We start from the raw sequence: 110623 nt of genomic DNA on the forward strand, positions 1-110623 counted from the left end.
CGGTGCCACGGTCAACATCGATACCGATGGCGACGGCAACCCGGACCTGACCGCGGATGTCGATGCTGACGGCAACTGGAGCGTGACCCCGGATGCCCCGCTGGATGATGGCCTTGACCTGAGTGTTACTGTCACGGACCCCGCCGGTAACAGCAGTGACCCGGTCAACGTCACCGTGGGTGGCGGTGGTACAGGCGTGACCGCCCCGGTCATCACCGCCGCGACCGACGATGTCGGCGATGTGGTAGCGGATCTGGCCAGCGGTGACAGCACTGACGACACTCTGCCGACCCTGACCGGTACGGCCGATGCCGGTGCGACCATCACCATCTTCCAGGATGGCACCGAGGTCGGTACCGCCACTGCCGATGCCGATGGCAACTGGAGCTTCACCCCGGATGCCGACCTGGCGGAAGGCAGCTACAGCTTCACCGCCACTGCGACCGATGCTGACGGCAACACCTCCGATGCGAGTGCTGCCTTCGAGCTGACCGTCGACACCACTGCACCGGATGCCCCGGTTGTCGACCCGACCGATGGCACGGTAATCAGCGGGACGGCCGAAGCGGGCAGCACCGTCAACATCGATACTGATGGCGACGGCAACCCGGATCTGACCGCCGACGTCGATGCTGACGGTAACTGGTCTGTCACCCCAGGCACGCCGCTTGCCGCAGGCATCGTCCTGGCCATCACGGCCATGGATGCGGCTGGCAACATCAGCGCGGAAGCTTCAGCGACTGTAGGAGGCGCCTCACTCGATACGGATGGTGACGGCAGCACTGTCGGAATTACCGGCATCACTGAAGACACTGGCTTCGATGCCAATGACTTCTTCACCTCGGATAACACTCTGCAGATCAACGGGTTCGTCGATCTCGATGACGGCAATGATCTCAGCGTCGAATTTGACGGCACGACCTATACCGAGGCTGATGCGGAGTTTACGGTAAATGCGGATGGCACCTGGGTCCTCGACCTGACAGGGACCACCTTGGCTGATGGGCAATATGTCGCTACCGCGACGGTGAGCAACGGCGCTAATAGTGAAAGCATCACCAGGACCATCACGGTTCAGGCCGACACATCTCCGGTGGTGACCGTCAACAGTAGCGGGCTGTTGGGGCTGGTAGGCGTGGAGGCCTTGGGACTTCTCGATCTCAGTCAACAGATGTTCTCGGCTTATGATCCGAACGGCGATCTAACGTCCGTGGAAATCCAGATGACTTCTCTGCTGAGCATCAACCAGATTCTGGGGTTGCTGGGGGTAGGAGATCAAACCTTGAACTGGTCACAGGCACTGGCCGATGAGCTGGGGCTGAATATCGCGTTCGAGGACTATAGCCTCTTACCGCTCAATTTGAGCCCGACGCTGACGATTACCGCTGAGGATGGTGGGGTCATCGACAATGTGGCGATCAACGAGTTCCTGGCTTCGATATATCTGTCGGATGCCCTGCTCGGGACCGATGTCAGCCTGCTCCCGACTTATACCATCACGGGAACCGACCTCGAAGGCCAGACAGGTACCGACAGCGCTACCGAACTAGCCGATCTCAGCCTGTTGAGCCCGGCTAACAATCCTGTGGTCGAAGGCACCTCCGATGCCGACATCCTGGAAGGTGATAGTGGCGTCGATCGCCTCTACGGCCTCGATGGTGATGATGTACTCAACGGTAACGGTGGCAACGACTGGCTACGCGGCGGTAATGGCAACGATACCCTCAACGGCGGAGATGGTAATGATGTCTTGGTCTACGATGGCCTGGGCAACGATACCTTCGACGGCGGTGCTGGTGAGGATACGCTGGTTCTGGTAGGCGGGGGCATCGAGCTGGACTTCGTCAACGGTGCAGCCCCCGAAGTGGCCAACGTCGAGCATCTGTCGATCGGTGGTACTGGGGCCAACACTGTCACACTGGACGAGGCATCAGTGCTCTCGATCACCGATGACAACAATCAGCTGTACATCGAAGGTGATGCCAGCGACACGTTGAACATTTCCGGGGCCACGGCAACCGGTAACTCGCAGACGTCTGCCAACGGCGATATCACCTATAACGAGTACACTCTGGGCAACACCACAGTGCTTGTCGAAGACCAAGTCAACGTGGAGGTGGCCTGATCCATATGAACTGGGAAGATGTTTCAAGCAATACCCTAGCGCCACTAAAGGCATCCTCCCAGCCACTGTTCGGCAAACCATCCCACCGCCCCGGAAGCCCGGGGCGGTGGGCCTCTTATTTGCGGCCTATCGCCCTCGCCGTGGCACTGGCAAGTCTGCCAGTGCCCGCGTGGGCGATCAGTCTTGTAGAGGCGGTGAACCAGGGGCTGGAGGTACATCCTGAAGTTCTGGCGGCAGAAGCCGAAGTACAAAGTGCTGAAACCCGGGTCGATATTGCCAAGGACAGCTATTGGCCATCGCTTTCCATGTCGGCCGGACCAGAGAACATTCTCGACGATAGCAAGGTCGGCTATGAAATCACCGCCACCCAGGTGCTTTACGACTGGGGAAACATTGGCGCTCAGGTTGATGGTGCCTCTGCGGAATATCGTGAAAAGCTGGAGGCTCTGAAGGTCACCAGTGATGAAGCCGCTCTGGATATCATCGAAATCTACCTGGATGTCCTGGCAGCCAGTGCACGCCTCAATGCGGTCGAGGACTACGAAGCACGTCTTGCCAAGTTGCAGGGCCTGCTCACTGACCGCGATACCAGTGGCTACAGCGATCGTAGTGAAAGCGACCGAGCAACTCTGGAAGTCGCTCGTGCCAATGAGCAGCTATCTGTTGAAATGGGCGCTCTGGATGAAGCCCGACAACAGTTCCGCGTACTGGTGGAAGCCTCGCCTTACGATCTCTCTCAGCCTCCTTTCGTCTCGCTGCTCGAAACGATGGAGCAGCCTGATCGACTCGAACAAGCCTTGCTCGATGCTCCAGCATTGCAACGCAGCCATGCCGAGGTGGATGTTGCTCGATCGAATCTCGATCAGTCCAGAGCCAAGCTCAAGCCACAACTGAACCTCGAAGGTTCTCTGCTCAACCGGGAAATCGGTGGGAACATGGAGGATGACCAGATCGTTGCCTTGCGCCTGCGCATGGAGCCGATCCAGGGGCTTTCCAACTGGCGCGAGGTAGATTCTGCGCGCCAGCGACTGCAGGCCGCAGAATGGACCAAGTCCGCAACCCAGCGTGATATACGCCGCAATCTGGACAGTTTGCTCGACCAGCGCAAGGTGATCCTGGGGCGCATCAAACAGGTGGAACAACAGATCAGTAGTTCCGCGGCCGTGGTAGATACCTACCGCGAGCAATTCCAGGCAGGCTTTCGCGATATAGCAGATATCTTGAGCATCGAGCGGGAACGCTTCGAAGCCGAGCGCCAGAAAGCCGATCTTGCCATCGAGAAATACCGGCTCGAATACCAGGCTGCTACGCAGTTGGGCATGTTGGGCCAAGTATTGAAATAAGTGATAAGTGAAGGGGACCTTCCATGGCGGAATGGAAAGCCGCATCGGGTGTCGAAGACACCCTGCGCAGTGGGCTGGTGCTGCTATGCCGGCAATTGGGGCGCGGTGCCACCGTCAATCAACTAGGCGATGGTTTTCCGTTGCAAGCTGGGTGCCTTCCCCTTTCTCACCTGCCTCGAGCGCTGCGGCGCGTCGAGGTAAGCGGCAAGGTGGAGGCCGTATCTGTCAATAAGGTGGCCAACGGTCTCCTGCCCGTACTGGTGCTGCTGGAGGACGGGAGAACCGTCGTCTGGGCAGACAGGCAGGAAGACACGGCCATTGTGCTTCTCCCTGAGAGTGATGGTGGCAGCGAAAGCTGGCCACTAGAGGAGTTGCAGCAACGCTCCTCTGGGCTCATCGTGATTGCCCGCCCGATCTTTCGTCCCGATGAGCGAGCCGAAGACTTCGCCAAGGCCGAAGATGAGCATTGGCTGAAAGGCCCGATCAAGAAATGCTGGAAAGACTATAGTGAAGTGGGTGTTGCGGCTTTCATGGCCAACCTGCTCGCCATTTCCACAGCGCTGTTTGCCATGCAGGTCTATGATCGCGTGGTGCCGAACGAGGCCTTTTCGACCTTGTGGATTCTCGCCAGTGGTGTGGGTATCGCAGTACTGTTCGAGTTTCTTTTGCGCAACCTGCGCGCACATATCCTCGATAGCACCGGCAAGGCACTGGACCTGCATTTGTCGTCAATGCTGTTTGACCGTGTAATGCAACTGCGCCTGGCCGCCAAGCCCGGCTCGACAGGGGCCTTTTCAAGCCAGATCAGGGAATTCGAGTCGGTTCGTGAATTCCTCACCTCCTCCACCATCGGCGCAATCAGTGACCTGCCCTTCGTCTTGCTGTTTCTCGGCGTCATTGCCTTTGTGGGTGGCCACATGGTCTGGGTGCCCATCGCCGCCATGATATTGATGGTGCTACCTGGGCTGTTGGCCCAGAAGACCTTGGCCCGCCTTTCCCGCCAATGCCTCAAGGAAGGCGCTGTTCGTCAAGGCGTACTGCTTGAGTCGATCGAGAACCTGGAGACCGTCAAGGCTACCCGTGCAGAAGGTCGCCAGTTGAAGATGTGGGATAACCTGTCCCAGGATCTGGCCGAGGCCAATATTTGTCAGCGCACGCTGTCCACTCGCCTGTCCTTTGGTGCCAGCATGGTTCAGCAGTTGGCCTATGTGGGCGTGGTCATTGCCGGTGTTTACCTGATCTCCGCGGGCGAGCTCACCGTGGGTGCCCTGATCGCCTGTACCATTCTTACCTCGCGCACCGTATCTCCGCTGTCTCAGGTTGCAGGCATGCTGGCACGCTGGCAGCACGTCAAGGTCGCCATGGAAGGGCTGGACAACCTGATGGAAGCGCCAGTGGAACGCCCCACAGATCGTCATTTTGTTCGGCGGCCCGACCTGCAGGGCAACTATCGCCTGGAGAAAGTGACCTGGCAGTATGGGGAAGCCGAGCTGCCATCGCTGAGCATCTCTCAACTGGAGATCCAGGCAGGTGAGCGCATCGCCCTGTTAGGGGGCAACGGCGCAGGAAAGAGCACGTTATTGCGTCTGTTGGCTGGTTATTTCGATCCCAGCGCTGGCAACCTGGAGCTGGATGACGTCTCACTGCAGCATATCGACCCAGCAGACCGTCGCCGGGCCATCGGCTACCTGCCCCAGGACATATCCCTGTTCTTTGGTAGCCTGCGTGACAATCTCCTGCTGGATGGTGAGGCAAAGGACGATAGCGAACTGCTGGATGCGCTTGATGCAGCTGGACTCGGTCGCTTCGTTCGTCGCCATAGCATGGGCCTGGACATGCCGATTCAGGGTAACGGCAGTGTTTCCGGAGGCCAGCGGCAGGCGATTGGCCTGGCCAGGATACTGCTTCAGGACCCACGCATCGTGTTGATGGACGAGCCAACCTCTGCCTTTGATCAGACCAACGAGCAGAATGTGGTGCGTTTTCTCAACTCCTGGCTGGAAGGCCGCACTCTGGTGGTTTCTACACACAAGAAATCTCTGCTTACCTTGACTCACCGAGCCGTGGTGCTGAAAGAAGGTGCCGTAGTGATGGACGCCCCTCAGGATCAGATCATCAACGGCAATCAAGTAAGGACATCAGCAGCCGGCCAAGTGTCAAGAGTCGGTCGTCAGGCCAAGGGAGGAGCCGCCAGTGCAAATTGAAAACACCATGGCAGCGCCATGGGAGCAGCGTAAAAAGTTTAAGGTTGCACGACCGGCGCTATGGCTCAGCGCTCTTATCATCGCCGGTTTCGTGGGCTGGGCTGCCTGGGCTCAAGTTGACGAAGTGACACGAGGTGAGGGTAAGGTAATCCCACTATCGCGGATGCAGACCATCCAGAGCCTGGAAGGAGGCATCCTGAGCCAGTTGATGGTCAATATCGGCGACGAGGTGGAAATCGGACAGCCCTTGGTCAAGCTCGACGATACCCGTTTTCTCAGTGCCTTTCTGGAAACCCAAAGCCAGATTCTCGTATTACGGGCAGCCATTGCACGCCTAGGATCAGAAGTTCTGGAAAAAGAGAAAGTCGAATTCCCTGAGGACATCGACCCTGAAGGTGAACTGGCTCAGTCGGAACGTGACCTGTTCAATGCCAGGCGTGCTCGCCTTATACAGGCACAGAACTCTATTCAGGATGAAATTACGATCACCCAACAGCAGTTGAACCTGGTGAAGCCTTTGGTGCAGCGCCGTTCAGTCAGTGAGATGGAGTCACTCAAACTGCAGCAGAACATCGCATCACTCGCCGGAAAGCTGGCAGAAATGCGCAATACCTACGTTCAAGATGCCTATTCAGAGTTGTCCAGCAAGCAGGCCGAGCTCAGCACCCTGGAACAGACCCTGCTGCAAAAGCGTGACCAACTGACGCGTACGGAAATCCGCTCTCCTGTTAATGGAAGGGTCAATGACATCATGATCACTACCCATGGCGGTGTCGTTCAACCGGGCGAAGCCATCATGGAAGTGACGCCACTGGGTGATCAGTTATTGATTGAAGCACGTGTTCGCCCGAAGGATGTGGCCTTCATTGCCCCAGGTATGCCAGCCAGCGTCAAGATCACTGCCTATGATTACACCATCTATGGAGACCTGAAAGGCACTGTCGAGCAGATCAGTGAGGACACCATCGAGGAAGAAACACCTCAAGGTAAAGAATCCTATTATGAGGTACTGGTGCGCACCGAGGAGGCCAGCCTCCATCACAAAGGGCAGACGCTAGAAATTCGCCCAGGCATGGTGGCAGAAGTAGATATCCAAACGGGCAAGCGCTCCATCCTGAGCTACCTGCTCAAGCCGATCATCAAGGCCAGGCTGTATTGATGCGAGCTCAATGGTAATTGCACGAATGGCTGAAGATGTGGCCAAGGGCTTCAGCAGCTCTTGGCCATTTTCTTGACGCCACCAAGGGCCTCGCATGCCATCGGACCTGTAGTGCGATTCACAACACGCATGCAAGAAATTTATCAGCAAATAAAAAAGGTAATCCCTGGTGAGGGATTACCTTTTTCTGGGCAGGAAAATGAAGATCAGAGCGGTGATAGGCCATCAACGATGCCATCCAGGCCACCAAGCCCCAGGCTGCCAGTAATGTCACCGAGAGAATCCAGAATCAACATGGGCGTCTGGATAATACCGCTGGCAGCACCAGAAACAAGGCTACTGGCTCCAGCGAGAACCATCACGCCACCTCCGAGGAGGTCGCCCAAGGCCTGATTGAAAGTGACGCCCCCTGCAACAGCATTGAGCTCGTCTTCACTTAACGTGCGAATCGTGGACTCAGACATAATACCCTCCAGAGAATTTCGTCGTATAAAGCATGATGGATATATTTATATTCATACTCGAGTCTTGTTGAAGACTCACTGCCAAGTCAAACACGTTTTGTTAACAGATGATAACAACAATACTCATTGGTTATCATATGAATCATTTTGTTCATTATGCTAAAAATCACGTCAATTGTTTCCAGAAAGCATCGTCCATCGGTAGCAGAATCCATCACGAATGAGGTATGTTTGGCGAGCAGGCTTACGGGCCTTTCATCTACGTCATCTGTTTAAAAATATAAGAATACTTAGTTTCAAGAAAAGCTTCCCCTTGACCCTGGTGGTCAGAGGTATCTGGCAGCAGGTTTCAGTAAAGGAGTGTCAATGGAATGGCAAAGAATCCCCCTTTGTTCCGACCAGAATCGTTTGAGTCACGTCGAATGTCGTGGCTTGGACAACCTGCCGTGTTACAAAATGTTTCCACAGGAGTGATGGCTGTCATTTCAATTATCATAGTCATCTCCATCATCTTGTTTTTGTATCTTGGCAACTATACCAGGCGCGTTGCTGTCTCAGGCGTTATATCACCTACCGAAGGGTTGACACGCATTACATCTCCAAACAATGGTTGGATAAGCCATCAGTTCGTCAAGGAAGGGGATGAAGTAAAGCGTGGAGAACCACTTTATGAAGTGAGCTTTGATAGCTCAACCTCTCTTGGTAACACTCAAGCTGCCATCAATCAGCTATTGAGAGAACAAAGAGAAGAAATTCAAGCGGAAATCACCCGTAGTGAAGAAATCTCAATAAAAGACAAACAGGCCTTGCAGAACAGAAGCGAAGGCCTTGAGCAAGAAATCTCACAGATTGATAACCAGATAGCCACTATGGAAGAATTTCTGGAGACCTTGCATGGCTATGCCATGAAGCAAAAAGAATATGTTGATCGAGGATATACGGTTTCTCAAGCATTCGAAAGTCGTTTACAGACATACATAGGATATAGAGATGACCTTGAGAACTACAAAAGACAACGAATTATATTGTCTGATGATTTAAATGAAATAAATGATACTCTGCTATCTTTCGATTTGAAAAAATCTTCGGAAATTGCCGAGCTTAAACGACAGCTTATCAATGTCGAACAGCAAATTGCAGAAGGACAAGCTAGGGAGTCCATTCGCATCACGGCGCCTAGAAATGGTCAAGTTACCTCCGTCATCAAGCAGGAAGGCCAGACTGTTGATGCCGGCACACCACTACTTACCATCTTGCCTGACTATGCAGAGCTAAAAGCTCAATTACTGGTTCCCAGTAATGACATTGGCTTCTTGAAAGAGGGTGATAAAGTCCAGCTTCGCTATGCCGCATTCCCCTACCAAAAGTTTGGCCAATACCCAGGTGTTGTATCCAACATCTCCCGAGCACCTCTGAAACAAGATGAAATAAGGCTGCTGGTTGATGAAGGCGCTGCAGCTCCTGAGTCAACAGCTATCTATCGAATTTCAGTAAGACCGGACACGCCTTTTGCCATGGCCTACGGGGCACAGGTTCCATTGCAGGCAGGCATGCAGGTGGAGGCCCACGTTCTGGTTGAAACACGTCCGCTTTACCAATGGATATTCGAGCCACTATATGGACTCTCGGAAGTATTGAGCTCTGGGGAGGCAATACAATGAATCTTGCAGAACTTCCAAAGCGTCTTCTTGGCTCAATGAAGAAAGGCACGCCGGTCATCATTCAGTCGGAGGCGGCCGAATGTGGTCTTGCATGCATGGCCATGGTGGCAAGCTATCACGGCCATGCCCTTGATCTCCCTGCCATGCGTCGGCATTTCGCCACCTCTCTCAAGGGTATGGCACTAAGAGACCTCCTTGAGATTGGTAATGGCCTGCATCTATCAACCCGTGCAGTGCGCCTGGAGCTTGAGGATCTAAAACAGCTAAAACTGCCTTGTATCTTGCACTGGGATCACAACCACTTTGTGGTTCTGACTCGTGTCGGAGCACGAGGGGTGACGATTCACGATCCCGCGACAGGCAGTCGAACACTGACGATGTCAGAAGTTTCAAGCCACTTTACTGGTGTTGCACTGGAAGCCTGGCCAACAGAGTTCTTCGCCAAAAAGGACGAACGTGAGCGCATTCACGTTACTGAAATGATCAAGCGGACTGCAGGCATTGGCCGGGCAGCCCTTCAGATTCTGTCTATTTCAGTCCTCCTTGAACTCGTCACCATCGCTATGCCAATTGGTTTTCAGATGATAATTGATGAAGTCATAGTGGCTTCTGATTATGACCTGCTTACCTTGATTACCATTGCCTTCTGCTTCTTTCTTGCTCTCCAGGTTCTGGCAAGCTTCATTCGCTCCTGGACATCCATGTTGATTGGTTCCGGTCTGGTGCTGCAATGGAAAGCAGGCCTATTCGATCATTTGATGCGACTGCCTCTCAGCTATTTTGAAAAACGCCATGTCGGGGACATCGTATCCCGCTTCGGTTCCGTGGATTCTATCCAGCAAACGCTGACGACAACGGCTATCACGACACTGCTGGATGGCGGTATGTCCATCGCTCTCATCATCATGATGTGGCTTTATGGCGGCTGGCTGGCCGGCATTGCGATGATAGCAGTGGTGTTATATACGATCCTCAGAGTCGCGACATATTTCAGGTATCGCAGTTTGTCGGAAGAGGCCATTGTCTACGCCGCCAAAGAGAACACGCATTTCATGGAGAGTCTCAGAGGCATGGCCAGCCTGAAGGTAATGAACCTGAAGGAGCGTCGTCGCTCAGTATGGGTGAATTACCTTGTTGACAGAATCAACGCGAACTTGAAAGTTCAAAAGTTCGATGTTGTCTTCCAGACCGCCAGCAAGCTGATCTTTGGTATCGACCGCATCATCATCATTTACCTCGGTGCCAATGCAATTCTTGGGGACACTCTTTCAGTTGGTATGCTTATCGCGTTCCTGTCCTATAAGGACCAATTTGCTGCAAGAATGGATAGCTTCGTCACCACTATCTTGAGCCTTCGCATGTTGTCGCTGCATGGCGAACGTATCGCCGATATTGCACTTTCAGAGCCCGAGGAAAGCCAGATCGATGCAGCGGAACAGGCCTACGATACGGCAGGACCAGAGAAGCTCGGTCGCCTGGAAATTGAAAACGTGAGCTTCCGTTATTCAGATAACGAACCGGACGTGCTGAAGAATATCAATATCACGATCGAGCAGAATGAATGCGTCGGGATCTCAGGCCCTTCTGGTACAGGCAAGACGACACTGATGAAAATCATCTCTGGCCTGATGCTGCCTAACGAAGGGGAAGTTCGTATTGATGGTAAAACTCTCTCGACACTTGGCCTGAATGCCTATCGGGACAGAATTGGCTGTGTCTTGCAGGATGACCGTCTGTTTGCAGGTTCCATCGCTGAGAATATCTGTAGTTTCGATCCAAGCCCTGATCTGCGTCTCATGCAGCAATGTGCAATGTTAGCCGCCATACACGCGGAAATTGCCAAGATGCCAATGGGGTATGAAACCTTTGTCGGCGACATGGGAAGCACCTTGTCTGGTGGTCAGAGACAGCGAATCATTCTGGCGAGAGCCCTATACCGCCGCCCCAGCCTGCTGCTGCTCGATGAGGCGACGAGCAACCTGGACCCGGAAAATGAGGCCGCTATCAATGCTGCCATCAAACAGCTTTCCATCACTCGAGTAGTGATTGCCCACCGCCCTTCGACACTGGCCATGACAGATAGGGTCATTGACCTCAAGGAGCTACAGGACCAAGCGTCTAAAGCACAATGATAAAAGAACATTGACACAAAAATAATGAGGCAATAACAATCAAAACAAGTGTCTTGATATATCCCTCCCCTTCTCTATGTTGAATGACTTTTTATTCAATATGAAGAAGGGGAGATTTTATTACTCACTCAAATAATCGATGATGGCATCACAAAGCTGTCCCTTGGCAGCTCTATCAAATGCAGCAAACATGGGTTGTGAATTCACTTCAAGAAAATGCAGTTTCCCTTCATCATCGGCCATAAAATCAGCAGCAGCAAAGTCAAGTTCCAGACGATCACACAATGACATCAGCTTTTCACCAACATCCTGTGGTACATCGGTGAACTCTAGTTCTATATCTTTCGTACATCGGTAATCGAGTGCTGCTGAGTGAAGCCAAAAAGCCAGCATTTTTGGGCCAATACGGTAAATTCGCATTTCTGGACGGTTGAGACGGGGCTGGATAAAACGAGGATACGAGCCAGGATCCTCCGGTAAATCTCCGACAAGCCCTGTATATTCTCCCCCCGCAACAGGTTTTTGTACCATTCCCTCATCGATACCAGTGAAGTCGTTGACAACGACTGTTTCCGGAATGGGCAATCCAAAGTCCTGTGCAAGAATAAGATTATGGATCTTGTTGTTTTCCCTAAGGTAGAAATACCGGTTGAATAGCGTGATATCCTGCTTGCCTGTTACCCACCCACGTACAGCCTGATACCAGTTCAAGGCTCTGGAGTGCGCCAGGGCAAGATTATCAGTCTTGTACAGGAAAACATCATGCCTGATAAAACACCCCGTTGGGGATATCGCAACACCATTCAGCTCGAAGCTATTTTTCTTTATGTCTATACGTAGATCAGGTGGGTTTTCTGGTCCCACAAGGAGCTTATGAAATGGAATTTCCCTTTGTTCCATGCGCTGGGCAAGCACTCGGATATTTACATCAAGCTGACCACCAGCAATCAATATCATATTATGATCAACCAATAATTTAGAATATTAATATAGATAGATAGCATTTATTATTCAATAAAATAAATGCCATATAGCGATACATCAACTGGCCCGCATTTCCTCTAACTGCCTTATTGTCATTATACTTTCATAGCAAGTCATCCCTGCTCAAAAGCCAGAGTGCCACGTGGTTATCATTACGTGGCACTCTGGCATCATGCACAACTATTCTGTCAGTTCCATCCGAGATCGAAATGGAAGTCGATATCCAGCGCTGAGCTCAGCATGTCCCACGGCTCTTCTTCACCAAGCGCCAGGGTCGTTGCCCAGCAACCGCCGCCACCGATGCCACCGCCATCTTCTTCACCAAGCGCCAGGGTCGTTGCCATATCGCCCAGACCTCCTCGGACCATGGCCAACTCATCTTCTCGCAGGCACCTAATGCTATCACCTGCCAGGGATTCTTTTGCTGCTTTATCAATAGCTGACATTGATGCACTCTCCTGTTGGTTTTACTTCAATTCCCAAAAATCCACTATCCGCCTTCAGGCAGATATATAACTCAGTGCGGATTAGCATGCTAAGTTAATCCGTATGTTTCACGAGACTATTCAACATGCCGAATACTATTGTAGGCTTGGATATAAATAGAAACCGTAACAGTTTGTGATTTACATACTAACAACCACCACAGTAATTACACAAACCGTCAGAAACACGCATAGAAAGACAAGAAGGAATCAATCCACGACATATTCCTCCATCCATCACCAAATAAAACATTACGAAACTAAATGAATAAGCCAATAAGACTCCCAGCACTGCTAGGCCAGAGAGAAAAATGCCTAGTTTCAGACCATATATTTCCAGCAAGCTTATACAGGCATAAAAAAACACTCCGCGGAAAATCCGCGGAGTGCTGTGAGAAGAACCTGAAGATATAAATCCAAAAGATTATCTATCAGGCAACTTCCAGAGGTAGCGGCTCAGGCTGAGCATCAATGATATCAGTGCTCACCAGCCCACTAGTGGCCGGATCAACACTATTCACCAGATCGCTTGTCAAGGCATCGCCTTCACCCAGCAGGTCCCCGCTCAGCAAGTCGTCATTATCAAGCAGTGCAACGTCGTCAGTCAGGCCACCGGCATCGGTCACGGTGCCGGTCGCATCACCGACCAGATTGCCAGCGCCGTCGGTCACGCCACCCAGCACGCCATCGGTCACGCCACCCAACAGGCCGCCGTCACCGCCCAGCACGCCATCGGTCACGCCACCCAGCAGGCCACCGTCACCGCCCAGCACGCCATCGGTCACGCCACCCAGCAGGCCACCGTCACCACCCAATACGCCGCCCAGTAGACCACCGTCTCCGGTCAGTCCACCCAGCAGGCCACCATCGCCACCCAGCAGACCGCCAAGCAGGTCACCATCCAGCAGGCCGCCATCGAACAAGCCCCCCAGTAGCGGCAAGTCTCCGCCGAGAGCACCACCCTCCAGCAAACCACCCAGGATTGGCAGACCGCCATCCAGAATGCCACCCAGCGCACCATCCAGCACGCCGTCAAGGCCACCGCCTAGCAGGCTGTCTGACAATGCCAGCACTTCGCCTAGACCACCATCGGTCAGGATACCGGTGACTCCCGCCAGCGGGCCGCCATCGCCCAGAAGCGTACCCAGGAGCTCGGTATCACCAGTGACCAGACCTCCCAGCAGACCTTCGTCACCCAGTGCCAGATTCAGTACACCAGCCAGAGGGCCACCATCGGTCAAACCGCCAACCAGACCACCGTCAGCCAGCAGATCCCCCAGAACGTCACCGGAAAGCAGTTGGTCAATGGTCAGTTGAACAGCTTCCAGTGCCGCAGTATCGGCTGCAACCAGCTCAGATGTGCCATCGAGGATGCCGGAGAGCACGCTCTGATCACCAATCAGGCCGCCCAGAACACCATTATCGCTAAGCAGGAAGTCAGCCAGGGTAATGTCGCCATCAACCAGTTCACCCAGGCTATCCAGGGACACGTCGATAGCATTGCCAACCTGGGTCAAGACGGCATCACCCGCCCCCGCCTTACCACTCAACAGGGCTCCGATCACGGCTTCGGCTGGAGCATCGATACCCAGGCCCGCCAGGCTACCATCCAGGGCTCCTCCCAGGCTGGCGGTGATGGCATCGGCCGCTTCAGACGCCGAGGTACCTGTGTCTCCCATCAGACCAGAGATGGTATCGCCCAGCGAGTCAAAAACCTGGCCATCAGCACCTGCTGCACCGAGCAGCATTTCAAGAATAGCGCCAACCCCGGCGATGGCTTCCGGCCCAACCACACCACCATTACCACCAAGCAGACCATCCAGCAGGTCACCATCCAGCAGGCCACCATCGAACAGACCGCTCAGCAACGGCAGGTCTCCGCCGAGTTCACCCCCTTCCAGCAAGCCGCCCAATACAGGTAGGCCGCCGTCCAGAATGCCACCCAGCGCACCATCCAGCACACCATCCAGACCGCCACCCAGCAGGCTGTCTGACAATGCCAGCAGCTCACCAAGGCCACCGGTAGTCAGGATGTCTGTGGCACCCGCCAACGGACCGCCCTCGCCCAGAAGCGTACCCAAGAGTTCAGTGTCGCCAGTGACCAGACCTCCCAACAGCCCCTCGTCACCCAGCACCACATTCAGCACACCGGCCAGAGGGCCTGCACCAGTGATATTGTCAGCCAGCCCGCCCTCAGTGAGCAGGTCACCCAGAACATCGCCGGAAAGCAGCTGGTTAATGGTCAGTTGAACGGCCTCGAGTGCCGCAGTGTCGGCGGCAACCAGCTCCGAAGTGCCGTCGAGGATACCGGAAAGGACACTCTGATCACCGATCAGGCTTCCAAGCACACCGTTATCGCTGAGCAGGAACTCAGCCAGGGTGATGTCGCCATCAACCAGTTCACCCAGGCTATCCAGAGACACGTCGAGAGCATCGCCGACCTGGGTCAGGACTTCATCACCCGCGCCAGCCTTGCCGCTCAACAGGGCTCCGATCACTTCTTCGGCTGGAGCGTCTATACCCAGCCCCGCCAAGCTATCATCCAGAGAGCCACCAAGGCTGGCAGTGATGGCATCGGCCGCTTCGGAGGCCGAGGTCCCAGAACTGCCCATCAGTCCGGAGATGGTATCGCCCAGTGAGTCGAAAGCCTGTTCATCGGCACCTGCCGCACCGAGCAGTAACTCAAGAACAGCGCCAACCCCTGCGATGGCTTCCGGCCCGACACCATCAATGGGAGGAACCGTAACATCTCCAGTATCCAGGTCCGCCCCCAGAGAAGAGGAGTAGTCGATGGTCATGAAACCGAGATCAAAGATGGCGTCGGTGCCATAGTCAACATTGGTGGCGTTTCCATCAAGGAAGTAATCGCTGGTCCAGTCCAGTACGATTTCTTCCCCGTTGTAGTTAATCGTGATGTTGTTATCGATGCTGCCAATCTGAGTCACCATGAGTCACTCCAATCCTTGAAAGATGAATGGTTCCCATGCACGCACATGATTACCACGTGCCTTCAACCAGTATGTGAGGCAACGCCAATTGCTGCTAATGAAGTTTCTTTTTCTCTTGAATAACGATGGTGATGTTCAGTCATCATTTGAGTCGTATTGTTAATTCTGGTGTCACGACTCATGAGAAAAGAAAAAAATACTCTTTCAAGGCTTTTATAGAGAATAAAATTTCCATAGCTTTAAGACAGTCGTTTGATTTAAGTTTCGTTCCTGAAACACATTACCTCGCCTGGAGATTATCTATAGCAGTGGGTAGAGACATATCGCGCGCATGGGAAGAAAGAGCATTATCTTTCTTGAGATAATATTTGAAATTTCATATGAGTATTGCAGGAATTATTGCCAACACATGAATAGGATGTTGCATCCTTCATGGCAATACGTTTATCACTTTCCGTGAAAGAAAAATGCCTGATGCAGTATTTGGGAACATTGATCAATCAACAGACAGGCACATGCATGCCTGCAGGTTCACCAGTAATAAGTACTGAAGGCAAAAAAAAGGCGGCCCGTAGGCCGCCCGCTCCAAGCATTTCCTTGAGCAGATCCTTCTGCCCGAATCCTAGGGTGACCTCCCTGCCCAGAAGCGACTCCCTGTCGCACCAAGCGCACCCATAATCGCATTCCTGAACACACCCAGAATCAGAAGACCGGCACTCCGGTGCAGACCACCGGTTCCATGATCGACCCCGACTCCACAGTGGTGACAGCCTCCATGCTATCTCCACCGTCTCCCCGGAGGGGGCGATCAGGACACATGCCGCTGCGAACCTGACCTCTCCGATTCATGTTTTTGATTCTGCCACTTTTTCCCAGGTTCTCAACTCGCCAGGTTTCACCTCAGCAAAGTATGACAAGAGCATGAATAATTTAATTCTCCTTAAAAATCAAAAAAATAAAAAAGCCCGCGAGAGTATCGCGAGCTTTTTTGCGCATTTTTGGGTCAATTTCCTCGGAAATTTGTAGCAAATCTCCTACAAAAATAATCTCCAACAGCGGCGCTTTCTTTCGCAGAGCAGGAGGTTACTGCCCCTTGATCGCACTGCGCCCCGGATAGCTGACCCGATCACCCAGCTCTTGTTCGATAACCAGCAGGCGGTTGTATTTGGCAACACGATCAGAACGACACAGCGAACCTGTCTTGATCTGGCCTGCGCAGGTACCTACGGCCAGATCAGCAATGGTAGTGTCTTCTGTTTCACCACTACGGTGAGAGATGACCGCAGTGAATCCAGCATCCTGGGCCATCTTGATCGCATCCAGAGTCTCGGACAGAGAACCGATCTGGTTGAACTTGATCAGGATAGAGTTACCGATCTGCTCATCGATACCGCGCTTGAGAATCTTGGTGTTGGTGACGAACAAGTCATCACCGACCAGTTGAACACGATCGCCAAGCTTGGAGGTCAGAGACTTCCAGCCAGCCCAGTCGGATTCGTCCATGCCATCTTCAATGGAGACGATGGGATACTCATTGGCCAGTCCCACCAGGTAGTCGGCAAAGCCTTCTGCATCGAAGCTCTTGCCCTCTCCTGCCAGCACATAATTGCCGTCCTTGTAGAACTCGCTTGAAGCACAGTCCAGGGCCAGGGTAATGTCCTTGCCCAGCTCATAGCCAGCATCAGAGATAGCCTGCTTGATCACCGCCAAGGCCTCAGCATTGGACGCCAGATTAGGTGCAAAGCCACCTTCATCACCAACGGCAGTCGCCAGGCCACGCGCACCCAGTACCTTCTTCAGCGCGTGGAACACTTCAGCACCAACACGAAGGCCTTCACGGAAATTCTCGGCACCGACGGGCTGGATCATGAACTCCTGGATGTCGACGTTATTGTCGGCATGTTCGCCGCCATTGAGGATATTCATCATCGGTACCGGCATCAGGTACTTGCCCGGCTGGCCGTAGAGTTCAGCAATGTGGGCATACAGGGCGACGCCCTTGGCATTGGCAGCGGCCTTGGCGGCCGCCAGCGACACCGCGAGGATGGCATTGGCACCGAGGTTTTCCTTGTTCTCGGTGCCATCCAGCTCGACCATGGCCTTGTCCAGGCCACGCTGGTCACGGGCATCCATGCCGATCAGGCAATCGCGAATCCTGCCGTTCACGGCATCCACCGCCTTGAGCACCCCTTTGCCCAGGTAACGGCCCTTGTCACCATCGCGCAGTTCCAGAGCTTCACGGGATCCGGTGGAGGCACCACTGGGGGCACAGGCGACACCCACGGCACCGCTTTCCAGGCGTACTTCTGCCTGAACAGTAGGGTTGCCTCGGGAGTCCAGTACCTCGAGAGCGTGGATATCAACGATCTTGGTCATGTTTTTTCGTCCTGTTGTTGATACAGAGGTGTCGTAGCGTTGAGCAAAAGCGGCGCTATGGAGAGGCCGCCTTCAGCGGATATCGATGGCTGGCAGTCCCTTGATCAGATCATCGATAGCCTTGATCTGCGTGAGGAAAGGCTCGAGCATTTCCAGCGGCAAAGCACATGGGCCATCGCACTTGGCATTATCCGGGTCCGGGTGGGCTTCCAGGAACAGCCCGGCAATACCTACGGCAACCCCGGCACGCGCCAGGTCAAGCACTTGTGCGCGACGCCCATCGGCACTATCGGCTCGACCACCGGGACGTTGCAACGAGTGAGTGACATCGAAGAGCAGCGGATAGCCAGTATCCTTCATTTCCCCGAAGCCCAGCATATCGACCACCAGGTTGTTGTAGCCGAAACTGGAACCTCGTTCGCACAATAGAATGCGATCGTTTCCAGCCTCCTTGAACTTGGTGATGATGTGGCGCATTTCGTGAGGCGCGATGAACTGAGGCTTCTTGACGTTGACCACTGCTCCCGTCTCGGCCATGGCAACCACCAGGTCCGTCTGCCGGGCCAGGAAGGCCGGCAACTGGATGACATCGGCCACTTCAGCGACAGGCGCGGCCTGCCACGACTCATGGACATCCGTGATCACTGGAACACCGTAGCGTTCCTTGACCTCCGCGAGAATTTCCAGACCTTTCTCCATTCCAGGACCGCGAAAGGAATGAATGGAACTACGGTTGGCCTTGTCGAAACTGGCCTTGAAGACGTAGGGAATACCGAGCTTGCCGGTCACTTCGACGTAATGCTCAGCGATCTCCAGCGCGAGTTCGCGTGATTCGAGCACATTCATGCCGGCAAACAGCATCAGAGGCAATGAATTGCCGGCACTGAGGCCGGCAAAGTCGATGGTACGTTGAGAAGCGGACATGCGGATTACTCCTGAGGCGCCGCCTGGGCGCGGGTACGCTTGGCCTTGTGGGTCAGTGCCGCGTTGACAAACCCAGTGAACAGCGGATGACCGTCGCGAGGCGTGGAAGTGAACTCCGGATGGAACTGGCAGGCCACGTACCAAGGATGATCCGGGAGCTCGACCATCTCCACCAGAGAATTGTCGATGCTGCGACCGGAAACCACCAGGCCAGCCTTCTCCAGCTCATCAATGAACTGATTGTTGACCTCGAAGCGATGGCGATGGCGTTCGACGATAACATCATCACCATAGGCTTCTCGAGCCTTGGTGCCATTGCCCAGTCGACATTCCTGACCACCCAGACGCATCGTGCCACCCAGGTCGGAGGCCTCGTCACGCACCTCGATCTTGCCTTCTGGCGTGATCCATTCGGTGATCAAGCCTACCACCGGATGCTGGGTGTCATGAGTGAACTCGGTGGAGTTGGCATCGGCCCAACCAGCGATATGACGAGCAAATTCTATCACCGCCACCTGCATGCCGAGGCAAATCCCCAGGTAAGGGATGTCGTTCTCACGAGCATAACGCGCCGTGGCAATCTTGCCCTCTACGCCACGCTCACCGAAGCCTCCTGGAACCAGAATGGCATCCTTTCCAGCCAGGCGTTCAGGGCCATGGCGCTCGATATCCTCGGAGTCGATGTAGTCGACGTTGACCTTCACCCTGGTCTGAATACCAGCATGGATCAATGCTTCGTTAAGCGACTTGTATGCGTCAAGCAACTCCATGTACTTGCCGACCATGGCGATATTGACCGACTTCAGCGGATTGAGCTTGGCATCGAGCACCCTGACCCACTCGCTGAGATCCGCCTCATCTGCCTCCAGGCGCAGCTTGTCGCAGACGATCTCATCCAGCCCATGTTCATGCAGCATCAGCGGAATACGATAGATCGTATCGGCATCCTGCAGCGGGACCACAGCACGCTCTTCGACATTGGTGAACAGAGCAATCTTGCGGCGCTCGGTTTCTTCCAGCTCGACCTCGGAGCGGCAGATGAGAATATCCGGCTGAATACCGATAGAACGCAATTCCTTGACCGAGTGCTGGGTCGGCTTGGTCTTGGTCTCGCCTGCTGTCTGAATGTAAGGCACCAGGGTCAGGTGCATGAATATGGCCCGCTGAGCCCCCACTTCACTGCGGATCTGACGGATGGACTCAAGGAACGGCAGGGACTCGATGTCACCCACGGTTCCTCCGATCTCGACCAGGGCCACATCAAAGCCATCACCACCTTCGTAGACCCGGCGCTTGATCTCATCGGTAATATGAGGAATCACCTGAACGGTGCCGCCGAGATAATCACCACGACGTTCCTTGCGCAGGACATGCTCGTAGACACGGCCGGTGGTGAAATTATTGGACTGGGTCATCTTGGTGCGGATGAAACGCTCGTAATGCCCCAGATCTAGATCGGTCTCGGCACCATCCTCGGTAACAAACACCTCACCGTGCTGGAACGGGCTCATGGTGCCCGGATCCACGTTGATGTAGGGATCGAGCTTGAGCATGGTGACTTTGAGGCCACGGGCCTCGAGAATCGCCGCCAGCGAGGCCGACGCAATGCCCTTACCAAGTGAGGACACAACGCCGCCGGTCACGAAGATATATCGTGTCATGGAGAACCTGTCGAAACGTGATCAAGTAGGCTCGGCAGGAAGCCGCGCCAGGATGGGACGACAGATTAGCAGATATGCCCACCTGACTCAATTTTGCCGGGCCCCTGCATTTCAATGCTCAGCAGGAAGCCCGGCACACTCACAATGACAATGCCACTGGCACCATCACACTTCGAGATAATCGAGGATGCCCTCAGCCGCCTGACGGCCTTCGTAGATGGCGGTCACCACCAGGTCGGAACCACGCACCATGTCGCCACCGGCAAAGATCTTCTCGTTGGTGGTCTGGAAAGCGAAGGCACCATGCTCAGGAGCCTTTACACGACCACGCTCGTCAAGTTCGATGCCTACGTTCTCGAACCACGGCGCAGGGCTCGGCTGGAAGCCAAAGGCGATTACCACTGCGTCGGCAGCGATGATTTCCTCGGACCCAGGCACCACTTCGGGACGCTGACGCCCCTTCTCATCTGGTTCACCCAGGCGGGTACGCACGACCTTGACGCCTTCGACACGCCCCTCTCCGACCACCGCCACCGGCTGACGATTGAACAGGAAGTCGACCCCCTCTTCTCGAGCATTGGCCACTTCGCGACGAGAGCCCGGCATGTTCTCTTCATCACGGCGATAGGCACAGGTCACTCGGCTTGCCCCCTGGCGAATGGCGGTACGGTTGCAGTCCATGGCCGTATCACCACCGCCCAGCACCACTACCTGCTTGTCTGCCAGAGAAATGAAATCGCTCGGATCCTTCTCGAAGCCCAGGCGGTGATTGACGTTGGCAATCAGGTAATCCAGGGCCTTATGCACACCTGGCAGATTTTCACCCGGGAAACCACCTTGCATGTAGGTGTAGGTACCCATGCCAAGGAATACTGCATCATATTCCTCAAGGATGGCATCGAACGTTATATCCTTGCCCACTTCGGTGTTCAGACAAAACTCGACGCCCATTTCCTCGAACACAGCGCGGCGACGCTCCATTACCGTCTTCTCGAGCTTGAACTCAGGAATACCGAACGTCAGCAACCCACCGATTTCAGGATACTTGTCGAACACTACCGGCTTGACGCCACTACGCACCAGGATGTCGGCACAGCCAAGGCCGGCAGGCCCCGCACCAATGATCGCTACCTTCTTGTCGCTCCAGACGACCTTGCTCAGATCCGGACGCCATCCCATGGCAAAGGCGGTATCCGTGATGTATTTCTCCACGGAGCCAATCGTCACCGCACCGAAGCCATCGTTGAGTGTGCAGTCCCCCTCGCACAAGCGGTCCTGGGGACATACTCGACCACAGACTTCCGGTAGCGAGTTGGTTCGATGTGAAAGCTCAGCAGCTTCAAGAATGTTGCCTTCACTGACCAGCTTCAGCCAATTGGGAATGTAGTTGTGGACCGGGCACTTCCATTCGCAGTATGGGTTGCCGCAGGCCAGGCAGCGATGTGCCTGACTGGCAGCGTCCATGGGCTTGAATGGCTCGTAGATCTCGGCGAACTCACGTGCACGAGTGTGTGCCGGCTTCTTGGACGGATCCTGACGACCGACATCGATAAACTGGAAATCGTTACTCAAACGGTTAGCCATGGTGGTTTCTCCTCATGCCTGTATTCGGGTCATTTGCGACGTACTTGCGACATAGCTCAGCAGCCTTATTCAGGCTGGCTACGTGACTGGTCGAGCAACCCCTTGAGGCTCGCGGCCTTGGGCTTTACCAGCCAGAAGTTACGGATGTAGTCGCTGAAGTCCTCGAGGATGGCCTTGCCGCGCTCGGAGCCGGTCTCTGCCACATATTCCTCGATGGTCTCGCGCAAATGACGCCGATAGGCTTCCATGGACTCAGTATTGACGCGGTGGATTTCCACCAGTTCATGGTTGTACTTGTCTACAAAGCTACGGTCTTCGTCGAGCACATAGGCAAAGCCGCCCGTCATGCCCGCGCCGAAGTTAACTCCAGTTTCACCGAGGACACAGATCATGCCCCCTGTCATGTACTCACCACAGTGATCACCAGCACCCTCGATGACCGCATGCGCTCCTGAGTTACGTACCCCGAAACGTTCGCCTGCCGTACCCGCGGCAAACAGCTTTCCGCCTGTCGCGCCGTACAGGCAAGTATTACCGATGATCGCCGTCTTGTGGCTTTCGAAGCGGCTCTCGCGTGGTGGAGTGATGACGATCTTGCCGCCGTTCATCCCTTTGCCGACGTAATCGTTGGCATCCCCTTCCAGATAAAGGTGCAGACCACGGGCATTCCATACACCAAAGCTCTGGCCCGCCACACCCCGGAAACGTGCAATGACCGGGGCATCTTCCAGGCCTGCCTCGCCATAGCGCTTGGCAATGGCGCCAGAAGTTAGCGCTCCCACAGAGCGATCACAGTTGGTGATGGAGAAAGACACATCGGCGCCAGACTTGGCTTCGATAGCAGCCTCCAACGCTGCCAGTACCTCCTTGTTCTTGGTGCCCGGGTCATGCGGCACATTGCGGCTGACAGTGCAGTATTGCGGCGCGTCGGTCGGTACATGATCATTGGCCAGCAGCGGAGTCAGATCAAGATTGCGCTGAGACGCCGTCACCCCTTCGAACACTTCGAGCAGGTCAGTCCGGCCGATCAGATCGGTCAGTCGGCGCACCCCCACCATCGCCATCAATTCACGTACTTCTTCAGCGATGAAGCGGAAGTAGTGCTTGACCATGTCCACCGTGCCACGAAAATGCTCGTCACGCAGATAATCCATCTGAGTAGCAACGCCTGTGGCGCAGTTGTTCAGGTGGCAGATACGCAGATACTTGCAGCCCAGGGCCACCATGGGTGCCGTACCGAAACCGAAACTCTCGGCACCGAGGATCGCGGCCTTGATCACATCCAGGCCGGTCTTCAGCCCGCCATCTGTCTGCAGCCGGATCTTGTCACGCAGCCCATTGATACGCAGGGCCTGATGAACTTCCGGCAAGCCCAGCTCCCACGGCGAGCCGGCATGCTTGATGGAGGTCAACGGGCTGGCCGCAGTACCTCCGTCATATCCGGAAACAGTGATCAGGTCAGCATAGGCCTTGGCCACGCCCGTGGCGATAGTGCCGATACCGGGCTCAGATACCAGTTTCACAGAGACCTGAGCTTCGGGGTTGACCTGCTTGAGGTCAAAGATCAGCTGAGCCAGGTCTTCGATGGAATAGATGTCATGATGCGGCGGCGGAGAGATCAGCGTCACACCAGGCACAGAGTAACGCAGGCGCGCAATCAGCTCGTTGACCTTGCCACCAGGTAGCTGACCACCTTCGCCAGGCTTGGCCCCCTGGGCCACCTTGATCTGCAACACTTCGGCATTGACCAGATAGGCCGGCGTGACACCAAAGCGGCCAGAAGCGATCTGCTTGATCTTGGAACTACGAATCGTGCCGTAACGAGAAGGATCCTCGCCCCCCTCACCTGAGTTGGAGCGGCCGCCAGACTCGTTCATGGCCTGGGCCAAGGCTTCGTGAGCCTCTGGCGACAGGGCTCCTAACGACATGCCAGCACTGTCGAAGCGTGGCAGCAGGTCTTCGATAGCCTCGACTTCCTCCAGCGGTACTGGCTCAAGAGCCGGCTTGAGCTTGAGCAAGTCGCGGATGGTGGCAGGCTCGCGATCATTGACCAGCTCAGCAAAGCGCTTCCACTTGGGATAGCTGCCTTCCTGCACGGCTTCTTGCAAGGCCTTGACCACGTCCGGGTTATAAGCATGGTATTCCTGGCCATGCACATACTTGACCAACCCACCATGGACGATGTCCTTGCGTGGGGACCAGGCATCCTTGGCCAATGACACCTGTTGCAGCTGCAACTCATTGAAGCCGGTACCTTCAATGCGCGAGGCCATGCCAGTAAAGCATAGATCCATGACCTCGGAAGACAGTCCCACAGCCTCGAACAACTGAGAGCCACGATAGGATGCCAGCGTCGAGATACCCATCTTGGACAGGATCTTGTAAAGGCCTTTCTGCAGACCCTTGCGATAATTCTCACGACCGTCTGCCGGATTGCCGGACAGTTCACCAGTACGGTGCATGTCCGCCATGACCTGATAGGCCAGCCATGGATAGATGGCCGTGGCACCCACACCAAACAGTACCGCCATCTGATGCGCATCGCGGGCATAACCGGTTTCGACGATCAGGTTGACGCGCGGGCGCAGGGCCAGCTTGCCGAGATGATGATGAACCGCCCCCACTGCCAGGGCAGCATGGATCGGTACCTGTCCCTTCGGCAAATTGGCATCGGACAGAACCAGGATGACCTTGCCATCCAGAGTGGCCTGTTCAGCCTGACGACAAAGCTCGACAATCGCCCCCTTGAGCCCAAGTTGCTCGGGGTCGTAACCCAATGACAGGGTATGGCTGGCGAAGTCCGGGTCTTCCTGGGACACCAGCAGGCCGAACTTGCGTGGAGACAGGATCGGCGTCGTCAACACGATGCGATGCGCATGTTCCGGAGTTGACTTGAACACATTGCGCTCCGTGCCACAGCATGTCTCAAGCGACATGACAATGGCTTCGCGCAGTGGATCGATCGCTGGGTTGGTGACCTGAGCAAACTTTTGACGAAAGTAGTCAGTCAATAAACGACGTTTGCTGGACAGCACCGCCATGGGCGTGTCATCACCCATGGACCCCACCGCTTCCTGGCCGCTTTCCGCCAGGGGACGCAATAACTGGTCACGCTCTTCGAAGCTGACCTGAAACATCTTCTGCTGGGCTTTGAGAAGATCGGCATCCATGCTCTCGAAGGCTGCCAGCTCCGTCAGGGCTGACTCAAGAAAATGTGCCTGTTCCTTGAGCCAACGCTTGTAGGGATAGGCGGACTTGAGGCGTTGATCGATGTCTGCAGTATGCAGAACCTCGCCCGTGGCGGTATCCACGGCAAGCAATTGCCCTGGGCCAACACGCCCCTTGGCTACGACGTCTTCGGGTTTGTAATCGTAAGTCCCGATTTCAGACGCCAGGGTGATAAAGCCATTCTTGGTAATGACCCAGCGTGCCGGACGCAGACCATTGCGATCGAGCATGCACAGCGCCTGACGACCGTCAGTCATGACGACACCTGCGGGGCCATCCCAAGGTTCGACATGCATGGAGTTGTACTCATAGAAAGCACGCAGATCGCTATCCATGATCTCCACGTTCTGCCAGGCCGGCGGCACCATCATGCGCACAGCGCGATGCAGTTCCATGCCACCCGTCAGCAGGACTTCCAGCATGTTGTCCATGCTCGAGGAATCAGACCCAGTGGTGTTGACGATCTCGTCAAGACTGGCGATCTCAGGCATGCGCTCGTTGACAAAGTTTTCCTTGCGCGAATTGGCCCAGCCCCGGTTGGCTTCAATCGTGTTGATCTCACCATTGTGAGCCAGCAGGCGGAAAGGTTGAGCCAACGGCCAGCGAGGTGCCGTATTGGTCGAGAAGCGCTGGTGGAATACACAGATAGCGGTTTCCAGCCTGTCATCCCCCAGATCCTTGTAAAAGGCGGGCAGATCCACAGGCATTACCAGCCCTTTATAGGACAGCACTTCGCTGGACAGGGAGCAGACATAGAAATCGGGTTCGTGCTTCAGTGCCTGCTCGGCCAGACGGCGCCCCATGAACAGCGCGACGTCGAAGGGTTCTGCATCGACAGAGCCGGGCTCGACAAATAGCTGACGAATACGCGGCAAGCATTCCAGGGCCATGGGACCACAGACACTGGGATCCACCGGCACTTCGCGCCAGCCCAGAACTTTCAGGCCACGTTTCTCCAGCTCTCCCGCCAACGCAGCACGAGCAGCCGCCTCGCGCTCATCATCATCAGGCAGAAAAATGGCGCCAACAGCGTATTGCTCGCCGAGCTCTGCTCCCAGGGTATCCTTGGCAACCTGACGCATGAAACCGTCTGGCATCTTGAGCAGCAGACCGCAACCATCGCCGGTCTTGCCGTCGGCTGCGATACCACCGCGGTGGGTCATGCAGGTCAATGATTCAATGGCAGTGCTGAGCAGCTCATGGCTAGCCTGCCCTTCCATATGGGCGATCAGGCCAAACCCGCAGTTGTCTCGGAATTCTCCGGGCTGATGAAGACCTATGTTCATGGGCGCGCCTCAGATAAGAAGGGTTGTAGTCACAGCGTTGAAACGATATATTTAAAAGTTTTTCTTTTATTTTGCTTTCTGTGCAAATATCGCCAACTGTCCGAAAAAAGGCTCTCCAGCATAGCCATGCTGTGCCTTCTTCGCAATTCCCCCAGCCTCCGCAAAAGCCTAAAAAACCACTACAAATTAGACGCTTACACCACGACCAAAGAAAAAAACCTTATCGCATCAACCACTTGGAATCATTTTCCAAGCAGACCAAGGCCAAAAATCTCGCCATTAGACTTTGGTCTTAAAAACTGTCGACACCCCATGCCGATCACGCATATGACATACAGATCCTTGCATAGAGAAAGACGTCATAGCCATGCCCAAGCCCCTAAGCAACAGTCAAACATGACAATGCCCGCACAAGGCGGGCATTGATCAAGAAAACCGTATTGGTCGAGATAGCAATTCAAAGAGCGCTGGCAGCACCAGGCTCGCTGACCTCATCCTTGCCAAGCCATCCATAGATGATACCGCCAATGGCACCACCTATGATGGGGGCCACCCAGAACAGCCATAGCTGGGAAAGCGCACCAGAACCGGCAAACACTGCCACCGCTGTGGAACGCGCCGGGTTCACTGAAGTGTTGGTAACCGGAATGCTGATCAGGTGAATCAGCGTCAGGGCAAGACCGATGGCAATTGGCGCAAAGCCAGCAGGTGCCAACTTGTGTGTTGCTCCCATGATCACGATCAGGAACATGGCCGTGAGCACAACTTCGGTCAGCAACGCGGCCCCCAGGCTATAACCACCGGGAGACAAGTCTCCAAAGCCATTACTGGCAAAATTGCCAGCGGCAGAAGGATCACTGACAAACCCTGCACTGCCCTGCGCAATTGTCATCAGAACAAAGCCTGCAACCAGCCCGCCAAATACCTGCGCAATGATGTAAGGCAGCAATTCCTTGGTCGAGAATCTCCCCCCGGCCCAAAGTCCTACACTTACCGCTGGATTAAAATGCCCCCCGGATATATGCCCGAATGCGTAAGCACCGGTCACCACCGTCAGACCAAACGCCAATGCCACTCCGAGAAAACCAATACCCAAGGGATTACCATCACCACCAAAATTGGCTGCCAATACAGCGCTTCCACATCCTCCCAGTACCAGCCAGAACGTTCCTATACACTCTGCGACCAGCTTCTTGATCAGGTTCATGGATTCCTTCCTCCAAGTGAGGCCACCCCCTTGGCGACCCACCTCAACAAGATTAGGCTCGTTTCAACACAATAGCGTGATGAATTTTCATCGCTGATACGGCATAAAGTCAGAAAATCTCCATGAATATTCTCTGGAAAAGCCTCATCTCTAATAAAACGCATCACGCCCGCACTAGGCGGGCGTGATGATCAGCATTGCTATACGCTCATTGTCTTGCCCTGCAAGACCTTTCATTTCAACAGGGCTAGTCGCAGCAAGGAATCAACAACGCGGAAATTCGGCAATACAAGCCTTGAGCACTTCCAATGGCGTTTCGTCATGAACACAGGCTTCGCCCAGTCGGCGCAACAGCACCAGGCGTAAGCAGTCATCGACATTCTTCTTGTCCAGCTTCATGCGCGACAGGAAGTCATCGACGCTCATCTCGACCGGCGCTTCCACCGGCAGACCAGCAGCAATAATGATACGACGTGTGCGCTCCAGAGCGACCGCATCAATCCAGCCAAGGCGATGAGACAGGTCTGCGGCCATCGCCATACCGGCCCCAACGGCTTCGCCGTGCAGCCAGGCGCCATAGCCCATGTGAGCCTCAATGGCATGTCCAAAGGTATGCCCCAGGTTGAGCAACGCGCGCACCCCTTGCTCCGTCTCATCCTGAGCTACGATTTCCGCCTTGATCGAGCAGCTACGCTCAATGGCCTTGGCAAGCAATTCGGCATCAAGGGCTCGCAGGCCGTCCATTTCAGCCTCAAGCCAGTTCAGGAAGGAAGCATCGTGAATCAAGCCGTACTTGATCACCTCGGCAAGACCTGCTGAAAGCTCCCTGGCGGGCAGCGTCTTCAGGGATGACGTGTCGATCAGCACTGCCTTGGGCTGCCAGAATGCCCCGATCATGTTCTTGCCCAGGGGATGGTTGACCCCCGTCTTGCCACCGACGGAAGAGTCCACCTGGGACAGCAAGGTAGTCGGTACCTGAATAAAGGCGATGCCGCGCTGATAGCAGGCAGCAGCGAAGCCCACCATATCGCCAATCACACCTCCACCCAGAGCCACCAGCGTGGCGCGCCGATTGAAGCCAGCTTCCAGCAAGGCATCCCAGATGCGCGTCAGGACATCGAAGCTCTTGTATTCCTCACCATCAGGCAGCACTAATGTCTTGACCTCCAGCCCTTCAGGCAACCCTTCGGTCAGCGCAGCCAGGTAGTATTCGGCAACCGTATCATTGGTGACCACCATGACCTGCCGCCCCGCCAGATATGAGGCCAGTCGTTCTCCATCCTCAATCAGACCTGGACCGATATGGATGGGATAACTACGCTCATCGAGAGCGACATTGAGTGTCAGAGGCTGGAGCGAAGAAGAGGCTTCGATGTTCATGGGTTGGCCTTGCAAGTAAGAGGATCAACCATCCGCTGGACGCGGCGTATAATATCGTTGACCACCGAGCGGGGGCCTCGACGATCAGTTCGCACCACCAGATCGGCCGTCGCGCGATACAAGGGGTCCCGCAAGGCAAACATGTCACGCAGGAGTCTTTCACGGTCCCCTCGCTGCAGAAGAGGCCGGTTACGATCCTTGGCGGTTCGCTTGAGCTGCTGCTCAACGGTGGTAAACAGATAGATGACGGTGCCGCCCTCGCGAATGCGTTTGCGGTTCTGCTCACGCAGCACAGCGCCCCCGCCAGTCGCGATTACACACTGCTCTCTGTCCATTAACTCATCGATCATCGCACTTTCGCGATCACGAAAGCCGGTTTCACCTTCCACATCGAAAATCCAGGGAATATCGGCACCGCAGCGATCCTGAATTTCGTGATCGCTGTCGTAGAACTCACGTGACAGTTCGGCCGCCAGCAGGCGGCCGATAGTGCTCTTTCCAGCCCCCATGGGGCCGATCAAAATCAGGTTGGGTACATCCTGCATCAGCGAATCGCCAGGCCGTCGTCGAGAATCCGTGGGGTAATGAATACCAACAACTCTACCTTATCGTTGACGTCCTCGGTATAGCGAAACAACTTGCCCACCAGGGGAATGTCACCCAACCAGGGGGTCTTGTATAGGCTATGTGCCTGTTCTGACGTAAGAATTCCGCCCAGAACGATGGTTTCTCCATCATCGGCCAGGACCTGAGTCATGATCTCATTGGTATCGATGGCAGGGGCACCTCGGAAGGTCTGATCCGCCAAGGTGTCATTATTGATCTTGAGATCCATGACAATGCGATGGTCCGAGGTAATCTGCGGCGTCACTTCCAGTGCCAGTACCGCTTCCTTGAAGGCCGTACTGGTAGCACCATCTCCAGTCGACTCCTGATAAGGAATCTCCTTGCCCTGCTTGATGATTGCTGTGTGCTGATTGGCAGTGATCACCTTGGGCTGGGAGATGATCTGGCTCTTGCCTTCGCTTTGCAGTGCTCGAAGCTCCAGGTCGAGCAAGACGTCTCCGGCCAGATAACCAATGTTGAACGTGGTGCCAGGACCAAGGCTATCTCCCAGATCAACGGCCAGGCCTCCATATGCACCGCGATGTCCCTGAATCTTACGCTCCAGGGACATACTGCCATTTCCCTTATCCACCATCCCCATGGTGCTCGTCACTCCCCAGTTCACACCTATCTGGCGAGCAGCGCTATCCTTGACCACTACGATGCGTGCCTCAATCTGTACCTGAGGAGCAGGCACATCCAACTGCCGCAGAGTCTGCCGTATTTGACCAAGATGTTCCGCAGTATCCTGAATCAGCAACATGTTCGTGCGACTGTCAGCAGCAGCACTGCCCCGCTGGGAAAGCAGGCCGAAACCTCCAGCCCCACGCAACAGATCAGCGAGATCCGCAGCCTTGGCATAGCGCACCTGAACGTGCTCAGTGACCAGAGGCTGCCATTGACGTTGCTTCTCCTGTTCCAGAAGCTTGCTCTGTTCACGCTGAGCGATTTCGGTAGCGGGAGCCACCAAAATGACATTGGCCTCACGGCGGCTGGTCAATCCCTGGCTCTTCAGTACCAGATCCAGCGCTTGATCCCATGGCACCGAATCAAGGCGCAACGTCACCCGGCCTCCCACGCCCTCCCCCACAACGATATTCAGACCCGTGAATTCACTGATGGCCGACAGCACTGAGCCCAATGGTGCATCTTCAAAGCTCAACGACATGGGAGCTCCGTGATAGGCGGGAGCGGACTGAGCAACCTCAGCCTCCCATTGCCAACCCACCAGCAGCAGCACCGCCACCTTGAATAATCGTTTCGACATCCTTGTCACCTTCTTGTTATCAATATGCAGCCATTACCAATGCACTACTATTGACGCACGATCGCCGCTACTGCCGGGGGCCCATTGCCCCCTTCAGCGCTTACTTCAAGTCCAATTGCTGATCGAACAACCCACCTTTCAAGCGCAGATGAGCTTTTCCTATTTCCATGACCCTGGCCTGATTTACCCCACGCCCCAGCCGGTCTCCCACCTTGACTCGCCAGACCTTCTTGTCCGGCGTACTGACCAGCGCCCAACGCCGCTCCCCCTGGACCAGGGTACCGACCAGAGATACAGATGCAGGCGGATAATCCTGCAGCGTCACAGGTACGGCCGAGGATTCACCTGACGGATGAAGCACACCAAAAGGGCTGGGCCTGTCGGCATAGCGATACGCCAAGCGGCGAAACTGGGAAGAGCCCTCAGTGGTAAAAGAGCCCTCAGCGGTAGAAGAGCCCTCAGCGGTCTCAGCAACAGAATAAGGACCGACAAGGTGGTATGCGTGTCCTTCAGCGGAGAACCGCAATACATCCCCTTCGCCTTCCACCATGAAATCATCAAGACTGGGCATACCCGGTAATCGCGTGAGCCCGGCAACAAAGCCCGCCAGATCATGAAACCCACCCCGAACACTCAAGCTGAATGCCTGAGTATCCACCAGCTCAGACATGCCCTGTTGTTGTGTCTGAGTATCGGGCGTTCCCAGGCTCATGGTGTCAATGGCCAGGTGGTATTGCTGTGCAAGATGGGAAACCTCCGCCAGCAAAGGGCTTGAGGGCTTGCTCGAAACGGGTATTGCATTGGTCTTGGGGCTCAGCTTCCCTACTGTCAATTCGATCAGTCGTCGCTCAAGAACCCGCCACTCAGATTGCAACTGCTCGTGATGTCGTTGCGCCTCAGACTGCCCCTGAGCATGCCTTCCCTGCTGCTGACGTGCAGATTCGAGTTGGGTATATAGCGGAACGACTTCAATCCACAGGACGGTGCCCAGCACCAGAACCAACACGACGACCACCAGTAGTCCACGTAACGCCCACGGCCAGGAGCCAGCCTCGCTCAGTTCGAGTGAACGCCAGTCACATTCCTTCAGGCGTTGCCATTCGTAAGCCAGAGTCATCCGCTATGACTGCCATTCAGAGATTCTGGAGACAAGTGGATAGCCAGACTGAAATGCTGCTGCTCTTCCACGTCCTTGACACTCATCAGGACGACTTTCATAAACAGAGGCTGCTGACCAAGAAGCCGTAGTTGCTCCATCAATTGAGCATTGTTCTGGGCCACGCCGGCCAGCTCAAGGTGATCCCCCTGACGCTGGCAGGCTTGATAACGGACTCCTGGAGCCAGACTGCCGGCCAAGGCATTGAAGACGGCAACGGCAGTGGCTCGGCTGAGTTGCAGCTGAGAAAGAAGTTCTTGCAATGCTGCAATCCGCTGCTTGAGGAATCTTTCCCCTTCAGGGGTGATGAATTCTTCTGCCGAGCCGGCTTCACTCTGCGGTGACATCGCGTGCTCAGCCTCTATCAGCCTTGCCAGGCGCCGCTCAAGCTCATGAGATACTGCCATCCCGATGCCGGCACTCAGCATGGCAACCCCGACCAACCCTATCCAGAAACGCCGCGTACGCTTCACTCTATCGACATCTCTCCACGGCAACAGGTTGATTCCCGAGCCCCCCAGGGCAAGGCCGAAAGCCCTCTTCCATGTAGCGGACTCTGCCAGAAGGGCATTGCCATCAAGCCCGGGAGAAAAGGACAAGAGATCTCCCAGGGCAGCCCTGTCCTCTTCCTTGCCTGCCTTGTACAATACCTCCTCGACTCGCCACATGAGCGGGCCTTCTGCGTCGATCGCTGCTATTTGCAAGCCAGCACACTCCAGTACTTCGACCAACTGCTCGATGAACTGTCGATGACAGGCCACCAGCAACACCTCCTGACGACCATTTTCTGGGCGAGCATCGAGACAATAAAAGTCATATGCCGATTCAGGGAACGGAAAGGGAAGCTGCGTGTCGGAGTTCCATTCAATGAAGGCAGCGATGCCATCACCGTTCAAGTGGGCAGGGCAGCGCATTACGCTCGAGGAGGTGATACTGCTCGGCAGCGTGGTGACGACACGACGGGAACCAGATGCAAAGTGCTCCACGCCTTCACGTAGTACGGAGATGAGCGTACTCGATTGACGTATACGCCCCTCGACGATGCAGCCTTCGGGTAAAGGCATGACGGCATAGCCACGCACCACAAAACGCGAGGCCCGGGGTCGCCACCTTGGCCAGCGCGGCGCCAGTTCCATGAACCTGATAGCATCAGGAGAAATATCGACGCCAAACCGCGTCCTGAATGAGGTAGGCCAGATCATTTTTGTATACACCCTGCATCAGCACTACATTAGCGCAACGTCTACTATCAGGCTCAACGCTACGTCATCTGGCGCGGTAGATTGCTGATCCAGGGCGCATTCAGGACATTTAGACTGTACCGAAATAAGGCTTTATCAAGTCAATGGTGGTGGCCGCCTTCGCGTCTTCTTATAATGGCCGTCGCGAAGGAACGCCCATATGTATCACTCATCGCCGCCGTTTTCGTTTCCAGCATGGATACCGCGATTTCATGAAGTATCTCAGAACGCTCCTATTCTCCGCCGTGTGGCTGGTGATCTCGCTAGGCGCAGCAGTTGCGCTCGGCGTGGTCGGTGCCGCCCTCTACTTCACTCCGGGGTTGCCCGATGTTCGCCAGCTGCAGGATTTTGAACTGCAGACGCCTCTGCGCATCTACACTCGCGATGGTCAACTGATCGGCGAGTTTGGCGATGAGCGGCGCATGCCAGTGAAGTATGACGAAATCCCTGAACCCATGATCGATGCGCTGCTGGCTGCCGAGGATGCCAAGTTCTTCGAGCACAATGGCGTCGATCCCAAGGGCTTGCTGCGTGCCGCTGCACAGCTTGCTTCCAGCGGTGACATTCAGTCCGGTGGCTCGACCATCACCATGCAGGTGGCACGTAATTACCTGTTGACCCTCGACCAGACCTTTACCCGAAAAATCCGTGAAATCCTGCTGTCACTGCAAATGGAGCAGATCCTGAGCAAACAGGAGATCATGGAACTCTATGTCAACAAGATCTTCCTGGGTCATCGCGCCTACGGTATTGCTGCTGCCTCCGAGATCTATTACGACAAGCCGCTGGACGAACTGAACCTGGCACAATTTGCCATGATTGCCGGTCTGCCCAAGGCTCCTTCAGCTTTCAACCCCCTGGCCAATGCCGAACGAGCGCTGATTCGCCGCAACTGGATCCTGTTCCGTATGCGTGAATTGGGCTATATCGACCAGGCTGCCTACGATGAAGCCGTCAATCAGCCAATCACGGCCAAGCGCCATGTTGTACGCCCCGATGTCGAGGCTGACTATGTGGCCGAAATGGCTCGCCAATTCGCCACTCAGCGCTTTGGCGACGGCGCCTACACTGGTAGCTATCGCATCACCACCACCATCGATAGTAAGCTGCAACCCATGGCTCGCCAGGCGCTGGCCAATGGCTTGATCGACTATGACACCCGCCATGGTTGGCGTGGCCCCGAAGAAACCGACATTCCCCAGAGCCTTGCTGAAGCTCAGGACAAGACCGAACGCAGTGGTCTGGAAGAGGAATTGTCAGAATCTCCCGAGGTCATCCAGACAGCACGTCAAGCTGCCGAACGCAGCCAGACAACCGTCGAAGGCATTGACGGAGACGTCAGCAACTGGCTGCAGGTCCTGCAACGTACACCGACCTATGGCCCGCTTGAACCGGCCATTGTGGTCAGCGCCGAAGGCCAGCAGATGCGTGTTCTGACGCGCGGAGGCGATATCCGCACCATCGACTGGGACAACCTGAAGTGGGCGGCCCCTTACAAGAGTGCGCGCTATCGCGGCAACGCTCCGAGCAATGCCAGCCAGATCGCCAGCCGCGGTGACCTCGTACGCATACTCAAGAAAGACGACGACACCTGGCGCCTATCTCAGCAGCCCGATGCAGAAGGCTCCCTGGTCGTCATGGATCCTCAGACCGGTGCCATCCTGGGCCTGCAGGCAGGCTTCGATTTCAATGCCAGCAAGTTCAACCGTGCCGTCCAGGCCCGCCGTCAGTCCGGCTCCATCTTCAAGCCATTCATTTATCTGGCAGGTCTCAGCAGTGGCGAGATTACCCCGGCAACGGTTATCAATGATGCCCCTGTCGTGATCAACGATGGCAGTAATGAGCTGTGGCGTCCGTCCAACTCCAGTGGAGACTTCCTCGGCCCGACGCGTCTACGCGTTGGCCTGGCACGCTCCCGCAACCTGGTCACTATCCGATTGCTTCAGCAAATTGGCCTGGATAATACGATCGACTTCCTGGTCAACTTCGGTTTCTCGCGCGACCGCCTGCCACATGGCCTATCCCTGGCACTTGGTAGCGCCAGTCTGACACCTCTGGAGATGACCAATGCCTACGCTATCCTGGCAAACGGCGGCTTCCGGGTATCTCCCTGGTTCATCGAGAAGATCACCCAGGGAGGAGAGGACACTCTGGTGGAAGAAGCCAACCCCCGCGTTGCCTGCCGCACCTGTAGCCCGGACCAGACCACGACAGAAATTGATGGCAAGACCTATGAAGTGGCACCTCGAGTTGCCGATGCACGTGCCATGTACCTGATTCGGGATATGCTGCGCGACGTGGTAGAGCATGGTACCGCCCGCAAGGCTCTGGAAATGAAGCGCGCAGACATTGTCGGCAAGACCGGTACGACCAACGATCAGCGTGACGCCTGGTTTGCCGGCTTCAACAACCAGCTGGCCGCTACCGTCTGGGTGGGCAAGGACGACAACACTCCCACGGCTGAATACGGAGCACAAGCGGCCTTGCCAATCTGGGTGGACTTCATGAGCCAGGCGCTGGACGGTACTCCAGAATCGATGCCTGAGCCTCCGGAGGGCATCATCACCCGTCGTATCGATGCCAATACTGGTCGCCTGCTGGGCAAGAACCAAGGTGGGGGCATTGAGGAGATTTTCGATGAAGATCACCTGCCAACCTTCCAGCCGCGTCGCGTAGAACGCACTATCGAGACGCACAGCGGCTCTCAGGGAACTGGGGCTTACGAAGCCATCTTCTGACGACTCCCCCCTTATCCCCCCCCGGCTCATGCCGGGGGTTTTTGTTTTGGGCTCCAGGAAGAGATCAAGGCCTCTCCAGCTCCGCCCGGATGCTACGACAGGTTCATTCAGTTCGAAAACGACTCATGCGCTTTGAAAACCATTCTGCGCTTGAAAAACAAAGAACCCTGCCTGATGAACAGCCATCATGAGTCAGGCGGTTCATACAGGCAGGGCTCTTTTCTCTCGACGCGGGTTGTTCTTTTTATATCTTCTCATTGCGGGCGTACGTATCCTCGTACGTTCTGCTACCGCAATACCAGCGATTTACCGGCGACACGTTTCCACCAGCATCTAGCCGTAGACGTCTTCGATACTTGCCAGCGGATAATGAGAAGGATATGGCTTACGGGCCACGCCCGAATCCACGGCAGCCTGAGCCACAGCAGAAGTAACGCGCTCAAGCAGACGACTATCCACCGGAGTGGGGATGATGTAGTCGCGCCCGAAGCTCATGGTCTCTCTCTCATAAGCATCCAGCACGGCTTGAGGCACAGGCTCACGAGCAAGGTCCTTGATCGCATGCACCGCTGCAACTTTCATCGCTTCATTGATGCGAGTGGCACGCACATCAAGAGCACCACGGAAGATAAAGGGGAAGCCCAGAACGTTGTTGACCTGGTTCGGATAATCCGAGCGCCCTGTCGCCATGATCACATCTGGACGTGTTTCACGGGCCAGGTCAGGATGAATCTCCGGATCTGGGTTGGTGCAGGCGAAGACAATAGGATCCTTGGCCATCTTGCGGATGTGATCCGCACTCATCAGCCCAGGGCCAGACAGACCAACGAACACATCGGCACCATCAATGGCATCGTCCAGCGTACGCTTGCTGGTTTCACTTGCGAACATGGCCTTGTATTCGTTGAGGTCTTCACGTCCCGAGTGAATCACGCCCTTGCGATCCAGCATCACGATGTTCTCGGGCTTGGCACCGCAGGAAACCAGCAGCTTCATGCAGGCAATGGCAGCAGCGCCAGCGCCCATGCACACGATATTGGCCTTTTCGATGGCCTTGCCGGCAATATCCAGAGCATTGAGCATGCCTGCTGCAGTAACGATCGCAGTACCGTGCTGATCATCATGAAACACAGGGATATTACAGCGCTCGATCAGGGCTCGCTCAATTTCAAAGCACTCTGGTGCTTTGATATCCTCGAGATTGATTCCGCCCCAACTGTCCGCAATGCGCGCGACAGTATCAATGAACGCCTGAGGACTCTCGGCGTTGACTTCGATATCGACAGAGTTGATGCCAGCAAAGCACTTGAACAGTACGCCCTTGCCTTCCATGACTGGCTTGCTGGCCAGGGGACCAAGATTACCCAGTCCAAGAATGGCGGTACCATCGGAGATCACTGCCACCAGGTTACCCTTGCCGGTATAGCGATATGCATTTTCCGGGTCACGGGCAATTTCACGGACCGGCTCAGCCACGCCGGGGCTATAGGCCAGCGACAGGTCCTTGGCAGTTGCAGTGGGCTTGGTCAGCTCGACAGAGAGCTTGCCGGGGATCGGGAGCGCATGATAGTCCAGCGCTGCCTGCTTCTTGTCGTCACTCATGCTTGTGTCCGGTATCCAGATAAGAGAGACATAGGGTTTCTTCAGATTATAGAAATTTTTTCCATTTTTCAATGAAAAACCATTTCCGCCCTGTTCCGTACTCGTTTGAAGACGTTCACTACTAAAAGCAGCATAATTTTGCCGCACCGCAACATCGCAATCCTCACGACATCATGATGAAGCCCCTTGATACAAAGTTTAGTCATCGTCCAGGGTACCTGCACTCAAGCCTGTGCCAGGACGTGACAAAAACCTCTTCTTCCGAGTAGAAACAACAAACCCGCCTCGAAGGGCGGGTTTGTTGAAGCACTGAAACAATCGGTGATCAACGCTTGAGTGCAGCACCAAAACGCTTGTTGAAGCGCTCGACACGGCCACCAGTGGTAGCTTGTTTCTGCTTACCGGTGTAGAACGGGTGGCACTGAGAGCACACGTCCAGGTGCAGGTCGTGACCAACAGTGGAGCCCACTTCAAAGGAGGCGCCACAGGTGCAGGTCGCAGTAACTGTCTTGTATTCCGGGTGGATACCTTGTTTCATCTTGAACCTCGTCAATCGGTATGCCGCCACCTGATCCATTGCCAGGCACCGCATACAGGGTAATGGCCGGGGCTGAAAAGCAGTGATTACAGCATCTGCCCCCGTGCCGACCGGTGGTAAGCATCCACCCTGACCTGGACGACCAAGTCACTGAATCCATTACGGCAGACAGCGACCAAAGCTCAGGGCTTGGTGGAAGCGGGCGGGCATTTTAGCAGAACTCCCAGTGGAGGCCAATTGCAAGATATTTCCTCGACCACACCCCGAGTACTGGGTGTCGCTGTGCCCTCGCCACTGCGCCGCCTTTTCGACTACCTGCCCAAGGGAGCTCCTCCGCCATGCGGCTGGGTCCCGGGGCTTCGTGTTCGGGTCAGTTTTGGCCGTCGCCAGGTGGTTGGCGTGGTCATGGAATGTCGCGACAGCAGTGACCTGCCTCTAGCGCGACTCAAGCCTATCGAAGCCTGTCTCGACCAGGTCCCATTGCCCTCGGACTGGCTGTGGTTATGTCGCTTCACGGCGCGCTACTACCAACATGCTCTCGGCGATGCCTTGATGCACGCCATGCCGGTACTGCTACGCCAAGGGCGCCCATTGGAAACGCGCACACGGGAACGCTGGCGTGCACTGCCAAATCACGAATCTTCCAGCCACACCCTGGCTCGTGCCCCGAAGCAGGCGCAATTGTTCAACATGCTGTGTCAGCACCCTCAAGGGCTGACCAGCCAGACCATTCTTGGCCAAGGATTCAGCCGAGAGCAGCTCAGGTCCTTGGAAGCCAAACACCTGGTCGAACAGCGTGAAGAACCGATGAATGCTGCTCAGTGGCCACCCGTTCAGAACCTGCTGGCCAATCCCGCACTGCCCCTCAATGCCGAACAGGCCACGGCATTGAATGCACTCTGCGAAGGCCTTGGGCATTTTCACCCTTGCCTGCTCCATGGTGTCACGGGCAGCGGCAAGACCGAGGTCTACCTGCAACTGATTGAGGCCGTGGTTGCCAAGGGTCGCCAGGCTCTGGTCCTGATTCCTGAAATTGGCCTCACACCCCAGACCCTGGGGCGCTTCCAGCAACGTTTCCGTGCCCCCATTGTGGCACTGCACTCGGGGCTGAGCGATCTGCAGCGCCTGGATGCCTGGGAAGCCGCCGCCAATGGTCGGGCTGCCATTGTCATCGGTACTCGTTCAGCGGTCTTCACGCCTTTGGCACGCCCAGGGATCATCATCGTCGATGAGGAGCACGACAGCTCCTTCAAGCAGCAGGATGGTCTGCGCTACCATGCTCGAGACTTGGCTGTTGCCCGTGCCAAGCACCACGACATTCCCTTGTTGCTGGGTAGTGCAACGCCCTCTCTGGAAACCCTGCATCATGCTCAGCAGGGCACCTATCGCCACCTGCGTCTGCGCCAGCGTGCTACTCGCCATGCCCCTGCCAGGCTGGAATTGATTGATCTCAAGGGACGCCCTCGCCATGGAGGATTGATTGCTCCCGTACGGGACACCATCGCGGCCACTCTGGAAGCCGGCCATCAGGTGCTGGTCTTCATCAACCGGCGTGGCTTTGCTCCCACCCTGGCGTGCCATTCCTGTGGCTGGATGGCTGACTGCGACCATTGTGATGCTCGCATGACCTGGCATCGCCAGCCGCCCGTGTTGGCCTGCCATCATTGCGACCGCCGTCGTCCCTTTCCCGATGCCTGCCCCAAGTGCGGAAGTGCCGACCTGCGCCCCTTGGGCAGTGGCACGGAGCGCACCGAGGAGTTCCTGGCAGATACCTTTCCCAAGACCCCGGTATATCGCATCGACCGAGACAGCACTCGGGGCAAGGACGCATTGGATAAGATCCTTACGGAAATTCGCCGTGGCGAGCCCGCCTTGCTGGTTGGCACCCAGATGCTGGCCAAGGGCCATCATCTACCTCACGTCACCCTGGTGGTGGTCGTCAACGCCGATGCCGGCCTGTATGCCAGCGATTTCCGAGCCCTGGAGCATAGCGCCCAACTGCTCGAACAAGTGGCCGGGCGCGCCGGGCGCGCTTCTCATCCAGGCCGAGTAATGGTACAGACCATGCATCCGGATGACCCCAACCTGCGCTTGCTGGCCGAGAGAGGCTACGACGCTCTGGCTGAGTCGCTGCTGGATGAACGCCGCGTAGCGAAGCTTCCCCCCATGTGCTTCATGGCGTTGCTGCGCCTGGAAAGCCCCCGAGAAGAACACGTCATGACCTTGGCCAAAGAAGCCGCAGACGCGTTACGTGACCATCTCGGGCAACACCAGTTGAAGGTCGACTGCCTTGGTCCTGTACCCGCTCCCATGGAACGCCGTCAGAACCGCTATCACATGCAGGTCATGCTGATGGCCGAGCGACGCAGCCAGTTGCATGAGGCCTGTGCCTGGTTGGTTCACTGGGGGGAAGCCAACCCCGCGATGCGTCGGGTACGCTGGTCATTGGATATCGATCCACAGACACTCAATTGAGTGACGATGCGAGGCGCGACCTTTAAAGGAAGGCGCCAATCGCAGATAATGTTCGGTCTGCCCGCCGACGGGCAAATTTTATGACGCATACGCACAGAAAATGCCAAGTTCCGCGCTGCAACACGCTTGCGCGACCCTTTTTCTGGTTGCCCGTCACCGAGCCACAGGACACATAGACTCCATGAAAGACACTATCGTTGCGCTGCTCGACGCTGCCCTTTCCGAGCTCAAGCAGCAAGAGGTCATCCCCCCGGATCTCTCTCCGGCCTATAAGGTTGACCCGACCAAGGACAAGACCCATGGCGACTATGCCACCAATCTGGCCATGATGCTGGCCAAGCCCGCCGGCAAACCACCACGCGATGTGGCCCAGCGTCTGATCGATGCCCTGCCCGAGAGCAGCGCCGTATCCAAGGTGGAAATCGCAGGTCCCGGGTTCATCAATTTCTTCGCGGCAACCGACGCCGCTGCCCAGGTCGTGCGCCAGGTGCTTGAAGCCGGCGACAGTTTCGGTCGCAGCATGCTCGGCCAGGGGCAAAAGGTTCAGGTCGAATTCGTGTCCGCCAACCCGACCGGCCCGTTGCATGTCGGGCACGGCCGTGGCGCTGCCGTCGGAGACTGCCTGTGTCGCCTGCTCGAAGCGACCGGCTATGATGTCACTCGCGAGTTCTACTACAACGACGCCGGCGCCCAGATCACCAACCTGGCACTGTCCGTGCAGGCCCGCGCCAAGGGACTCGGTCCGGATGACGAAAGCTGGCCGCAGGATGGCTACCGTGGCGACTATATTGTCGATGTGGCCAAGGCCTACCTGGCCGGCGAAACCGTGCACGCCGATGACCGCCATGTCACCGCCCAGGCCGATCCGGAAGACCTCGACGCCATCCGCGACTTCGCCGTGGCCTATCTACGCCGCGAGCAGGATCTCGACCTGCGCGCCTTCGGCGTGGCATTCGATGTCTATTTCCTCGAGTCATCTCTGTATACGGATGGCAAGGTCGAGGCGACCGCCCAACGCCTGACCGATAATGGCCACACCTACGAGAAGGACGGCGCTCTCTGGCTACGCACGACGGATTTCGGCGATGACAAGGATCGGGTCATGCGCAAGAAGGAAGGTGGCTATACCTACTTCCTGCCGGACGTGGCCTACCATCTCGACAAGTGGCAACGCGGCTTCACTACCGTGATCAACGAACAAGGGGCCGACCACCATTCCACCGTGACTCGGGTGCGTGCTGGCCTGCAGGCACTGAACGTCGACATTCCCCAAGGCTGGCCGGACTACGTATTGCACCAGATGGTGCTGGTGACGCGCTCCGGGGTCGAGGTCAAGCTATCCAAGCGCGCGGGCAGTTATGTCACCCTACGCGACCTGATCGATGAAGTGGGTCGCGATGCCACTCGCTTCTTCCTCGCTGCCCGGCGTGCCGATTCGCAGTTGACCTTTGACATCGACCTGGCCCGTTCTCAGTCCAACGACAACCCTGTTTATTACGTCCAGTACGCTCACGCCCGAGTGTGCAGCGTACTGCGCAAGGCAGAATCAGAAGGCCTGAACTTCGACAATGAGCTAGCCCTGGCCAACCTGGGACTGCTCGAGGCCGACCAGGAAAAGGCGCTGCTCAATCGCCTGGCTCGTTATCCGGAAGTGGTCAGTCATGCAGCCGCTTCGCGCGAGCCCCAGCAGATCGCACAATACTTGCAAGACTTGGCAGCGGACTTCCATAGTTGCTACAACGCGTGCAAGGTGATGGTCGACGATGCCGCACTGCGTAACGCCCGTCTGGCTCTGGGCCTGGCCACTCGTCAGGTACTGCGCAACGGCCTCGACCTGATTGGCGTGAGTGCACCAGAGGAGATGTAAGGCATGGCCACCCGCAAGACCACCCCTCCGCGCAAGCGCGGCGCGACGTCAAGCAAGAAGCGTAAATCAACCCCGACCAGCGGTCGGGGCGGATTGCCCTGGTGGCTGTGGGCGGGTGCCGGCATTGCAGCCGGCTACCTCCTGGCGCACTACCAGAATGGCACAGCCCCCTGGCAGGACCAGGGCTCGCCAGTGGCCGCTGTTCTGCCCAAACCCTCCGGCAGTCAGCAAGGAGGCAGTGAGGCCAAGGGTGGCGGCAGTGATGAACCGCCCATGCCAACTTTCGAATTCTACACCCTGCTGCCGGAATCCGAAGTCATTGCTCCGGATGCCGATATGCCAGTGTCCACTGCCAAACGGCCGGAAGCAGCAAGAAAGCCTGAGCAGGAATCAGAGTCCGAGGGCGGTATCTCCGGAGATGATCCTATTGCAGCAGTCATCGCTGCAGCCAATGCCAAGCAGGAAAGCGCTCAGCAGACGGCTTCCAAGCCAGCAGCCAGCAGCACCACGGCCAGTGCCAATCGACGCTACATGCTTCAGGCAGCCTCTTTCCGCGATATCGCCGATGCCAACCAGTTGGCCAGCCGCCTCAAGGACTTCGGCCTGTTGGCCAAGATCAGTGATGTCGAGGCCGCTGGAGGCGCCACCTGGCACCGCGTTCAGGTTGGCCCGTACAGCGATCGCCAGGAACTGGCCCGGGCCCAGGACCTGATGAGCACACAAGGGATCGAACCACTGCTGATCCAGTTGCAGAACTGAGAACAAGCCGTAAGCCGTAAGCCGTAAGCCGTAAGCCGTAAGCCGTAAGCCGGGACAATATGCAGCCAAGTAGCTGCAATACTTTGTCTCCGGTGTCGCTTGAGGCTTATGGCTTTCCCACCCTAGCGCATTCTCTACGGTTGAATTTTCCTTCAACTGCCCACACTTCTAGCCCAATGCTTATTCGAGAGGCATGCGGGAGCGTGCTCCCGTCCTCGACAGTCACCGGAAGCATGGCTTCCCACAAGGAGATTTCTCCATGACCACGATCGTTTCCGTGCGCCGCGGCGACCAGGTGGCGCTCGCAGGCGACGGCCAGGTGTCGTTGGGCAATACCGTGATGAAAGGCAATGCCAGTAAAGTGCGTCGCCTGTATCACGGCCAGGTACTGGCAGGTTTCGCCGGGGGTACCGCTGATGCCTTTACCTTGTTCGAGCGTTTTGAAGCCCAACTCGAGAAATATCAAGGCAACCTGGTCAAGGCAGCCGTAGAGCTGGCCAAGGATTGGCGTACCGATCGCGCTTTGCGCCGTCTGGAAGCACTGCTGGCAGTCGCCGACAAGAAGTCATCGCTGATCATTACCGGCAACGGCGATGTCGTGGAACCTGAGCGCGGTATCATCGCCATTGGTTCCGGCGGAAATTTTGCCCTGTCCGCAGCACGCGCCCTGCTCGAGAACACAGAACTCAGTGCCCGCGAAATCACGGAAAAATCCCTGGAGATAGCAGGCGATATCTGCGTGTTCACCAACCATAACGTGACCCTGGAAGAGCTTTGACCATGACCCAGATGACGCCCCGTGAGATTGTCCACGCTCTGGACCAGTACATCGTCGGCCAACAGGATGCCAAGCGCGCTGTTGCCATTGCCCTGCGCAACCGCTGGCGACGCATGCAACTCGGCGAAGAACTGCGCCAGGAAGTCACCCCCAAGAACATTCTGATGATTGGCCCGACCGGTGTCGGCAAGACCGAAATCGCCCGTCGCCTGGCCAAGCTGGCCAAGGCCCCTTTCATCAAGGTCGAGGCCACCAAGTTTACCGAGGTCGGCTATGTCGGTCGCGATGTGGAATCGATCATCAGGGACCTGACGGAAGCCGCTATCAAGCTGGTGCGAGAGCAGGCCAAGGCCGAAGTCGGTCACCGCGCGGAAGATGCCGCGGAAGATCGTGTTCTGGACGCACTGCTGCCGCCGCCCCGCGGGCAGGAGAATGAACCTCGGGAAGAGAGCTCCACACGCCAGATGTTCCGTAAGAAACTGCGTGAAGGCCAGTTGGACGACAAGGAAATCGACATTCAGGTTTCCCCTCAGGCACCGAGTTTCGAGATTCAGACCCCACCGGGTATGGAGGAAATGTCCCAGCAGCTCTCCAGCCTGTTCTCCGGCATGGGGCGGGGCAAGACCGAAACCCGCAAGACTACCGTACGTGAAGCCCTGACGCTGCTGCGCGATGAAGAAGCCGGCAAGCTGGTCAATGAGGACGATATCAAGTCCCGTGCCATTGAGGCGGTGGAGCAAAACGGTATCGTCTTCCTTGATGAGATCGACAAGGTGGCCAAGGGCCATGGCCAGTCCGGGGGAGAAGTCTCCCGTGAAGGGGTCCAGCGTGACCTGCTGCCGCTGATCGAAGGCTCCACCGTGTCCACCAAGTACGGCATGGTGAAGACCGACCACATTCTGTTCATTGCCTCCGGCGCTTTCCACCTCTCGCGTCCATCGGACCTGATTCCGGAACTGCAGGGACGCCTGCCGATTCGTGTCGAGCTCAACGCTCTGACACCTCAGGACTTCAAGCGTATCCTGACCGAGCCGTCCGCAGCCCTGACTCGTCAATACCAAGCGCTGATGGCCACCGACGGCCTGGCGCTGGAATTTACCGAAGACGGTATCGAGCGCATTGCCGAAATCGCCTACAACGTCAATGAAGGTACCGAGAACATTGGCGCTCGGCGCCTGCACACAGTGATGGAGCGCCTGCTGGAAGACGCTTCCTATAAAGGGGCGGACTTCGGTGAAGGACTGGTCATCGACCGTGCCTATGTCGATTCCCAGCTTGGTGAACTGGCCATGGATGAGGATCTGTCGCGCTACATTCTATAAGGCCATTGTCATCGGCCAGCCATCTTGCCGATGGCAATGGAACCACGGAATAGCGCCCTCATGCCGTTGACCGACACCCCCTGGAGTTTCTGCTCTCAGGGGGTGTCTTATCATGTAGAGATTCATGACTCATCGAGGTACTCATGTCCACGACTGCTCCTGTACCTTCCCGGGTGCACTATCACAAGAAGGCTCGCGAGCTGGAGATCGGCTATCCCGATGGTTCCAGCCATCGCCTCAGCGTGGAGTATCTACGCGTTTTCTCGCCTTCAGCGGAAGTACGCGGCCATGGCGGCGAGACGGCGACATTACAGGTCGGCAAGAAGCATGTCGGCCTGTCCAATATCACCCAAGCCGGCCGTTATGCACTCAAGCTACACTTCGATGATGGCCATGACAGTGGCCTGTATAGTTGGGAATACCTCTACGCGCTGATTCGTGATCACGATGCCAACTGGGCGGATTATCTCAAGCGGCTGGAAGATGCAGGAGCTTCCCGCGAACCATTGGGCATCGAGATCAAGCAGTTATAAGACACGACCGGATCAATGCCATGGCGCTTGCCAAAGACAACGGCATTGATGCGGCGCTACAATGTGGCCCACTCGAGTATCCGTCGGCGATGCTCCCGATCGATTTCACGACCCAGGAATCCTATGGACAAGCGCACCACTCACTTCGGTTATCAGGACGTTCCGGTCGAAGAAAAGGCCGCTCGTGTGGCCGATGTCTTCCATTCCGTAGCCTCTCGCTATGACCTGATGAACGACCTGATGTCCTTCGGCATCCACCGTCTGTGGAAGCGCATAACGCTTGAACGCGCAGGTGTCCGCCCGGGTCACAAGGTGCTCGATATCGCAGGCGGCACTGGTGATCTGGCACTCAAGTTTTCACGCCTGGTCGGTCCCGAAGGCAAGGTCGTACTGGCCGACATCAACGCCTCCATGCTGGGTGTCGGCCGGGATAAGCTGATCGACCATGGTGTCGGCGGCAATGTCGAATTTGTCCAGGCCAATGCCGAATGCCTGCCCTTCCCGGACAACACCTTTGATTGCATCACCATTGCCTTCGGCCTGCGCAACGTCACTGACAAGGACAAGGCCTTGGCTTCCATGGCGCGTATCCTCAAGCCAGGCGGCCGCCTGCTGGTGCTGGAGTTCTCCAAGCCTTCCAACCCGCTGCTGACCAAGGCCTACGACGAATACTCGTTCCGCTTGCTGCCGAAGATGGGGGAACTGGTTGCCGGAGACTCCGAGAGCTACCGCTACCTGGCTGAGTCCATCCGCATGCACCCTGACCAGAAGACACTCAAGGGCATGATGGAAAATGCCGGACTGGAACGTGTCGAATATACCAACCTCACAGGTGGTATCGTCGCATTGCACCGCGGTATCAAGCTGTGAGGACATGATGGCGTTGACCTCGACCCTGATGCTGGCCGGCATCGAGAAAACCTTGAATGCACTGCTGTCTCGAGACCCTGCAGCTCCAGCTCGCCTGTCGGCCCTGGCGGGCTCGCGCATCTTGTTGCGCCTAGAATCCCCCAGCTGCGCTCTGGTACTCGCCTATCATGCTCAAGGCATCGACCTGTTGCAGATAAAGGATATTGATGACATCGAGGAAGCGGATTTCGATGCCATCGTCGAACTCGACGCCGAAACCCTCGGGGCACTGGTTTCTGGCGAAGAAATGGAACGCCTGATGTTTTCCGGCAGGCTTGCCGTGCGCGGTAAAGTGCATTTGCTCGAGGCGACCCGCGACCTGATCCTCGATCTCGATCTTGACTGGGAAGCCCAACTGGCCAGTTGGCTTGGCGATGTCCCGGCCCACCAGTTGGCCGAGGGTCTGCGTGGCCTGGCACGCTGGGGATTGCGCACCCAACATGAGTTGCGCGCCGATGTATCGGAATATGTCTTCGAGGAAGCCCGTCTGCTGCCTGGACGTCACCAGTTTGAAGCCTTGCGCGACGCACTCACCGACCTGGAACTGGCAACCGACCGCACTGAAGCACGACTGGCTCGACTCCAACGTCTGCTGAGCACGGAGGCCGAACGTTCATGATCTTGCGGCCATTGCGCATTCTCTGGGTGATCACCCGTTATCGTCTCGATACGCTGCTGCCACTGGAAAGGTTTCCTTGGTGGCTGCGCCTGGTCTTCCAATGGTCCCCGCTCAAGGTTGTGCCTCTCGGTCAGCATTCACGGGGCGAACGATTGCGTCTGTCGCTGGAAGCGCTGGGTCCTATTTTCGTCAAGTTCGGTCAGATGCTCTCCACCCGGCGAGACCTTTTCCCTGATGACATCGCCAATGAGCTCAAGCGCCTGCAGGATCAGGTTCCCCCCTTTCCCGGAGAACAGGCCGAAGCCCTGATCGAAAGCCAATTAGGCATAACGTTGCAAGAGGCCTTTGCCGAATTTTCTCGTGAGCCCCTGGCATCAGCCTCCATCGCCCAGGTTCATGCTGCAGTATTGCCCACTGGAGAAGAGGTGGTAGTCAAGGTCATCCGACCTGGCATCGAGAAAGTGATGCGCCAGGACATGTCCTTGCTGTATCTGCTGGCACGCACGCTGCAACGCCTGCCAGAGGCTCGCCGTCTACATCCCGTGGAAGTCGTGCGTGATTATGAAGTCACCCTGTTCGATGAACTCGACCTGACCAAGGAAGCCGCCAACACCTCGCAACTCAAACGCAACTTTGCCAATTCGCCACTACTGTACGTTCCTGCCATCCACTGGGAACTGACCCGTCACCGCGTGATGGTGCAAGAGCGCATTCATGGCGTACCAGTGGCCGATATCGATGCCCTCAAGGCGCAGAATACCGATATGCGACGCCTGGCCGAGCGAGGCGTAGAAATCTTCTTTACCCAGGTGTTTCGCGATAATTTCTTCCATGCAGACATGCATCCAGGAAATATCTTCGTTTCCCGGGAGACCCCAAAAGACCCGCAATACATTGCCATCGACTGCGGTATCGTCGGCAGCCTGACCCGGGAAGATCAGGACTATCTGGCACGCAATCTGCTGGCATTCTTCCATCAGGATTACTATGAAGTCGCGGCATTGCATATCGAGTCCGGCTGGGTGGCAGAAGATACCCGAGCCAACGAGTTTGCCGCTGCAGTGCGTACCGTCTGCGAACCCATCCTGGAGAAACCGCTCAAGGACATCTCCTTTGGCCAGGTTCTGCTCGGCCTGTTCCAGACGGCTCGGCGTTTCAATATGGAAGTACAGCCCCAACTGGTATTGCTGCAAAAGACATTGCTCAATATCGAAGGATTGGGTCGCCAGCTGTATCCTGACCTGGACCTGTGGGCCACAGCCAAACCCTTCCTTGAACGCTGGATGAAAGAGCGTGCCGGTATCGGAGGCATGTGGGAATCCTTCAAGCGCCAGGCACCGGAGCTTACCCGTCAATTGCCTGAACTGCCGGTCTTGGCCCATCAGGCCCTTACCCAGCATGAGCGTCGTTCACGACACCTTGGCCAGCAGGCCGAGACACTCGACAAGCTACAGCGGCAGCTCAGTCGCCAGAGCAACCGTGTCCGCCGCACCCGGCTGGGACTGGGCCTGATTGCTCTGGCTCTGGCCTGGCAACCTCTGAGCCACTGGATGGGTCAACAGTCTCTGCCCATTCTTTTGGCTGCAGGTATCGGTGCAGTGCTGGTACTGTGGAACTGATGACCCTTTGCTAATTCCATGACATGGAACCTTAACCAATGAGCGATATTCTCGACCAACTTGACGCCGCCCTGGCAGATCGCCGCCACGCCGACCCAGAAACATCCTACGTGGCATCCTTGCATCACAAGGGGCTGAACAAGATACTCGAGAAAGTTGGCGAGGAAGCGGTCGAGACAGTGCTGGCGGCCAAGGACGCAGATGCCAGTGATCCCGCTTCGCATCAAGCCCTGGTCGCCGAAACTGCAGACCTGTGGTTTCATAGCCTTGTCATGCTATCGCACCTGGGGCTTGATCATCGCCAGGTGCTTGAGGAGTTGGCCAAGCGTTTTGGCGTTTCAGGGCACGAAGAGAAAGCCTCTCGGTCAAAGCGTTAAGGAAACCTTGAGTACATGCCGTATTTCCCGGGGCAGAGGCATTTCCCAGGGCAAAGCGGAACAACACACATAGAGGAAGCTTATTTATGTTAGGTGGTATCAGTATCTGGCAGTTGCTGATCGTTCTCGCCATCATCATCCTGATCTTCGGCACCAAGAAGCTCAAGAACATTGGTGGCGACCTGGGTGGTGCCGTCAAGGGCTTCAAGAAAGCGGTCAATGACGACGATGAGAACGGCAGCGAAACCTCCAAGCCGCAGGCCCAGGTGCGTCATGACGAGCCGTCCGACAGCACCAACACTTACGATGTCGAGGCCGAACGCAAGTCCGAATCCTCCGAAGAACGCAAGTAAGCCTGCATGTTCGATATCGGCTTCCTGGAACTCATGGTCATTGGCGTCGTGGGCCTGCTGGTACTGGGCCCAGAACGCCTGCCCAAGGCTGCCCGCACGGCCGGGCTGTGGGTTGGACGTATCAAGCGGTCAGTGGCAGGCATCCAGCGCGAGATCAATGCTCAGCTGGAAGCTGAGGAGCTGCGTCAGAAACTCAAGGAACAACAGCAGAAGCTCGATGACAGTGTCAGCAAGGTGAAGCGCGATGTAGAGTCCATCGCTGACGACCCGTCATCCGATGCTTCACAGAGCAGCACGTCTGAGTCTCCTCGCGCCAAGGCAGATACGCTTGCCAAGGCAGCTGATGAGACGGTTACGCAAGCTGCTTCAGCCGACGATACCGCTTCGCGCAACACAGCATCCTCGGAGACAAGCGCTTCCGACAGTTCGTCTGCCTTGACAGCACAGCCCGATGATAAGGATTCCGCCACGCGATGAGTCAGACCGGTGACACTCCCCCACCTTCTTCATCCGAGGAGGGGCACGCCCCGCTAATCGAGCACCTGGTAGAGCTGCGTTCCAGGCTGATGCGCGCAGTCATTGCCATCCTGGTGATCTTCCTGGCGCTATATGCTTTCTCCAACGATATCTATCAATTCGTTGCCGACCCATTGATGGCCCTTCTGCCGGAAGGTTCATCGATGATCGCAACAGAAGTTGCATCTCCCTTCCTGGCCCCGTTCAAGCTGACCCTGGTGGTGGCCGTCTTCATCGCCATGCCTTTCGTATTGCATCAAGCCTGGGCATTTGTCGCCCCGGGGTTGTATGAAAACGAAAAAGCTCTGGCACTACCGCTATTGGCATCCAGCGTCGTGTTGTTCTATCTCGGGGCGGCCTTTGCCTATTACGTGGTATTCCCATTGCTGTTTGCGTTCTTTACCCAGGCCGGGCCTGAGAACGTCACGGTGATGACGGACATCAATCAGTACCTGAACTTCGTGCTGAAGCTGTTCTTTGCCTTTGGTATTGCCTTTGAAATCCCCATTGCCACTTTTCTGCTGATTCTGAGCGGAGCCGCCAGCGTTGCCAGCCTCAGCGCCAAGCGCCCCTATATTCTGCTGGGATGCTTTGTGATCGGCATGCTGATGACACCACCGGATGTGGTCTCACAGAGCCTGTTGGCCATTCCCATGTACCTGCTCTACGAAGTCGGGCTGCTCGCGGGAAGGCTGGTCAAGAAACGCCGTCAGCCCGATGACGGGGAAGAGACAGAAGAGTAGCTCTGTCGGAGAAGAACGCTCTCGGCAATCTCGCCATCGCCGCCCCATGAGGCGGCGATGGCGTTTTTACCTGGCAGTGCGCTTTTTCCTACCGGTACACTTTTAGCTTTTGTGCAGGGTCAGGCGCGCAGGACGTATTGCAGGATCTGCACAACCTGTGCCGGTGTCTTCGCCCAAGCCTGCGCCTCCGCATCGACCTCCTTGAGCGGGTGCACGATATCCTCGTCGTGCAGGGTCACATAGGGTTTACCCAGCGCAGCGCAATAGCCGGCGTCAAACGCCGCATTCCATTGCTTGTACTTGTCACCGAAACGCACCACCACCATGTCACTCTGCTCAATCAAGGTACGCGTCCGGATGGAATTGACCCTGGACGAGCGCTGATCGCGCCAGAAGCCTTGAAGCTCTTCACCTAGATGGTCTCCGGCAGCATCACTGGCATCATGGTCTGTCACCGGGGAAGTAAATATCACATCGAGGCCTGCCGCCTCGGCACCACGACGAATTTCTTCACGCCAGTCAGAATGGATCTCGCCTGAAAGGTAAACGTGGAAGCTCATTGATCTCTCCTCATTGTCAGGGTCTGGATGACGTGACATTTTACGCCAGCCTTTTTTGTATACAAATATTGGACCACAATGAATACCGCAGCATCGCAATGCAGATGCAGGAAGTGGTGGCTGTCGTGTGATCGTGCAGACAAAAGAGCCCGGCACATGGCCGGGCTCCAACCATCCAAGCCCCCCTTACATCTTGATATCGGCCATCTCACTGATACGCTCGACCAGCTTGAAGATACCTTCGGCAGCCTCACTGATACTGTTGGCGACCATATAAGCCGGTGTCGTCACGATGCGATGCTCGAAATCGACGACAATGTCATCTACCGGACAGGTACGATGCAGTCCTCCCATGGCACTGATGGCACCTGCCACCGCAGGATCGTTACCAATGGTCACGGCAATGCCAGCTCCGAACAGGCGCGGTACCAGAACAGGGGCAATGCAGATCAGGCCAATCGGCTTGCGTGCGTCATGGAACTCGCTCAGCACCTCGCGCAGCACTTCATTGATGACCATCTGCGAGCCAGCTTCAGCGAAATCGGACAGATTCTTGGCCACACCAAAACCGCCGGGCACGATAACCGCATCAAAGTCGGAAGCCGACAGCTCATCAAGAGGAGAAATTTCACCACGAGCCACACGTGCAGCTTCTACCAGCACATTACGGGTTTCGCTGGTAGCTTCCCCACGCCAATGGTCAACGACCTCATGCTGAGGAATATCCGGGGCAAAGCAGCGATACTTGATGCCAAGTTGATCCAGACGCAGCAAGGTCAGAGTCGTCTCATAGATCTCCGAGCCATCCTGTACTCCGCTTCCCGCCAGAACGATGGCAACCTTTTTACTCATGTCTCTCTCCTTGGATGGATGCAGCGACAGTACACCAGGACGACGCTCGTCCGCCCCAGCATACGACGCGGGCAAAACAGCCTCTACTCTAGAGAGTCCCCCGAAGGGCGACAACTGTCTTCCTCCGTTTGCTTTCTCCCCCTTGTCTTTCGGACAGGCAAATACAAGGAATATACTCATTAGTTGTCACGCCACTGTCATATAACGTCACCAAAATTACCTGTGGCGGAATACTTTTATCCTTATGGAGCATGAACTTGAGTGTCATCATTCCCCGCCAGTTTCCGAATACGCGCCTCCGGCGCATGCGTCGCGACGATTTCTCTCGTCGCCTGATGCGCGAACACACCCTGACACCCGCCGATCTGATCTGGCCGGTCTTCATCCTTGAAGGTGAGAATCAGCGGGAAACGGTGCCATCCATGCCGGGCGTTGAGCGTATGTCGCTTGATGTGCTGATGGAGGAAGCCCGAGAGGCCCATGAGCTGGGGATCCCGGCCATCGCACTGTTCCCTGTGGTCAACAGCGACAGGAAAAGCGAATTGGCGGAAGAAGCCTATAACGCTTCCGGTCTGGTACAACGTGCTGTTCGCGCGCTCAAGAGCGCAGTGCCCGAGCTTGGCATCATCACTGATGTGGCTCTGGATCCTTATACCCGCCACGGCCAGGATGGCATTCTCGATGATACGGGTTATGTCACCAACGACCGTACCGTGGAAACACTGATCAAGCAGGCGCTATCCCACGCTGAAGCTGGCGCCGATGTGGTCGCTCCTTCAGATATGATGGATGGGCGCATTGGAGCCATCCGCCAGGTGCTGGAACAGGAAGGCCTGCACAACACACGAATCATGGCATACAGCGCCAAATATGCCTCTTGCTACTACGGCCCCTTCCGGGATGCCGTGGGGTCAGCAGGCAATCTGGGCAAGGCCGACAAGTCGACATATCAGATGGACCCTGCCAATGGTGACGAAGCACTGCAGGAAGTCGCCATGGATATTGCGGAAGGCGCCGACATGGTGATGATCAAGCCGGGGATGCCTTACCTGGATGTGGTGCGCCGCGTGAAAGACGAGCTGCAGGTACCGACTTTCGCCTATCAGGTCAGTGGTGAGTATGCCATGCACATGGCTGCCTTCGACAACGGCTGGCTGGATGCAAACAGTACCATTCTCGAGTCACTGATGTGCTTCAAGCGCGCTGGCGCCGACGGCGTGCTGACATATTTTGCCAAACGTGCTGCGCGCCTGCTGGCGCAGTAGATCAGCACCGTGACCGCCGCTTCAGTCAATGCATGTGCGGCGCTCCGGGGAGGGATGGCGCCCTTCCATTATCTGCAACTGACGAGGTAAGACCATGGAAGATGCCCAGGACCGCTCCTCCGAATCCGCTGTCCAGAACAAGCCTGACAGCACCATTGGCACAGTAAGCACCACTCCTGACAGTTCGGTGGATGCTCCCGCTCCCCGGCTCAATCACACCCGTACCGGCATCCGCCCCAAGGGCCCTATCGACCAGGAAACGGACCTCAGCGATCCAAGTCTTTACTTCAACCGTGAGCTTTCGCATCTGCAGTTCAACATCCGTGTGCTCGAACAGGCCCTGGATGAAGCGCATCCTCTGCTCAACCGCCTGATGTTCCTGCTGATCTTTTCTTCGAACATGGATGAGTTCTTCGAGATTCGCGTTGCTGGACTGAAAAGCCAGATCGCCATGGGAGATGACACCACTGGCGCCGACGGCCGCCGCCCTCAATCCGTACTCGAAGAAGTTTCACGCATCGCCCACGAACAGGTCGAACGCCAGTACCACATTCTCAATGACACGCTGATCCCGGCCATGGAAGCTCAAGGTATTCGCTTCCGTCGTCGTGGCCACTGGACCAAGGAGCAGCGAGCCTGGGTTCATGATTACTTCGTCAGGGAAATCGTGCCAGTAGTCAGCCCCATCGGCCTGGACCCATCACACCCGTTCCCGCGCCTGGTCAACAAGAGCCTCAACTTCATCGTCGCGCTGGAAGGCAAGGATGCCTTTGGCCGCGAAGGCGGCCTGGCCATCTTGCCCGCACCTCGCTCACTGCCACGCTTGATCGCGCTCCCCCAGGAGCTGTGCGAAGAAGGCTTCGTCGAATACGTGTTCCTGTCATCGATGATTCATGCGCATGCCGACGAAGTGTTTCCCGGCATGAAAGTCAAAGGATGCTATCAGTTCCGGGTCACCCGCAATGCCGACATGACGGTAGATCCAGAAGAAGTCTCCGATCTGGCTTCAGCCTTGCGCGGCGAACTGTTGGCCCGACGCTACGGCAGTGGTGTACGCCTGGAAGTGGCCGATAATTGCCCGGAAGAACTCTCCGACTTCCTGATCAAGCAGTTCCAGCTTGTACCCAATGACCTGTATCGCGTCCAGGGCCCCGTCAACCTGACTCGCATGATGTCCATGCTGGGAGATCTTGACCGCCCAGACCTGATGTATCGGTCCTTCACGCCAGGCCTGCCCAAGACAGCCAAGAAGTCGGATAGCCTGCTGCAGGCCATGCAGGAAGGCGATATTCTTCTCCACCATCCTTTCCAGGCCTTTTCCCCGGTCGAGGAACTCTTGCGTGAAGCGGCCCGCGACCCAGACGTGCTGGCCATCAAGCAGACGCTGTACCGCACCGGTGCCGACTCACCCATTGTCAATGCACTGGTGGAAGCTGCCAGTAATGGCAAGGAAGTCACCGTTGTCATCGAACTGCGCGCACGCTTCGATGAGGCTGACAACCTAGCACTGGCATCGCGTCTCCAGGAGGCGGGGGCCATCGTCATATACGGCGTCATGGCCTACAAGACTCACGCCAAGATGATGCATATCGTAAGGCGCGAGAAAGGCCAGTTACGCCATTATGCGCATCTGGGCACCGGTAATTACCATTCCAAGACCGCCAAGCTGTACACCGACTACAGCCTGCTGACGGCCAATCCCAAGCTGTGCTCTGATGTGCACAAGGTCTTCCAGCAGTTGTCTGGCATGGGCCGGGCCCGTGAGATCGAGCTTCTGTTGCATGCTCCCTTCACCTTGCACGACCGCATGGTGGCAATGATCGACCGGGAAGCCGACCTGGCTCGCAAGGGCAAGCGTGCCCATATCATCATCAAGTGCAATTCCTTGACCGAGCCCAAGCTGATTCGAGCCTTGTACCGTGCCTCCCAGGCCGGTGTGGAGTGCGACCTGATCATCCGCGGCATGTGCTGCCTGCGCCCTGGCCTGCCGGATATCTCGGAGAACATCCGCGTACGTTCCATTGTCGGTCGTTTCCTCGAGCATACCCGGGTCTTTCATTTCCATAATGACGGTGACCTGGAAACCTGGTGCTCCAGCGCCGACTTCATGGCGCGCAACATGTTCCACCGTGTCGAAACTTGCTTCCCGCTGCTGGACAAGAAGATTGCTGCCCGGGTACGCAAGGACCTGGAAACCTATCTGGTCGACAATTGCCAATCCTGGTTGCTGCAGAGCGACGGCAGTTACACCAAGCAAGAACCAGGTGATTCCGACCCGATCAGTGCCCAGGAAACCATGCTCTACGCTTACGCTGCCCGAGCCTGACTCAAGGTCCAGATAGACAGCACCACAGGCCCCTCGGAAAACACTCAGGTACCTGTCGTGTTTCTATACCCGTGGCATACGACAGACTCTCGCATGATGAGGAGTCTAGGCTTCACACTGACGAGAACTCGCATTAGCGTGTGATGATGTCTTTCTTGCCGACACCCTTGAGAAAACGTGATGGAGCCAGTGCGGCCGCAAAGCCGGGGAGTGCCTCCCCTGCTACCGTGGCAGCAACAAGCTCTCCGGTCAGCGCCGAAAGAGTGACGCCCAGATGGCCATGTCCATAGGCTAGACACAACCCCGGCATGCCTGACACATGTCCGACCACCGGCAGGCCATCCGGACTCGAATGTCTCACTCCTAACCATTGGCTGGAGGGCATCAGTACGCGCCCGAACAATTCCTCTCCCCAATTCTTCAGATGATGCCAGCGTCGAGTATCTGGTACCTGTTTCGGAGCACAGAACTCTGTGGTACCCGCCAGACGCACACCATTGGCCATCGGGGTTGCATAGAAGTGATGTGCCAGCCAGCCAACTGGACGCACTAATTCAAGCGATGTTGACAATGCAAGGTGATATCCGCGTTCACTGATGACAGGCAGCACTATACCAAGTGACTCGAGCAAGCGATTGTTGGCAAGCCCTGCACACAGCACCACCGCATCGAAGCGGGTTGTCTCCTGTCCATGCTCCAGCAGCCACCCACCACCTTGCCGTGGACGCAGGTGTTCAACATGGTCGTTGATACGCTGGACGCCCTGCCTTGCCAGCTGTGTCCACAAGCGCTGGCATACCGCTTGCGGATCCCGCAGAAAGCGGCTGCCAGGAAAGTAAAGCCCACCCAGCAGACCAGCATCATTCAGCTCCGGCTCCAGAGCCTGTACATCAGCAGCGCCCAAGGCCTCACAACGGATTCCTTCAGCCTGCTTGCTGTTTGCCATTTCAGACAACCGAGCTGCCATCCTGGTATCACTGCGAATCACCTGCAGGCAGCCACTATCACTCCACAGAGAAGGCTCATCGAGACTATCAAGCAACTCGTGCTGGGCTTCGACAGCGTGCTCCAGCAACACATTGAGATCCCGATAATGGCGCTGGAACCTTGACGCTGTCGCAGCCCGCATGAAGCGTACGGAAAACCCCGCCATTGACAAGGTATAACGCGGATCGATGCTGATGGATGGCGTATTATTGAAGATCTGCCCCGGCAACTGCTTCAGTGTCTGCCAGCTTGCCAGAGGGCTGTTGGCATAACCGGCTATCAAGCCGGCATTGCCATACGATGCTCCTTCACCTGGCGCTTGCCGGTCGATAAGCGTTACCTCAAGGCCTTTTGCCCTTAGTGCTCGACAGCTTGCAAGACCAATGATGCCAGCCCCGATGACAGCGATGGATGCCATGACTGCTTCCTTGTTTGATGACCAGAAGGGAAATGCGCATCAGGCTTTCAACACTCGCAAGGCTAGTGCCTCAACCAGGTTTCGGGCCATCTGCAGAAATTGCTCCACTGCGACAATAGAAGCGCCAGGAAGCAATACCGACCCCGACAGCAGCAAGCAGACTGATCAGGGAAGCGGCATAGATGCTGAAGCTATAGAGTCCCATGGTGATACCCTCCTCAAGCTTGTGTATTCACTGAACTGCCCGGCACACGCCGACACAGGCAGTAAACCGAAACGAAAACACCGATATTGGCCAATACACCAGCGACCAGACTGCTGATGCCTGTCATGTCCTGCACAGCGAAAGGCCCCCACTCCCAGAACCCGGTCACGATGGCACCAGCCAGCATGGCGGCGACGGCAGAGCGAGAACAACGTAGATCCAGCATCACAGCCAGTACGAACGGCACCAGGATAGTCGGAGCCCAGAGCGTATAACTAAGCAATAGCGCATCAACGATTGAGGTGGCGTACAGAGCAAAGATGACAGCACCGATGCCAATCAGCAGATTGACCACACGTTCAATCCACAGCTTTTTGCGGTCGCTGACATTCGGGTTGATGAAAGGCTTGTAAATATCACTGACGAAACTGACCGCCGCCGAATTCAGGTAGGAGTCGGCTGTCGACATCACCACGGCAAGCAGTGATGCCAGCACCAATCCCGTCAAGCCGACAGGCAGGGCATCACGAATCAGCGTAGGCACTGCAAAGTCAGGGATAATGCCAGGATACTGCAGGACGGCAACCAGCCCGATCGTGGCGCTGATAAAGTAAAATACCAAGCCAAAACCACCTGCGACGGTATACCCGATGCGTGCATGACGGGCATCAGGAGCGGATAGCGCCCGTTGGGTATAAGGCGGTACCAGTGTTTCACCAAGCAGGAAAGCCAGGAAAATGCTAGCGAAGGCACTCACCGAGTAGTTGCCCATGATGGAAAAGTGCGTCTCCGGCAGCGCAGCTACAAGCGCTTCTGTGCCTCCAACCTGATGTACCCCGATCATCATCGTAAGCGGCAGGAACACTGCCAGCATCAGGAACTGGATAACGTCCGTCTGGATCACTGCCCACATGCCGCCAATGGTCGAATAGAGCAGTACCACTCCCATGCCAATGATAATGCCAGTAGCCGTATCAATACCCACGATGGCATGAAAGACAGTCCCTACGGCAAGCGCCTGAGCACCAAGAATCCCAATACAGAAAACCACTGAAAACACACCGGTTGCCAGGCGTGCAGTTGGCCCAAAATGGTGGGCCATGATGTCGCCAACTGTATGTGCATTGGCATAACGCTTGCCCCATCGAGGCTCCGCCACCAAGAAAGGAGGCCGCCAGCGTGGCAAACAATACTGGCCAGATAATTCGATTGCCAGCGACAGCAAAGTCAGCGCTACCGGAGACTCTTTTAGCACTGCGATATCCTACAAGAATCAGGATGATGAAATACGTGACAAGACCCAGGAGGTCGAAAGGATGCATTGCGGTACCCTCTTTGTAGACATTATTGGGTGCCTTCAGGATCATTTTCTCTGGACATAAACACAACTTAGACATATTTATGTATTTATAAATTCAATCTATACGTATCACTGATGAAGATTCGCCACCACCTGCGTCAACTGCAGATCTTTCAGGAAGTCGTGCGTGCCGGCAGCCTCACAAAGGCGGCCCGCCGTCTCGAATTGAGCCAACCGGCAGTAAGTGCTGCCATCGCCAATCTCGAGCAGGAGGTCGGCTTTCTGCTCTTCCGGCGTAATCACTATGGCACCGAGCTGACGCTCGAAGCCGAATATCTGGCGGAAGGGGTGGAGCGTGTGCTCACCTCACTCAAGCACCTCGGAGAACTCAGTGACGGGCTACGTCAGGGGCGAGCCGGTAAGCTACTGGTTGGCTGCAAGCCAGGCATGTCGCTGAGTGTCATGCCTCGGATCATGGCTGACTATCTTAGCGACTATCCTGATAGTCAGTTGTCCCTGCAAACCTTCAGCTCACTGCACATTCGAGATGCAGTGTCCGAAGGACAGTTTGATGTCGGTGTGATCGAGATTCAGGATGACATGCATGCACTCGATGTTACCCGCTATGGTATACGGCTCTATCTTGTACTGCCCGAGAATAGTCCTCTCATCGGTCATGAAACAGTCACCGCTGAAGACTTGAATGGACTGCCATTCATCTGTCTCGACGAACATCATCAGAGCACCATCAAGCTGCGCAATGTCATGCGCGCGGCAGGAGTGAATGTGCATGTCGTGGTCTCAACACACCTGTTTCCGTCGGCCATCGGACTTTCCAACCAAGGGATTGGCCACACTCTCGTCGATGCCCTGACGGCAGAGCAATTCATGACACGCCGAGACAGTAGAATCACTGTAGTGCCCTTTGAGCCATCGATTGATCTCGATATTGCAGTGGTGACATCGCGCTACCATTCACCATCTAGGCAGTGCCAGGGGTTTCTGCCCTATCTGCATGCCAGCATTGAAGCGTGCCAGCGGCATTCACAACAGTTCGGTGCTCGCACTTCTGCCGGCCCATGACGAGCTATTACAGCGAAGTATCGATCCTTCCGCTCGATAGTACGCAACAAATAAAAATGCCCCGAAGCTCGCTTCGGGGCATTTCTTGCCACTCATGAATGAGTCATCAGCGTATTACAGACCGATCTGACCGCCATCTTCCTTCTGGATGACCACGGTGGATGCCCGCGGACGCACGGTGCCAGAGGTCACCGCGGTGGCATCGCTGCCAGAAGGCCAGTTGGCCGGATGCTGAATGTTGACGAACATGGCGGTCTTGTCCGGTGTGAAGTAGATGCCGGTCACTTCACAGCCATTCGGACCAACGAAGAAGCGCTTGAGCAGTTCCTGGTTGTCGGCAGATACCACCGCTGCGCTCCCGTCACTCTTCTCCAGCGCAGCGGGAACCACGGCCAGCACCTGATCGTTGGTGTGATCAGCGACTCCGGCATAGCCGTTGTCCGTCTCGATCCACAGGATGCCCTGGCCCTCGCCTCGCTCGTCGTAGCACAGGCCATCCGGGCTGGCAAACTGGTTGGCTTCCGTCAAGCCAGACAGGTTGTCAGTGTCGGCGGCAGCCGCACCGAAGACGAACACTTCCCATTGGAAGTCTGTGCTGTCACCTTCACGCCAGCGGATGATCTGTCCACCTTCGTTGTTGGCACGGGGATTGGGGGCATTGATCGGTGCAGAAGCAAAACCGGTACCTGGCTCCTGGATGTCATCACCCTGATTGTAGGTCGGATCAGAACCTTCCTCGGTGCGCTTGGAGTTATTGGTCAGGGTCATGAAGACCTCTCCGGAAGTCGGGTCCACCGCGCCCCATTCCGGGCGGTCCATCGGAGTGGCTCCCAACAGGTCTGCCGCATCACAAGTATTGACGATGATGCCGGCCAGGTCGTCCGCTTCCAGCTCAAGTGCTTCCGCCAGGGTTTTGCCGTCCTTGGTCTGGGTGTCCGGTGTCAGCGGCAACCATTCACCGCTGCCATCATCGTTGAAGCGCGCGACATACAGCGTGCCCTTGTCCAGATACTTGGCACCGATGGCCAGACGATCGCCCTCGGCTCCCGGGGTGTTGGCATCCGCTGGGTCCCAGGCCGCATCAGTGACGAATTTGTAGATGTACTCGTTGCGTGAATCGTGGCCAGTGTAGAACACCAGCGGCTCGCCGGCGACCAGCTTGCCAGGCCAGCAACCTTCATGGCGGAAACGTCCCAGTGCGGTTCGCTTGACCGCCTGAGCTCCGGTATAAGGGTCGATTTCGACGATATAGCCAAAGGTACGCGGCTCGTTGCGATAGTCACCACTGGCATCATCGGCATTCGGGGTGGCGTTGAAACGTGCAAACTCGCCATCCTGCTCGCTGGCATCGCCCATGGCGGTTTCCCAACCATAACGACCACGCCCTGTCGCCACACCAAGGCGATCATCGTCACGCTCACGACCTTCATCCTTGACGAAGTATTCCGGCCAATTCTCCTCACAGGTCAGATACGTTCCCCATGGGGTATAGCCATTGGCACAGTTGTTGTTGGTACCGCGTGCCTGGGTACCATCAGGAGAAAACAGGGTCTTGACGTAATCGCTGCCAGCAACCGGACCAGATAGCGTCATGGTCGTTGCACTGGTGTAACGCTTGTTGAAGGGCGAGCCCTGGACGTGGTTCCAGCTACCATCTTCCGCTTTCTTCAGTTCGACCAGTGTGATGCCCTGGGCGTTGATCTCGGTGCGTACTTCGTCAGCCGGGCGCTTGCCTTCCGCCATATTGGTCGGGCCACCCTGCGGAGCCCAGAGTGCGTTCTCATCGATATATTCATTGTTGAGCGCCAGCACGAAGCGGCTGGACTCAGTGGACGACTCCAGAGCAAAGCCGTACATGCCATCATGGTGCATGCCGACGCTATTGGCCTGGATCTCGGGCGTCATGGCCAGGTCGTCGGCCCATTCCGGTGCACTGTCATTCAGCGGTGTCGCCCAGGGAATCAACACCTGTGCGGTATAGCCTTTGGGAACAACCACAGCATCCGTGCGCGAGCCAGCAACAGATTCAAACGCCAGGGTCAGGGGTTTCTTGGCCATGCCATTGTTCTTTTCGTTGGCAAAGGCAGACAGTCCGAAGCCTCCAAGCATGCTCAAGGCTGCCATGCCAAGGCCACCCTTCATCACAGCACGGCGCGACACATGGCGCTCGAGGACGGAGGAGAATGGTTCGTTGGTGCTGGAGTTAAACAGGTGATGATTTTCGATTTCCTTGCTCATTATCCTTACCTCAGAGGCCAGTCTTGCAGGGGGGATGTCCCACAGGTCCGATCGGCGAGGCTACAGCGGAAAAGTGACAATTGCATGACGCGCGCCTGGCATCATTCAGTGCGTTGTCATCGGCATATCGGCATACTGGAGCATCATTTGGACAAGGAGGGAGCGGTGGTGTCGAACAGTGTTATCACCTCAGGGAAGAGAGGATTTGCCATCATGCTGGTGCTTGGATTGAGCGGCTGTGCGGCCTTCTCTCCAGCTCCCCCCTCTCACCAGGATAATCTGTGCGAAGTCTTCCGCGAACAGCCCGACTGGTACGATGATGCTCGCGATTCCTACGACAAGTGGGGGACCCCCATCTGGACTCAGATGGCCTTCATCAAGCGTGAATCTTCCTACCAGAGCCATATCCGGCCGCCACGCACCAAGCTGTGGGGTTTCATTCCCTGGAAACGCCCATCCTCTGCCTATGGTTACCCTCAGGCACAGGATCCTGTATGGGATGAGTATGAAGACGAAGTCGGCGGCGTCTTCGCCAGCCGCTCCGACATGCAGGATGCCACAGACTTCATCGGTTGGTACAACGCCCGCACCCAGCGCATGACCGGGGTGTCGCTGAGTAACCCGGAGCACCTGTATCTGGCCTACCATGAAGGACAGGGGGGGTATCAGCGCGGCAGCTACCGTAACAAGCCGGCGGTTCAGAGAGTAGCTCGGGAGGTCTCTGCCACGGCTTCCCGATACCGCGCTCAATTGTCATCGTGCGAGGCCGAATTCCAGTGCGATGGTTTCTTTGAATTCGGCCCCTTCTGCAAGGCTTGATTCAGGCTTGGCTCAAGCGCTCTGCAGCCAGGTTCAACAGATGCTCGGTGGTCTCCCAACCGATGCAGGCGTCGGTGACGGAGACCCCATAACGCAGCTTTCCCGGCTGCAATGGTTGCTTGCCTTCGTGCAGATGGCTCTCCAGCATCACTCCCACCAATGAGGTGTTCCCTGCCACACGCTGACTGAGAACATCAAGCAGGACTTCGCTCTGACGACGGTGATCCTTGCGCGCATTGGCATGGCTGCAATCCACCATCAACCGTGGAGCCAGGCCCGCACTGGTGATGGCCCGGCGAGCCGCGGCAACAGAGTCGGCATCATAATTGGGTTGACCATGCCCACCGCGCAACACCAGATGGGTATGCGGGTTGCCTTGGGTGATCTTCATCATCGGCCGCCCATCGCTGCCAATGGCAAAGTGTTGATGAGGATGAGCGGCAGACTGCATGGCATCCAGGGCGACCTGAACATCACCGTTGGTCGCATTCTTGAAGCCGACGACCGCTTCCAGGCCGCTGGCCAACTCACGATGCAGCTGGGATTCTGTAGTACGTGCACCGATGGCCACCCATGCCAACAGGTCATCGAGGTAGGAAGTGATCATCGGCTGCAGGATTTCCGTCGCCACCGGCAACCCCAGTTCGACGATATCGCGCATCAGCTTGCGCGATACTTCCAGGCCTCGGCGTATATCCCCCGTACCATTCAACCCTGGATCGTAGGCCATGCCCTTCCAACCGACCGTCGTCCGCGGTTTCTCCACATACACTCGCATCACCAGCAAGAGGCGGTCCCGCACGCTGTCGGCGAGAGACTTGAGACGTTGGGCATATTCCATGGCCGCTTGCGGGTCATGAATGGAACAGGGACCGACTACCACCAGCAGACGGTCATCATGGCCGGCGAGAATATCCTGAATTTCCTGGCGCTGGGCCTCGACACGATCACGCAAAGTGGCGCTCAAGGGCAGATCACCCCGCAGTTCGGCAGGTGTGGGTAACGCCATGGATGTGGTTTCCTGGGCCAAAGACGTATCAGACAACGATGGATGAGACGAAGTGACAGCGTTTGTGACAGAGGCAGCAGTATCAAGTTGAGCGGCAGCGTTCATGTGGGTTCAACTCCGGCATTGATGACATCGTGATAGCTTGTGACCACCCTGGGCGCCACGGTCGGAGGTGGCCTGATGAGCCGACCGCGTGCCACTAAATCGCCAGCCATAGCCGGAGTAATAGTCGTAAAAGACCTGGCTGGCGAAGTGACGGTATGCGGTCATGACACGATCTCCTGATGACGATAATGCGTTATTTTTCCAATGATCAAAACAAGAACCCCCGGGCGGGGCTGCCGTCCGGGGGTTCTTGTGGAAGGCGGCCCTGGGAAGGGAGCGCCTTGCTGACCTGTTATTTCATTCGTCCGATCAATCTTTGCGATCGGGACAGGCAGCCGGCACTCCGGTACTAAACCAATACCAGAAATACCCCTGCCAATACCCAGACACTGCCCTATCATTACGACCAGCGCCAGCACCACCCATGAAGGTGGTAGAAACGCGGTGTTGATGAATGGTATCGGGCATGAAAATCTCCTTGAGTGCTTTTTATCCTGCCGGGTGCAGCGGAAAATGGCAAGCCCCTATTCTCATGGCGTTGCCTTCCATCATGGCGTTGCCATCTATCATGACTTTGCCGCCTATCACGACATTTCCATCAGCAGAGCAGTGTGCCCTTATCATGGTGAATGATCTACGCACACTCTTGCCGTACAGGAATCATTGCAAGTGGCGGCCACCATCCACCGCCAACGTCGTGCCCGTCACGTAACGATTATCAAGCAGATAGCGCAGGCTCTGATAGATCACCCCAGGACCAGGCACCATCTGCATCGCTGACTTGCTCCTGGCCTTGGCAGCATATTCTTCATCATCACCAGGATTGAGCATGATCAAGGCCGGAGCAATGGCATTGACCTGAATGGAAGGTGCATACAGCGCAGCAAACGATAGGGTCAGGTTGTCCAGACCCGCCTTGGTCGCAGCATAGGCAGCATGCTTTCTTGAGCCCTTCTGCACCACGTAATCGGTCATGTGGATAATGTCACGCTGAGGCTCGGCACAGGCATCGAGCAGCTCCCGGGCATGCAGATTGATCAGGTAGGGTGCCTGCATGTGCACCCGGAACAGACGCTCGAAGATGGCACCCGCATCCTCATCTCGGCTGTCCGGAGCCCAGTCGCTGGCATTGTGGACGATAGCTCGCAGTGATGAAGTCTGGGTCTTCAGCCGGGCGATGAAGTCGAGTATTCCCGCTTCACTGGAAAAATCCGCCTGTAGCGTCACGATACCGCGCTTGCGCATATCATCAAGCGCTTCTCGCTCGTGGCGATAGCTGATGATGACCTGGTGACCATCATCGACCAGACGCTCTGCACAATGACGTCCAAGGCGCTGGGCACCACCGGTGATCAGAATCGGAGAAGCACTCATCGTTACCGTCCCTCGCTCAGGGTTGTTCCCCTGCTTTCATGGCCATTGCCAGCCAACTTTTTCCTGGATCTAATCCTGCTTCTGGCCTTCCTGTACAGCCTTGCCTGCGCAACTGGCTGATATCAAGGGAGCACGTGGCGCATAGGAGAACACATCGGAAAATACTCGTGCTTCATCAAGCCCCAGGGGTGCCAACACATCCAGACAGGCATATACCATTCCAGGAGAGCCGGACAGATAGACGTCCTCCGCAGAAACGTCGCTCAAGGCCTCGGCAAGCGCAATATCGATTCGTCCATGGTGGCCAACCACCCTATCCTCTGCAAAGCCTTCTTCGAACCCTGTCTCGCAGACACCATGGAACACCAGGTTGTCGGCACCACGAACCCACTCTCTCACCATGGTTTCAGCATAGAGATCTCGACGATCCTTGGCCGCCCACCACAATGAGACCGGGCGCTCAGGCGTCACATGATGCACTTCCTCGATAATGGCCTTCATCTGGGCGAACCCGGTGCCTGCAGCAATCAGCAGCAATGGACGTTGGCTTTCGACATCAAGTACGCAATCGCCACTGGGAAGACGCACCTCGAGATGCTCAGCCACTACCAGCATTCGACGCAGCAAGGCCGAGTTGGAACGCTCAGGCCAATGCTGGATATGCAATTCCAGCAGGCCATCTCCAGCATGACGACTGGCAATGGAAAAAGGCACCCAAGTGCCCTCATCGAGACGCATTTCCAGGTATTGTCCTGGAGCATGGGCCATGGCTTCCGCACGCCCTTCCAGCAGCACGCGGAATACATCAGGGGTAAGGTCCGAGACCTCAAGGACTTGGCAGGTCAGAGTCCGTGCCGTCATGTCGACCTCTTGTCTGTATCAGGGAGAGGAATGCCTAGATCATTCCAGCGCTGGCTGACTCGTGTCTTGACGGATTCATCCATGACAATGGGCTCTCCCCACTCACGGTCAGTCTCACCAGGCCATTTATTGGTCGCATCGAGTCCCATCTTGGAACCCAGCCCTGCCACCGGAGAGGCGAAATCCAGGTAATCGATAGGTGTGTTATCCACCAGAACAGTATCGCGAGCCGGGTCCATACGGGTGGTGATTGCCCAGATCACATCCTGCCAATTGCGCGCATCGATATCATCGTCGACGACCACCACAAACTTGGTGTACATGAACTGGCGTAGAAAGCTCCACACTCCCATCATCACGCGCTTGGCATGGCCGGGGTATTGTTTCTTCATGGTCACCACGGCCATGCGGTAGGAGCAGCCTTCCGGAGGAAGGTAGAAGTCCTGAATCTCCGGGAATTGGCGACGCAGGATAGGCACGAAGACTTCGTTCAGCGCCAGCCCCAGAATCGCAGGCTCATCAGGAGGGCGACCGGTATAGGTAGAGTGATAAATGGCATTTTCACGCATGGTCATGCGCGTGACGGTAAATACCGGAAACGTCTCGACTTCGTTGTAATATCCCGTGTGATCACCGTAGGGGCCTTCCGGCGCCGTGTCATCAGGATAAATGAAGCCTTCGAGAATGATTTCCGCCGAAGCCGGCACCTGCAGATCCGCATGCCCGCACTTGACCAGCTCGGTACGCGATCCACGCAACAGGCCGGCAAAAGCATACTCGGACAGCGTATCGGGTACCGGTGTCACAGCACCGAGAATGGTCGCCGGATCGGCACCCAACGCGACTGCCACGGGGAAAGGTTCATCGGGATGAAGCTTGCGAAACTCCTGGTAATCCAGAGCGCCGCCACGATGAGACAGCCAGCGCATGATCAGGCGGTTTTTCGACAACTTCTGCTGACGATAGATACCGAGGTTCTGGCGTGACTTGCCGGGTCCCTTGGTTACCACCAGAGGCCAGGTCACCAGAGGCGCAGCATCACCCGGCCAGCAGTGCTGAATCGGCAGGCGATCGAGATCGACCTCATCATCTTCATAGACCAGAGCTTGCACCGGGGCCGAGCGCACGGTCTTGGGGCTCATGCTCATCACTTGCTTGAAGATAGGCAGCTTTTCCCAAGCATCACGCAAGCCTTTGGGGGGTTCAGGCTCCTTGAGGAAGGCCAGCAGTTCACCGACCTCCCGCAGGGCATCCACAGAATCCTGCCCCATCCCCAAAGCAACCCGGTGGGGTGTGCCAAACAGGTTGCCAAGCAACGGCATCTTCGAGCCTTTCACGTTCTCGAACAGCAAGGCAGGGCCGCCAGCGCGCAAAGTGCGATCGCAAATCTCGGTGATCTCGAGATAGGGATCCACTTCAGCTGTCACCCGCTTGAGCTCACCAGCCTCTTCCAGAACAGCGATGAACTCACGCAAGTCACGATACTTCATGCGATTTTCTCGCTTCCAATACTCGAAAAGGGCAGCATATCACGGCCTGGGCCATAAGCCGTAAGCTGTATGCTTCGAAACAAAACAACCTCCTCGAGATTCGGCTCCAGGAGGTTGTTGCTTGAAGCAACCTGCTTGTATCACATGCCTGGAGTTACCCTCCTCAAGGCATTCCCGTCACTCAGCGGCGCTTCATGGCTTCGAAGAACTCAAGATTCGTCTTGGTATCCTTCAGACGATCGATCAGGAACTCTGTCGCAGCAGTGTCATCCATTGGATTGAGCAGCTTGCGCAGGATCCACATGCGCTGCATTTCATCCTCGGAGGCAATCAGGTCCTCGCGACGAGTACCAGAGCGTCTGATGTTGATGGCGGGATAGACACGACGTTCCGCCAGGCGGCGATCCAGGTGGGCTTCCATGTTGCCGGTCCCCTTGAACTCCTCGAAGATCACCTCGTCCATCTTGGAGCCAGTATCGACCAGAGCGGTGGCAATGATGGTCAGGCTGCCACCTTCTTCGATGTTACGGGCGGCACCGAAGAAACGCTTGGGTTTTTCCAGCGCATGGGCGTCGACACCACCGGTGAGCACTTTGCCGGATGACGGCACCACGGTGTTGTAAGCACGCGCCAGACGAGTGATGGAATCAAGCAGGATGACGACATCCTTCTTGTGCTCCACCAGACGCTTGGCCTTCTCGATAACCATCTCGGCCACCTGAACATGACGGGCCGGAGGCTCATCAAAGGTGGAAGCCACCACTTCACCTCGTACCGTGCGTGACATCTCGGTCACTTCCTCCGGGCGCTCGTCGATCAACAGGACGATCAACTGACACTCGGGATTATTACGGGTAATGGAGGTCGCGATGTTCTGCAGCATCAGCGTCTTACCTGCCTTGGGCGGCGAGACGATCAGGCCACGCTGGCCTTTGCCGATAGGTGCAGTGAGATCGATGATGCGAGCGGTGAGGTCTTCCGTGGAGCCGTTGCCGATCTCCATGCGCAGACGCTCTTGAGGGAATAGCGGGGTAAGGTTTTCAAACAGGATCTTGTGCTTGGCATTTTCCGGTCGATCCAGGTTGATCTGGCTGACCTTGAGCAGAGCGAAATAACGTTCGCCCTCTTTCGGCGGCCGGATCTTGCCGGAAATGGTATCCCCCTTGCGCAGATTGAAACGGCGAATCTGCGAGGGCGACACATAGATATCGTCTGGCCCGGCGAGGTAGGAACTATCCGCGCTGCGCAGAAATCCGAAACCATCCTGGAGGATTTCAAGAACACCGTCGCCGAAGATATCTTCGCCGCTCTTGGCGTGTTTCTTGAGAATGGCAAAGATGATGTCTTGCTTGCGGGACCGTGCCAGGTTGTCGATACCCATCTCACGTGCGATATCGAGAAGCTCCGGTACGGGCTTTTGCTTGAGTTCGGTCAGGTTCATCAGAGTTCAGAAATTACTCGTGGAAGCCGGGCGGCATGGCGCCGTCGCGATAAAGGATAGTGAGGGGCGAAAACGACGCCACTTGAGTGCGTTCAGAGCCCGGAGGCCGCTCTCTCAGACGGCTTCAAAGATATAGTCATGGGCCGGGGACTCCCGTCTACATGTAGATGGAGGAGATCCGAGCCAGCGTCTGGACTTGGGAGCAGACTCTACCGCCTATTATCAGCATCGCGTGGCCGAAACCTTCAGCGGAGCTGACGTGATGCTCTTTTCATCACAACGTGGGCTGTCTGACGACTTGGGATGGTCTCGCAGCGGAGGCAGCAAGACCGGAAAACACATCCGCAACAGGCGAATGACACGATACTAGACAACAGTGAGGAGGAACGCAAGTCCCTGAGCGCGGTAAGATTGACATCCGCGGGAGGCAGTCGCAACCTAACGCCATATCAAGTGAAGGACCCACCATGACCCAGCCCCTGGATACGCTCAGCGCCTTACGTGAGTCTCCTGGCGATTCCGACCTCACTCGTTTCGCTGCCATTGACCTTGGATCCAACAGCTTCCACCTGCTGGTCGCCAATTATCAGGATGACCGCCTGCAGGTCGTTGCACGGCTCGGGGAGAAAGTGCAACTGGCTGCTGGTCTCGACGATGATGGCCTGCTCAGCGAGGAAGCCATGACCCGAGCACTGGACTGCCTGGCTCGCTTCGCTCCTTTCCTTGAAGATATTCCTGCTTCGCGCATGCGTGTGGTCGGCACCAACGCCCTGCGCGATGCCGATAACAGCCAGATTTTCATAGAACGTGCCGAGGCTCTGCTCGGTACCCGCATCGAGATCATTGCCGGCCGTGAAGAAGCCCGCCTGATTTACCTTGGTGCGGCTCACGCTCTGGCTGAAACAGGTCGACGCCTGATTGTCGATATCGGCGGCGGCTCTACGGAGTTCATCATCGGCGAACACTTTGAGCCCATGGCGCTGGAAAGCCTGCGCATGGGATGTGTCACCTACACCCAGCGTTTCTTCGATAGCGGCGAGATCAGTGAAAAACGCATGCGCCAGGCAGAGCTGGCCGCCCTTTCCGAACTGGCCAGTATCCGCCGCCCTTACACACGCCTCGGCTGGCAGGATCCGGTGGGTTCCAGCGGCACCATCAAGGCTGCTGCTGCCGTTCTGGCCGCCAGTGGGGATGCCACGGAGGGTGTGATCACTCGGGAAGGACTCGCCAAGCTGCGCAAGCGTCTGATCAAGTGCAAGCTGCTGAGCAAGGTCGCCATGGATGGGCTCAAGCCTGATCGTGCACGGGTATTTCCTGCTGGGATTGCCATCCTCGGTGCCGTATTCGAAGCATTCGACCTGGAAGAAATGCGCTTCGCCGATGGCGCACTGCGCGAGGGTGTGCTGTATGACATGGCTGGACGGAACAGCCCAGAAGATTCACGTCTAAAAAGTCTCGAATCACTGGCGCGTAGCTACAATGTCGATACGCGACAGGCAGACAATGTCGCCGCCACCGCCAAGGCACTATGGCAACAAGTTCGCGATGATTGGGAGCTTGACGATGATCAGGCGCGCTTCCTGGACTGGGCATGCTGGATGCATGAAATTGGCCAGGCTATCTCGCATAGTCAGTTTCATCGCCATGGCGCCTACCTGCTGGAACATTCCGATTTGTCAGGCTTTTCGCGACCGGAGCAGCGCCTGCTCTCGTTTCTGGTGCGCGCTCACCGACGCAAGTTCCCCATCAAGGAGTGGCAGGCACTGCCAGCCTCGGAACAGATCTCGTACCAACGCCTGGCCCGGTTGCTACGCCTGGCGGTGTTACTCAATCATTCACGCCCCGAACAGCCACCAGAGATTCCGAAGCTCAGTGCCAATGGAGAAACTCTGCACTTGGCCATTCCTTACAGCGATGACCCAGGCCTGCTGAACACTGATCTGGAGCAGGAAGTGCAGTACATGGAGCAGACAAACTTTGGCCTGGTGCTGGAGCCAGAGAAGATCGAAGCCTGAGCCTTCTTTTGACTCGCAGTAGGCCGGTTCTTCAGCCTCTTTCCCTTTGGCCAGAGAAAGCTACCCAATCCACTGCGACAGCCAACCAGCGGCCTTCGACAAGATCGAGGGCCGCAACGCTTTCACCGCCACACCATACCACCGCGATCGCCCGGCGCCGCCAGGGCGGCACATCTTCTTCCTGAAGCAGGCGCTTGAGATCGCGCCTTCCTCTCCCGGGCAGACATAGTCGCTCTCCCCCCTGTCGAGGGCGCACGATCAAGGCCACAGAAACGTCGTCATGCTGGTGCTGCAAGCGCACCTCACACGGCCCCCATGGCGTTTCCAGGGGACACTGGCCATTCCACTCAACTTCCTGGTCGAAGAACTGCGGATCTGCTGCCATCAACCATAGCGCTCCGCGCCAGCGCCGCGCTTCGCCCCCCGGCCAGCCAACATGAACTTGCGCATCGTCGCGAGCTTTCAACTGCGCCAACAGACTCTCGAGGCGAGCCGCTGGTGGAGACGGCAAGCCGAGTCGGCTCGCACAGTGGCGTACGAGTAAACGCTGACGCGGCAATGACAGGGATGCCAACATGTCGACAGGCAACCGCTCAGGCATTCCGCCAAGGCGAGTCAGATCCTCCTCAGCAAACTCGTTGAGCAACCCATGAGCCTCTCCGGCCAACCCCGCTGTCGAGGCCAACGCAGCGCTGGCTCCAGGCCAACGCTCGCCAAGCAATGGCATTACCTTGTGCCGGAGGTAGTTACGGTCCTGTTCGAGCTCTGCATTGGTAGGATCTTCGACCCAGGTCAGGCCGATTTCCCGAGCGGCAGTTTCCAACTCGGCACGAGAGACATCGAGTAGTGGGCGTTGGAGAGTGACACCCGCAATATCACGCTGATATGGCATGGAAGCCAGCCCGGTCACACCGGAACGACGTAATGCTGCGAGCAGGAAAGTCTCGGCCTGATCATCGCGATGCTGAGCCAGCCATAACACATCTCCCTGGCTGAGCCGTCGCGCGAATGCTGAGTAGCGGGCCCGACGCGCAGCACCTTCCAGACCTTCGCTACTGCTCAAGTCGACACTCACGGACTCGATGAAGAGCGGTACTTCAAGGTACGAACACAGCCAACGGCAATGCGACTCGAAATCACCAGCCGCCGCCTGCAGCCCATGATTGACATGCAAGGCATATAACGGACGCCGGTGGCGCCGGCAAGCACTGGCCGCCAGGCTAAGCAGCAATGAAGAGTCCAGCCCTCCGGATAGCGCGATCCAAACAGCGCGCCCCGGCGGCAAAGCCACCAGGGCGCGTTCAATATGCGATGAAAGGCTCATGTTCTGCCTCTCGGCGGCTCAGCAGCTCAAGCCGGAGCACCGTAGCTCATCAGGCGCTCATAGCGGCGCTCGAGCAGGGCGTCGGTATCCATGGCCTGGAGACGGTCCAGACTTTCACTGATGGCGTCTCGTACCCTACGGGCCGCTTCTTCGGGATAGCGATGAGCGCCCCCCAGGGGCTCCTTGATCAAGGTATCGACGAAACCCAGCTCCTTGAGGCGTGACGCGGTGATCCCCATGGCCTGGGCGGCGTCGGATGCACGCTCGGCGCTCTTCCACAGGATGGAAGCACAACCCTCGGGGGAGATGACCGAGTAAGTGGAGTATTCAAGCATCAGCAACTCATCGCAGACCCCGATGGCCAAGGCACCGCCAGAGCCGCCCTCACCCACGACAGTGGAGACAATCGGGGTCTTGAGCCGAGACATCACTGCCAAATTGTAGGCAATCGCCTCACTCTGGCCACGCTCTTCTGCATCGATACCCGGATAGGCTCCAGGAGTGTCAATGAAAGTCAGTACCGGCATCTTGAAACGCTCGGCCATTTCCATCAGGCGGACGGCCTTGCGATAGCCTTCCGGACGCGGCATACCGAAGTTGCGACGCACTTTTTCCTTCACGTCACGTCCCTTCTGGTGGCCAATCACCATCACCGGACGCTCATTGAAACGTGCTACACCACCAACAATGGCGGCATCATCGGCAAACTCACGATCACCATGAAGCTCATCGAAGTCGGTAAAGACGTGTGCCAGATAATCCAGTGTATAGGGGCGTTGAGGATGGCGCGACACCTGGGAGACCTGCCAGGCAGACAGATCCTTGAAGATCGATTCGGTAAGCTTGCGACTTTTTTCCTCGAGCCGGGAAATCTCGTCACTGAGATTGACCTGGCTATCGTTGCCGACCAGGCGCAGCTCTTCAATCTTGGCCTGCAATTCGGCGATGGGCTGTTCGAAATCGAGGTAATTGGGATTCATGGGCAACGCCTTGTAGTCATCGAAAGGCAGACATGACGAATCGGATGTCTACCCATGGCAAAAATAAATTGGGGTGCATTATCGCACCCTGACAGGGCCACGCAAGGTAACAGACTCTACACAATAAGGAATCCTGATGCAGATGCAGTAACCATCGAGAGTCATGCGCCCATGGTTTATTCAACACGAGGGGTGTCGGCCCGGGTTTTGCCTGCACAGGACTCCATTCTATCGCTCAGCGATACTTGAGCCTTACACCATCCTGGCCTTCGACCTCACGTAACGCGATCAGCAGATCATCGGATGGCGTGACACGCCACTGCTCATCAAACTCCAGCCAGCCTGAAGCTTCCTGATTCCGGTAACGCAGCCGCACCGGCAGCCCCTGGTCACTGCAATGCGGAACCAGGCTCTGGCGCAAACTGTTGATCAACTTGCCATTGGCCTGACGCCCATCCACCGATACCTCCACTGCCTGGGCAAAGCGTCCACGCGCTTCCACCATTGGCGTGACTTCCTTGCCACGCAAACGCAATCCGCCAGAATAGTCGTCACTAGAGACTTCACCTTCGATGATCAATACCTCGGCACTATCGAACTGTTGGCGCACGCTATCGAACAATTCGCCAAACAACGAGGCTTCGATGCGACCAGTGCGATCATCCAGGGTAAGAAAGGCCATGGTATCGCCGCGCTTGGACTTCATCGTCCGCATGCCCACCACCAGGCCTGCCACCCGCTGGGACTCCCGGGAAGGCTTGAGGTCAGCGATACGCGTGGAAACGAAGCGCGACAGCTCCTCTTCATACTCATCGATAGGATGGCCAGTGAGGTAAAGGCCCAGAGTGTCCTTTTCTCCCGCCAGGCGCTCCCGATCCGTCCACTCGCGTACGCGAAGATAACTTTCATAGGGATCGGCTTCATCATCTTCCGCCGCCGCAGCGAAAGCATCACCGAACAGGTCCATCATCCCGGCATTCTGGTTCTGGTGATTCTGCGCCGCCGCTTTCAGTGCATCATCCAGAGCTGCACTCAGTACTGCACGATTGGGACCCAGGCGATCCAGGGCGCCCGAACGAATCAGCGCTTCCAGGGTGCGCTTGTTCATACGCTTGGGATCGATACGGCGACAGAAATCGAACAGGTCCTTGAACGGACCATCTGTACTGCGCGCCTCGACAATGGCACCAATGGGGCCTTCACCGACTCCGCGGATGGCACCCAGGCCATACACCACCCGCCCCTCGTCATCCACGGTGAACTTGTAACCACCGACATTGACGTCTGGTGGCGTCACGGTGAGGCGCAGGTTACGGCACTCCTCGATCAGCGGTACCACCTTATCGAGGTTGTCCATTTCCGTGGACATGACCGCTGCCATGAAGGGACCAGGATAATGGGCCTTGAGCCAGGCCGTCTGGTAGGACACCAGAGCGTAGGCAGCAGAGTGGGATTTGTTGAAACCGTAACCGGCAAATTTCTCTACCAGGTCGAAGATGTTGCCGGCCAGATCCGCATCGATGCCGTTGGCCTGGCAACCTTCCATGAAGCCACTACGCTGCTTGGCCATCTCCTCGGGCTTCTTCTTGCCCATGGCCCGTCGCAGAAGGTCTGCCTGGCCCAGGCTATATCCCGCCATCACCTGGGCAATCTGCATGACCTGCTCCTGATACAGGATGATGCCGTAAGTGGGCGTCAAGACAGGTATCAGAGATTCATGCTGGTAATCAGGATGTGGATATGCGAGTTCGGCACGTCCATGCTTACGGTTGATGAAGTCATCGACCATTCCTGACTGAAGCGGACCAGGGCGAAACAACGCCACCAGGGCGATCATGTCTTCCAGCGAGTCCGGCAGCAGACGCTTGATCAGCTCCTTCATGCCTCGGGATTCAAGCTGGAAGACTGCCGTGGTCTCTGCCTTCTTGAGCATGTCGAAGGTCTTGGCATCATCCAGTGGAATAGTGTCGATATTCAGTGGCTCTCGCCCTTCGGTGGCACGTACCTTGTCCACCATTTCCAGCGCCCAGTCGATGATGGTCAAAGTACGCAGACCAAGGAAGTCGAACTTGACCAGCCCAGCACTTTCGATGTCATTCTTGTCGAACTGCACCACCAGGCCACGGCCATCTTCGTCACACAACAGTGGAGCGAAGTCGGTCAGCTTCGTAGGGGCGATCACCACGCCACCAGCATGCTTGCCGGTCCCTCGGGTGATGCCTTCGAGTTTGACAGCCATTTCCCAGATTTCCTGGGCATCCTCATCAACTTCGATGAATTCCTTCAGCTGCGGTTCCTGCTCGATGGCCTTGGCCAGGGTCATGCCGACTTCAAAGGGAATCAGCTTGGATAGCTTGTCTCCCAAGGAATAGGGTTTGCCCTGGGCTCGGGCCACGTCACGCACCACCGCCTTGGCTGCCATGGTGCCGAAAGTGACGATCTGAGAAACCGCATCGCGGCCATAGCGCTCGGCCACATAGTTGATCACCCGATCACGCTTTTCCATGCAGAAGTCGACATCGAAGTCAGGCATGGAGACACGTTCCGGGTTGAGGAAGCGCTCGAACAGCAGGTCGTACTGTATGGGGTCAAGATCCGTGATCTTCTGGGCGTAGGCCACCAGAGAGCCGGCACCGGAGCCTCGCCCTGGCCCCACCGGGACATCGTTGTCCTTGGCCCATTGGATGAAGTCCATCACGATCAGAAAATAACCAGGGAACCCCATTTGCAGAATGATATCGAGCTCAAAATCCAGACGCTCGCGGTACACCTTTTCCTTTTCTGCCCACTCTTCTGTATCCCGCGGATGCTGGGCTACGGGATACAAGGCATCCAGGCGCTCCGTCAGGCCATCATGGGAGATCTTGCGAAAGAACTCGTCCTGAGTCATGCCTTCAGGAATGCCGTATTCCGGCAGGAAAATTTCCCCAAGGCGCACATTGACGTTACAGCGCGCGGCAATCATGACGCTGTTTTCGATCGCCTCGGGGATATCGGAAAACAGCTCCGCCATCTCTTGCGGGCTCTTGAGATATTGCTCCTCGGTATAGCGTCGCTCACGGCGCGGGTCTTCCAGACTCATGCCCTCGCCGATGGCAACGCGTGTCTCATGAACCCAAAAGTCCTCACGTGCGAGAAAGCGCACATCATTGGTCGCCACCACGGGAGTGTCCGTTTCCATGGCCAGGGCCACGCAAGCATGCACACAGTCCTCTTCCAGCGGTCGCCCAGTGCGTGTCAACTCCAAGTAGAAGCGCCCCGGAAAGGCACTGGTCCACTCTTCCAGCAGGTTCTTGGCTTCGCCATGGTGGTCACTGAGCAGGTGACGACCGATTTCCCCCTCACGCCCGCCAGAAAGGGCAATCAATCCTTCGCTTTGAGCCATGACCCAGGACTTTTGCAGAATCGCCTGGTCTTGATGCTGCCCTTCCTGCCAGCCTCGCGAAATCAGCTCCGTCAGATTGCGGTAGCCGGTATCGTTCATCGCCAGCAACGTCACTCGATAGGGGTGACTTTCATCATGAATGTTATGCAGCCACAAGTCGGCGCCGATGATCGGCTTCATGCCGGCCCCCTGGACGCCATTGTAGAACTTGACCAGGGCAAACAGGTTCGAGTCGTCGGTCAACGCCAGCGCGGGCATCCCCAACTCCGCTCCTGCCTTGATATACGGCTTGAGCCGCACCAGGCCGTCGACCAGGGAAAACTCACTATGGACGCGCAGATGAACGAAGGGAACGGACATGAGAATGCACAACCTCAAGAAAACAAAGGCCACGCGTCAGCAGTGTCACGACAGCATGGCAACAACAAAATGTGGCGACGACCCGAACAGGTCCAGCGTCAGAACGATATGGACTCATTGCTGCGCACTACTGCACAACCAAGTGTCTTACGACCTGTACTTACAACCTAGAACAGAGCCAACTGCCTCTTGACTGGAGCGAAGGAGCGACGATGTTCGGGCAGTGGCCCCAGGCGCTCCAGAGCCGCCAGGTGCTCCGGTGTCGGGTAGCCCTTGTGACGCGCAAAACCATAGTCGGGATGATGAGTGTCCAGAGCTAGCATAGCAGCATCCCGAGCCACCTTGGCCAGGATCGAAGCCGCAGCGATGGCGCTATGACGAGCATCTCCCTTTACCACTGCCTGGCCAGGAATATGATGCCCGGGCAGGCGATTACCGTCCACCAGCAGATATTCCGGTACCACGTTCAGACCATCGATAGCCCGGCGCATGGCCAAGTGGGTCGCATGATAGATGTTCAAACTGTCAATCTCTGCCGGCGAGGCCTCTGCGATACACCAGGCCAATGCCTGTTCGCGGATCTGAGCGTCCAGTGCCTCTCGTCGCTTGGCACTGAGAACCTTGGAATCGGCCAGGCCATCAATCGGACGTGCAGGATCAAGAATCACGGCAGCAGCCACCACCGCACCAACCAAAGGACCGCGACCTACCTCATCCACTCCGGCCAGCAGGCTTCCCTGGTAATCTACCACCAGCTCTGGCAATGCCTTGCGAGCCTTTCCCGGCGAGGCCTTGGTTGATCGTTTCCTGCTATCTCCAGACATTCCACCCTCAGCCATTCCAGAAACGCTCCTCATCCATTTTTCTCAGCGCGTCTCTCTCAGAATGTCAGGCGACACACTGGCAGGTAGCTCACGGCCAGCTACCAACGCCTCAATGGCATCCACTGCACGGCGGCTGGCATCCCGTTGAAGTGTCCGGTGCATCTCGCTGAATCGCGCTTCAAGATCCGCTCGTCCCTGGTCATCATCAAGCATGGCAGAGAGACGTGCACTGATCGCGTCCACTGAAGCCTCATCCTGAATCAGCTCTGGTACCAGAGATTCCTGTGCAATCAAGTTCGGTAACGAAATCCACCGTGTCTTGACCATGAACTTCGCAATGGTATGGGTCATGGGGGCCATACGATAACCTACCAGCATCGAACGGTGACACAACATGGCTTCCAGAGCCGCGGTACCAGAAGCCAACAACACCACGTCACTGGCCAGCATCGCTTCACGTGCCTGGCCATCCAGCAATACGGCCCTGCGCTGGAGCGCGGGACGTTCGGCCAGGAGCGTTTCAAGTTGGGTACGCCGCTCCGGCGTTGCAGCGGGAATCAACACCAGCAGTTCAGGGCGCTCTTCGACCAGACGCTGAGCAGCATCGAGGAACGTCGCTCCCATGAAACGAATCTCGTTGCGCCGTGAACCAGGCAGAAGCGCCAGCACTTCGCCAACCTCTCCCCTTCCAGCTTCTTCAAGCCGCAAGGCCGCACGCGCCTCCTGGCGGTCATTATTGCCGCCCAGCGGCAGCTCATCAGCCAAAGGGTGACCAACAAAGGCGACGGGCACCTTATGATCGACATAGAATTCTGCCTCAAAAGGCAGGAAGGTCAGCATCGCATCCACCGATCTGGCGATGCCTTTCACTCGTCCTTGGCGCCAGGCCCAGACCGAGGGACTGACGTAGTGCGCGGTGATGATCCCCGCTTGTCGCAACTGACGTTCCAGACCAAGGTTGAAGTCAGGCGCATCAATGCCAATCATGATGTCTGGCTGCCAAGCCAGAGCGTCCTCACGCAAGGTTCGCCGTACACGGAACAGTTCAGGCAGATGCTTGAGCACCTCCACCAACCCCATGACAGACAACACTTCAAGCGGAAACAGCGAGTGAATGCCTTCGGCCTGCATGCGCGGCCCACCTAGGCCACGAAACTCGGCTTCAGGATAACGTGCCTTGAGAGCACGCATCAGACTGGCACCCAGGATATCACCGGAAAGTTCACCCGCAACCAGATATACGCGCCGCGGCGTGCGAGCCGCGGCCATTTGGGTATCTCCAACGCAGGCAGGGTCGCTCACGATAGAGCCTCCCCCGCCGTCAGCGGGTGATTCCCCGGGTTGATGATTCGATGGAGGCGGCAAAGACTTCCGTCTCAGGTAGAGAAAAGCGCGAGCGGATTTCTCCTAGGGCCTGATCCACTGTCAGCCCCTGGCGATAGACCAATTTGTAACTCTCGTTCAGAGAGCGAATGGCCTCGGCAGAGAAACCCCGGCGCTTGAGGCCAACGAGGTTGAGACCATGGGCGGCTGCCGGGCTACCGTTGATCATCACATAGGCTGGAGTGTCCTTGGTGATGATCGAGCCACCTCCTGCCATGGCATGAGGGCCAAAATGACAGAATTGGTGAACGGCAGACAAGCCTCCGATGATGGCAAAGTCACCGACATGAACATGGCCAGCCAGGGTCACCTGGTTGGCTAGAATACAGTCATCACCAATCACGCAGTCATGTCCCACATGCACATAGGCCATGAACAGGTTGCGCGAGCCAATAGTGGTTTCACTGCGATCCTGAACCGTACCCCGGTGCAACGTGACGCCTTCACGAATGACATTGTCGTCACCCATGACCAGGCGTGTAGGCTCACCGTTGTACTTCTTGTCCTGGCAGTCTTCCCCTACGGAGGCAAACTGGAAGATGCGAGTACGCTTCCCCAGTACGGTTGGTCCCTTGATCACTACATGGGGACCAATAACGGAGCCAGCACCGATCTCGACGTCGGGGCCGATCACAGTGAACGGTCCCACCTCGACATCGTCGGCCAGGCGCGCGCCGGGGTCTACGATGGCGGTCGGATGAATCAAGCAATCTTCCTCTCGGCGCAGATGATATCGGCTTCGCAGGCCACTTCTCCATCGATGCTGGCCCGACACTGGAATTTCCAGATACCGCGCTTGGTACGTTCGACCTGGGCCCGCAGCTCAAGGCGATCGCCAGGCATCACGGGGCGCTTGAAACGTACGTTGTCGCTGCCTACCAGATAGTAGACGTAACCGTCGGCAGGCAGCTTGTTGACGGTCTTGAAGCCCAGGATACCGCAGGCCTGGGCCAGCGCTTCGATCACCAGCACCCCAGGCATGATGGGGTGCTCGGGAAAATGACCATTGAAGAACGGCTCGTTGATGCTGACGTTCTTATAGGCAACGATGGACTCACCGATGGTCAACTCCGTGACCTTGTCCACCAGCAAAAAAGGATAGCGGTGGGGTAGATATTCGCGAATCTCGTTGATGTCCATAACCATCGTAGCGACCTCTGAAATGACTGAAATCCTTCCCTCAGGAAGGCAGCGTAGTGGAAGGTTCCTCTACCACTGGACACCTGTTCCCGGCGCGCGAAGGATTATACCGGCAAGCGGTAGACCCTCAAGCCTGGAAAATGCTGCTGATCTTTCAGCTTGTCCCAGAGTCCCCCTTCTCCCCACTCATTCTTTCCAGTCGGCTGACGCGTTTGGCAATGCTGTCCAATTGTTTGAAGCGCACGGCATTGCGTCGCCACTGGCTGTTTTCCATCGCACCGGTTCCCGATGAATACACCCCGGGCTCGAGAATCGAGTTGGTCACCAGACTCATGCCTGTCACCTGAACCCCATCGCTGATGGTCAGGTGTCCAGACAGACCGACCCCCCCCCCAAGCATACAGTGTCGACCGACCTGCGTGGAGCCAGCGATGCCAACACAACCCGCCAGGGCACTGTGGTCACCGATATGGACGTTATGGGCAATTTGCACCTGACTATCGATCTTGACGTCATTGCCGATCACGGTATCGCCCAGGGCTCCACGGTCGATGCTTGAGCAACTGCCGACCTCGACATCATCTCCCAGCACCACACCGCCAAGCTGGGCAATCTTCCGCCAACCTGCTCCATCATGGGCAAAACCAAAACCGTCACCGCCGATCACACAACCACTGTGCAGAATGGCTCGTTTTCCCACCACAACGCCGTGATAGACGGTGACATTGGCATGTAGCAGACTGTTCTCACCGATCTGACTATCCGCCCCGACTACAGAGCCCGGGCCAATGGTCACGCCGTCACCCAGAACTGCTCCAGCCTCGATGACCGCTTGAGCTCCAATGCTGACATCCTGACCCAGCACGGCACCTTCGGCGACCACTGCCGTGGCATGCACGCCAGAGGGCTGCGCATTGATCAGGGGGTCGAGCATACGCGACAGCTCAGCATAGCCAAGATAGGGATTGTCCAGCACCAGAGCCGTCACAGGGCAGGCATCCCTGTCTTCAGGACGCAGCAACACTGCAGCAGCACGCGTCCCAGGCAGATCCTTGAGATAGGCCCGGTTGGCCAGGAAAGTAATATCTTCCGGCCCTGCGTCCTTGAGCGTTGCCAGTCCAGAGATACGACGCTCCCCGTCACCCTCCAGGCGAGCACCAAGACGGTCGGCTATGTCGGAAAGAGATAGGGGTTTTCGTGTATCTTTCATGGGAGCCCGTGGAGCGGTGACATTGCCGCTAGGAAAACACTGTTTCATATCTGGGTGCAATACCCTGATCACCGTCGATGCGTAAAATTATCATTTGCAGCAGTCTTGGCGCAGAGGCTTATTCCTATCGGAAATAACTGACATCCGCATACGACTCAACAGGATCATAACGTATTGAGAAGCTCCGTGACCTCTCCGGTTAGATCCGGTAGGTCACGGGTACTGTGCAACACCCCGTTGGGGTCGACCAGGATGTCGATATCATGACGAGCGATGACGCGATTGACGGCCTGGTCCATCTTGGGTTCCAGCCGAGCCAGAAAGCGTTCTTCGGCAGCCTGCCGAGCAACCAGGATTTCCTGACGCAACTGATCGAAGCGCTGCCCTTTCTGCTGAAACTCCTGCATCAAGATATGTGTTTCAGCATCGCTGGTGGTGTCTGACTCAAGGCGCGTCGACAACCTCTCCAGTGCAGTGCCCAACTGCTGCGCTTCCTGCTGCTTGTCCGACACGCTAGTGCGCAGCTGGGACATTTCCTGACGCGCATCATTGCAGTCCAGCAATGCCTTGCGCCAATCAAGAACCGCTACTTCGGTCGCCGCTGCCGCTGGCGCCCATAACACCAACAGACCAGCCAACAAGAGTACTGGCCACATAGCGGAGTACGAAAAGATGCGCAGCAAATACATCAGAACGTCTGACCCAAGGAGAACTGGAATACCTGGGTATCATCGCCATCCTTCTCGTTGAGCGGCTTGGCCACACTGAAGGTCAGCGGTCCCACCGGTGTCAGCCAAGACACCCCGACACCCGCACTGTAGCGCAGGTCGCCAAGATCCACTCCGGAGCTGCACTCACGGCGATCCTCATCCCCTTCCAGAACGTCATAGCATTCCGTGAGGAAGGTATTACCGGCATCAACGAACAGCGACGGCTGGACAGAGCGCTTGTCTTCAACAAAAGGCATGGGGAAGATCAGTTCCATGCTTCCCTGGACCAGAACGTTACCACCCAGGGTGTCATCATCGCCTTCATTGCGCGTGGTCGTCGGCTGTCCAAGGGTGTTGGAGGTATAACCACGCACCGAGCCAAGCCCCCCGGCCAGGAAGTTCTCGTAGAACGGATAAGGATCATTGGAGTTGAGAGCATCGGCGTAGCCAAGCTGGCCACTGAACTTCAGCGACAGTGTCTGTTCTTCATTCAGGGGGAAGAAGTGCTTGGCCTCGGCACGGGCCTTGTAGTACTCAGCATCGCTGCCAGGTACCGCCAGCTCCAGGGCCAGGCGCTGGTAATTACCCGCAGTAGGCATGATTCCGCGGTTAAGGTCATTGCGCGTCCAGCTACCTGTCAGCGACAGCGTATCGGCCTTGTCGCCCTCATCCCGAACGTAACGTTCGATCTCCGACGGGGTGTCATCGTAGGTGTCGATCTGGAGCGATTCGACATTGGCCCCGAAGTTCATCCGCGTCAGCTCGTTGATCGGGTAGCCAAAGTTGATACCGGCACCCAGAGCATCGGTGGAGTATGTGGAAATATCGGAGTCTTCATAATCCGTCTCACGGTAGTAGAAGTTATAACCGCGAGAGATGCCGTCCAGCGTCCAGTAGGGATCGGTGAAACCGAAGTTGATGCTGGTATAGGTATCACTCTTCTGGGCTCCGACATTGACCCGGTTACCGCTGCCCAGGAAGTTGTTCTGGGACAATGCAGCCCCATAGATGACACCGGCACTCTGCGAGTACCCCAGACTCGCAGAGATGGAACCGGAAGGTTGCTCCTCGACCTTGTAGGTCACATCGAGCTGGTCAGGCTGGCCTGGCACTGGCTCGGTCTGCACTTCGACCTGCTTGAAGAAACCCAGACGTTCGAGGCGTTGGCGAGACTGTGAGATGGACTCGGTGGAAGCCGGAGCCGATTCCATCTGGATCATCTCGCGGCGCAGCACTTCATCCTTGGTGGTCGTGTTGCCGACAAAGTTGATACGACGAACATAGGCACGACGCCCCGGTGTCACCTGGAAACTCAGGTCCACGGTCTTGCCATCGTCGCGCACCTCAGGAATGCCATTGACCTCTGCAAAGGCAAAGCCTTCAGCACCCAGTCGAGAGCGCATGGCTTCGGATGATGCCACCACCTGACTGCGATTGAAGACATCTCCGCTATGAATCTGAAGCAGGTCTCGCGCCTGAGCTTCAGCCAGCTTGAGGTCACCAGCGAAGGAAATATCGCCAATCTTGTAGCGCTTGCCTTCATCCACGTTGATGGTAATGAAGATGCGCGACTTGTCCGGACTGATGGAAACCTGGCTGGAAGTGATATCGAAATTGACATAGCCACGATCCAGATAATAGGAGCGCAAGCGCTCCAGATCACCGGCCAAGGCTTCACGGGAATACTCATCACTGGAGAACCAGCCGAAGAACATCCCGGGCTGGTCTTCCAGTTCGAAGACATCCTGCAGAGTTTCGTCAGAGAAGGCCTCGTTGCCCACGATATTGATCTGGCGAATCTTGGCTACCGCACCTTCGTGGATATGGATATCGACCTGCACACGCCCTGCACCCACCGGGGTGACGTCAGTATCGATACGAGCACTGTAGCGACCCTGGGACTGGTAAAGCCCTTCCAGCTCACGCTTCATGGTATCGATGGAAGACAACTGCAGTACCTGACCTTCGCTGATACCAGCTTGCTTGAGGCCAGTGCGCAGGTCTTCCTCCTTGAGCTGAGAGTTGCCATCAATGTTGAGCGCAGAGATGGTCGGACGTTCTTCGACCTCGATGATCAGCACATCGCCTTCGCGGGCAAGATGAATATCATCAAACAGCCCGGTAGCAAACAGCTTTCGTGCAGCATCCGCCAACTGACGATCGTCGACCTGATCGCGAGCGTTGACAGGGAAAGCATTGAAGACGGACGCAGCAGAGACCCGCTGAAGGCCCTCCACGCGAATATCCGACACGGTGAAGGAATCTGCCAGAGCTACCTGAGAGCAGGTCGCCAGCAGTGTCGCCAATCCGATGGTCTTGATTTTCATGCAGTCGTTTCGCTCGCGTTGAGTCGGCGTGCCAATCCAAACACGCACCATATACATTTGTACGGGTTACTGACAACCTTCCAGCCATGGCAAGGACAACGCTGATTCGTTGCAGCACCCGATATTCAGGTTGTCGAGGGCGCTAAAAATGCTCATAAGAAAAGCACTTACAAGCCACTTCTGCGCTCACGGGCATCACCGGCCTTACATCGTCAACCACCATGAATAAATCGTTCCCTATAGCCGCATTAAATCGAAGTACAGCGCCATGACCATCAGGGTACCTACCAGCGCCACCCCGATTCGCAGGCCTATTGCCTGGGCCCGCTCAGAAACAGGACGCCCACGCACGGCTTCGATGAAGTAATACAGTAGATGCCCACCATCGAGCACAGGGATGGGCAGCAGGTTGAGCACTCCCAGGCTGATCGATAGATAAGCCATGAAGCTGACGAAGCTCTCGAGCCCTGAACGAGCGGTATCCCCCGCAATCCGTGCAATGGTAATGGGGCCGGACAAGTTGCTCGGAGAAATCATCCCGACCAGCATCTTGCGCACAGCATCGAAGGTCAACAAGGTCATCTCTCCTGTCTTGGAGAATGCCTCGCCCACCGCTCCAATGGGACCATAACGAATCTCGCGCAGCCACTTTTCAGGCCACTCCACAGGGGCTACCCCTGCTCCGATGTAACCATGCTGGCTGCCATCTTCCTGTTCCTGCACTTTCGGCGTCAGGCTCAGGGGAAGGCGTTCACCTTCACGCTCCACTTCTACCTTCATGGGCTTGCCGCCATGAGCACGCACGACATCCACCAAGGCCAGCCAGTCAGCAATTGGCTCACCGTCCACACTGATCACTCGATCCCCACTTTGCAGGCCAGCCTGCTCTGCCGGCTCTCCAGCCACCAGTTGACCGATCACCGCAGGCATTTCCGGACGCCAAGGCTCGATTCCCAGGCTACCCAGAGGATCTGGTGGATCCTCGCCCACCAACCACCGGGATACCCCAAGGGAATAATGACGTGGCGTGCTCCCCGATACATCGAGGGCCGTCACATCGAGATTGCCGCTCAAGCCAATCATGGAAACCAGCTTCAGATTGACTTCATCCCAGGAGCGTACTTCTGCCCCTTGTATGGCAGTAATTTCCTGACCATGTTCCAGGCCAGCCTGAGCCGCAGGAGAATCTGGAGTCACTTCGCCCACGACTGGCGCTACGGTAGTGGTACCTGCCACGAAAAGCGCCCAATAGGCAACCAGGGCAAGCAGGAAGTTGGCTATGGGCCCTGCAGCCACAATGGCAATGCGCGCCCATACCGACTTATTGTTGAACGCCTGCCCTCTTTCGGAGGGATCCACATTTCCTTCGCGCTCGTCCAGCATCTTTACGTAGCCACCCAAGGGGATGGCTGCAATGGCAAACTCAGTGCCGTGACGATCGTAGCGTGACCATAACGGCTTACCAAAGCCTACGGAAAAGCGCAGCACCTTCACACCGCAGCGACGTGCGACCCAGAAGTGGCCAAACTCGTGAAAAGTGATCAGCAGGCCAAGCACTACGATCACAGCCAACACATTCTGAATCAGACCCAAAGTCTTCTCCTTGGCTAATCCTCACACCGAAGCAACGGCGCTAAAGGCGATGGACCCACCCGCCACCTTACTCTCGGGCAATGCCTGGGGGCAAAGGTTCCCCACGGCACTACCCAGCCTGGGCGGTCAATACAACCTTCAACAGGGCCATCTAGCACACGCTGGTTCACCCATTTTTTCGTTCCAGCCATGCACGAGCCAGACACCGGGCATGACGATCGGCTTCCAGCACCGCCTCAAGGGTTTCTGCTCCACCCTCAGCGACACCTTCACGAACCTGCTCGACCAGCGCTGGAATATCATTGAACCCGATATGACCGTCAAGAAAAGCGGCCACGGCCACTTCATTGGCCGCATTGAGCACGGCCGGTTGCACACCTCCACTGGCCATTGCCTCACGCGCCAGCCTCAGGCAAGGGAACGCACTCTCATCCGCCGGCTCAAAATCCAACCGCGCCACGGCGAACAGATCCAATGTCTCGACACCTGAATCAATACGGTCAGGCCAGGACAGGCCGTAGGCAATCGGCGTACGCATATCCGGATTACCTAACTGTGCCAGCACCGAGCCATCACTGTAAGCCACCATGGAATGAATCACACTCTGGGGGTGCACCACTACCTGAATCTGATCCGGACGAGCATCGAACAGCCAGCAGGCCTCGATCAGCTCCAGCCCTTTGTTCATCAACGTGGCACTATCTACCGAGATTTTTCGCCCCATGGACCAGTTAGGGTGTGCACAAGCCTGGTCAGGCGTCACCGTTGCCAGTCGCTCGCGATCATAGCCACGAAAAGGACCACCAGAGGCAGTCAGCAGCAACTGAGTGACACCATGATGGGTCAATCCCCCGCGATGGTGCCCAGGTAGACACTGGAAGATGGCATTATGTTCAGAATCGATAGGCAGCAATGTTGCGCCACTCTTTTCCACGGCCCCCATAAACAGGCTGCCAGACATCACCAACGCTTCTTTGTTGGCCAGTAGTACACGCTTGCCGGCACGTACAGCAGCCAACGTTGGCAACAATCCCGCCGCTCCCACGATGGCAGCCATCACGACGTCCGCCTCTGGGGCCCCTGCTACTTCTTCTAGAGCCCGCTGACCGTGGTGCATTTCGGTGGCCACACCTGCTTCCTGCAACCGGGTCGCCATCCAATCAGCATCTTCAGCACTATCGATCACGGCCACATCGGGACGATGTGTCAAGCACTGCTGCAACAATGCCTCCCGAGAGCTGTGTGCCGTCAGTGCATGCACACGATAAAGCTCGGGATGGCGGGAAATGACATCGAGAGTACTTGTGCCGATCGAGCCAGTGGCACCCAGCACCACAACCCCTCTCGACAGACCTTTATCCCGGGAAGTTGAGTTGACCGCAGCGACACTCATGCCATCACCAGCCAACTGAAGAACAGAGCAAATACCGGAACCGCAGCGGTAAGGCTATCAATACGGTCGAGGATACCTCCGTGCCCTGGCAGCAGCTGACTGGAATCCTTGAGACCACGATGGCGCTTGAGCATGCTTTCGAGTAGATCGCCCAGCACCGACGTCAATGTCACGCCCAGAGTTACCACTACCAGCACAATGGTGGCCTCCAGGTCCAGTGACTGCCATAGCGAAAAGATCACCGCCAGAAACGCAGTCACCCCCATGCCACCCAGTACACCTTCCCACGACTTTCCTGGGCTGACCTTGGGTGCCAGCTTGCGCTTGCCGAAGGCACGACCAAAGAAATAGGCGCCGGTATCTGCACACCAGACCAGGAGCAGGACAAACAGCAGCCAGACACCGCCGCTGTCACGCAGAACATTGAAGCCGACCCAGGTAGGCAACAGTACCCAGCCTCCCATGGCCAGGCGCATGGTAGTAGAAGACCACTGTGCTTCACGTTCGGGATGACCGATCACCCACCACAGGTTGAGTGCCCACCCCAGAGCACCAATGACCAGAACCCATCCAGCCTGCGACTGACCACTGAACCACAGCAGGGCCATGGCAACTGCCAGAGCTGCAACAACTGTCAGGCGCCCTGCTCCAGAGGCCACTCCTGCCAGATTGGCCCACTCGCGCCCTGCCAACAGTACAATCATGGCGGTAAACAGGGCAAAGTAGCCGCCATCCAGTCCAAACAGTCCCGCCAGCGCCACAGGCACCAGGCAGACTGCGGTAATGACCCTTTGCCTAAGCACCTTGAGCCTCGAGCTGTTCGTCGGTCATGCCGAAACGGCGTTTACGCTGACAGAACTCTTCCAAGGCGGCATCGAAGGAGTCACCATCGAAGTCCGGCCACAGTGTCGGAGTGAAATACAGCTCAGCATAAGCCATCTGCCACAACAGGAAATTGGAAATTCGCAACTCTCCACTGGTGCGAACACACAGATCTACAGGGGGGGCAGCCCCCAGGCATACCTGCTCGCCAAACATGCGCTCATCGATGGCTTCAGGATCCAGCTCACCGCCTGCCACTCGCTCGGCCAGCCGTCTCGCGGCCTGAGCGATATCCCACTGGCCACCATAATTAGCGGCAATGACCAGATGGAGACCCGTATTATCCCTGGTCAGTTCCTGAGCTTCGTTGATGCGCTTCTGAATAGCCGTGGAAAAGCCGGATGTATCACCGATCACTGACAGGCGGATATCGTGCTGGTGAAGCTTCTTCACCTCTCGTTTCAGCGCCATCAGGAAAAGCTCCATCAGGGCATTGACCTCAGCAGCCGGGCGTTTCCAGTTCTCGCTGGAGAAAGCAAACAGAGTGAGCATCTCGATCCGGCGCTCGGCGGCACGACGAATCACAGCACGCACAGCTTCGACACCAGCATGGTGGCCACGTACTCCGGACATGCCGCGAGAGCGAGCCCAGCGATTATTGCCATCCATGATGATGGCGACATGGCGCACTTGACTGACGGATTCCGGCAGAGGACGCAATGAAGAGGAGTCCGAAGAAGACGGTTTAGGAGGCTGCGGTGACGTCATGATGTCTCGCATGGAAGTAAACAGAAGCCCCGAGGCCCGGCACGTGCGGCGAGCCTCGGGAATGACGCGGCGAGCCGGCGTCAGACCCGCATCAGGTCTTCTTCCTTGGACGCCAGCACCTTGTCGATTTCAGCCACGAAGCGATCGGTGATCTTTTGCACTTCGTCCTCGGCCTGACGCTGCTCATCTTCAGAGATTTCCTTCTCCTTGAGCAGGGCCTTGAGGTCGTTGTTGGCGTCGCGACGCACATTGCGCACCGCCACACGTGCGTTTTCCGCTTCCTGGCGCGCCTGCTTGATATAGCCCTTGCGCGTTTCTTCAGTCAGCATCGGCATCGGTATGCGAATCACGTTACCCGCAGTGGAAGGATTCAGACCTAGCTCAGAAGTGATGATGGCCTTTTCCACCTTGGGCACCATGGCCTGCTCCCAGGGCACCACGGTCAGAGTACGAGCATCCTCTATATTGACCTGTGCGACCTGATTGATCGGAGTCATGGAGCCATAATAATCGACCTGCACCGCATCCAGAATACTGGGATGTGCACGACCGGTGCGGATCTTGTTGAAGTTGTGGTGCAGAGAGTCAATGCTCTTCTGCATGCGCTCTTGCGCATCTTTCTTGATCTCGTTGATCACGATGTCACCCTCTATCGATCAGCGTGCCTTCCTTGCCGCCCACCACCAGGTTGAGCAGAGCGCCAGGCTTGTTCATGTTGAATACCCGGACAGGCATATCATGGTCCCGCACCAGGCAAATGGCGGTCAAATCCATAACACCAAGTTTCTGGTCAAGAGCATCATCGTAGGATAACTGGTCATACTTGACCGCATCCGGATACTTGACCGGATCCTTGTCATAGACACCATCCACTTTGGTGGCCTTGATCACCACATCGGCATCAATCTCGATACCGCGCAGACATGCTGCAGAGTCAGTAGTGAAGAAGGGGTTGCCGGTACCAGCCGAGAATAGCACCACGTCACCGGAGGTGAGATAGCGAATAGCAGTACGGCGGTCATAGTGTTCCACCACACCACTCATGGGAATTGCCGACATCACCCGGGAACGGATATTGGAACGCTCCAGGGCATCGCGCATTGCCAAGGCATTCATCACCGTGGCCAGCATGCCCATATGGTCGCCGGTAACCCTTTCCATACCTGCCTCATGCAAGGCCGCTCCACGGAACAGGTTACCACCGCCCACCACAATGCCGACCTGAACCCCAATACCAACCAGTTGGCCTATCTCCAGAGCCATGCGATCGAGCACTTTGGGATCTATGCCAAAATCGGCGTCACCAGTCAGCGCCTCACCGGACAGCTTGAGCAGGATACGCTTGTACTTCGAATCAGCACGAGGCTTGTCGACTTTAGAGATAAGGGAGGAATCGGCGCTACTCATAGCATGTCTCCGCAATTGACTGGGGCCTGCTGCCAAACCAGAAAAGGTCTCGTTCGGCGTACTGTGAGCGCCCGGTGTATCGACCAGTGGCGCATACACGAAGGCGTGCGCTTTCGCGCACGCCATCTTTACTGTGATATCACAGTATGGAACCGGGACCTTAGCTACGCTTGGCCTGTTCCATGACTTCCTTGGCGAAGTCGACCTCTTCCTTCTCGATGCCTTCACCCACCTCGAAGCGAGTAAAGCCAACCACTTCACCACCAGCAGCCTTGACGAATTCGGCAACGCTGACGTTGGGATCCTTGACGAAGGGCTGCTCGGTCAGGCTGTTCTCTGCCAGATACTTCTTCAGACGGCCTTCCACCATCTTCTCGGCGATCTGCTCCGGCTTGCCAGCCATGTCAGGCTGCGCCAGGATGATGGCCTTTTCGGTATCAAGCTGAGACTGCGGCATGTCTTCCGGACGTGCCACTGCCGGATTGATGGCAGCCACGTGCATGGAAACATCCTTGGCGGCTTCAGAGGTGCCGCCCTTGAGCTCGGTCAGCACACCGATACGGCCGCCGTGAACATAGGCACCTACCAGGTTGCCTTCAGCAGCAGTGATGACGGCAGCACGACGCACACCGATGTTCTCACCGATCTTCTGCACCAGGGCTTCACGATCGGATTCCAGTTCACCGGCAGTCACAGCAGCAACATCTTCGCTCTTGGCAGCGAAGAAGGCATCGGCAACCTTGTCGGCGAAGGCCTTGAAGTTGTCATCACGAGCAACGAAATCAGTCTCGGAGTTGATCTCGACCAGGACACCATAGCTGCCGTTTTCGGCAACACGAGTCACGACGACGCCTTCAGCAGCGGTACGTCCCGCTTTCTTGGCGGCCTTGAGACCAGAGTTCTTGCGCAGGTTCTCGATAGCGAGATCAATGTCACCGTCGGCTTCGCTGAGTGCCTTCTTGCACTCCATCATGCCAAGTCCGGTGCGCTCGCGAAGTTCCTTGACCAGGGAGGCGCTGATAGCTGCCATGGTATTCACCTCTGAATGGTTCGACCTGAATGTCGGTTGGCCATGCAGCCCACGCGGCATGGCCAGAGTAGAGAAAAGGGGGCCACGGCCCCCTTTGCGCCTGTCGGCGTGGGTCGTCAGACGACCGCTGGCCCAGGCGGGCCGAAGATCACTCGGCAGCGGCGGCGGCGTCGCCTTCGCTGTCGGTCACTTCGACGAACTCATCGGGACGACCTTCTTTCGCACGGCCACAAGCATCGGCGATGGCCTTGACGTAGATCTGGATGGCGCGGATGGAATCATCGTTGCCCGGGATCACGTAGTCGACGCCGTCCGGATCAGAGTTGGTATCCACGATACCGATAACCGGGATACCCAGCTTGTTGGCCTCGTTGATGGCAATACGCTCATGATCGACGTCGATCACGAACAGTGCATCGGGCAGGCCGCCCATTTCCTTGATGCCGCCGATGGAACGCTCGAGCTTGTCTTGCTCACGAGTGGCCATCAGGACTTCTTTCTTGGTCAGCTTCTCGAACGTGCCATCTTCGCGCATGGCCTCGAGGTCACGCAGACGCTTGATAGACTGGCGAATGGTCTTGTAGTTCGTCAGCATACCGCCGAGCCAGCGGTGGTTGACGTACGGCTGACCAGCACGAGTCGCCTCTTCCTTGATGACCTTGGCTGCACTGCGCTTGGTTCCAACGAACATGATCTTGTTGTTGGAAGCAGCCATTTTCTCGACCACATCAATCGCTTCATTGAGCGCAGGAAGAGTATGCTCAAGGTTGATGATGTGAATCTTGTTACGAGCGCCGAAGATGAACTTGCCCATCTTCGGGTTCCAGTAACGGGTCTGGTGACCGAAGTGTGCGCCTGCCTTCAGCAGGTCGCGCATGTTGACATGTGCCATGGATGACTCCTGAACAATCGGGTTAGGCCTCCACGCACCCCATGGATCCGACCGCGGACGAACCAACGGCACCCGGGACCATGTGACGGTGCATGTGTGTTTTCAAGGCTATTAAGCATAAACGCATTCCACCGCCCCACCCTGCCGGTATTCTTCTCCAATCGCTGAGTCCTTGTATTCCTGATCTCTACTGCACTGTCAGGGACAGACCAATCAAGAACCAAGCCATCAAGACAAATCAAAACAACAGGAGAATGCATTGACAGGGAACGGCGCATTGCAGGAAAGCGCGCAGCTTTATACCATGGATAGCCTTCGAGTTGAAGTCGCTCGGCACGATAGCCACGAATCATGGTGCGCATATGCCATATTCCAAAGCGACGGCTCCCAGCTTACCCTCGGGCTTCTTGCGGTCCCATTGATGCGGACCCGCTTTCCCCGGGGTGCTATCACCCAGATCCGAGATTCCATGAACGTACCCATCAAGACGCCCGAAGAAATCGAACTGATGCGCGAAGCAGGCCGCCAGGCTGCCAGCGTACTGGAAATGATCACACCACATGTCCAGGCTGGTGTCAGCACAGGCCACCTGGATCGCCTGTGCCACGACTACATTGTCAACGAGCTCGGTTCTACTCCTGCCCCGCTCAACTATCATGGTTTCCCCAAGTCGATCTGCACCTCGATCAACCATGTGGTGTGCCACGGCATTCCGGATGACAGCAAGAAGCTCAAGAAAGGTGACATCATGAATATCGATGTCACTGTCAAGACAGCTGCCGGTTATCACGGCGATTCCAGCATGATGTTCATCATCGGCGAGACCATCCAGGGCGAACGCCTGTCACGGGTTACCCAGGAATGCCTGTACAAGAGCATGGCCCTGGTACGCCCAGGCGTGCGCCTGTCCGAGCTGGCCCAGGCCATCGAGCATCACGCCAAGGCCAACGGCTACTCGGTCGTACAGGACTTCTGTGGCCATGGCATTGGCGCCGGCTTCCATGAGGATCCTCAAATACTGCATTATGATGGCTATGCTCCCGAAGCTGACATCGAGCTCGCCGCCGGTATGTGCTTCACCATCGAACCGATGATCAACGTCGGGGACTACCGCACCAAGGTGTTGCGTGATGGCTGGACCGCCGTGACCAAGGACAAGGGCCTGACGGCTCAGTGGGAACACACCCTGCTGGTCACGGAAACTGGTGTCGAGGTGCTCACTGCGCGAAGTGACGAGGATCTGTCTTTCCTGGCATCATCCTGAAGGCATCATGGGGTGTCGCCGGGCAAGAGGGACTACCGACAAACGGCAGGAACCTCGGACTAAGCAGCGACAACGCGGCCCCATGAGCGAGCAGCAGGATAGCGTGGATCAACAGCCGCTCCTGTGAGGTGAAAATCACCCGGAGCTGCTTGACCCGCCTCGTGCCTCAGCGGATGTTATCTGCGAGACTGCACTCAACGCGGTATCATTGAGCGCGAATCACCTTACAGACAGTCCTAATTGACAGTCAGAGCGCTGAGGCGCCTATATGCTCCTGCACCACTATCGCTTCGCCAAGGAACTTGATCTCTTCGATTTCGAGGAGTTTCGTCAACAGCTCGAAGGCCAGCGCTCTCCCATTGCACCTTTCAAGGGTGCGCTGAAAGAGATCCAGGCACGGCTCGATGAACACTTTCTCAAAGGTTCCGATATCCGCGACCTGGTGCGGGGGCGCGCAAAATGCCTGGACCACCTGCTGGTCATGGCCTGGTCTCGCTACCCCGAGCTTAACACGGGTATCGCTCTGCTTGCTGTAGGGGGCTACGGCCGCGGAGAGCTGCACCCTCATTCCGACATCGATTTGATGTTCCTGCTGGAAGATGATGACGACTCTCCGTTCAGGGAACCTCTCACCGACTTCATTACCTTTCTCTGGGACATCGGCCTCGAAATCGGCCATAGCGTACGTTCGCTCAATGATTGCGAACGCGAAGCCGAAGCAGATATCACCATCATCACCAACCTGCTTGAATCACGCACGCTGGCCGGCTCGGATCATTTGCGCCAGGCCATGCGCGAACGCCTGTCACCGGAGCACATGTGGCCAGCGGACCGCTTCTTCGAAGCCAAGTGGCAGGAGCAAATCACCCGCCACCACCGCTTCAACAATTCCGAATATCACCTGGAACCCAATGTCAAAACCTCACCCGGTGGATTGCGTGACATCCAGATGATCGGTTGGGTGGCCAAGCGCCATTTCGATACAGAAAGCTATGAAGAAGTCGTCGCCAAGGGGTTCATGAACGACGCCGAGCATCTCATCCTGAGTCAGGGACAAGCGTTTCTGTGGCAGGTCCGTTACGCTCTGCACATGATCACCGGCCGTGCCGAGGACCGCCTGCTGTTCGATCACCAGAGCGCCATTGCCGAACTATTCGGCTATCGCGACACGCCCGAGAGACTGGCCGTCGAACAGTTCATGAAGCGCTACTATCGCCATGTCACCGCCCTTGCGGGGCTTAATGACATGCTGCTGCAGCACTTCGACGAGGTTATCCTGCGCTCCGAGACACCTCTGGAAACCCATCCCCTCAACGAACGCTTCCAGGTCACGGGGGGGTACATCCAGGCGCGCTCACGCAGCGTATTCCGCGACACACCTTCAGCGCTGCTCGAACTGTTCTACCTCATGGCTGAACACCCCGAAATCGAAGGTGTACGTGCCGATACCATCCGTCTGATCCGCGACCATCGCCACCTGATCGATGATCGCTATCGCGCCAACCCAAGCCATCGCGAGTTATTCCGGGCACTGCTCCAGTCAGGGGGCAATGTGGCCCGCCAGCTCAGGCGCATGAACCGCTACGGTGTACTCGGAAAATACCTGCCGGAGTTTGGTCAGGCGGTAGGGCTGATGCAGCACGACCTGTTCCACATCTACACCGTGGATGCCCACACCCTGCGCCTGCTCAAGTGTCTGCACGGCTTCCGCAAGCCCGATGCCAAGAAAGACTTTCCGGTGGCTGCTCCACTGGTCCATCAGTTGCCCAGCATGGAAATACTGTGGATCGCCGGTCTGTTCCACGATATCGGCAAAGGGCGCGGCGGAGACCACTCCATCATTGGAGCACGCGACGTTGAAGCCTTCGCTGAACGCCATGGCCTGTCCGACTGGGAAACTCGTCTGGTCAGCTGGCTGGTGGAACATCACCTGCTGATGTCGATGATCGCCCAGAAACGCGATCTGACGGACCCGGAGGTGATACACGACTTCGCCTCCACTGTCGGCGACGAGATTCGCCTGGACTACCTCTATGTGCTGACCGTGGCCGATATCACCGCCACTAACCCGACACTCTGGAATGGCTGGCGTGCTTCACTTCTCCGCCAGTTGCATTCAGAAACCCGCCGCGTCCTTCGCAGGGGCCTGGAAAATCCGCTGGCACGAACCGACTGGGTACGTGAAACTCGCCATGAAGCCCATTCCCTGCTCGCCACCATGGGAGCGGACATGGCAAGGGTGTCCGCCTTGTGGCAATCACTCGGCGAAGATTATTTCCTGCAATATGCCCCCAGCGAGGTGGTATGGCAGACCCAGGGCATGCTTGCCCATCGCGGACAGGACCTGCCTCTGGTACTGATCAACGCGCCTACCGCCGACATGGCCGAAGGCGGCACCAAAGTGTTCATCCATGCCCGTTCGGTTGACGACCTGTTCGCAGCTACCGCCGCTGCCATGGAACAGCTTGGCCTGTCGATCCATGACGCCCGTATCGCCACTTCAAAGAACAACTGGACACTCAACACCTTCATCGTGCTGGATGAACAGGGCCAGGCGATCCGCGACCCAGCTCGTCTTGATGCCATTCGTCTCCATCTGGTCGAGGAACTCGATGATCCTGACGACTACCCGACCATCGTCACCCGCCACACACCGCGACAGCTCAAACATTTCCAGGTACCTATTCAAGTCGCCATCGAGCAGGACTCCAACGGAGAGCGCACTCTGCTCGAACTGATCGCTCCCGACCGCCCTGGCCTGCTGGCCCGCGTAGGCGGTGTCTTCATGGAGCTTGGTATCACGCTGTCTGCGGCCAAGATTGCCACCCTGGGCGAGCGTGTCGAGGACGTGTTCTACATTACCGACCGTGAAGGCAATCCCATTACCGATGAACAACGACAGCAGAGACTCCGTCAGCGCCTGATCGAGACACTAAGCCTCTAGGGGCGGTAGCACCCCATCTCATCCACTGTCCAGCATTGCTGCCTGAATTTCACCACAAGTTGCTCATGGTCAATTCTTCCATGTCATATCCATTAGAATATTGGATAAGATCGGAAACCCGATGACATGACATGGACGTCGGCCCCTTTCCCACGCAGGTCTGCCAAGCAAGCACGCGCAGAAACGCTGGGCCAGGGGCCGCAATCAACATCGTGACTGACTGCTGTTATCCCATGGTTGAACCTGTATTCCGTATCACTCGCGCCTTGCGACAGCGAACCCTGTGGCTCCTGCTGCTCGCACCAGGCACCGCCATGGCTCTGACACCGCCCTCTCAGCCAGCCAGTCTGGCCGAGGAGTTACTGGTATATCCTGTCAGCGAGTCTCCTGCGCCCTCGACACGACCCACAAGTGACGCAATGGATGCTCCGGAACACCCTGGAGTGAACAGGAACCGTGGGATCACAGCGGGATTCCTGTCCTATGATATCGGCACCAGTTACGGGCAACTGCCCGCCAACCACTCTGACCATCGCTACAATGCCAACCTGACGCTAGGCTTCAATGCTGGTTCCTGGCGCCTGCGCCATACAGCCAACACCAGACAGGAAAATCAGCAGTCCAGCCAATATGGCGCCACACGCAGCTACGCCCAGCGTGATCTGGAGCAGCTCAACTCTTACCTGACGCTGGGCCAGTACGCCACGCCGGGAGAGCTGTTCGAGGGCGTCAACTTCGACGGCATCCAATTGCGTAGCGATGACCAGATGCGCCCCAGGAACCAACGCGGATACGCCCCCGTAATACGCGGCATGGCAAATACTCCCGCCACCGTTACGGTGATGCAGCAAGGTTCCGTGATCTACGAGACCAAGGTGTCACCTGGTGAGTTCATCATTGATGACCTGATCTCTCCCGGGAACTCTGGTGACCTGGACGTATCGGTCCAGGAGGAAGATGGCACGGTGCGCTCCTTCAGTGTGCCCTACCATCCCGACCTGGGACTGTCACGCCCCGGAACGTCGAGCTACACCTTCAGCCTTGGACGCGTACGTGCCTTGCAGCATGCTGATGCACCTTGGTTCAGTCAGACCACATGGCGGCATGGACTCAGCAACAGCACCAGCCTGTACACCGGAAGCATCTTCTCTGATGGTTACGCATCACTGATGGCGGGCAGCACGAGTGCGACCCCTCTGGGAGAACTGAGCGCCGATATCACATCCGCCTGGGCGGACGACATCCTCGACACTCATCCCGACAATAGCACGTTGAGAGGCGAGAACTATCGCATCCGATACCATCATCTCCTGGATACCACGAACACATCCGTCGCCCTCACTGCCTACCGTTTCTCCAGCGAAGATTATGTAAGCCTTGCCGACTATTCCGCACGTCAGGATGACAGCAATGAACGCAATCGCCTGCAGATGACCATCAGCCAACCCCTGGGGGGCTGGGGACAGTTGGACCTGAGCGGCATTGATCGCCACTACTGGGACGACACCGACAGCGTCACTACCTACCAGTTGGGCTATCGCCACGACTTTACCTGGGGCAACCTGCGCCTGACAGCAGGCCAGGATGTGAAGGACAAGGTCCCCAACAGCCACTACATGGCCAGAATCAGCATTCCACTGGGATCAGGCACAGAAACGCCAAGCCCCAACACACAGAATCAACCACGCTTCAGTACCAGTGTTTCCGATGAACTGGGGCCCAATCGCCAGATCCACTATCAGGCCAACGCCAGCGTCGCGGGAGAACAAGGCACAGCTCTGGATGACTATGCCACGAACCTGCAATGGAAGACGCCTGCCACGCTGTTCGGTATCGATGTCAGTCGAGAAAAGTCGGGGGTCCGGTACAACTCCTCACTCAGCGGCACCCTGCTGGCCCACTCGGGCGGCGTGGTCCTGAGCCCGAACCGTGGTGACACCATGGTACTGGTGCAGCCCGAGAAGCTCGACACAGGGCCTTCCAGCTTCCCTTATAGCCGCTATATCAGCACTGCCAGTGATCAACTCGTGACCGGTCTCTCCCCGTATCAAAGCAATAGCGTTCCGTTCGAGACCAGCGCCGAAGGAAGTTGGGACATCTCCCGTCAGGATATCATTCCGACGCGCGGCGCCATCATCGTCATTGACGAGGACCAGTATCCTTCTACCTCGACCATCGGCGTCTACCATCAACTCTCCCATGAGAAGGAAGAGCCACAAGAACAGCCAGACTGACATCAATGAGATATGCCCTGAGCCCCCGTCCACTCGAGACAGGGCTCGATAAAAGATAGCTTCTCCCGTCTTCGTGGCTCTCCCGCCAAAGATTCGCCAGTCCACGGCATTTGAGGCCGCCTGCCAGCTTCCCTATAATCGTGGTCCGGTGCGTTTTACGCATCCTGCGCCCCGAGAAGGCGTCAGCATACACGCTTGGCATACAGCGACGCCTGAAGGCGCGCCTGGACACTCATGAACCCTGATATCGACGCTCTCAAGCCCTACCCCTTCGAGCGCCTGGCGGCACTGAAGGCAGGACTTACGCCCCCCATGGGCCTTTCACACATTCCGTTGACCATCGGGGAGCCCAAGCATGCGCCCTATCAAGCGGCGCTTGACACCCTGGTGGCCAATCAGAGCGAATTCTCTCGCTACCCGACCACGGCCGGGCTACCGGAGTTGCGCCAGGCTATCGCACACTGGCTGACCAACCGCTTCAACCTGGCTGGTCTGGATGCCGAAAGCCAGGTATTGCCGGTCAATGGCACCCGCGAGGCCATCTTTGCCTTCACCCAGGTTGCTCTTGATCGCCAGCGCCCTGCTCGGGTGGTTGTACCAAACCCGTTCTACCAGATCTACGAGGGCGCCACACTGCTGGCCGGTGGTACGCCACTGTATCTCAGTTGCAGCGCCGACAATGGCTTCCGCCCAGATTTCGCTGCGCTGGATGAAGCCACTTGGCGGGATGTCCAGCTGGTCTATCTTTGCTCGCCAGGCAACCCGACAGGTGCAGTGACACCCATCGAAGAATTCCAGCAATTGATCCGCCTGGCAGATGAGCACGACTTCATCATCGCCTCGGACGAGTGCTATTCAGAACTGTACCTGGACGAACAGGCTCCACCACCTGGGCTGTTGCAGGCTGCCAACGCCATGGGCCGTCATGATTTCCGGCGCTGCGTGGTATTTCATAGTCTCTCCAAGCGTTCCAACCTGCCCGGCATGCGCTCCGGATTCGTGGCGGGAGATGCCGAGATCATCAAGGCGTTCCGCCACTACCGGACCTATCATGGCTGCACCATGCCTGTCCCCGTCCAGCTGGCATCGATCACTGCCTGGGATGATGAACAGCACGTCCGCAACAATCGCGATGCCTATCGAGCCAAGTTCGCAGCAGTCACGAATATCCTGTCGCCCGTCATGGATTTCCCTATCCCGCAGGCCAGCTTTTACCTATGGCCATCGGTTCCCGGTGGTGATGACGAAGCCTTTACTCGCCGCCTGTTTGCCGACGCTCATGTCAGTGTGTTGCCTGGAAGCTATATGGGCAGGCCAGGCCAGGATGGCATCAACCCAGGGAGTGGGCACCTGCGCCTGGCACTGGTCGACGAACTGGAGCCAACCCGCGAAGCTGCCGAACGTCTGCGCCGACTCATCGAGCAGGGCTGAACAGGCTCGGGATCACCAGATTGGAGAACATCGTGTTGACACTTTACGGAATCAAGAACTGCGACACCTGCCGCAAGGCCAGCAAGGCTTTGGAGAACAAAGGCCATGCCTTCCAGTTTCACGACCTGCGTCAGGATGGACTCAGCGCTGAGCTGCTCGATCGATGGCTCGCGGAGCTTGGCCTCGCCACTACGCTGAATAAACGCAGCACTACCTGGCGCAGCCTCTCCGATGAAGACAAGGCTGCAGTCGAGGGTGGCGACATCCCCCGGACCAAAGCGCTGCTCCTTGCCAACCCGACACTGATCAAGCGTCCCTTGCTCGATCTAGGCGAGCGCATCCTCGTCGGCTTCAAGCAAGCCGACTACGACGCGCTGTGAGACCCTGGCCATGAAACTCAGCCGATGAAACCCAGGCTTGTCTGAAAACACTCGCTCACACACCTTTCATCATATTATTTCAAGGAAACAACCCCATGCTTAGCTTTGCTCTCGGAATTGGTACTCAGAACACTCAGGGCGATTGGCTGGAGGTCTACTACCCGGCACCACTGATCAATCCAGAGGCCAGCCTGACCGAGGCTGCTGCCAAGGCACTCAATGCCCCCGGCGGCAACGCCGTGGTCAGTTTCCTGCCGGAGCACTGCGCTGCACTGGCCGCAGCACTGCGCGAGGCCGGCCATGGCGACCAGGCAGAACTGGCCGAGCACCTGGCAGCGAGCCAGCGCCCGCTGGTCGCCACCTTCCTGGCTGAGGACACTCCGCCCCAGAACGCAGCGGAGGTCTATCTCAAGCTGCACCTGTTATCCCATCGCCTGGTCAAGCCTCATGGCCTGGACTTGAACGGCATGTTTGGCCTATTGCGCAACATCGCCTGGACCAATGAAGGCGCCATCGACATCGAGGAGTTGCCTGCACGCCAGCTCAAGGCGCGCCTGGAAGGTCGAGCCCTGTCCGTGGACTGCGTCGACAAGTTCCCCAAGATGACCGATTACGTGGTACCGACCGGCGTGCGTATTGCAGATACCGCACGAGTACGCCTGGGGGCCTACCTTGGCGAAGGCACCACCGTCATGCATGAAGGCTTCTGTAACTTCAATGCCGGCGCCGAGGGACCGGGTATGATCGAAGGCCGAATTTCCGCGGGCGTCGTGGTCGGCAAGGGCTCTGACCTGGGCGGCGGCTGTTCGACCATGGGCACGCTTTCCGGCGGTGGCAACATCATCATTTCTGTTGGCGAAGGCTGCTTGATCGGTGCCAATGCCGGCATCGGAATTCCCCTGGGCGATCGTTGCACCGTGGAAGCAGGCCTCTATATCACGGCAGGTGCAAAAGTCACTCTGCTCGACGACAAGGGCCAGGAAGTGCGTACAGTGGCCGCTCGCGAACTGGCCGGCCAGCCCGACCTGCTGCTGCGCCGCAACTCCCAGAATGGTCGTATCGAGTGCCTGACCAACAAGAGTGCCATCGCACTCAACGAAGCTCTCCACGCCCATAACTGATTTCCTCTGGATGCGGCGGCTTGTTGCCGCCGCATCCGTGGAGACCATCCGCTTCGAGATACCTATGCCCACGACGTCCACGACCGATAACATTGATAACGCCGAGAACCTGTCGCCCACCCTGGAACTTGCCTTGGAGCTGATCCGACGCCCTTCCGTAACCCCAGACGATCTTGGCTGTCAGGCTCTGATGATCGAGCGCCTGGAGCGCCTTGGCTTCCATGTCGAGCGCTTGCCTTTCGGCGATGTGGAAAATTTCTGGGCAGTACATGGCCATCATGGCCCAGTGCTGGCCTTTGCCGGCCACACAGATGTTGTCCCGACCGGCCCGGAAAGCCAGTGGATAACCCCACCTTTCGAGCCTGTCATTGATGCCAATGGCATGCTGCGTGGGCGCGGTGCAGCAGACATGAAAGGCAGTCTGGCCGCGATGATAACGGCAGTGGAACGCTTCATTACCGAATATCCCGAGCACGACGGCCGCATCGCCTTTCTGATCACCTCCGATGAAGAAGGCCCTGCCGTAGACGGCACAAAGGCTGTCGTCGAGCATCTACGCGAACGTAACGAACGACTCGATTACTGTATCGTCGGCGAGCCATCCTCCACGGAACGCCTGGGTGATGTCATCAAGAATGGTCGGCGCGGTTCGCTAGGCGGGGTACTGCGTGTACGTGGTATACAGGGCCATGTGGCTTACCCACACTTGGCGCGCAATCCTATCCACCAGATTGCTCCCGCACTGGATGCCTTGGCCAATGAGCACTGGGATTCCGGAAACGACAGTTTCCCTGCCACCAGCTTCCAGATCTCCAATATTCGCGGAGGTACCGGAGCCACCAATGTGATTCCCGGAGAGGTTGAAGCCATCTTCAACTTCCGTTTCTCTACGGAGACAACGGACGAGGCGCTGCGTCAACGCACCGAATCGATCCTGCGTGAACACGACCTGGACTTCGATATTGACTGGACGCTCAACGGCCAGCCCTTCCTGACACGAGAAGGTGCCCTGGTCGAGGCAGCCGTGGACGGTGTCGAGCACATCACCGGCATCCGCCCCGTGCTGTCCACCAGTGGAGGCACCTCGGATGGCCGTTTCATCGCGACACTTGGTACCCAGGTAGTCGAGCTGGGGCCACTCAATGCTACCATCCACCAAGTCGATGAACGGGTACAGGCCTCGGATCTGGATGATCTCAGCCGGATCTACGAAGCCATCCTGGTGCGACTGTTCGCCACTGATGGCCATTGGGGGATCACGCATGGTGATGGATGAGAACTACCCGGATATCGAGATCTATCTGGCACACGCCGATATCGAGCGCATCAATACCTGGCTGAATGACGCGATCCAGGCGCTGCCGCTGACAGCTCGAGGCAAGTCCAAGTGGCTGACAACGGGTGAACGGAATGGCAACGATATCCCTGTCATGCTGGTCACCAAGGCGGCCGACGGGTTTGCCAGCCTGTGGTTCGATAGCCCTGCCACACCTTGGTCCAGCGATAGCGACTGTGCAAGAGCCGCGGCTCAAGCCCTAGGGTGCGAGGTGCGTTGTTCTCTGGGTGGCTGGCAGCCAGGTGATGATCCAGACCGCTTCCTTCAGGTATTGCCGGATGGTAGCGAAGGTGCTATCGACTGGCCGGACTCAGGAACCTGAAACATTGATGCTAGGATCAGAAGCATCGATGCTAGAACCAGAAACACCAGCGCCCCGCAATCGCGGGGCGCTGGTGTATAGCGTAACGCAAGTCAGCAGACGGGTCAGGTAATCACGGTGACATCGTCGGCCTGCAGGCCACGCTCGTTCTCGACAACGTAGTAACGGACCTTCTGGCCCTCAGCTAGTGTACGATGGCCATGGCCGCGAATGGCTCGGAAGTGCACGAATACATCCTCACCGCCAGCTCGGGTAATGAAGCCATATCCCTTGTTGACGTTGAACCACTTCACTTCACCGATCTCGCGATCATCATCCAGGGACTCTGCCTGGCTGGCCAACTGTGGCGTGAAAGCATTGGTGGCCAGGGTAGCGACCATGAGCAAGGCGAAAACCGCCACAACTGCCCCAAGATAACCAGTGAGCACTTTGTCATCTTCCGCCAGGTTTACCAGTTCCTCTACAGTAATCCCGGTAAGCAGACTGATCATCAGGGCAATCAATAATGGAGACGGTGTCGCCAGCAACAAACTGACAAGACTGCAACGGACAATAACCCTTCTCTTCATGGACCTTGAATACTCTCTTTTATAGTGAAAATAGGTGGAATGACCATGAGACCCTTCACCACTCCCCTGCCTCCTTTGCTTGGGGCGCCGTGCGGATCTTGGCGGGTGACACGATGAACAATGACACACCGCAGCGAGAGTCTATCACGGAGACAACCGAGTCGTCCGCCGAAACGGCACAACGACTGGAAGCCATCGAAAGTCGCCTGGCCTATCAGGAACACTGGCTGGATACCCTGGATGCCGCTATAGCGCAGCAGGAGCGCCGCCTGATGGAACTGGAGCGTCTATCACGAATGATGCAGGAGCGCATGCGCGAGCTACGCTCTGCGGACAGCCTGGGGCCAGCCCCCGGGCCGGAGGATGAACTACCGCCACACTACTGAAAAGCCTGGGCTCGTGCTTGACCTTGTCAGAAAATGTGAGGTCTGAAAAACGACTGCGAGCCGTACCATTCCGAATATGGTTCGGATGGTGCAGCTCGCAGATATTGATACAGCAATCTAGGCGTCGACAGGCCCCAGTTATGAGCAGACTTCCTGTCGACGCTCGAAGGCCAGTCGCTCAAGACTAGCCGCTCAACCCATCCAGATAGCGCTCGGCATCCAGGGCTGCCATGCAGCCACTGCCTGCGGAGGTAATAGCCTGGCGATATACATGGTCCATGACATCACCAGCAGCAAATACGCCCGGCACACTGGTCGCGGTGGCATTGCCCTCCAGACCTGACTGCACCTCGATATAACCGCCGTTCATGTTCAACTGGCCTTCGAAGATACCGGTATTGGGGCTATGACCAATGGCGATGAACAACCCCGGAGCCGCAATCTCACGAGTGGATCCGTCTTCCACGGACTTGAGACGCACACCGGTCACGCCACTATTGTCACCCAACACTTCATCAAGGGTGTGGTTCCAGACGATATCGATGTTACCGTTCTCGGCCTTGTCGAACAGCTTGTCCTGCAGAATCTTCTCGGAACGCAGACTGTCACGACGATGCACCAGAGTGACCTTGGAGGCAATGTTGGACAGATATAATGCCTCTTCCACCGCCGTATTACCGCCTCCCACCACGACCACCTCCTGGTTGCGATAGAAGAAGCCGTCGCAGGTCGCACAGGCGGAAACCCCCTGGCCCATGAACTGCTGCTCGGAGGGCAAACCCAGATAGCGGGCACTTGCACCGGTCGCAATGATCAAAGCGTCACAGCTGTAACTGCCATTGTCACCTTTAAGCACAAAGGGGCGTTCACGCAGCTCGACTTCATGGATATGGTCGAACAGCACTTCGGTATCGAAACGCTCGGCATGACGCTTCATGCGCTCCATCAGCTCCGGCCCCTGTACACCCGCATCATCACCAGGCCAGTTATCCACATCAGTGGTGGTAGTCAGCTGACCGCCAGCCTGAATGCCAGTAATCAGCAACGGCTTGAGGTTTGCACGCGCCGCATATACAGCAGCGGTATAGCCAGCCGGACCGGAGCCCAGAATGATCAGACGCTCATGGCGCACTTCGCTCATATTAACCTCGCTATGCCAGGGGAGAACCCCCAAACGGATTCGGTGATAGCCACGCGTCGAGCATGGACATGACCCAATCCGTACCGCGGGATGACTGGTGGCCACCCCGCGGTCTTTACTGCTTACAGCTCGTTGGAGTGTGTGCTCAGATACTTGGCCACACCCACGGCATCGGCCTGCATGCCTTCCTGGCCTTCATCCCAGCCAGCCGGGCAGACTTCACCATGCTTCTGGTGGTGCTGCAGCGCCTTGACCATACGCAGCATCTCATCGACATTACGACCCAGCGGCAGGTTGTTGACCACCTGATGCTGCACGACACCATCCTCATCGATCAGGAAGGAAGCACGCATGGCAACGCCAGCTTCCGGATGCTCGATACCGTAGGCGTTGGTGATCTCGTGCTTGACGTCCGCCACGATCGGGAAACCGACTTCACCGATACCACCAGCGTCCGGGCTGGTCTTGCGCCAGGCGTAGTGGGTGAACTGAGAATCGATGGACACACCGATGACCTCAGCACCCAGCTCCTTGAACTGCTGCAGACGGTTGTCGTGAGCAATGATTTCGGACGGGCACACGAAGGTGAAGTCCAGCGGCCAGAAGAACAATACGCGCAACTTGCCGTTGCTGTCGGACAGTTTGAAGTTCTCGACGATCTCACCGTTGCCAAGGACAGCGGCAGCTTCGAAGTCAGGGGCTTGACGTCCTACCAGTACGCTCATGCACTACTCCATATTCAAGCAATTTAAAGGACAGTGAAAAATTTGGGGTGTCCACTCTAGGTTATAAGCACCATGATCTGCCAATCAGCTAGAGTCATGAGACATATAGCCAGCGCCTATTGTGTCGTCCGCGTCGTGACGCCGCAATGACGATGTCACCTGTAAGGCCTAGCCTCAGATGACATCATTGTCAGAGCCCACGATCACTGAGCCGATTTCCCCCGACACCGACACTATCTCGATCTTGAGGTGAATCGGCGCACAGCAACGGGGACAGTCTTCCCAGGTTTCATGGCTGCCCTGCGAAACATCGACCAGCAGGTCGAAACGTGAATCGCAATAAGGACAGACAACGGGCCAAGTGGGTAAGCGATGTTCGTCCACGACGCCCTCGCGTTCTCAAGTGGAAGAATGATGATGGGGACGGCGCTCCGAGCTTTCAAGGATAGGACGGGTGTATGCTGGTAATGATTCGCCAACAAATAAAATTCACGTACGCTGTTATTCACCTGTTCTTCAACCAATACCGTGACCGAGGGACAACATCATGAGTACTGACCAACAGCACGATTTCCTGCAAACACTGGATGTGGCCGGCCACCAGTACGCCATCTACAGCCTGTCTCGGGCTGCTGAAGTACTGGGCGACATTCAGCGCCTGCCGATGACACTCAAGGTATTGCTCGAGAACCAGCTACGCTTCGCCAGTGATCCCAGTGTTTCCCAGGATGACCTTCAAGCCCTGGTTGACTGGCAACAACAAGGCCGCTCCAGCCGGGAGATCGGCTATCGCCCTGCTCGCGTGTTGATGCAGGACTTTACCGGTGTTCCCGGGGTCGTCGACCTGGCCTCCATGCGCGCTGCCGTGGAGGCTCTTGGAGAAGCCCCATCACGCATCAACCCGCTGTCACCGGTGGACCTGGTCATCGACCACTCCGTGATGGTCGATCACTTTGGCGACCCCAGCGCCTTCAAGGACAACGTTACTCTAGAGATGACGCGCAACCGCGAGCGTTATGAGTTTCTGCGCTGGGGCCAGCGCGCCTTCGATAACTTCCGAGTCGTACCTCCCGGTACCGGCATCTGTCACCAGGTCAACCTCGAATACCTGGGCAAGGCCGTGTGGACCAAGCAGGAAGATGGCAAGACCTGGGCCTATCCGGACACTCTGGTCGGAACAGACTCCCACACCACCATGATCAATGGACTTGGTGTGCTTGGCTGGGGGGTCGGTGGTATCGAGGCGGAAGCTGCCATGCTGGGTCAGCCGGTATCGATGCTGATTCCCGAAGTCATTGGCTTCAAGCTGAGCGGCAAGCTACGGGAAGGTATCACGGCTACCGACCTGGTATTGACGGTGACGGAGATGCTGCGCAAGAAAGGCGTTGTCGGCAAGTTCGTCGAATTCTATGGTGACGGACTCAAGGACCTGCCTCTGGCCGATCGCGCCACCATCGCCAACATGGCACCAGAATATGGCGCTACCTGCGGCTTCTTCCCGGTCGATGACGAAACGCTGACCTACATGCGCCTGTCCGGGCGCGATGAAGAGCAGATTGCACTGGTCGAGGCCTACTGCAAGGAGCAGGGATTGTGGCGTGAGCCAGGTCATGAACCGATCTTCACCGATGTGCTGAAGCTGGACATGGGTGATGTCGAAGCCAGCCTTGCCGGCCCTAAACGCCCTCAGGATCGCGTCGCACTCAAGAATATCAAAACCACCTTTGAAGAACTGGTGGCAAGCGATGATCCGTCGGTGGACAACGAGCGCAGCGCCAACCTCGAAGCCGAGGGCGGCCAGACCGCAGTGGGGGTGACGCGCAGCTACCGCCACGCGGACAGCCAGGATGTCAGCCATAACGGAAGCAATTTCAGCCTTGATCCCGGAGCAGTGGTCATTGCTGCCATCACTTCCTGTACCAACACCTCGAACCCCAGTGTCATGATGGCGGCAGGACTACTGGCCAGGAACGCCCTCCAGAAGGGCCTCAAGACCAAGCCCTGGGTCAAGACGTCACTGGCCCCTGGCTCCAAGGTCGTCACCGACTATCTTGCAGCGGCCGAGCTGCAGGATGATCTCGACGCCCTGGGCTTCAACCTGGTCGGCTACGGCTGTACCACCTGCATTGGCAACTCCGGTCCGCTTCCCGCACCTATCGAGGAAGCAGTGAAGAAAGGCGACCTTACCGTTGCTTCGGTGCTGTCCGGCAATCGTAACTTCGAGGGCCGTGTACACCCCCTGGTCAAGACCAACTGGCTAGCCTCCCCTCCCCTGGTGGTCGCCTTTGCCCTGGCTGGCAATATGCGCTGTGACCTGACCAAGGAGCCACTTGGTGAAGACAGCGATGGCAACCCGGTATATCTCAAGGACATCTGGCCGACACAGAAGGACGTTGCAGATGCCGTGGAGAAGGTCAATACCGCCATGTTCCACAAGGAATATGCTGAAGTCTTCGACGGCGATGAAGTATGGCAGTCCATCGAAGTCCCTGACAGTGAGGTCTACACCTGGACGCCTGACTCTACCTATATCCAGCACCCACCGTTCTTCGATGGCATGGGCAAAGAACCTGCGCCCATCATGGATATTGATGATGCTCATATCCTCGCCATGCTGGGAGACTCGGTAACCACCGACCACATTTCTCCTGCCGGCTCGATCAAGCCCGACAGCCCTGCCGGTCGTTACCTGCAGGAACACGGCGTCGAAGTGGTGGATTTCAACTCCTACGGCTCCCGCCGTGGCAACCATGAAGTCATGATGCGCGGTACCTTTGCCAACGTACGGATTCAGAACGAGATGCTTGACGGCGTGGTGGGCGGAGAAACACGCCATGTGCCCAGTGGCGAGCAAATGGCCATCTACGATGCTGCCATGCGCTATCAGGAAGAAGGTACGCCACTGGTGGTGGTTGCTGGCAAGGAATACGGTACCGGCTCATCGCGTGACTGGGCTGCCAAGGGCACCTTGCTGCTGGGCGTTCGCGCTGTACTGGCGGAATCCTATGAACGCATTCACCGTTCCAACCTGATCGGCATGGGCGTGGTTCCGCTGCAGTTTCCCGAAGGGGAAACCCGTCAGACTCTTGGCCTGAGTGGCAACGAAACCATCTCCGTCAGCGGCTTGGCAGACCTCACTCCTGGCGGCGAAGTCGCAGTGACCATCAAGAGTGACAAGGGAGAGAAGAGCTTCAACGCTCTATGCCGTATCGATACCGCCAACGAGCTGGAATATTACCGTCACGGAGGCATTCTGCATTATGTGCTACGCAAGATGATTGGAGCAGCCTGAGAACGACCATCGCCCCGCATCTTGCGGGGCGATGATAAGCCGTAAGCCGTAAGCCGTAAGCCGTACGTCGTACGTGCCAGGCGCCGGCCCGCAGCTCTCAGACCTGTGGCGGGAGGCCGGTGCCCGAATCATGCAGGTCTGGCAGCCGGATGTCCGGCTCGCAGGCTAAAGGACACACGCAATGCTCTGGAAGGTTTTTCAGCGACCGAAGCGACTCGAGTTCGAGCGCGAGACACTCACCGACCGGTTCGGCCGGTTCTACGCTCAGCCGTTCGAGCGGGGATTCGGCACGACCGTCGGCAACGCGATGCGGCGGGTGCTGCTCTCGTCGATCGAAGGGGCGGCCGTGACCGCCGTCAAGATCGAGGGGTGCTGCACGAGTTCTCCCCCATCCAGGGCGTGGTCGAGGACGC

The 110623-nt window shown here is 56.8% G+C and carries 87 protein-coding genes and 1 pseudogene; 36 read left to right on the plus strand and 52 right to left on the minus strand.

Annotated features, from left to right (window positions below):
- The 4 genes from Q1K07_RS13855 to Q1K07_RS13870 all read left to right on the plus strand — a co-directional run.
- On the plus strand, window positions 1–2125 hold a 2125-nt coding region (locus tag Q1K07_RS13855; RefSeq protein WP_300311901.1), incomplete at its 5' end, for an Ig-like domain-containing protein.
- Between the two features lie 5 nt (window positions 2126–2130).
- Window positions 2131–3468: a TolC family protein gene (locus tag Q1K07_RS13860; protein WP_300311904.1), complete on the plus strand. Its 1338-nt coding sequence runs from the start codon at window positions 2131–2133 to the stop codon at window positions 3466–3468.
- Window positions 3469–3491: 23 nt separating this feature from the next.
- Window positions 3492–5672: a type I secretion system permease/ATPase gene (locus Q1K07_RS13865; protein ID WP_300311907.1), complete on the plus strand. Its 2181-nt coding sequence runs from the start codon at window positions 3492–3494 to the stop codon at window positions 5670–5672.
- A complete protein-coding gene (locus tag Q1K07_RS13870) occupies window positions 5662–6831 on the plus strand; it encodes an HlyD family type I secretion periplasmic adaptor subunit (protein WP_300311910.1) in 1170 nt (389 codons plus the stop codon). The genes Q1K07_RS13865 and Q1K07_RS13870 overlap by 11 nt, the downstream gene beginning before the upstream one ends.
- A gap of 206 nt (window positions 6832–7037) precedes the next feature.
- Here Q1K07_RS13870 and Q1K07_RS13875 read toward each other — a convergent pair whose 3' ends face one another.
- Window positions 7038–7295: a hypothetical protein gene (locus Q1K07_RS13875; RefSeq protein ID WP_300311913.1), complete on the minus strand. Its 258-nt coding sequence runs from the start codon at window positions 7293–7295 to the stop codon at window positions 7038–7040.
- Window positions 7296–7666: 371 nt separating this feature from the next.
- Between Q1K07_RS13875 and Q1K07_RS13880 the strand changes: the two genes are divergently transcribed.
- On the plus strand, window positions 7667–8956 hold the full coding sequence (locus Q1K07_RS13880) for an HlyD family efflux transporter periplasmic adaptor subunit (protein WP_300311916.1): 1290 nt from the start codon (window positions 7667–7669) through the stop codon (window positions 8954–8956).
- A complete protein-coding gene (locus Q1K07_RS13885) occupies window positions 8953–11088 on the plus strand; it encodes a peptidase domain-containing ABC transporter (protein WP_300311918.1) in 2136 nt (711 codons plus the stop codon). Before Q1K07_RS13880 ends, Q1K07_RS13885 begins: the two co-directional genes overlap by 4 nt.
- A 120-nt stretch (window positions 11089–11208) precedes the next feature.
- Here the strand turns inward: Q1K07_RS13885 and Q1K07_RS13890 are convergent, their stop codons facing one another.
- The 14 genes from Q1K07_RS13890 to pilM all read right to left on the minus strand — a co-directional run bounded on the left by Q1K07_RS13890 (window position 11209) and on the right by pilM (window position 33382).
- Entirely contained in the window at window positions 11209–12045 is an 837-nt protein-coding gene (locus Q1K07_RS13890) for a hypothetical protein (protein WP_300311921.1), read from the minus strand.
- Between the two features lie 215 nt (window positions 12046–12260).
- Window positions 12261–12518: a hypothetical protein gene (locus Q1K07_RS13895; RefSeq protein ID WP_300311924.1), complete on the minus strand. Its 258-nt coding sequence runs from the start codon at window positions 12516–12518 to the stop codon at window positions 12261–12263.
- Between the two features lie 470 nt (window positions 12519–12988).
- Entirely contained in the window at window positions 12989–15505 is a 2517-nt protein-coding gene (locus Q1K07_RS13900; RefSeq protein WP_300311927.1) for a hypothetical protein, read from the minus strand.
- 1083 nt (window positions 15506–16588) lie between these two features.
- Window positions 16589–17881, minus strand: coding sequence for a phosphopyruvate hydratase (gene eno, locus Q1K07_RS13905; RefSeq protein ID WP_300311929.1), 1293 nt, complete (start codon window positions 17879–17881; stop codon window positions 16589–16591).
- 72 nt (window positions 17882–17953) lie between these two features.
- A complete protein-coding gene (gene kdsA, locus Q1K07_RS13910) occupies window positions 17954–18805 on the minus strand; it encodes a 3-deoxy-8-phosphooctulonate synthase (protein ID WP_300311932.1) in 852 nt (283 codons plus the stop codon).
- Between the two features lie 5 nt (window positions 18806–18810).
- Entirely contained in the window at window positions 18811–20466 is a 1656-nt protein-coding gene (locus Q1K07_RS13915; RefSeq protein ID WP_300311934.1) for a CTP synthase, read from the minus strand.
- 165 nt (window positions 20467–20631) lie between these two features.
- Complete coding sequence (locus Q1K07_RS13920) at window positions 20632–22050, minus strand: FAD-dependent oxidoreductase (protein ID WP_300311937.1); 1419 nt, start codon at window positions 22048–22050, stop codon at window positions 20632–20634.
- Between the two features lie 65 nt (window positions 22051–22115).
- Complete coding sequence (gene gltB, locus Q1K07_RS13925; protein WP_300311940.1) at window positions 22116–26564, minus strand: glutamate synthase large subunit; 4449 nt, start codon at window positions 26562–26564, stop codon at window positions 22116–22118.
- A gap of 457 nt (window positions 26565–27021) precedes the next feature.
- Complete coding sequence (gene aqpZ / locus Q1K07_RS13930; protein ID WP_366945077.1) at window positions 27022–27771, minus strand: aquaporin Z; 750 nt, start codon at window positions 27769–27771, stop codon at window positions 27022–27024.
- 264 nt (window positions 27772–28035) lie between these two features.
- Window positions 28036–29151, minus strand: a complete 1116-nt coding sequence (gene aroB / locus Q1K07_RS13935; protein WP_300311942.1) for a 3-dehydroquinate synthase — start codon at window positions 29149–29151, stop codon at window positions 28036–28038.
- The gene (gene aroK, locus Q1K07_RS13940; RefSeq protein ID WP_300311945.1) at window positions 29148–29696 is read right to left on the minus strand and encodes a shikimate kinase AroK; all 549 of its coding nucleotides are present in this window, start codon (window positions 29694–29696) and stop codon (window positions 29148–29150) included. Before aroK ends, aroB begins: the two co-directional genes overlap by 4 nt.
- Window positions 29696–31024, minus strand: coding sequence for a type IV pilus secretin PilQ (gene pilQ / locus Q1K07_RS13945; RefSeq protein WP_300311947.1), 1329 nt, complete (start codon window positions 31022–31024; stop codon window positions 29696–29698). The genes aroK and pilQ overlap by 1 nt, the downstream gene beginning before the upstream one ends.
- A gap of 100 nt (window positions 31025–31124) precedes the next feature.
- Complete coding sequence (locus Q1K07_RS13950; RefSeq protein WP_300311950.1) at window positions 31125–32141, minus strand: pilus assembly protein PilP; 1017 nt, start codon at window positions 32139–32141, stop codon at window positions 31125–31127.
- Window positions 32138–33382 (minus strand): pilus assembly protein PilM, encoded by a 1245-nt coding sequence (pilM, locus tag Q1K07_RS13955; RefSeq protein WP_300311952.1) that lies wholly within the window; start codon window positions 33380–33382, stop codon window positions 32138–32140. Before pilM ends, Q1K07_RS13950 begins: the two co-directional genes overlap by 4 nt.
- A 251-nt stretch (window positions 33383–33633) precedes the next feature.
- Between pilM and Q1K07_RS13960 the strand changes: the two genes are divergently transcribed.
- Window positions 33634–36159, plus strand: a complete 2526-nt coding sequence (locus tag Q1K07_RS13960) for a penicillin-binding protein 1A (RefSeq protein WP_300311954.1) — start codon at window positions 33634–33636, stop codon at window positions 36157–36159.
- 333 nt (window positions 36160–36492) lie between these two features.
- Here Q1K07_RS13960 and Q1K07_RS13965 read toward each other — a convergent pair whose 3' ends face one another.
- Window positions 36493–37761 (minus strand): malic enzyme-like NAD(P)-binding protein, encoded by a 1269-nt coding sequence (locus tag Q1K07_RS13965; protein ID WP_300311957.1) that lies wholly within the window; start codon window positions 37759–37761, stop codon window positions 36493–36495.
- Window positions 37762–38086: 325 nt separating this feature from the next.
- Window positions 38087–38299 carry a 50S ribosomal protein L31 gene (rpmE, locus tag Q1K07_RS13970; RefSeq protein WP_300311960.1) on the minus strand — a complete coding sequence of 71 codons (213 nt, stop codon included), beginning with the start codon at window positions 38297–38299 and terminating at the stop codon, window positions 38087–38089.
- A gap of 246 nt (window positions 38300–38545) precedes the next feature.
- Between rpmE and Q1K07_RS13975 the strand changes: the two genes are divergently transcribed.
- The 13 genes from Q1K07_RS13975 (at window position 38546) to tatC (ending at window position 51169) form a co-directional block, all read left to right on the plus strand.
- Entirely contained in the window at window positions 38546–40774 is a 2229-nt protein-coding gene (locus tag Q1K07_RS13975) for a primosomal protein N' (protein WP_300312119.1), read from the plus strand.
- 181 nt (window positions 40775–40955) lie between these two features.
- Window positions 40956–42641 carry an arginine--tRNA ligase gene (argS, locus tag Q1K07_RS13980; protein WP_300311963.1) on the plus strand — a complete coding sequence of 562 codons (1686 nt, stop codon included), beginning with the start codon at window positions 40956–40958 and terminating at the stop codon, window positions 42639–42641.
- Window positions 42642–42644: 3 nt separating this feature from the next.
- Window positions 42645–43400, plus strand: a complete 756-nt coding sequence (locus tag Q1K07_RS13985) for an SPOR domain-containing protein (protein WP_300311965.1) — start codon at window positions 42645–42647, stop codon at window positions 43398–43400.
- A 259-nt stretch (window positions 43401–43659) separates the two neighbouring features.
- On the plus strand, window positions 43660–44178 hold the full coding sequence (gene hslV / locus Q1K07_RS13990; protein ID WP_300311968.1) for an ATP-dependent protease subunit HslV: 519 nt from the start codon (window positions 43660–43662) through the stop codon (window positions 44176–44178).
- Window positions 44179–44180: 2 nt separating this feature from the next.
- On the plus strand, window positions 44181–45500 hold the full coding sequence (gene hslU, locus Q1K07_RS13995; RefSeq protein WP_300311971.1) for an ATP-dependent protease ATPase subunit HslU: 1320 nt from the start codon (window positions 44181–44183) through the stop codon (window positions 45498–45500).
- Window positions 45501–45643: 143 nt separating this feature from the next.
- On the plus strand, window positions 45644–46033 hold the full coding sequence (locus Q1K07_RS14000; protein ID WP_300311974.1) for a gamma-butyrobetaine hydroxylase-like domain-containing protein: 390 nt from the start codon (window positions 45644–45646) through the stop codon (window positions 46031–46033).
- 123 nt (window positions 46034–46156) lie between these two features.
- Complete coding sequence (gene ubiE, locus Q1K07_RS14005) at window positions 46157–46903, plus strand: bifunctional demethylmenaquinone methyltransferase/2-methoxy-6-polyprenyl-1,4-benzoquinol methylase UbiE (RefSeq protein ID WP_300311976.1); 747 nt, start codon at window positions 46157–46159, stop codon at window positions 46901–46903.
- A 7-nt stretch (window positions 46904–46910) separates the two neighbouring features.
- Window positions 46911–47561, plus strand: a complete 651-nt coding sequence (locus Q1K07_RS14010; protein ID WP_300312122.1) for an SCP2 sterol-binding domain-containing protein — start codon at window positions 46911–46913, stop codon at window positions 47559–47561.
- Window positions 47558–49180 (plus strand): ubiquinone biosynthesis regulatory protein kinase UbiB, encoded by a 1623-nt coding sequence (ubiB, locus tag Q1K07_RS14015; RefSeq protein ID WP_300311979.1) that lies wholly within the window; start codon window positions 47558–47560, stop codon window positions 49178–49180. Before Q1K07_RS14010 ends, ubiB begins: the two co-directional genes overlap by 4 nt.
- A 38-nt stretch (window positions 49181–49218) precedes the next feature.
- Window positions 49219–49557 (plus strand): phosphoribosyl-ATP diphosphatase, encoded by a 339-nt coding sequence (locus tag Q1K07_RS14020; protein ID WP_149283451.1) that lies wholly within the window; start codon window positions 49219–49221, stop codon window positions 49555–49557.
- An 86-nt stretch (window positions 49558–49643) separates the two neighbouring features.
- Complete coding sequence (gene tatA / locus Q1K07_RS14025; RefSeq protein ID WP_149283449.1) at window positions 49644–49910, plus strand: Sec-independent protein translocase subunit TatA; 267 nt, start codon at window positions 49644–49646, stop codon at window positions 49908–49910.
- 6 nt (window positions 49911–49916) lie between these two features.
- Entirely contained in the window at window positions 49917–50387 is a 471-nt protein-coding gene (gene tatB, locus Q1K07_RS14030; protein ID WP_300311985.1) for a Sec-independent protein translocase protein TatB, read from the plus strand.
- Window positions 50384–51169 (plus strand): twin-arginine translocase subunit TatC, encoded by a 786-nt coding sequence (gene tatC, locus Q1K07_RS14035; protein ID WP_300311988.1) that lies wholly within the window; start codon window positions 50384–50386, stop codon window positions 51167–51169. The genes tatB and tatC overlap by 4 nt, the downstream gene beginning before the upstream one ends.
- A 119-nt stretch (window positions 51170–51288) precedes the next feature.
- On the opposite strand, the gene Q1K07_RS14040 is transcribed toward tatC, so the two are convergent.
- Window positions 51289–51729: a YtoQ family protein gene (locus tag Q1K07_RS14040; RefSeq protein ID WP_300311991.1), complete on the minus strand. Its 441-nt coding sequence runs from the start codon at window positions 51727–51729 to the stop codon at window positions 51289–51291.
- A gap of 186 nt (window positions 51730–51915) precedes the next feature.
- Window positions 51916–52581 (minus strand): isoprenoid biosynthesis glyoxalase ElbB, encoded by a 666-nt coding sequence (gene elbB / locus Q1K07_RS14045; RefSeq protein ID WP_300311994.1) that lies wholly within the window; start codon window positions 52579–52581, stop codon window positions 51916–51918.
- A gap of 251 nt (window positions 52582–52832) precedes the next feature.
- Between elbB and hemB the strand changes: the two genes are divergently transcribed.
- Together hemB and ppk1 are read left to right on the plus strand one after the other, a co-directional pair.
- The gene (gene hemB, locus Q1K07_RS14050) at window positions 52833–53846 is read left to right on the plus strand and encodes a porphobilinogen synthase (protein ID WP_300311997.1); all 1014 of its coding nucleotides are present in this window, start codon (window positions 52833–52835) and stop codon (window positions 53844–53846) included.
- A gap of 94 nt (window positions 53847–53940) precedes the next feature.
- Complete coding sequence (gene ppk1, locus Q1K07_RS14055; protein ID WP_300312000.1) at window positions 53941–56172, plus strand: polyphosphate kinase 1; 2232 nt, start codon at window positions 53941–53943, stop codon at window positions 56170–56172.
- 133 nt (window positions 56173–56305) lie between these two features.
- Here ppk1 and Q1K07_RS14060 read toward each other — a convergent pair whose 3' ends face one another.
- The 3 genes from Q1K07_RS14060 to Q1K07_RS14070 form a co-directional block, all read right to left on the minus strand.
- Window positions 56306–57577, minus strand: coding sequence for an FAD-dependent oxidoreductase (locus tag Q1K07_RS14060; protein ID WP_300312003.1), 1272 nt, complete (start codon window positions 57575–57577; stop codon window positions 56306–56308).
- Window positions 57578–57647: 70 nt separating this feature from the next.
- Window positions 57648–57782: a hypothetical protein gene (locus Q1K07_RS14065; protein ID WP_300312006.1), complete on the minus strand. Its 135-nt coding sequence runs from the start codon at window positions 57780–57782 to the stop codon at window positions 57648–57650.
- A gap of 13 nt (window positions 57783–57795) precedes the next feature.
- Window positions 57796–59037 (minus strand): sodium:solute symporter family protein, encoded by a 1242-nt coding sequence (locus Q1K07_RS14070; RefSeq protein ID WP_366945078.1) that lies wholly within the window; start codon window positions 59035–59037, stop codon window positions 57796–57798.
- A gap of 180 nt (window positions 59038–59217) precedes the next feature.
- On the opposite strand from Q1K07_RS14070, the gene Q1K07_RS14075 reads away from it, so the two are divergent.
- Window positions 59218–60165 (plus strand): LysR family transcriptional regulator, encoded by a 948-nt coding sequence (locus tag Q1K07_RS14075; RefSeq protein WP_300312009.1) that lies wholly within the window; start codon window positions 59218–59220, stop codon window positions 60163–60165.
- Window positions 60166–60279: 114 nt separating this feature from the next.
- Here Q1K07_RS14075 and Q1K07_RS14080 read toward each other — a convergent pair whose 3' ends face one another.
- Window positions 60280–62403, minus strand: a complete 2124-nt coding sequence (locus tag Q1K07_RS14080) for a PhoX family phosphatase (protein WP_300312012.1) — start codon at window positions 62401–62403, stop codon at window positions 60280–60282.
- A gap of 168 nt (window positions 62404–62571) precedes the next feature.
- Here Q1K07_RS14080 and Q1K07_RS14085 point away from each other — a divergent pair, with 168 nt between their 5' ends.
- On the plus strand, window positions 62572–63222 hold the full coding sequence (locus tag Q1K07_RS14085; protein ID WP_366945079.1) for a lysozyme-like domain containing protein: 651 nt from the start codon (window positions 62572–62574) through the stop codon (window positions 63220–63222).
- A 1-nt stretch (window position 63223) separates the two neighbouring features.
- Here Q1K07_RS14085 and Q1K07_RS14090 read toward each other — a convergent pair whose 3' ends face one another.
- From Q1K07_RS14090 to rho, 7 genes are all read right to left on the minus strand, one after another.
- Window positions 63224–64231, minus strand: coding sequence for a 3-deoxy-7-phosphoheptulonate synthase (locus Q1K07_RS14090; RefSeq protein ID WP_300312015.1), 1008 nt, complete (start codon window positions 64229–64231; stop codon window positions 63224–63226).
- A 111-nt stretch (window positions 64232–64342) separates the two neighbouring features.
- Complete coding sequence (locus Q1K07_RS14095) at window positions 64343–64501, minus strand: hypothetical protein (protein ID WP_300312018.1); 159 nt, start codon at window positions 64499–64501, stop codon at window positions 64343–64345.
- Between the two features lie 144 nt (window positions 64502–64645).
- Window positions 64646–64804: a hypothetical protein gene (locus Q1K07_RS14100; protein ID WP_300312020.1), complete on the minus strand. Its 159-nt coding sequence runs from the start codon at window positions 64802–64804 to the stop codon at window positions 64646–64648.
- Between the two features lie 192 nt (window positions 64805–64996).
- The gene (folM, locus tag Q1K07_RS14105) at window positions 64997–65710 is read right to left on the minus strand and encodes a dihydromonapterin reductase (RefSeq protein ID WP_300312023.1); all 714 of its coding nucleotides are present in this window, start codon (window positions 65708–65710) and stop codon (window positions 64997–64999) included.
- 69 nt (window positions 65711–65779) lie between these two features.
- Window positions 65780–66571 carry an FAD-binding oxidoreductase gene (locus Q1K07_RS14110; protein ID WP_300312026.1) on the minus strand — a complete coding sequence of 264 codons (792 nt, stop codon included), beginning with the start codon at window positions 66569–66571 and terminating at the stop codon, window positions 65780–65782.
- Window positions 66568–68061 (minus strand): 4-hydroxy-3-polyprenylbenzoate decarboxylase, encoded by a 1494-nt coding sequence (gene ubiD / locus Q1K07_RS14115; RefSeq protein WP_300312029.1) that lies wholly within the window; start codon window positions 68059–68061, stop codon window positions 66568–66570. The genes Q1K07_RS14110 and ubiD overlap by 4 nt, the downstream gene beginning before the upstream one ends.
- Window positions 68062–68242: 181 nt before the next feature.
- Entirely contained in the window at window positions 68243–69502 is a 1260-nt protein-coding gene (gene rho / locus Q1K07_RS14120; protein ID WP_300312032.1) for a transcription termination factor Rho, read from the minus strand.
- A 467-nt stretch (window positions 69503–69969) separates the two neighbouring features.
- Between rho and ppx the strand changes: the two genes are divergently transcribed.
- Window positions 69970–71517, plus strand: coding sequence for an exopolyphosphatase (ppx, locus tag Q1K07_RS14125; RefSeq protein ID WP_300312035.1), 1548 nt, complete (start codon window positions 69970–69972; stop codon window positions 71515–71517).
- A gap of 31 nt (window positions 71518–71548) precedes the next feature.
- Here the strand turns inward: ppx and tilS are convergent, their stop codons facing one another.
- The 18 genes from tilS to rpsB form a co-directional block, all read right to left on the minus strand.
- Entirely contained in the window at window positions 71549–72841 is a 1293-nt protein-coding gene (gene tilS / locus Q1K07_RS14130) for a tRNA lysidine(34) synthetase TilS (RefSeq protein WP_300312038.1), read from the minus strand.
- A gap of 26 nt (window positions 72842–72867) precedes the next feature.
- Window positions 72868–73821: an acetyl-CoA carboxylase carboxyltransferase subunit alpha gene (locus Q1K07_RS14135; protein ID WP_300312041.1), complete on the minus strand. Its 954-nt coding sequence runs from the start codon at window positions 73819–73821 to the stop codon at window positions 72868–72870.
- Window positions 73822–74056: 235 nt separating this feature from the next.
- Complete coding sequence (gene dnaE, locus Q1K07_RS14140) at window positions 74057–77566, minus strand: DNA polymerase III subunit alpha (protein ID WP_300312044.1); 3510 nt, start codon at window positions 77564–77566, stop codon at window positions 74057–74059.
- 167 nt (window positions 77567–77733) lie between these two features.
- Window positions 77734–78405 (minus strand): ribonuclease HII, encoded by a 672-nt coding sequence (rnhB, locus tag Q1K07_RS14145; protein WP_300312047.1) that lies wholly within the window; start codon window positions 78403–78405, stop codon window positions 77734–77736.
- A 27-nt stretch (window positions 78406–78432) separates the two neighbouring features.
- Window positions 78433–79659, minus strand: a complete 1227-nt coding sequence (gene lpxB / locus Q1K07_RS14150; RefSeq protein WP_300312132.1) for a lipid-A-disaccharide synthase — start codon at window positions 79657–79659, stop codon at window positions 78433–78435.
- 52 nt (window positions 79660–79711) lie between these two features.
- Window positions 79712–80479 (minus strand): acyl-ACP--UDP-N-acetylglucosamine O-acyltransferase, encoded by a 768-nt coding sequence (gene lpxA / locus Q1K07_RS14155; RefSeq protein ID WP_300312050.1) that lies wholly within the window; start codon window positions 80477–80479, stop codon window positions 79712–79714.
- Window positions 80476–80919, minus strand: a complete 444-nt coding sequence (fabZ, locus tag Q1K07_RS14160) for a 3-hydroxyacyl-ACP dehydratase FabZ (RefSeq protein WP_149283401.1) — start codon at window positions 80917–80919, stop codon at window positions 80476–80478. The genes lpxA and fabZ overlap by 4 nt, the downstream gene beginning before the upstream one ends.
- A 148-nt stretch (window positions 80920–81067) precedes the next feature.
- Window positions 81068–82123, minus strand: coding sequence for a UDP-3-O-(3-hydroxymyristoyl)glucosamine N-acyltransferase (gene lpxD / locus Q1K07_RS14165; RefSeq protein ID WP_300312052.1), 1056 nt, complete (start codon window positions 82121–82123; stop codon window positions 81068–81070).
- Window positions 82124–82287: 164 nt separating this feature from the next.
- Window positions 82288–82779 (minus strand): OmpH family outer membrane protein, encoded by a 492-nt coding sequence (locus Q1K07_RS14170; RefSeq protein WP_300312055.1) that lies wholly within the window; start codon window positions 82777–82779, stop codon window positions 82288–82290.
- Between the two features lie 32 nt (window positions 82780–82811).
- On the minus strand, window positions 82812–85160 hold the full coding sequence (gene bamA / locus Q1K07_RS14175) for an outer membrane protein assembly factor BamA (protein WP_300312058.1): 2349 nt from the start codon (window positions 85158–85160) through the stop codon (window positions 82812–82814).
- A 237-nt stretch (window positions 85161–85397) separates the two neighbouring features.
- The gene (gene rseP / locus Q1K07_RS14180; protein WP_300312061.1) at window positions 85398–86753 is read right to left on the minus strand and encodes a sigma E protease regulator RseP; all 1356 of its coding nucleotides are present in this window, start codon (window positions 86751–86753) and stop codon (window positions 85398–85400) included.
- Between the two features lie 166 nt (window positions 86754–86919).
- The gene (ispC, locus tag Q1K07_RS14185; RefSeq protein ID WP_300312064.1) at window positions 86920–88146 is read right to left on the minus strand and encodes a 1-deoxy-D-xylulose-5-phosphate reductoisomerase; all 1227 of its coding nucleotides are present in this window, start codon (window positions 88144–88146) and stop codon (window positions 86920–86922) included.
- Entirely contained in the window at window positions 88143–88949 is an 807-nt protein-coding gene (locus Q1K07_RS14190) for a phosphatidate cytidylyltransferase (protein WP_300312067.1), read from the minus strand. The genes ispC and Q1K07_RS14190 overlap by 4 nt, the downstream gene beginning before the upstream one ends.
- Window positions 88942–89736, minus strand: a complete 795-nt coding sequence (uppS, locus tag Q1K07_RS14195) for a polyprenyl diphosphate synthase (RefSeq protein ID WP_300312069.1) — start codon at window positions 89734–89736, stop codon at window positions 88942–88944. Before uppS ends, Q1K07_RS14190 begins: the two co-directional genes overlap by 8 nt.
- A gap of 80 nt (window positions 89737–89816) precedes the next feature.
- Complete coding sequence (gene frr, locus Q1K07_RS14200; RefSeq protein ID WP_300312071.1) at window positions 89817–90374, minus strand: ribosome recycling factor; 558 nt, start codon at window positions 90372–90374, stop codon at window positions 89817–89819.
- A 4-nt stretch (window positions 90375–90378) separates the two neighbouring features.
- Window positions 90379–91143, minus strand: a complete 765-nt coding sequence (gene pyrH, locus Q1K07_RS14205; RefSeq protein WP_300312073.1) for a UMP kinase — start codon at window positions 91141–91143, stop codon at window positions 90379–90381.
- Between the two features lie 160 nt (window positions 91144–91303).
- Window positions 91304–92173 (minus strand): translation elongation factor Ts, encoded by an 870-nt coding sequence (gene tsf / locus Q1K07_RS14210; protein ID WP_300312076.1) that lies wholly within the window; start codon window positions 92171–92173, stop codon window positions 91304–91306.
- A gap of 148 nt (window positions 92174–92321) precedes the next feature.
- Window positions 92322–93065, minus strand: a complete 744-nt coding sequence (gene rpsB, locus Q1K07_RS14215) for a 30S ribosomal protein S2 (protein ID WP_300312079.1) — start codon at window positions 93063–93065, stop codon at window positions 92322–92324.
- 469 nt (window positions 93066–93534) lie between these two features.
- Between rpsB and map the strand changes: the two genes are divergently transcribed.
- The 8 genes from map to Q1K07_RS14255 all read left to right on the plus strand — a co-directional run bounded on the left by map (window position 93535) and on the right by Q1K07_RS14255 (window position 104097).
- On the plus strand, window positions 93535–94329 hold the full coding sequence (map, locus tag Q1K07_RS14220) for a type I methionyl aminopeptidase (RefSeq protein WP_300312081.1): 795 nt from the start codon (window positions 93535–93537) through the stop codon (window positions 94327–94329).
- Between the two features lie 268 nt (window positions 94330–94597).
- The gene (locus Q1K07_RS14225; RefSeq protein ID WP_300312084.1) at window positions 94598–97273 is read left to right on the plus strand and encodes a [protein-PII] uridylyltransferase; all 2676 of its coding nucleotides are present in this window, start codon (window positions 94598–94600) and stop codon (window positions 97271–97273) included.
- 233 nt (window positions 97274–97506) lie between these two features.
- Window positions 97507–99507 carry a fimbria/pilus outer membrane usher protein gene (locus tag Q1K07_RS14230; protein ID WP_300312087.1) on the plus strand — a complete coding sequence of 667 codons (2001 nt, stop codon included), beginning with the start codon at window positions 97507–97509 and terminating at the stop codon, window positions 99505–99507.
- Window positions 99508–99741: 234 nt separating this feature from the next.
- Window positions 99742–100938: a succinyldiaminopimelate transaminase gene (dapC, locus tag Q1K07_RS14235; RefSeq protein WP_300312090.1), complete on the plus strand. Its 1197-nt coding sequence runs from the start codon at window positions 99742–99744 to the stop codon at window positions 100936–100938.
- Window positions 100939–100970: 32 nt separating this feature from the next.
- Window positions 100971–101318: an arsenate reductase gene (locus tag Q1K07_RS14240; RefSeq protein WP_300312093.1), complete on the plus strand. Its 348-nt coding sequence runs from the start codon at window positions 100971–100973 to the stop codon at window positions 101316–101318.
- A gap of 95 nt (window positions 101319–101413) precedes the next feature.
- Window positions 101414–102439 carry a 2,3,4,5-tetrahydropyridine-2,6-dicarboxylate N-succinyltransferase gene (gene dapD / locus Q1K07_RS14245; RefSeq protein ID WP_300312096.1) on the plus strand — a complete coding sequence of 342 codons (1026 nt, stop codon included), beginning with the start codon at window positions 101414–101416 and terminating at the stop codon, window positions 102437–102439.
- A 64-nt stretch (window positions 102440–102503) separates the two neighbouring features.
- Window positions 102504–103715: a succinyl-diaminopimelate desuccinylase gene (gene dapE, locus Q1K07_RS14250; RefSeq protein ID WP_300312099.1), complete on the plus strand. Its 1212-nt coding sequence runs from the start codon at window positions 102504–102506 to the stop codon at window positions 103713–103715.
- Window positions 103708–104097: a hypothetical protein gene (locus Q1K07_RS14255; protein WP_300312135.1), complete on the plus strand. Its 390-nt coding sequence runs from the start codon at window positions 103708–103710 to the stop codon at window positions 104095–104097. The genes dapE and Q1K07_RS14255 overlap by 8 nt, the downstream gene beginning before the upstream one ends.
- A gap of 104 nt (window positions 104098–104201) precedes the next feature.
- On the opposite strand, the gene Q1K07_RS14260 is transcribed toward Q1K07_RS14255, so the two are convergent.
- Window positions 104202–104666 (minus strand): cold-shock protein, encoded by a 465-nt coding sequence (locus Q1K07_RS14260; RefSeq protein ID WP_300312102.1) that lies wholly within the window; start codon window positions 104664–104666, stop codon window positions 104202–104204.
- Window positions 104667–104779: 113 nt separating this feature from the next.
- Here Q1K07_RS14260 and Q1K07_RS14265 point away from each other — a divergent pair, with 113 nt between their 5' ends.
- On the plus strand, window positions 104780–105052 hold the full coding sequence (locus Q1K07_RS14265; protein ID WP_300312105.1) for a SlyX family protein: 273 nt from the start codon (window positions 104780–104782) through the stop codon (window positions 105050–105052).
- A gap of 184 nt (window positions 105053–105236) precedes the next feature.
- On the opposite strand, the gene trxB is transcribed toward Q1K07_RS14265, so the two are convergent.
- The 3 genes from trxB to Q1K07_RS14280 all read right to left on the minus strand — a co-directional run bounded on the left by trxB (window position 105237) and on the right by Q1K07_RS14280 (window position 107302).
- Window positions 105237–106193, minus strand: coding sequence for a thioredoxin-disulfide reductase (gene trxB, locus Q1K07_RS14270; RefSeq protein WP_300312107.1), 957 nt, complete (start codon window positions 106191–106193; stop codon window positions 105237–105239).
- 122 nt (window positions 106194–106315) lie between these two features.
- Window positions 106316–106918 carry a peroxiredoxin gene (locus tag Q1K07_RS14275; RefSeq protein WP_149283358.1) on the minus strand — a complete coding sequence of 201 codons (603 nt, stop codon included), beginning with the start codon at window positions 106916–106918 and terminating at the stop codon, window positions 106316–106318.
- A gap of 174 nt (window positions 106919–107092) precedes the next feature.
- A complete protein-coding gene (locus tag Q1K07_RS14280; RefSeq protein WP_300312111.1) occupies window positions 107093–107302 on the minus strand; it encodes a CPXCG motif-containing cysteine-rich protein in 210 nt (69 codons plus the stop codon).
- Window positions 107303–107465: 163 nt separating this feature from the next.
- Here Q1K07_RS14280 and acnA point away from each other — a divergent pair, with 163 nt between their 5' ends.
- Complete coding sequence (gene acnA, locus Q1K07_RS14285) at window positions 107466–110210, plus strand: aconitate hydratase AcnA (protein ID WP_300312114.1); 2745 nt, start codon at window positions 107466–107468, stop codon at window positions 110208–110210.
- Between the two features lie 247 nt (window positions 110211–110457).
- Window positions 110458–110623 (plus strand): annotated as a pseudogene (locus Q1K07_RS14290) (DNA-directed RNA polymerase subunit alpha); the annotation flags it as partial.

The organism is Halomonas sp., from assembly GCF_029263665.1.
Taxonomy (GTDB): domain Bacteria; phylum Pseudomonadota; class Gammaproteobacteria; order Pseudomonadales; family Halomonadaceae; genus Halomonas.

What these genes read in the sequence shown, in the direction of transcription:
- fabZ (WP_149283401.1), bottom strand. Translation starts at nt 80,919, where the DNA reads ATGGTTATGGACATCAACGAGATTCGCGAATATCTACCCCACCGCTAT.
- acnA (WP_300312114.1), top strand. Translation starts at nt 107,466, where the DNA reads ATGAGTACTGACCAACAGCACGATTTCCTGCAAACACTGGATGTGGCC.
- Q1K07_RS14255 (WP_300312135.1), top strand. Translation starts at nt 103,708, where the DNA reads ATGGATGAGAACTACCCGGATATCGAGATCTATCTGGCACACGCCGAT.
- Q1K07_RS13890 (WP_300311921.1), bottom strand. Translation starts at nt 12,045, where the DNA reads ATGATATTGATTGCTGGTGGTCAGCTTGATGTAAATATCCGAGTGCTT.
- pilM (WP_300311952.1), bottom strand. Translation starts at nt 33,382, where the DNA reads ATGATCTGGCCTACCTCATTCAGGACGCGGTTTGGCGTCGATATTTCT.
- tatA (WP_149283449.1), top strand. Translation starts at nt 49,644, where the DNA reads ATGTTAGGTGGTATCAGTATCTGGCAGTTGCTGATCGTTCTCGCCATC.
- eno (WP_300311929.1), bottom strand. Translation starts at nt 17,881, where the DNA reads ATGACCAAGATCGTTGATATCCACGCTCTCGAGGTACTGGACTCCCGA.
- Q1K07_RS14095 (WP_300312018.1), bottom strand. Translation starts at nt 64,501, where the DNA reads ATGACCGCATACCGTCACTTCGCCAGCCAGGTCTTTTACGACTATTAC.
- Q1K07_RS14135 (WP_300312041.1), bottom strand. Translation starts at nt 73,821, where the DNA reads ATGAATCCCAATTACCTCGATTTCGAACAGCCCATCGCCGAATTGCAG.
- Q1K07_RS14000 (WP_300311974.1), top strand. Translation starts at nt 45,644, where the DNA reads ATGTCCACGACTGCTCCTGTACCTTCCCGGGTGCACTATCACAAGAAG.
- ppx (WP_300312035.1), top strand. Translation starts at nt 69,970, where the DNA reads ATGACCCAGCCCCTGGATACGCTCAGCGCCTTACGTGAGTCTCCTGGC.
- dnaE (WP_300312044.1), bottom strand. Translation starts at nt 77,566, where the DNA reads ATGTCCGTTCCCTTCGTTCATCTGCGCGTCCATAGTGAGTTTTCCCTG.
- rpmE (WP_300311960.1), bottom strand. Translation starts at nt 38,299, where the DNA reads ATGAAACAAGGTATCCACCCGGAATACAAGACAGTTACTGCGACCTGC.
- aroK (WP_300311945.1), bottom strand. Translation starts at nt 29,696, where the DNA reads ATGCAGGATGTACCCAACCTGATTTTGATCGGCCCCATGGGGGCTGGA.
- dapC (WP_300312090.1), top strand. Translation starts at nt 99,742, where the DNA reads ATGAACCCTGATATCGACGCTCTCAAGCCCTACCCCTTCGAGCGCCTG.
- Q1K07_RS13885 (WP_300311918.1), top strand. Translation starts at nt 8,953, where the DNA reads ATGAATCTTGCAGAACTTCCAAAGCGTCTTCTTGGCTCAATGAAGAAA.
- Q1K07_RS14090 (WP_300312015.1), bottom strand. Translation starts at nt 64,231, where the DNA reads ATGGCGTTACCCACACCTGCCGAACTGCGGGGTGATCTGCCCTTGAGC.
- Q1K07_RS13960 (WP_300311954.1), top strand. Translation starts at nt 33,634, where the DNA reads ATGAAGTATCTCAGAACGCTCCTATTCTCCGCCGTGTGGCTGGTGATC.
- kdsA (WP_300311932.1), bottom strand. Translation starts at nt 18,805, where the DNA reads ATGTCCGCTTCTCAACGTACCATCGACTTTGCCGGCCTCAGTGCCGGC.
- uppS (WP_300312069.1), bottom strand. Translation starts at nt 89,736, where the DNA reads ATGACGTCACCGCAGCCTCCTAAACCGTCTTCTTCGGACTCCTCTTCA.
- Q1K07_RS14020 (WP_149283451.1), top strand. Translation starts at nt 49,219, where the DNA reads ATGAGCGATATTCTCGACCAACTTGACGCCGCCCTGGCAGATCGCCGC.
- trxB (WP_300312107.1), bottom strand. Translation starts at nt 106,193, where the DNA reads ATGAGCGAAGTGCGCCATGAGCGTCTGATCATTCTGGGCTCCGGTCCG.
- tatC (WP_300311988.1), top strand. Translation starts at nt 50,384, where the DNA reads ATGAGTCAGACCGGTGACACTCCCCCACCTTCTTCATCCGAGGAGGGG.
- rpsB (WP_300312079.1), bottom strand. Translation starts at nt 93,065, where the DNA reads ATGGCACATGTCAACATGCGCGACCTGCTGAAGGCAGGCGCACACTTC.
- Q1K07_RS14060 (WP_300312003.1), bottom strand. Translation starts at nt 57,577, where the DNA reads ATGGCATCCATCGCTGTCATCGGGGCTGGCATCATTGGTCTTGCAAGC.
- aqpZ (WP_366945077.1), bottom strand. Translation starts at nt 27,771, where the DNA reads ATGAACCTGATCAAGAAGCTGGTCGCAGAGTGTATAGGAACGTTCTGG.
- Q1K07_RS14075 (WP_300312009.1), top strand. Translation starts at nt 59,218, where the DNA reads ATGAAGATTCGCCACCACCTGCGTCAACTGCAGATCTTTCAGGAAGTC.
- Q1K07_RS13915 (WP_300311934.1), bottom strand. Translation starts at nt 20,466, where the DNA reads ATGACACGATATATCTTCGTGACCGGCGGCGTTGTGTCCTCACTTGGT.
- elbB (WP_300311994.1), bottom strand. Translation starts at nt 52,581, where the DNA reads ATGAGTAAAAAGGTTGCCATCGTTCTGGCGGGAAGCGGAGTACAGGAT.
- Q1K07_RS13875 (WP_300311913.1), bottom strand. Translation starts at nt 7,295, where the DNA reads ATGTCTGAGTCCACGATTCGCACGTTAAGTGAAGACGAGCTCAATGCT.
- Q1K07_RS13920 (WP_300311937.1), bottom strand. Translation starts at nt 22,050, where the DNA reads ATGGCTAACCGTTTGAGTAACGATTTCCAGTTTATCGATGTCGGTCGT.
- ispC (WP_300312064.1), bottom strand. Translation starts at nt 88,146, where the DNA reads ATGAGTGTCGCTGCGGTCAACTCAACTTCCCGGGATAAAGGTCTGTCG.
- ubiD (WP_300312029.1), bottom strand. Translation starts at nt 68,061, where the DNA reads ATGAAGTATCGTGACTTGCGTGAGTTCATCGCTGTTCTGGAAGAGGCT.
- rnhB (WP_300312047.1), bottom strand. Translation starts at nt 78,405, where the DNA reads ATGGCTGAGGGTGGAATGTCTGGAGATAGCAGGAAACGATCAACCAAG.
- ubiB (WP_300311979.1), top strand. Translation starts at nt 47,558, where the DNA reads ATGATCTTGCGGCCATTGCGCATTCTCTGGGTGATCACCCGTTATCGT.
- ppk1 (WP_300312000.1), top strand. Translation starts at nt 53,941, where the DNA reads ATGGAAGATGCCCAGGACCGCTCCTCCGAATCCGCTGTCCAGAACAAG.
- Q1K07_RS13965 (WP_300311957.1), bottom strand. Translation starts at nt 37,761, where the DNA reads ATGAGTGACGACAAGAAGCAGGCAGCGCTGGACTATCATGCGCTCCCG.
- tatB (WP_300311985.1), top strand. Translation starts at nt 49,917, where the DNA reads ATGTTCGATATCGGCTTCCTGGAACTCATGGTCATTGGCGTCGTGGGC.
- pilQ (WP_300311947.1), bottom strand. Translation starts at nt 31,024, where the DNA reads ATGTCGAAACGATTATTCAAGGTGGCGGTGCTGCTGCTGGTGGGTTGG.
- Q1K07_RS14230 (WP_300312087.1), top strand. Translation starts at nt 97,507, where the DNA reads ATGGTTGAACCTGTATTCCGTATCACTCGCGCCTTGCGACAGCGAACC.
- Q1K07_RS13895 (WP_300311924.1), bottom strand. Translation starts at nt 12,518, where the DNA reads ATGTCAGCTATTGATAAAGCAGCAAAAGAATCCCTGGCAGGTGATAGC.
- hslU (WP_300311971.1), top strand. Translation starts at nt 44,181, where the DNA reads ATGACCCAGATGACGCCCCGTGAGATTGTCCACGCTCTGGACCAGTAC.
- lpxB (WP_300312132.1), bottom strand. Translation starts at nt 79,659, where the DNA reads ATGGCCGCGGCTCGCACGCCGCGGCGCGTATATCTGGTTGCGGGTGAA.
- gltB (WP_300311940.1), bottom strand. Translation starts at nt 26,564, where the DNA reads ATGAACATAGGTCTTCATCAGCCCGGAGAATTCCGAGACAACTGCGGG.
- dapD (WP_300312096.1), top strand. Translation starts at nt 101,414, where the DNA reads ATGCTTAGCTTTGCTCTCGGAATTGGTACTCAGAACACTCAGGGCGAT.
- Q1K07_RS14260 (WP_300312102.1), bottom strand. Translation starts at nt 104,666, where the DNA reads ATGAAGAGAAGGGTTATTGTCCGTTGCAGTCTTGTCAGTTTGTTGCTG.
- tilS (WP_300312038.1), bottom strand. Translation starts at nt 72,841, where the DNA reads ATGAGCCTTTCATCGCATATTGAACGCGCCCTGGTGGCTTTGCCGCCG.
- pyrH (WP_300312073.1), bottom strand. Translation starts at nt 91,143, where the DNA reads ATGAGTAGCGCCGATTCCTCCCTTATCTCTAAAGTCGACAAGCCTCGT.
- Q1K07_RS13950 (WP_300311950.1), bottom strand. Translation starts at nt 32,141, where the DNA reads ATGACTCTGGCTTACGAATGGCAACGCCTGAAGGAATGTGACTGGCGT.
- Q1K07_RS14065 (WP_300312006.1), bottom strand. Translation starts at nt 57,782, where the DNA reads ATGGGACTCTATAGCTTCAGCATCTATGCCGCTTCCCTGATCAGTCTG.
- Q1K07_RS14265 (WP_300312105.1), top strand. Translation starts at nt 104,780, where the DNA reads ATGAACAATGACACACCGCAGCGAGAGTCTATCACGGAGACAACCGAG.
- Q1K07_RS14080 (WP_300312012.1), bottom strand. Translation starts at nt 62,403, where the DNA reads ATGAGCAAGGAAATCGAAAATCATCACCTGTTTAACTCCAGCACCAAC.
- bamA (WP_300312058.1), bottom strand. Translation starts at nt 85,160, where the DNA reads ATGAAAATCAAGACCATCGGATTGGCGACACTGCTGGCGACCTGCTCT.
- Q1K07_RS14225 (WP_300312084.1), top strand. Translation starts at nt 94,598, where the DNA reads ATGCTCCTGCACCACTATCGCTTCGCCAAGGAACTTGATCTCTTCGAT.
- Q1K07_RS13900 (WP_300311927.1), bottom strand. Translation starts at nt 15,505, where the DNA reads ATGGTGACTCAGATTGGCAGCATCGATAACAACATCACGATTAACTAC.
- Q1K07_RS13880 (WP_300311916.1), top strand. Translation starts at nt 7,667, where the DNA reads ATGGCAAAGAATCCCCCTTTGTTCCGACCAGAATCGTTTGAGTCACGT.
- Q1K07_RS13860 (WP_300311904.1), top strand. Translation starts at nt 2,131, where the DNA reads ATGAACTGGGAAGATGTTTCAAGCAATACCCTAGCGCCACTAAAGGCA.
- lpxD (WP_300312052.1), bottom strand. Translation starts at nt 82,123, where the DNA reads ATGAAAGATACACGAAAACCCCTATCTCTTTCCGACATAGCCGACCGT.
- rho (WP_300312032.1), bottom strand. Translation starts at nt 69,502, where the DNA reads ATGAACCTGACCGAACTCAAGCAAAAGCCCGTACCGGAGCTTCTCGAT.
- Q1K07_RS14100 (WP_300312020.1), bottom strand. Translation starts at nt 64,804, where the DNA reads ATGCCCGATACCATTCATCAACACCGCGTTTCTACCACCTTCATGGGT.
- hslV (WP_300311968.1), top strand. Translation starts at nt 43,660, where the DNA reads ATGACCACGATCGTTTCCGTGCGCCGCGGCGACCAGGTGGCGCTCGCA.
- Q1K07_RS14010 (WP_300312122.1), top strand. Translation starts at nt 46,911, where the DNA reads ATGGCGTTGACCTCGACCCTGATGCTGGCCGGCATCGAGAAAACCTTG.
- Q1K07_RS14110 (WP_300312026.1), bottom strand. Translation starts at nt 66,571, where the DNA reads ATGACGGCACGGACTCTGACCTGCCAAGTCCTTGAGGTCTCGGACCTT.
- folM (WP_300312023.1), bottom strand. Translation starts at nt 65,710, where the DNA reads ATGAGTGCTTCTCCGATTCTGATCACCGGTGGTGCCCAGCGCCTTGGA.
- dapE (WP_300312099.1), top strand. Translation starts at nt 102,504, where the DNA reads ATGCCCACGACGTCCACGACCGATAACATTGATAACGCCGAGAACCTG.
- Q1K07_RS13985 (WP_300311965.1), top strand. Translation starts at nt 42,645, where the DNA reads ATGGCCACCCGCAAGACCACCCCTCCGCGCAAGCGCGGCGCGACGTCA.
- Q1K07_RS14275 (WP_149283358.1), bottom strand. Translation starts at nt 106,918, where the DNA reads ATGAGCGTACTGGTAGGACGTCAAGCCCCTGACTTCGAAGCTGCCGCT.
- tsf (WP_300312076.1), bottom strand. Translation starts at nt 92,173, where the DNA reads ATGGCAGCTATCAGCGCCTCCCTGGTCAAGGAACTTCGCGAGCGCACC.
- Q1K07_RS14040 (WP_300311991.1), bottom strand. Translation starts at nt 51,729, where the DNA reads ATGAGCTTCCACGTTTACCTTTCAGGCGAGATCCATTCTGACTGGCGT.
- argS (WP_300311963.1), top strand. Translation starts at nt 40,956, where the DNA reads ATGAAAGACACTATCGTTGCGCTGCTCGACGCTGCCCTTTCCGAGCTC.
- map (WP_300312081.1), top strand. Translation starts at nt 93,535, where the DNA reads ATGAACGTACCCATCAAGACGCCCGAAGAAATCGAACTGATGCGCGAA.
- Q1K07_RS14170 (WP_300312055.1), bottom strand. Translation starts at nt 82,779, where the DNA reads ATGTGGCCAGTACTCTTGTTGGCTGGTCTGTTGGTGTTATGGGCGCCA.
- aroB (WP_300311942.1), bottom strand. Translation starts at nt 29,151, where the DNA reads ATGAACATCGAAGCCTCTTCTTCGCTCCAGCCTCTGACACTCAATGTC.
- Q1K07_RS13865 (WP_300311907.1), top strand. Translation starts at nt 3,492, where the DNA reads ATGGCGGAATGGAAAGCCGCATCGGGTGTCGAAGACACCCTGCGCAGT.
- ubiE (WP_300311976.1), top strand. Translation starts at nt 46,157, where the DNA reads ATGGACAAGCGCACCACTCACTTCGGTTATCAGGACGTTCCGGTCGAA.
- hemB (WP_300311997.1), top strand. Translation starts at nt 52,833, where the DNA reads ATGAACTTGAGTGTCATCATTCCCCGCCAGTTTCCGAATACGCGCCTC.